95 protein-coding genes and 2 tRNA genes (1 of these 97 only partly in view) are annotated in these 115343 nt (G+C 58.7%); 41 read left to right on the top strand and 56 right to left on the bottom strand.

Features of this window, described 5'->3' with window-relative positions:
* Positions 1-8 precede the first annotated feature (8 nt).
* Complete coding sequence (locus F8A88_RS07225; protein WP_151150461.1) at positions 9-1787, top strand: glutamine--tRNA ligase/YqeY domain fusion protein; 1779 nt, start codon at positions 9-11, stop codon at positions 1785-1787.
* Between the two features lie 337 nt (positions 1788-2124).
* Here the strand turns inward: F8A88_RS07225 and queF are convergent, their stop codons facing one another.
* Positions 2125-2628, bottom strand: a complete 504-nt coding sequence (gene queF / locus F8A88_RS07220) for a preQ(1) synthase (protein WP_151150460.1) — start codon at positions 2626-2628, stop codon at positions 2125-2127.
* A 151-nt stretch (positions 2629-2779) separates the two neighbouring features.
* Here queF and F8A88_RS07215 point away from each other — a divergent pair, with 151 nt between their 5' ends.
* Positions 2780-3421: a queuosine precursor transporter gene (locus F8A88_RS07215; RefSeq protein WP_151150459.1), complete on the top strand. Its 642-nt coding sequence runs from the start codon at positions 2780-2782 to the stop codon at positions 3419-3421.
* A 95-nt stretch (positions 3422-3516) separates the two neighbouring features.
* Here F8A88_RS07215 and F8A88_RS07210 read toward each other — a convergent pair whose 3' ends face one another.
* Both F8A88_RS07210 and F8A88_RS07205 read right to left on the bottom strand, forming a co-directional pair.
* Entirely contained in the window at positions 3517-5538 is a 2022-nt protein-coding gene (locus tag F8A88_RS07210; protein WP_151150458.1) for a methyl-accepting chemotaxis protein, read from the bottom strand.
* A 9-nt stretch (positions 5539-5547) separates the two neighbouring features.
* Positions 5548-6006: a cytochrome c family protein gene (locus tag F8A88_RS07205; RefSeq protein ID WP_151150457.1), complete on the bottom strand. Its 459-nt coding sequence runs from the start codon at positions 6004-6006 to the stop codon at positions 5548-5550.
* Between the two features lie 203 nt (positions 6007-6209).
* On the opposite strand from F8A88_RS07205, the gene F8A88_RS07200 reads away from it, so the two are divergent.
* From F8A88_RS07200 to F8A88_RS07135, 14 genes are all read left to right on the top strand, one after another.
* Positions 6210-6821, top strand: a complete 612-nt coding sequence (locus F8A88_RS07200) for a TetR/AcrR family transcriptional regulator (RefSeq protein ID WP_151150456.1) — start codon at positions 6210-6212, stop codon at positions 6819-6821.
* 563 nt (positions 6822-7384) lie between these two features.
* Positions 7385-7693, top strand: coding sequence for a phage regulatory CII family protein (locus F8A88_RS07195; RefSeq protein ID WP_151150455.1), 309 nt, complete (start codon positions 7385-7387; stop codon positions 7691-7693).
* A 56-nt stretch (positions 7694-7749) separates the two neighbouring features.
* A complete protein-coding gene (locus F8A88_RS07190; protein WP_151150454.1) occupies positions 7750-8751 on the top strand; it encodes a PDC sensor domain-containing protein in 1002 nt (333 codons plus the stop codon).
* Positions 8752-8786: 35 nt separating this feature from the next.
* Entirely contained in the window at positions 8787-10913 is a 2127-nt protein-coding gene (locus F8A88_RS07185) for an ATP-binding protein (RefSeq protein ID WP_151150453.1), read from the top strand.
* A gap of 81 nt (positions 10914-10994) precedes the next feature.
* Positions 10995-11306 carry an Hpt domain-containing protein gene (locus F8A88_RS07180; RefSeq protein ID WP_151150452.1) on the top strand — a complete coding sequence of 104 codons (312 nt, stop codon included), beginning with the start codon at positions 10995-10997 and terminating at the stop codon, positions 11304-11306.
* Positions 11307-11318: 12 nt separating this feature from the next.
* On the top strand, positions 11319-12542 hold the full coding sequence (locus F8A88_RS07175) for a PAS domain S-box protein (RefSeq protein WP_151150451.1): 1224 nt from the start codon (positions 11319-11321) through the stop codon (positions 12540-12542).
* A complete protein-coding gene (locus tag F8A88_RS07170) occupies positions 12539-13408 on the top strand; it encodes a substrate-binding periplasmic protein (RefSeq protein WP_151150450.1) in 870 nt (289 codons plus the stop codon). Before F8A88_RS07175 ends, F8A88_RS07170 begins: the two co-directional genes overlap by 4 nt.
* Before the next feature lie 89 nt (positions 13409-13497).
* A complete protein-coding gene (locus F8A88_RS07165) occupies positions 13498-15792 on the top strand; it encodes an ATP-binding protein (protein ID WP_151150449.1) in 2295 nt (764 codons plus the stop codon).
* A 75-nt stretch (positions 15793-15867) separates the two neighbouring features.
* Positions 15868-16374 (top strand): YqiA/YcfP family alpha/beta fold hydrolase, encoded by a 507-nt coding sequence (locus F8A88_RS07160; RefSeq protein ID WP_151150448.1) that lies wholly within the window; start codon positions 15868-15870, stop codon positions 16372-16374.
* A 233-nt stretch (positions 16375-16607) separates the two neighbouring features.
* Complete coding sequence (locus F8A88_RS07155; protein WP_151150447.1) at positions 16608-16907, top strand: phage regulatory CII family protein; 300 nt, start codon at positions 16608-16610, stop codon at positions 16905-16907.
* 114 nt (positions 16908-17021) lie between these two features.
* Positions 17022-18290, top strand: coding sequence for a class II fructose-bisphosphate aldolase (locus F8A88_RS07150; RefSeq protein ID WP_151150446.1), 1269 nt, complete (start codon positions 17022-17024; stop codon positions 18288-18290).
* A gap of 209 nt (positions 18291-18499) precedes the next feature.
* Positions 18500-19885: a DUF4139 domain-containing protein gene (locus F8A88_RS07145; protein WP_161598355.1), complete on the top strand. Its 1386-nt coding sequence runs from the start codon at positions 18500-18502 to the stop codon at positions 19883-19885.
* Between the two features lie 55 nt (positions 19886-19940).
* Positions 19941-21152 (top strand): trehalose 6-phosphate synthase, encoded by a 1212-nt coding sequence (locus tag F8A88_RS07140; protein WP_151150444.1) that lies wholly within the window; start codon positions 19941-19943, stop codon positions 21150-21152.
* A 39-nt stretch (positions 21153-21191) separates the two neighbouring features.
* On the top strand, positions 21192-24359 hold the full coding sequence (locus F8A88_RS07135; protein WP_151150443.1) for an HAD-IA family hydrolase: 3168 nt from the start codon (positions 21192-21194) through the stop codon (positions 24357-24359).
* A 37-nt stretch (positions 24360-24396) separates the two neighbouring features.
* Here the strand turns inward: F8A88_RS07135 and F8A88_RS07130 are convergent, their stop codons facing one another.
* The 3 genes from F8A88_RS07130 to F8A88_RS07120 are packed head-to-tail and all read right to left on the bottom strand — an operon-like array spanning position 24397 to position 36814.
* Positions 24397-32823, bottom strand: coding sequence for a CHAT domain-containing protein (locus F8A88_RS07130; protein ID WP_151150442.1), 8427 nt, complete (start codon positions 32821-32823; stop codon positions 24397-24399).
* Positions 32805-33398, bottom strand: a complete 594-nt coding sequence (locus F8A88_RS07125; RefSeq protein ID WP_241667382.1) for a DUF1318 domain-containing protein — start codon at positions 33396-33398, stop codon at positions 32805-32807. Before F8A88_RS07125 ends, F8A88_RS07130 begins: the two co-directional genes overlap by 19 nt.
* Positions 33395-36814, bottom strand: coding sequence for an AsmA family protein (locus F8A88_RS07120; RefSeq protein ID WP_151150441.1), 3420 nt, complete (start codon positions 36812-36814; stop codon positions 33395-33397). The genes F8A88_RS07125 and F8A88_RS07120 overlap by 4 nt, the downstream gene beginning before the upstream one ends.
* Before the next feature lie 241 nt (positions 36815-37055).
* On the opposite strand from F8A88_RS07120, the gene F8A88_RS07115 reads away from it, so the two are divergent.
* Positions 37056-38012 carry a diguanylate cyclase domain-containing protein gene (locus F8A88_RS07115; protein WP_151150440.1) on the top strand — a complete coding sequence of 319 codons (957 nt, stop codon included), beginning with the start codon at positions 37056-37058 and terminating at the stop codon, positions 38010-38012.
* 17 nt (positions 38013-38029) lie between these two features.
* Here the strand turns inward: F8A88_RS07115 and F8A88_RS07110 are convergent, their stop codons facing one another.
* The 20 genes from F8A88_RS07110 to F8A88_RS07020 form a co-directional block, all read right to left on the bottom strand.
* Entirely contained in the window at positions 38030-39223 is a 1194-nt protein-coding gene (locus F8A88_RS07110) for a type IV pilus twitching motility protein PilT (RefSeq protein ID WP_151150439.1), read from the bottom strand.
* A gap of 4 nt (positions 39224-39227) precedes the next feature.
* Entirely contained in the window at positions 39228-40307 is a 1080-nt protein-coding gene (locus F8A88_RS07105) for a type IV pilus twitching motility protein PilT (protein WP_151150438.1), read from the bottom strand.
* A gap of 118 nt (positions 40308-40425) precedes the next feature.
* Positions 40426-40839, bottom strand: a complete 414-nt coding sequence (locus F8A88_RS07100; RefSeq protein ID WP_151150437.1) for a type II secretion system protein — start codon at positions 40837-40839, stop codon at positions 40426-40428.
* An 89-nt stretch (positions 40840-40928) separates the two neighbouring features.
* Positions 40929-41357, bottom strand: coding sequence for a type II secretion system protein (locus tag F8A88_RS16040; protein WP_151150436.1), 429 nt, complete (start codon positions 41355-41357; stop codon positions 40929-40931).
* A 217-nt stretch (positions 41358-41574) separates the two neighbouring features.
* Positions 41575-42990, bottom strand: a complete 1416-nt coding sequence (locus F8A88_RS07090) for a sigma-54 interaction domain-containing protein (RefSeq protein ID WP_151150435.1) — start codon at positions 42988-42990, stop codon at positions 41575-41577.
* A gap of 18 nt (positions 42991-43008) precedes the next feature.
* On the bottom strand, positions 43009-44232 hold the full coding sequence (locus F8A88_RS07085; protein WP_151150434.1) for a type II secretion system F family protein: 1224 nt from the start codon (positions 44230-44232) through the stop codon (positions 43009-43011).
* A gap of 10 nt (positions 44233-44242) precedes the next feature.
* Positions 44243-45949 (bottom strand): GspE/PulE family protein, encoded by a 1707-nt coding sequence (locus F8A88_RS07080; RefSeq protein ID WP_241667381.1) that lies wholly within the window; start codon positions 45947-45949, stop codon positions 44243-44245.
* Positions 45950-45983: 34 nt separating this feature from the next.
* Positions 45984-47609, bottom strand: coding sequence for an ExeA family protein (locus F8A88_RS07075; RefSeq protein ID WP_151150433.1), 1626 nt, complete (start codon positions 47607-47609; stop codon positions 45984-45986).
* A 24-nt stretch (positions 47610-47633) separates the two neighbouring features.
* A complete protein-coding gene (gene pilQ / locus F8A88_RS07070; RefSeq protein ID WP_161598354.1) occupies positions 47634-49355 on the bottom strand; it encodes a type IV pilus secretin PilQ in 1722 nt (573 codons plus the stop codon).
* Between the two features lies 1 nt (position 49356).
* A complete protein-coding gene (locus tag F8A88_RS07065) occupies positions 49357-49914 on the bottom strand; it encodes a hypothetical protein (RefSeq protein WP_151150431.1) in 558 nt (185 codons plus the stop codon).
* Between the two features lie 17 nt (positions 49915-49931).
* The gene (locus F8A88_RS07060; protein ID WP_151150430.1) at positions 49932-50483 is read right to left on the bottom strand and encodes a hypothetical protein; all 552 of its coding nucleotides are present in this window, start codon (positions 50481-50483) and stop codon (positions 49932-49934) included.
* Positions 50480-52165, bottom strand: a complete 1686-nt coding sequence (locus F8A88_RS07055) for a type IV pilus biogenesis protein PilM (RefSeq protein ID WP_151150429.1) — start codon at positions 52163-52165, stop codon at positions 50480-50482. Before F8A88_RS07055 ends, F8A88_RS07060 begins: the two co-directional genes overlap by 4 nt.
* Positions 52166-52774: 609 nt before the next feature.
* A complete protein-coding gene (locus F8A88_RS15870) occupies positions 52775-52936 on the bottom strand; it encodes a hypothetical protein (RefSeq protein WP_170283780.1) in 162 nt (53 codons plus the stop codon).
* Positions 52937-53091: 155 nt separating this feature from the next.
* Positions 53092-53757, bottom strand: coding sequence for a LexA family transcriptional regulator (locus tag F8A88_RS07050; protein ID WP_151150428.1), 666 nt, complete (start codon positions 53755-53757; stop codon positions 53092-53094).
* A gap of 93 nt (positions 53758-53850) precedes the next feature.
* Positions 53851-56037: a ribonuclease R gene (rnr, locus tag F8A88_RS07045; protein WP_338325285.1), complete on the bottom strand. Its 2187-nt coding sequence runs from the start codon at positions 56035-56037 to the stop codon at positions 53851-53853.
* Entirely contained in the window at positions 56015-57187 is a 1173-nt protein-coding gene (gene lpxK, locus F8A88_RS07040; RefSeq protein ID WP_151150427.1) for a tetraacyldisaccharide 4'-kinase, read from the bottom strand. The genes rnr and lpxK overlap by 23 nt, the downstream gene beginning before the upstream one ends.
* Positions 57188-57230: 43 nt before the next feature.
* Complete coding sequence (locus F8A88_RS07035) at positions 57231-57962, bottom strand: Bax inhibitor-1/YccA family protein (RefSeq protein WP_151150426.1); 732 nt, start codon at positions 57960-57962, stop codon at positions 57231-57233.
* A 108-nt stretch (positions 57963-58070) separates the two neighbouring features.
* Positions 58071-58493: a YccF domain-containing protein gene (locus F8A88_RS07030; protein ID WP_151150668.1), complete on the bottom strand. Its 423-nt coding sequence runs from the start codon at positions 58491-58493 to the stop codon at positions 58071-58073.
* Positions 58494-58594: 101 nt separating this feature from the next.
* Positions 58595-59524, bottom strand: coding sequence for a calcium/sodium antiporter (locus tag F8A88_RS07025; protein WP_151150425.1), 930 nt, complete (start codon positions 59522-59524; stop codon positions 58595-58597).
* A 99-nt stretch (positions 59525-59623) separates the two neighbouring features.
* On the bottom strand, positions 59624-60709 hold the full coding sequence (locus F8A88_RS07020) for a tRNA(5-methylaminomethyl-2-thiouridylate) methyltransferase (protein WP_151150424.1): 1086 nt from the start codon (positions 60707-60709) through the stop codon (positions 59624-59626).
* Positions 60710-61012: 303 nt separating this feature from the next.
* Here F8A88_RS07020 and F8A88_RS07015 point away from each other — a divergent pair, with 303 nt between their 5' ends.
* The 10 genes from F8A88_RS07015 to F8A88_RS06970 all read left to right on the top strand — a co-directional run bounded on the left by F8A88_RS07015 (position 61013) and on the right by F8A88_RS06970 (position 74485).
* Complete coding sequence (locus tag F8A88_RS07015; RefSeq protein WP_151150423.1) at positions 61013-61798, top strand: FadR/GntR family transcriptional regulator; 786 nt, start codon at positions 61013-61015, stop codon at positions 61796-61798.
* Positions 61799-61806: 8 nt separating this feature from the next.
* Positions 61807-63444 (top strand): choline dehydrogenase, encoded by a 1638-nt coding sequence (gene betA, locus F8A88_RS07010; protein ID WP_151150667.1) that lies wholly within the window; start codon positions 61807-61809, stop codon positions 63442-63444.
* A 15-nt stretch (positions 63445-63459) separates the two neighbouring features.
* A complete protein-coding gene (gene betB, locus F8A88_RS07005; RefSeq protein ID WP_151150422.1) occupies positions 63460-64935 on the top strand; it encodes a betaine-aldehyde dehydrogenase in 1476 nt (491 codons plus the stop codon).
* Positions 64936-65017: 82 nt separating this feature from the next.
* A complete protein-coding gene (locus F8A88_RS07000) occupies positions 65018-65959 on the top strand; it encodes a glycine betaine ABC transporter substrate-binding protein (protein WP_151150666.1) in 942 nt (313 codons plus the stop codon).
* A 350-nt stretch (positions 65960-66309) separates the two neighbouring features.
* A complete protein-coding gene (recA, locus tag F8A88_RS06995) occupies positions 66310-67362 on the top strand; it encodes a recombinase RecA (protein ID WP_151150421.1) in 1053 nt (350 codons plus the stop codon).
* A gap of 206 nt (positions 67363-67568) precedes the next feature.
* Positions 67569-70208, top strand: a complete 2640-nt coding sequence (gene alaS, locus F8A88_RS06990) for an alanine--tRNA ligase (RefSeq protein WP_151150420.1) — start codon at positions 67569-67571, stop codon at positions 70206-70208.
* A 145-nt stretch (positions 70209-70353) separates the two neighbouring features.
* On the top strand, positions 70354-71223 hold the full coding sequence (locus F8A88_RS06985; protein ID WP_151150419.1) for a hypothetical protein: 870 nt from the start codon (positions 70354-70356) through the stop codon (positions 71221-71223).
* A 997-nt stretch (positions 71224-72220) separates the two neighbouring features.
* Positions 72221-72649 carry a 50S ribosomal protein L13 gene (gene rplM, locus F8A88_RS06980; RefSeq protein ID WP_151150418.1) on the top strand — a complete coding sequence of 143 codons (429 nt, stop codon included), beginning with the start codon at positions 72221-72223 and terminating at the stop codon, positions 72647-72649.
* A 12-nt stretch (positions 72650-72661) separates the two neighbouring features.
* Positions 72662-73051 (top strand): 30S ribosomal protein S9, encoded by a 390-nt coding sequence (gene rpsI, locus F8A88_RS06975; RefSeq protein ID WP_151150417.1) that lies wholly within the window; start codon positions 72662-72664, stop codon positions 73049-73051.
* Between the two features lie 171 nt (positions 73052-73222).
* Positions 73223-74485, top strand: a complete 1263-nt coding sequence (locus F8A88_RS06970; RefSeq protein ID WP_151150416.1) for a radical SAM family protein — start codon at positions 73223-73225, stop codon at positions 74483-74485.
* A 480-nt stretch (positions 74486-74965) separates the two neighbouring features.
* On the opposite strand, the gene purM is transcribed toward F8A88_RS06970, so the two are convergent.
* Positions 74966-76024, bottom strand: a complete 1059-nt coding sequence (gene purM, locus F8A88_RS06965) for a phosphoribosylformylglycinamidine cyclo-ligase (protein ID WP_151150415.1) — start codon at positions 76022-76024, stop codon at positions 74966-74968.
* Between the two features lie 217 nt (positions 76025-76241).
* On the opposite strand from purM, the gene F8A88_RS06960 reads away from it, so the two are divergent.
* From F8A88_RS06960 to F8A88_RS06950, 3 genes are all read left to right on the top strand, one after another.
* The gene (locus tag F8A88_RS06960) at positions 76242-76487 is read left to right on the top strand and encodes a hypothetical protein (RefSeq protein WP_241667380.1); all 246 of its coding nucleotides are present in this window, start codon (positions 76242-76244) and stop codon (positions 76485-76487) included.
* Between the two features lie 16 nt (positions 76488-76503).
* Positions 76504-77517, top strand: coding sequence for an AmmeMemoRadiSam system radical SAM enzyme (gene amrS, locus F8A88_RS06955; protein ID WP_151150414.1), 1014 nt, complete (start codon positions 76504-76506; stop codon positions 77515-77517).
* A gap of 44 nt (positions 77518-77561) precedes the next feature.
* Positions 77562-77638 (top strand) — tRNA-Pro (locus F8A88_RS06950).
* Here the strand turns inward: F8A88_RS06950 and F8A88_RS15745 are convergent.
* From F8A88_RS15745 to F8A88_RS06910, 9 genes are all read right to left on the bottom strand, one after another.
* Complete coding sequence (locus F8A88_RS15745) at positions 77617-77787, bottom strand: hypothetical protein (protein WP_161598353.1); 171 nt, start codon at positions 77785-77787, stop codon at positions 77617-77619. The genes F8A88_RS06950 and F8A88_RS15745 overlap by 22 nt on opposite strands.
* Before the next feature lie 12 nt (positions 77788-77799).
* Positions 77800-78309: a 3D domain-containing protein gene (locus F8A88_RS06945; RefSeq protein WP_206666395.1), complete on the bottom strand. Its 510-nt coding sequence runs from the start codon at positions 78307-78309 to the stop codon at positions 77800-77802.
* A gap of 235 nt (positions 78310-78544) precedes the next feature.
* A complete protein-coding gene (locus F8A88_RS06940; protein WP_151150413.1) occupies positions 78545-79006 on the bottom strand; it encodes a hypothetical protein in 462 nt (153 codons plus the stop codon).
* Between the two features lie 13 nt (positions 79007-79019).
* A complete protein-coding gene (locus F8A88_RS06935) occupies positions 79020-80327 on the bottom strand; it encodes a vWA domain-containing protein (RefSeq protein WP_151150412.1) in 1308 nt (435 codons plus the stop codon).
* Positions 80328-80335: 8 nt separating this feature from the next.
* On the bottom strand, positions 80336-81319 hold the full coding sequence (locus F8A88_RS06930) for an AAA family ATPase (RefSeq protein ID WP_151150411.1): 984 nt from the start codon (positions 81317-81319) through the stop codon (positions 80336-80338).
* Positions 81316-81723 carry a DUF1987 domain-containing protein gene (locus F8A88_RS06925; RefSeq protein ID WP_151150410.1) on the bottom strand — a complete coding sequence of 136 codons (408 nt, stop codon included), beginning with the start codon at positions 81721-81723 and terminating at the stop codon, positions 81316-81318. Before F8A88_RS06925 ends, F8A88_RS06930 begins: the two co-directional genes overlap by 4 nt.
* A 9-nt stretch (positions 81724-81732) precedes the next feature.
* Positions 81733-82287, bottom strand: coding sequence for a SiaB family protein kinase (locus F8A88_RS06920; RefSeq protein ID WP_151150409.1), 555 nt, complete (start codon positions 82285-82287; stop codon positions 81733-81735).
* A 13-nt stretch (positions 82288-82300) separates the two neighbouring features.
* Positions 82301-83485: a PP2C family protein-serine/threonine phosphatase gene (locus F8A88_RS06915; RefSeq protein ID WP_151150408.1), complete on the bottom strand. Its 1185-nt coding sequence runs from the start codon at positions 83483-83485 to the stop codon at positions 82301-82303.
* On the bottom strand, positions 83482-84576 hold the full coding sequence (locus F8A88_RS06910) for a GGDEF domain-containing protein (RefSeq protein ID WP_241667379.1): 1095 nt from the start codon (positions 84574-84576) through the stop codon (positions 83482-83484). The genes F8A88_RS06915 and F8A88_RS06910 overlap by 4 nt, the downstream gene beginning before the upstream one ends.
* Between F8A88_RS06910 and F8A88_RS15865 the strand changes: the two genes are divergently transcribed.
* The 8 genes from F8A88_RS15865 (at position 84575) to F8A88_RS06875 (ending at position 93770) form a co-directional block, all read left to right on the top strand.
* On the top strand, positions 84575-84883 hold the full coding sequence (locus tag F8A88_RS15865; protein WP_170283778.1) for a hypothetical protein: 309 nt from the start codon (positions 84575-84577) through the stop codon (positions 84881-84883). The two genes, F8A88_RS06910 and F8A88_RS15865, sit on opposite strands and share 2 nt — an antisense overlap.
* Positions 84884-85063: 180 nt before the next feature.
* Positions 85064-85636, top strand: a complete 573-nt coding sequence (locus tag F8A88_RS06905) for a hypothetical protein (protein WP_151150407.1) — start codon at positions 85064-85066, stop codon at positions 85634-85636.
* A gap of 225 nt (positions 85637-85861) precedes the next feature.
* Positions 85862-87016, top strand: a complete 1155-nt coding sequence (locus F8A88_RS06900) for an efflux RND transporter periplasmic adaptor subunit (RefSeq protein ID WP_151150406.1) — start codon at positions 85862-85864, stop codon at positions 87014-87016.
* Positions 87017-87061: 45 nt separating this feature from the next.
* Positions 87062-90196 carry an efflux RND transporter permease subunit gene (locus F8A88_RS06895; RefSeq protein WP_151150405.1) on the top strand — a complete coding sequence of 1045 codons (3135 nt, stop codon included), beginning with the start codon at positions 87062-87064 and terminating at the stop codon, positions 90194-90196.
* A gap of 84 nt (positions 90197-90280) precedes the next feature.
* The gene (locus tag F8A88_RS06890) at positions 90281-90955 is read left to right on the top strand and encodes a response regulator transcription factor (protein WP_151150404.1); all 675 of its coding nucleotides are present in this window, start codon (positions 90281-90283) and stop codon (positions 90953-90955) included.
* A complete protein-coding gene (locus F8A88_RS06885; protein ID WP_161598352.1) occupies positions 90952-92229 on the top strand; it encodes a sensor histidine kinase in 1278 nt (425 codons plus the stop codon). The genes F8A88_RS06890 and F8A88_RS06885 overlap by 4 nt, the downstream gene beginning before the upstream one ends.
* Positions 92230-92411: 182 nt before the next feature.
* Positions 92412-92936, top strand: coding sequence for a GAK system XXXCH domain-containing protein (locus F8A88_RS06880; protein ID WP_151150402.1), 525 nt, complete (start codon positions 92412-92414; stop codon positions 92934-92936).
* A gap of 393 nt (positions 92937-93329) precedes the next feature.
* Positions 93330-93770, top strand: coding sequence for a hypothetical protein (locus tag F8A88_RS06875; protein ID WP_151150401.1), 441 nt, complete (start codon positions 93330-93332; stop codon positions 93768-93770).
* Positions 93771-94192: 422 nt separating this feature from the next.
* Here F8A88_RS06875 and F8A88_RS06870 read toward each other — a convergent pair.
* From F8A88_RS06870 to F8A88_RS06850, 5 genes are all read right to left on the bottom strand, one after another.
* Positions 94193-94268, bottom strand: a tRNA-Ala gene (locus F8A88_RS06870).
* 120 nt (positions 94269-94388) lie between these two features.
* Complete coding sequence (locus tag F8A88_RS06865) at positions 94389-94589, bottom strand: YwbE family protein (RefSeq protein ID WP_151150400.1); 201 nt, start codon at positions 94587-94589, stop codon at positions 94389-94391.
* 246 nt (positions 94590-94835) lie between these two features.
* The gene (locus F8A88_RS06860) at positions 94836-95600 is read right to left on the bottom strand and encodes an HD-GYP domain-containing protein (protein WP_338325284.1); all 765 of its coding nucleotides are present in this window, start codon (positions 95598-95600) and stop codon (positions 94836-94838) included.
* 258 nt (positions 95601-95858) lie between these two features.
* Positions 95859-97076 carry an MFS transporter gene (locus tag F8A88_RS06855; RefSeq protein WP_241667378.1) on the bottom strand — a complete coding sequence of 406 codons (1218 nt, stop codon included), beginning with the start codon at positions 97074-97076 and terminating at the stop codon, positions 95859-95861.
* 118 nt (positions 97077-97194) lie between these two features.
* Positions 97195-99333, bottom strand: a complete 2139-nt coding sequence (locus F8A88_RS06850) for a Tex family protein (protein WP_151150399.1) — start codon at positions 99331-99333, stop codon at positions 97195-97197.
* Positions 99334-99613: 280 nt separating this feature from the next.
* Between F8A88_RS06850 and F8A88_RS06845 the strand changes: the two genes are divergently transcribed.
* On the top strand, positions 99614-99868 hold the full coding sequence (locus F8A88_RS06845; protein ID WP_151150398.1) for a hypothetical protein: 255 nt from the start codon (positions 99614-99616) through the stop codon (positions 99866-99868).
* A gap of 33 nt (positions 99869-99901) precedes the next feature.
* Here the strand turns inward: F8A88_RS06845 and F8A88_RS06840 are convergent, their stop codons facing one another.
* From F8A88_RS06840 to rlmD, 14 genes are all read right to left on the bottom strand, one after another.
* Positions 99902-100594, bottom strand: coding sequence for a M15 family metallopeptidase (locus tag F8A88_RS06840; RefSeq protein ID WP_151150397.1), 693 nt, complete (start codon positions 100592-100594; stop codon positions 99902-99904).
* Between the two features lie 256 nt (positions 100595-100850).
* Positions 100851-102962, bottom strand: a complete 2112-nt coding sequence (locus F8A88_RS06835) for an RnfABCDGE type electron transport complex subunit B (protein ID WP_151150396.1) — start codon at positions 102960-102962, stop codon at positions 100851-100853.
* Between the two features lie 24 nt (positions 102963-102986).
* Positions 102987-103562, bottom strand: a complete 576-nt coding sequence (locus F8A88_RS06830; RefSeq protein WP_151150395.1) for an electron transport complex protein RnfA — start codon at positions 103560-103562, stop codon at positions 102987-102989.
* A 12-nt stretch (positions 103563-103574) separates the two neighbouring features.
* Positions 103575-104246 carry an electron transport complex subunit RsxE gene (gene rsxE, locus F8A88_RS06825; protein WP_151150394.1) on the bottom strand — a complete coding sequence of 224 codons (672 nt, stop codon included), beginning with the start codon at positions 104244-104246 and terminating at the stop codon, positions 103575-103577.
* 11 nt (positions 104247-104257) lie between these two features.
* Positions 104258-104827 (bottom strand): RnfABCDGE type electron transport complex subunit G, encoded by a 570-nt coding sequence (rnfG, locus tag F8A88_RS06820; RefSeq protein ID WP_151150393.1) that lies wholly within the window; start codon positions 104825-104827, stop codon positions 104258-104260.
* Between the two features lie 3 nt (positions 104828-104830).
* A complete protein-coding gene (locus F8A88_RS06815; protein WP_151150392.1) occupies positions 104831-105802 on the bottom strand; it encodes an RnfABCDGE type electron transport complex subunit D in 972 nt (323 codons plus the stop codon).
* Positions 105803-105840: 38 nt separating this feature from the next.
* Positions 105841-106986: a 4Fe-4S dicluster domain-containing protein gene (locus tag F8A88_RS06810; protein ID WP_151150391.1), complete on the bottom strand. Its 1146-nt coding sequence runs from the start codon at positions 106984-106986 to the stop codon at positions 105841-105843.
* A 5-nt stretch (positions 106987-106991) separates the two neighbouring features.
* A complete protein-coding gene (locus F8A88_RS06805) occupies positions 106992-107468 on the bottom strand; it encodes a cytochrome c3 family protein (RefSeq protein WP_151150390.1) in 477 nt (158 codons plus the stop codon).
* A 562-nt stretch (positions 107469-108030) separates the two neighbouring features.
* On the bottom strand, positions 108031-108618 hold the full coding sequence (locus tag F8A88_RS06800; RefSeq protein WP_151150389.1) for a flavodoxin family protein: 588 nt from the start codon (positions 108616-108618) through the stop codon (positions 108031-108033).
* 401 nt (positions 108619-109019) lie between these two features.
* A complete protein-coding gene (locus tag F8A88_RS06795) occupies positions 109020-109466 on the bottom strand; it encodes an RrF2 family transcriptional regulator (RefSeq protein ID WP_151150388.1) in 447 nt (148 codons plus the stop codon).
* Positions 109467-109642: 176 nt separating this feature from the next.
* Positions 109643-110269, bottom strand: a complete 627-nt coding sequence (locus tag F8A88_RS06790; RefSeq protein ID WP_151150387.1) for a hypothetical protein — start codon at positions 110267-110269, stop codon at positions 109643-109645.
* 13 nt (positions 110270-110282) lie between these two features.
* Positions 110283-110882, bottom strand: a complete 600-nt coding sequence (gene cbiM, locus F8A88_RS06785; protein WP_151150386.1) for a cobalt transporter CbiM — start codon at positions 110880-110882, stop codon at positions 110283-110285.
* A 284-nt stretch (positions 110883-111166) separates the two neighbouring features.
* Positions 111167-112414 carry an HD domain-containing protein gene (locus F8A88_RS06780; RefSeq protein WP_151150385.1) on the bottom strand — a complete coding sequence of 416 codons (1248 nt, stop codon included), beginning with the start codon at positions 112412-112414 and terminating at the stop codon, positions 111167-111169.
* A gap of 64 nt (positions 112415-112478) precedes the next feature.
* Positions 112479-113867, bottom strand: coding sequence for a 23S rRNA (uracil(1939)-C(5))-methyltransferase RlmD (gene rlmD / locus F8A88_RS06775; protein ID WP_151150384.1), 1389 nt, complete (start codon positions 113865-113867; stop codon positions 112479-112481).
* A gap of 60 nt (positions 113868-113927) precedes the next feature.
* Between rlmD and F8A88_RS06770 the strand changes: the two genes are divergently transcribed.
* Both F8A88_RS06770 and F8A88_RS06765 read left to right on the top strand, forming a co-directional pair.
* Positions 113928-114233 carry a hypothetical protein gene (locus F8A88_RS06770; RefSeq protein WP_151150383.1) on the top strand — a complete coding sequence of 102 codons (306 nt, stop codon included), beginning with the start codon at positions 113928-113930 and terminating at the stop codon, positions 114231-114233.
* Positions 114234-114243: 10 nt separating this feature from the next.
* Positions 114244-114534: a hypothetical protein gene (locus tag F8A88_RS06765; protein ID WP_241667377.1), complete on the top strand. Its 291-nt coding sequence runs from the start codon at positions 114244-114246 to the stop codon at positions 114532-114534.
* 16 nt (positions 114535-114550) lie between these two features.
* Here the strand turns inward: F8A88_RS06765 and fliD are convergent, their stop codons facing one another.
* Positions 114551-115343, bottom strand: partial view of a flagellar filament capping protein FliD gene (gene fliD / locus F8A88_RS06760; protein ID WP_151150382.1) — the final stretch only. 968 nt of this gene lie beyond the right edge of the window; only the last 793 of its 1761 coding nucleotides appear in the window; its start codon lies off the right edge, out of view; the stop codon is at positions 114551-114553.

Below are 115343 nucleotides of genomic sequence, written 5' to 3'. Positions count from 1 at the left end.
AGACACGAATGAGCAATCAGCCCGAAGCCCCGGCAAAAGGCAAGGATTTCATCCGCCAGATCATCGACCGTGATCTTGAAGACGGCAAATACGGCAATCGCGTGCACACGCGCTTTCCGCCCGAACCCAACGGCTACCTGCACATCGGGCACGCCAAGTCCATCTGCCTGAACTTCGGCGTGGCCGCCGAATACGGGGGCAAGTGCAACCTGCGCCTGGACGACACCAACCCGGTCAAGGAAGACACCGAATACGTGGATTCCATCCGCGAGGACGTGCGCTGGCTCGGGTTCGATTGGGAAGACCGCCAGTTCTTCGCTTCGGACTACTACCAATTTTTCTACGACGTGGCCGAACTGTTCATCCGCATGGGCCGCGCCTACGTGGACAACCTCAGCGCGGACGAAATCCGCGAGTACCGGGGCACGCTGAAGAGCCCGGGCAAGAACTCGCCCTACCGCGACCGCAGCGTGGAGGAAAACCTCGAGCTGTTCCGCTCCATGCGCGACGGCAAATTCGAGGACGGCACCTGTGTGCTGCGCGCCAAGATCGACATGGCCTCGCCCAACGTGGTGCTGCGCGACCCCGCGCTCTACCGCATCAAGCACGCCCATCATCACCGCACCGGCGACACATGGTGCATCTATCCCATGTACGATTTCGCGCACTGTCTTTCGGACGCGTTCGAAAACGTGACCCACTCCATCTGCACGCTGGAATTCGAAAACAACCGCCCGCTCTACGACTGGGTGCTGGACACCCTGCTCGAAGGAATCAAGGACGAGACCCTGTTTGCGGACTGCCCGGAATTTCTGGCAGAACTCAAGGCCCATCCCGGCTTTGCCGCGCGGCCGTACCAGTACGAGTTCGCCAGGCTGAACATCACCGGTACCGTGCTTTCCAAACGCAAGCTCATCCAGCTGGTGCAGGAAGGTCACGTAAGCGGCTGGGACGATCCGCGCATGCCCACCATCTGCGGCTTCCGCAGACGCGGCTACACCCCGGAATCCATCCGCGATTTCTGCGAACGCATCGGCGTGGCCAAGGCAGACTCCACCGTGGAATCCGCGCTGCTGGAGCACTGCCTGCGTCAGGACCTCAACGAGCGTGCACCCCGGTATCTGGGCGTACTCAACCCGCTCAAGGTGGTCATCGAGAACTATCCCGAAGATCAGGAAGACGTTTTCGAAATGCCCCTGCACCCGGAAGACGAATCCATGGGCACGCGCAAAGTTCCGTTCGGCAAGGAAATCTACATTGAACGGGACGATTTCATGGAAGACCCGCCCAAGAAGTTCTTCCGCATGGGACCGGGCCGCGAAGTTCGTCTGCGTTTTGCCTACTATGTGACCTGCACGGACGTGATCAAGGACGAAAACGGCGAAGTGGTTGAACTGCGCTGCACCTATGACCCGGAAACCAAGGGCGGCTGGTCCAAGGACGGACGCAAAGTCAAGGGCACCATGCACTGGGTTTCGGCCAAGCATGCGATACCCGCGGAAATCCGCCTGTTCGACAAGCTCTTTACCGTGGACAATCCCAATGCGGCCAAAGACGGCAAAACCTTCATCGACTACATCAACCCGGATTCCCTGAACGTGCTCACCCACTGCCTTGTGGAACCCGCGCTGGCCGAGATGCAACCCGGCACCAACTTCCAGTTCGAGCGCACCGGCTATTTTTGTACGGACCTGCGCGACCATACGCCGGGTGAAAAGCTGGTCTTCAACAGGACCGCCACCCTGCGCGACTCCTGGGCCAAGATCCAGAAACAGATGAAGAAGTAACTTCCTGCCACCATATTCATAAAAAAAGCCCGGTCAGTTGATCGGGCTTTTTTTTTGCCTCCGACGGCCAAAAAACCTTTTGAAAAGGGTTCCTTGAAATCTCCGAAACTTTTTACCGAGCGGCCCGGCCGGCAATGCCGACCGGGCCGCTGGTGTCATATGTGTGGGGGAAAAATTCCTGCAGTATTCCCTGTTGATTCATTCACCCGCCGCGCATTCGCAGAATGCACGGCAGAAAAGGGTCAAGAGACGTGTCCCTTGCGGGTGCAGGGCAGCGCCGTGCACTAATAGTATTGTTGCAACAACGCAGCAGGCTGCCCTATATTTGCCCTCCGCATCAGGACTTGTGCCTCCCGGCTTCCTGCTTCCATTCGGAAACGGCCGCACGCACCTGTTCGATCATGGGAGAATCTTCCTTGAAATGCTCGGCAAACACATGCAGATAGGTCGCGCCCCGCGGTGAAAACAACCCCTTGACCCGGCACCAGTGCGGGGCGAGCGCCTCCACGAAATGGTCGAGCATGGTGTTGGCTATGGTTTCCATGAACGACTGGTGATTGCGGTAGGCACCCATGTAGAGCTTGAAACTCTTGGATTCCACGATGTGCTGATCCGGGATGTATTCCACCACGATGGTGGCGAAATCCGGCTGCCCGGTCTTGGGACACAGGGAAGTGTATTCGGGAAACTCGATGCTCACGATATAGGGCCGGTCGGGATAGTTGTTGGGGAATACCTCAAGGATGCCGGAATGCGGGCCGTCCGAGACGTATGAGGTCTCCCCGCCCTTGCCCAGTGTCTTGAGGTGATCGGTCTTGTCCTGGCTTTTGGTTCTTTTCATTTTCAACTCCTTGTGTCTTGGCCGCGCATTTTGACTTTTACGGTGGCGGATGGCAAGGATTCCGAGCAATCGGCAAAGGAACCGCCCGGGTCTTGCCGCCCGCCAGCGGATTGTTACAGCTAACGGATTGTTCATCCATCAGGAGAAACACATGACATCCCTTGAACGCAGGGCGCATACCCTGCTCGTCGGCCTTTTCGTGGGCGGGCTGGTCAGCGCCGCCGTCATTTCCAGCAAAATCATCAACGTATTAGGTGTTGCCGTGCCCGCCGGTGTTCTGGCCTATTCCATCACTTTCGCGGTTTCGGACATAGTGGGCGAGCTGTGGGGACCGGAACGCGCCACGGATATGGTCGTGGCCGGGTTCGCCAGCCTCGTGTGCGCAACGCTCATCTGCTGGCTGGCGGTGATCTGGCCCTCGCCGGGCTTCTGGCAGAACCAGCCCGCGTTCGCCAGCGTGATCGGCAGCACCCCGCGCATCGTGGCGGCTTCGCTGCTGGCCTATGTGGTCAGCCAGAAACACGACGTCTGGCTCTTCCACCTGCTGAAGCGGAAAACGTCAGGCCGCGCGCTCTGGCTGCGCAACAACCTGTCCACCGCCGTTTCCCAGCTCATGGATTCGGCCATCTTCGTCACGGTGGCGTTCTGGGGCATCCTGCCCGTGGGCGAAATCATCCTCGGCCAATGGGCCATCAAGCTGCTCATTGCGGCGTTGGATACCCCGGTGGTGTATGCCTGCGTGCGCCTGCTGCGCAGTGACCACCCCGCGCCCATGGCAAAACAGGCCGCATAAAACCAACGATGAGTACGGGGTGCCGCCCGGAAACCAGCATAAAAAAAGACCCTGCCCGACTCCGGACAGGGTCTTTTCAATGGTACGTTTTGTTATCAGGCGTTCATTTCCTGAATGAGATGATCCAGTTCCGTGGCCAGACGGGCCAGCTCGGTGACAGCCTCGGCAGATCCGGCCATGATGCGGGCCGTCTCCTCGGCGATGGCGTTGATTTCGTCCGTGGAGCGGTTGATCTGCTCGGTGGTGGCGGACTGTTCCTCGGAAGCCGTGGCGATGGAACGCACATCGTCAGCCGTTCGTTCCACGAGAGCCACAATCTCCCGCAGCGTCTCACCGGAGCGTCCGGCCAATTCGGTGCTCACTTCCACGGCCTTGGAGGCGGTTTCCGTGCCTTCGATGTTTTCCGAGATCTCGTCGAGAATAGTGCTGATGGCCCCGCCCACTTCGCTGGTGGCGGCCTGCGTGCGCTCGGCCAGTTTGCGAACTTCGTCGGCCACGACCGCAAAACCGCGGCCCGCCTCACCGGCACGCGCCGCCTCAATGGCTGCGTTCAGGGCCAGCAGATTGGTCTGGTCCGCAATGTCGTTGATGACCTGCATGACCTGGCGGATGCTTTCGGCATGGTCGCCCAGCTTGGCCATATTTTCCTTGAGTTCTCCGGCATGCTGTTCAACCAGATGAATGGATTCCACAGCCTTGCCCACTTCATCGGCACCGTTCAGGGCCTGCCCTCTGGCCGTATCCGCGCCTTCTGCGGCCTGGGAGGCATTGCGCGCAATCTCGATGACCGAGGCGCTCATCTGCTCCATGGCCGTCGAGGTCTCCTGCGTGCGTTCACGCTGGACCTTCGATCCGGAACTGGCCTCGTCCACCTGGGATGAAAGCTCCTCGGCGGCCGCAGCCAGAGAAGAGGCAATACCGACGGCCTGCTCCGCAACCCGGGCGATCTTGTCATTCTGCTCCAGTATGCGGACTTCGTTCTGCTTGATCTCGGTCAAATCCGTATACAGAGTGAACGCGCCGATCAGGGTTCCATCCAGATCGAACAACGGTGCGGTGTCCACCTTGAGATGCCGCACTTCGCCCTGTCGGGTGTTCATGTCCGCTTCCAGCCCAAGTTCGGCCTTTTTCTCACGAATGCAGCGCATGGTTGCCATGTCTTCCCGGCGTTCTTCATACAGGAACTCGTCAACGCGTTTCCCGAAGCAATCGGACGGGGCGCCCTCGATCTGCAACAATGTCAGCATGGGCTGGTTCACGAATGTAATATGATAATCCGTATCCGTAACCACAAACGGCGTGGTCATGCCGTTGAGAATACCGTCGGAAAAACCGAGCTTGTTCTTGAGCTCGCCAACCATGCCGCCGAGGTTCTGCGAAAGCTGCCAGAGTTCGTCCTCGCCGTTGACGGCAAAGTCGGCATTGTAGTTGCCACCCACGACCTCGTCACTGGCCTTGGCAATATGCAGCAACCGGCTGAGAACCGAGCGGCGCACGAAGAAAAGCACCGCACCGAGCAGAAAAATCATGCCACACAGCGACATGGTCACCCCGGTGATGGTGTAGGTGTTCAACTGCGAAATGCTTTCGCTGACGTCCTGGATGACGATCATTTCGCCGAGCACCGGCTCGGACGCGCCATGGCAGTGGTGACAGGACGGATCGTTGGTCACGGACATGGTCCGGGCGTAAAATTCGCCCTGATCCGTACTGAAACGCAGGGTGGAAATGCCAGCATCGCTCAGCCCGGCATCCACGACCTTCACGAGTTCGGGGACCTTGACCACGTCCTTGAAGTCCTTGCGGACCAACGAGGGGTCGGTACTGTAGGTCACATTGCCCTTGAAGTTGGTCATGAACAGGCGCACATCCTTGTACTCACGCGCAAGAAAGGCGAACTGCTCCTTGGTGCCGTCGTCGTCACCGGTAACCATGGGCTTTTCAATGGCCTGTCGCATCAGCTGCGAGGTGCGTGTCAGTTCCTGTTCGAGCTGACCGGAGAACGCGCTGTGCTGCTCAATGGAGTTGACTACGGTGATGGCTGCAAAAACAGCCACGGCAATTCCGGTGAGCAAAAGGGAAATCTTGACATTGAGCCGTTTCCTGAACCAATCCATGTCGTCCCCCTAGTGCGCACCGCTGAACAACAGCGGTTTGAAATTGAAGTCACCCACACGCTCTTCACTATGACATGTGCGGCACTGGTCGATGGTCGGTGTTCTCTGGATAAGTTCGGGATCCCCGTCTTCGGCATGCAGGCTGCCCGGCCCGTGGCAGGTTTCACACCCGACATCAGCCATGTGCGGCGTCTGTTCATAGCTCACGAACCCGCCGGGCTGGCCATGGCCGGTGGTATGGCACTCGAAACACTTCTGGGCCTCATCCGGCTTCAGGTCGGGAAGCATGATCTCCACACTCTCCCAGGAATGTGCCTTCTTGGAATATTTCTGATAATTCTCGTACTGATCTTCATGACATTCAGCACACGTCTTGCTGCCGACGAATTGCCCCCCATCGGCACCGGCAGCAATACAGGGAACCAGCAACAGCCAAATGCTTGCTCCCCATGATATAAGCCCTTTCATGACTCCCCCCTCGATTATCAATTAAAATTACCAACGTCCTATTATTAAAAACAAAACAGGTCAAGTGCATTATTTCACAAATGCACGCAAAGAATTTTAAACTTTGTGCTTGACATTGATTGATTGATCAATATATTCAATATCCATGTTGATTGAGGAATCAATCCGATTCCTGAATTGAGAGAAAAAACATGGCAGCAGTAATGACCAAAAAAGACGCGATACTTGTGGCAGCACAGGAAGCCTTCGGCCAGCTGGGATATTCCGGCACGACCATGAAGGACGTTTCCAAGCGGGCCAACGTGTCTTTCGGCCTTGTCTCCCATTATTTTGGCAACAAACACGACCTGTTTCTTGCCGCTGGATTCGACATGGTGGACCGGCTGATCAAAACGCTGCGCCAGGCCACGGCAAAAGAGAAATGTGGACTGGACGCCGCTCGAGCGTACATGGTCTCATATTACGAATTTACCATTAAGCATAGGGAAACTTTTCCCGTTTTGCTCCGCTGTTCACCGTTCAGCCATATAGAGCCGGGCGTGAACGCGACAAAAGTGGCCGAACGCTTTCAGGACATTATCGATGCCATACGGGAAGCCGTTGCTCGCGGAGTCGAGGACGGTTCGATCAGGGACCTTCCCGTAGAAGAAACCGCCCTGATTATTTATGGCAATATCATCGGTGCCGTAAGGACCAAGCTCCTCACACCTTACGACACAGAGAGGATATATGCCGAAACCATCAGGCACGTCATGCGCAGCCTTGAGTGTGGCTCCTCCCCACAAGACGGCAACGGCGTTCCTGGTAACCTGTAGACCTACGTCACCCCTGGACTGCGGAAAACCCCCGTTTTCCGGAGTCGCCCGAGAAAGATCTGAACACCCTTTCTCGGTCACATGAGCCGGAGCGTGGACAACACCTCCAAACGAACAGGATTGGACCGCAAACCAACCTGTGCCACCCCACTGTCCACACCGGCAACGAACCCGGACCAAGATTACGTATCCCGGGACCAAGCACGGGGGCCGCATTCGCGGCCCCCTTGCTTTTGTGTGAACCCCTTGAAATCTAATGGGTTCATGCAACATCTACCTTTTCAAAAAACGTAACACTTCACCACGTTACCCATCTTTGTAAACAAATATAAATCCGATGCGACATAAGCGTCGCATGCGACAGTTTGTGCTCAAGTGTCGCATATTTTCTGCTTGTGCGACACTTGTCGCCATTGGGCAACGTCGTCATTCCGGCATATCAAACATCTGGAATAATGATAAATAACGCCACACGCCGCAAGAAACACCTTTCGTGGCACACCACTTGCTTAAAGTTGTTCGGGTGTTGATTTTTGGAACCAACCAAAGCGGAGGGCGAAATCGTGTTTGGAAAGAGCGTTACCAAAGTTGTGCAGGACTGCATCCTCGACAGTGGAATTCAGGCAAAGGTCGTTGCCGAAATGATCAACAAGCCGTACTCCACGCTCATGCGTGAAATCAATCCTTTCGATTCCAGCGCCAAGCTCGGGGCCGAGACCCTGCTGGACATCATGAAAGTCACCAAGGACACTCGTCCGCTCAAATTCATGGCGGCGGAAATGGGCTACTCTCTCGAGGCCCTCAAAAACGACACGTCGCAGGATTATCACAACAGTTACTCCGAACGCTTTGACGCTGTCGAAGCGGGCTGATCAAAAAAAATCAAAAGGGGGGCCGAAAAGCCCCCTTCTGTTTTTGGAAGGTTGCCATGCGTAAAACCATGGTTTTCGTTTTTGCCCTGATCTGTTTCGGCGTATCCGGCTGTCAGGACGATGACCGAAACCGCCAGGTGGACCAGGCTCACGCGCATCTTCGCCTCGTTGCCGCACACATCGGCGAGGCTTTTGCTCCCATGCGTCTGGACATCCGCAGTCTGGCAGATCACGCCCGGCAATTGTATGCGGCCCACAAGCCGGCAATCCCCCCTGCAGCCAGGAAACAGTACGCCCAGGCGCCCAACGGCGTGTTCTACAAGAAAACACGGGACGGGAAGCCTTCGCTCTTCATTTCCGCACTGAATCCGATAACGCAGGCAGCCAAGGACATGGGCTACCTCACCGAATGCCTTGACTCGGCCCTGATGAACGCATGCAGCCATCCCAGCGTGATACAGGCGTATTACAACACCAGACAGAACATTTGCAGAATATACCCACCTGTGGACGTGTTGACGCAGTTCGACCCGCATACCGACATCCCCGGCTTTGCCTTCTACTACGAGGCGGACATCATCCATAATCCGGGAAAGGGCCCGGTCTGGCTGGCACATCCCTATGTGGACCCGGCCGGACGCGGCTGGATTGTCTCCCTGATATGTCCGGTCTATGCCCACGACAGGCTGCAGGGAGTTGTGGGACTGGACATAGCCGTAGCCACGATGGCCAAGACATTTCCCACCCTGCAGGACAAATCCGTGCTGATGATTGATGATGCGGGCGGCATCATCACCGGCAACGAGGCCATGACGTCGCTTCTTTCCATGCCTCCAGTAACAAAGGAAAAGTACCTCCGCTCCATCACCGACAATACTGCCAGGCCCGATGGCCATTCATTGCTCCAGAGCCGTTCACGAGATGTACGCGCCATGACCGAAAAAATACTGAACCACGGCGCAGACAGGGCGAGCATAACCATCCGGGGTAAAGATTATACCGCCATTGCAGCCAGAATCCCCGAACCGGGGTGGACTATCATCCGCATGATGGATTAACGTTTCGTTGATACTCTCGTACCCGGAGAACCTACGTGAAGACCGCAAGCGCATCAGGGAAACGAACAGCCTCGCCGGTAGGCCGGATGGTTCTGGGCATGATCCTGCTCCTCTCGATATTTGTTGGGGGCGGGGTCATCATCGTTTCCAACATCGTGAACGATACCGCAACCGTGCGAGAGGAAAGCCTGCTCAAGCAGACAAGACGAACCGGCATCAACATCGAACGCAAGGCCCTGACGTTTGCAGACGATTTTTCCAACTTCGTGGCCCTGACTCCCTTCGGCCCCTTTCCTTCCCGCGTGGAAACGGCGCCCGCCATGCTGGCACAGATAAAGCGCTTCTATGCACGGCACCAAGAATTCATACGGCGCATAACCATCCAAAACAGTGACGGCCGCTGGATAAGCGTGCACAGGACACCGGAAAACTACTACCTTACCAATCGAAATCCCATGCCCGGGAAACAACTTTTCGATACGGACAAGCCCCTGCTGGTCCGCGACAGAAAACAGTTCCACCACGTTGAACCCGTTCGGGGCGTCACCGGAAAAATCGAACTGCGCGTCATCGTGACAACGAGCCTGAACGACCTCTTCGCCTCGGAAGTCCGGGGCATGTACCTTGGACCAGAGAGCTGGATTCAACTCCTGGACCCCGGAGCAGGTGTCATCTATTCCACGGCACGGGGGACTTCGACCCCATCTCCGACATCCATGGAAAAGGAAAAACTGATCAGCGAAGACATCGAGCAGGGTCTTGAGGGCATCATGGAGCAGGCCATCACCGGCACCGAAAGCATCAATGCGGTGTCCGCCTACTACCCGGCCCGCATTTTCGGCCATACCTTCGGCGTCGTCTTCTCCCTGAGCAAGCAGTCGGTTCGGTCAGGCATCGTCGATACCGCTCTGATACTGGGGGGGGTTTTCGCTGCGCTGCTTCTGCTTCATTCACTGGTCTTCGCAACCACGATCCGGCAACGCACGGCCGCCACACGCGCCGCACAGGCCGCCAACGAAACCAAAAGCATGTTTCTGGCCAACATGAGCCATGAAATCCGGACGCCGCTCAACACCATCGTAGGCATGGCCCAGTTGCTGGAACGTTCACCGGACCTTCCAGAACGATACAGGGACGACATGCGGCTGATCATGACCGCCTCGGACAACCTCCTGCAAATCATCAACGACATTCTGGACGTTTCCAAGGTGGAGGCCGGATTGCTGAGCCTGAACATCGAACCCGTCGACCTGCGGGAAATGGCTTCTGAACTCATTGAAATCCATGGCGTTCCGGCTCGCACAAAAGGCTTGGACCTGCGCATGCAGTTCCTTGACGCGCCGGAATGGGTCCAAGCCGACCCCACCCGCCTGCGCCAGGTGCTCATCAACCTGCTCGGCAATGCCGTCAAGTTCACCAACCAGGGCTCGGTGACGCTGACGCTGAGCCCTGCCCGCGGCACCCCGAAACCCAACACCACCATGGTCCGTTTCGAGGTCTCGGATACGGGTATCGGCATTGCGCCGGACAAGATCGACAGCATATTCGAAGTATTCACCCAAGGGGACCCTTCCACGGAGCGGACTTTTGGGGGCACCGGATTGGGGCTGGCCATTGCCAACGGGCTGGTCATGCTCATGGGCGGCACGGGCATTCAGGTGAAAAGCCACCCGGATGCGGGCAGCGTCTTCTGGTTCGAGCTTCCCATGGTCGAGGTTGCACCTGTCGCAAAAGACATGCACACAGAGACCGCAACGACCTCTGCCCACGAAACCAGCTATCCCGACACGCACGTGCTGGTAGCCGAGGATACCAAAATGAACCGCATCCTGCTGGAAAAGGTCTTTGCAAACCTGACGGTAAAAGGCGTTGATTTCGTGACCAACGGGCAGGAGGCGTATCAGGCCGTGGCCGATGCCCCGGACCGATACACGCTGGTGCTCATGGACATACAAATGCCGGTCATGGACGGACTTGCGGCAACACGGAAAATTCGCGAAGCCGGCCTGCAGATTCCGGTTGTGGCGCTCACGGCCCATGCCCGCGACGAAGACCGGCAACGATGTCAGGATGCCGGCATGGACGACTTCATATCCAAACCCTACAAACTGGAAAAATTGCAAACCATCCTGAGCAGGTATGGACGTCCGAGCAGAAAATAATCATACCGCGGCACCGCCCGGAATGGCATAGTCCATCTGATCACAAATTCAGTGCCAACAAAAAAAACAAAGGCGATCAACATGCTCCGAGATATCTCCAGACGATATTTTGCCGACGAATTTGAACTCAATGAACCCGATGTGGAAGAACTCATTCAGGAAGCCCTGACCACCCTTGCCAAGGGCATTGAAAAGCTGGAACAATGTTTCGACCAGGGACATGAGGCAGCAGAACTCAAAGAAATCGCCCATGCCCTCAAAGGAAACCTTTTGAATATGGGGCTGCCGGACCAAGCGCAAAAAGCCCTTGATGTGGAAGATGAGCTGGAACAGGACAGGGAACTGGCGCGGAGTCACTTTCTCGCCCTGAAAAGGGAACTCGAAAACTTCTAGGCAACGGACGCCATGAACACCACACCGGAAATACTCATCGTCGACGACCAGAAGTTCACGCATGTGCTGTTGACCAAGGCACTCAGAGAACTGCAGCTGGAGACCGTTTCCGCGGTTTCCGGACAACAGGCTCTCGACCTCGTGGAGCAACACGATTTCTGCGTTGTGCTCATGGATTTGCGCATGCCGGGCATGGACGGTCTGGAAACCGCAAGAAAAATCCGTAAAAACAAGCGAACAGCTGATCTGCCCATCATATTCATAACCGCTGCCACCGGCGACGGAGATCTGGCCATGCAGGCCTATCGGCTGGGCGCCGTGGACTTTCTCTACAAGCCGGTGTCCGCCCCCGTGCTCAAATCCAAGGTCAACACGTTCGTGGAACTGTATCGCCGCCGCCGGGAACTGCAACAACGCAACGAGCAATACCGTGATATTCTGGAATCCGTTGCCGAGGGGCTGATCACCGTGGACATGGATTGGCGCATTGTGGAAGCCAACGACTCGGCCTGCGCCCTGTTCGGGTATGGACACAGCGAGCTCAAGGGAAAATACGTCCCGGAAATCATGAGCGACGCCGGGCCGTCCCTTGAGCAGTCCATCAACGAACAACTGGAAAACAATATTTCCTTTCAGGTGGAGACACAGGGAAAACATCGCAACGGCTCGCTCTTCTGGGCTGATTTCCGGGGAACGATCCTCATGCACCGGGGGGCTCCACATATTCTGGCCGTAACGCAGGACATCACCGCCAAGAAAGAAAACGAACGGGAACTCCAGGCCCTGCGCGCACAGGTCAGTCAAAGCCAGAATCCGGCAGCGCAAGCCGCCTGTCCAAACGACGGCCCGCCGCCCAATGAAGACACAACAGGTTTTCCGACCGCACTGTCCACCATCGGCAAGGGCATCATGGATGCACTTGATGACCCGGCCTGCATGAAGGACACGTTCGGCAACTTCATCTGTTGCAACCAACGATTCGCAACGCTCTTCAACACCACAAGCCAGGCCTTGGCCGGCAAAGGCTCAATGAGCCTGCATCCCCAGGAAATGGCGGCGTTCATCCAGCGGCAGGACATGAAAATACTCAATGACCACCAACCCCAGCAATTCACGCTCCCCGCATACATGCCCGACGGCAACCGGTGCAATTTCCGGCACTCCAGAACGCTTATCTTCGCCCCTTCCGGCAAACCGGCAGCCATCATCTGTCTTTTGCAGGAGACCGAACCATGACCCACTGCACAGCCAGTGTCCGTGCCGGATACACCCGCGCCTGCACAACCCTGCTGATTTCCGCATTGTTGACATTGCTGTTCATGGCGCTTCCCGGCCAAGCCCAAGAACCCCAAAAGCTCGTCCGCATAGCCACGCTGGACAATTACTACCCGTATTGTTTCAGAATTCCCGGTTCCCGGCCCCGGCCGACGGAGCGGCTTGAACCGGGCGCGGAATCCGACCAGTTGGCCGGGTTCAGCTGGGACATGGTCCGCACATGTCTGCACAACGAGGGCTACACGATCGAACTGCATGTCGCACCGTGGGCCAGGGTGGAGCATTACGTTCGCAACAACATGGCAGACATCATGTTTCCCTCACTGATCACTCCGGCCCGGCGCACAGCATTCGCCTTTTCCCGTGGTTCCACAGACACCGTCAACATCGTTATGTATGCAAACGCTCCCATGACACCCGTTCCCAAAACAATGGACGCGTTCGCCGGGAAAAAAATAGGCGTCATGCGGGACTGGTCGTTCGGCCCCATGTGGGAAAAAACACACACCGCCGTTCGCCATCCAGTGGATTCCATACTCCACGCATTTCAAATGCTTGCCAAAAAACGCGTTGATGCGGTCATCGGTTATGAAAAATGCTTTGACAACACTCTTTCCGAAACAGGAAACGCAAATACCTTCTGGAAATCCCCTTCCTTTGAGACCCTGCACGGCTACCTGGCCTGCAGGGCTTCCGATTCGTTCTCGCAAAACGTTCTTTCCGCATTCGACCGGCAAGCCCGACGACTCAGGAAAACAGGCGTTATCGACAGGCTCGCCCGCAAATGGTCGGTCCCCGTCCCGTTGCTGCGTGATGCGACTCCATAGGCAACGAGGGGTTGCCATGCCCGCACCAACCCCTTACAAAAGGCGCAACTCGAAAACGGCAAACCGCACAGCGGGTTTCAGGAAACTGCATGTCCAACGATCCCAATACTCATGAGCCACTTCGTCGTCAGCATTCGCTGAACCGGAAGTTCAACCTTGCCCAGACGGGAATCGTCACTGCAGTGGTGTCGGTTTTCACCCTTGCGATCATCGTCTTCAACGTGGCCGGAATACAAGAGCAGCTGGAAAAACGGTTTGCCGAACTTTCCAGCCTTGCCCGCAGCAGCCTTGCCACGGCCGTGTGGCAGCTGGACAAGCCATCGGTAGCCGACTTCGTGGATGCAATATTCCAGGACACCAACATCGTTTTCGTGCAGGTGGTCACGGACAACGACACCATGCTCATGCGCACCCGGGGGGATTACGACACCCCCTCCATCGACTTCTTCCGCAACAATCCGGAATTCAAAACGCTCACCGTTGAAATTCGCAAATTCGGGGAATGGATAGGCACATTCAACATGGCCATCAGCCTCAAGGCCATGCGCAAACAAATGATGGTCAGCGTCGGCATATATCTCAGCCTGGCACTTGCGCTTGTTCTGGGCATCAGTCTCACCACCATGGTTTTTACCCGGCGCTACATCTTCACCCCGCTGCGCAACCTGCAGGAATCCGCCACGGCCATTGCCGACGGCGACATGGAAGTTCCCATCAACACGGAATCACGGGATGAAATAGGCAGCCTTGCCCGGGCGTTTCACAACATGCGGACCTCGTTGCGACAGTTGGTGCAGGATCTCCGAACGGCAAACCGCAAACTCGAAAACTACAGCACCACGCTGGAAAATCGGGTTCAGGAGCGCACCGAGGAGCTGGATGCAAAGAATCGGTCCCTGAACCAGGCCCTGCAGGAGGCCAGTGAGGCCAAGCATCAGGCTGACGTGGCCAACAAGGCCAAAAGCAACTTTCTGGCCAGCATGAGTCACGAAATCCGAACCCCCATGAACGCCATCATGGGCATGGCAGAGGTTCTCTGGGAAACAGACCTGGACGACGACCAGCGCAAATATGTCCAGGTTTCCCGCTCGGCCGGGGAAAATCTTCTGGAACTGATCAACGACATCCTTGATCTTTCGAAAATCGAAGCCGGACACATGGAACTGGAAAGCTCGGACTTCGACATCCGTGAACTCCTGGAGCGGACCTGCGCGGTTATTGCACCCAAGGCCGAAAGCAAAGGCCTCAAATTCACCCGTTCCGTGGAACCCGCAGTGCCCGGCATGCTGCGCGGCGATGCCCTGCGCATTCGTCAGGTGATTACCAACCTGCTCGGCAATGCCGTCAAATTCACCAAAAACGGAAGTGTGCGCATCTCCCTGGATCTCGCCGACACCCAGCCGGATCAGGGCATTGAACTGGTAGCCGCCGTCACGGACACCGGCATCGGCATCGCCCCCAAGCACCTCGCACACATTTTCGACTCCTTTACCCAGGCGGACGGATCAACAACCCGGGAATTCGGAGGCACGGGGCTGGGCCTGGCCATCTGCCGCCAACTCACAGGGATGATGGGCGGCCGGATATGGGTGGAGAGCCGCCTCGGCCATGGCAGCACGTTTTACGCAACATTCGTGTTGCAACGTGCCCGGGCCAGCGCGTCCCTGCACGAGGAACCTTCCCGCACCGCAAATTCGGGCAGATCGGACACCATGCAGATTCTGCTGGTGGAGGATTCCCAATACAACGCCTTTGTCATCGAGACATTCCTCCGGGACGAAAATTGTGAGGTGACCTTGGCGACCAACGGCCAGGAAGGGGTGGAACGATTTCGGGAAAAGCACTTCGACGTGGTTCTCATGGACATGCAGATGCCCGTCATGGACGGCTACCGGGCCATGCGCATCATCCGCGACCATGAACGCGACCATGACATGAAGCGCACCCCCATCATCGCGCTCACGGCCCATGCACTGAGCGGCGATGCGCAAAAATGCATTGATGCAGGGGCGGACTCTCATCTGCCCAAACCCGTCAAACAGGATGACCTCTTCAAGATCATCCACGCCACTCAGGACACCGCACCCGGAACCCGTGCCAATTACCGAGTGGAGCCGGAACTCAGGGAAATGGCCTTGTCCTTTCTCGAGAACTGCGACCGCCAGGTGTCAGAAATGGCCACGGCGCTGACAGGCAACGATTTCGAAACCGTGGCTTTCGCGGCCCACAAACTTGCCGGTGAGGGCTCCTCCTTTGGATTCGACCCCATCAGCCGCCTTGGAGCGGACCTGAACCGAGCCGCCACCCGCAAAGACAGCAAGCAGACCGTGGAGCTTCTTGAAGAACTGGATCAGTTTCTCAAAAACGTGCATCTCGACGAATAAAAACGTGGTGCCTTGCCTTTGATCAGTAATGAGGAGTATATTCCTGCCGTAAAAAACCGAAACAGGGAGCCCACCATGCAAAAGGCACATCTCTACTGGTCACACGGAATGGACGCCGCCCCCTGGGGAGCCAAAAGCAAGGCAATGGCCGCAGCCGCACAGGAGGCCGGACTCACCCTGGATGCCTTGGACTACAGGGACACAACAGATCCGGACGAACGGACCGCCCGGCTTGTGAAACACATCGGCCAAAAGCAATCTCCGGTCATACTCGCCGGTTCAAGCATGGGCGGATACGTAAGTGCGGCAGCGGCCGGTGAAATCCGGGTAGCGGGCCTGTTCCTCATCGCCCCGGCCCTGTACCTGCCGGGCTACGAAAAACACATGTTCTTCAACCTTCCCGAACAAATCGAAATCGTTCACGGGTGGAATGACGACGTCGTTCCCGTGGACAATTCCGTTCGCTTTGCGAAACTGCACAAGGCCACGTTGCACATATTGCCCGCAGACCACCGCATGACCGGAATGGCCGGGCAGGTGGCCTCGCTTTTCACTCAATTCCTGCAAGGAATCCTCGCCTGAAACGTCCCCGGCCCGCCGCTGGCGGGCCGGGGCTTTTCTGCAACCGTTAGAACGATTATTTTCTTTTTATTCGCAACCAACGCGTTTCCATGGCATTTCAAGCCATTGCACGACCTGCGGCGGCGGCAATGGGCAAATACGTCCTTTTTTTCTCCAGATTGAGTTGACGCAAAACGAAAATTTCCTCTATTGTTGGTATAAGTCTCAACATCTCAACCGTGGAGGATGAACCAATGTTCGAAAAGAGCCTCACAAAAAAGATGCAGGACATCGTGCTTGAAGGAAAGATTCCGGCAAAAACCGTGTGCACACGGATCAAGAAGCCCTATTCCACGCTTCTCCGAGAACTCAATCCATTCGACACGCATGCCAAACTCGGCGCGGAAACCATGTTTGAAATTGTCAAGGTGACCCGCAACGTGGCTGTTCTCGAATTCATGGCCGAAGAGTTGGGATACACCCTGCAGCCGCGCACGCCCCGCCCCGTGCGTCAGGCACCCCGCGCCCCCCAGAGAATGGAGGCCGGGCTCTGAAACCTGCACGACCGTAAAGGCCGAACGATATCCCGGGTATGCTTTGACTTTTCCCGGGGTTTCGTTTTTATTGGGCCTTTGCATCGATTTCAATGAACCTCAGGAGGAAGGGCTATGTCCCAGAATAAATTCGAACAGGCGCTGGCAGTGGGCCGTCCGCCGAACGTGGTCAAGAACTTTCCCAATTCCAACGCCCTGCTCGTCAGCGGCAAGGTCGTGGACCGGGCCTGTCTCGCCAAGGGCAAATGCATGAGCATTGCCGCCAACGGCCGCAACATTTTCGTGATCGAGGGCACCCTCAGGGCTGCACAAAAAGCCAACGCCGCGGTAATCATCGAAATCGCGCGCAGCGAATCCACCTACTGCCCCACCACCATGTGGAACATCGCCCGCAGGGTGGACTACCTCTGCAACAAGCTGGGCATCACCGTCCCCGTGGCCATCCACGCGGACCACTATTTCATCAAGAAGTGGGAAGACGTTGCCGAGGCAAAGGAAGAAATTCCCTCCGTGTTCGACACAGGCATCACCTCCATCGCCATCGATGCTTCGCACATGCCCGACGACGACAACCTGCTGGCCAACCTCGAATTGGCTCCGGTCATTCCGTCTTGGGCCGGCTACGAAACGGAAATTGGTGAAATCAAAGGCAAATTCGGCCTTTCCACCCCGGTGGAAGCCAAATTTTTGATTCAGGGCCTCAACGCCTTTGGCCACTGCCCGGACTGGATCGCCCTGAACAACGGCACCACCCACGGCATTGAAGCCTCGGGCGAGGGCATTCAGGTGGGGCTGACCGCAGAAATCCACGACGCGCTCAAGGCCTATGGCACCTCCGGCGCCCAGCACGGCACATCGGGCAACGATTCCACCCGCCTGAAGGAAATCGCCGCGCAGACCCACACGACCAAGGCCAACGTGGCCACGGCCCTGCAGATGATCAGTTGGGGCGTCAAGGTCAACGACTTCGGCAACGCCATCATGACCGAGGACGGACGCTTCGACAAAGTGGAAGGAAAGGGTCTTTCCGAGGAGCTGTGGGCCGAAATGACCGGCTGGGCCGACGAGCAGGGCATCACCGGCGGCAACTACAAGAAGCTCAACCTGCCCTTTGAACGCCGCTGGCAGGGCCAGTCCGCCCCCGTACGCGAACGCATGGTTCAGGCCGTGGAGGCATTCGTCTACGACCTGCTGGTCAACGTGTTCAATGCCAAGGACACGGCCGACATCGCCTACGACCTGATTATCGAGGCCGGTTCTCACGACCTCGGTCCCAAGGCCGAACGGATCGAAGAGCCTTCCGAATGGACCGAAGAAAAAATCCGCGCCCGGGCCAAGGCCATGGACACGGACAAGGGCCCCGAAGGCGACTGGGACGACTAGTCGTCCGACAGCACAGGATATTCAGGCTGCCCACGACTCGTTGTGGGCGGCCTTTTTTCGTTCCGGCGCAGGTCGTCCTTCTGGCAGCCGGGCAACTTTCCTTATATTTTCGGTTAAGGTTTTGCAAAAGAACGTATCCGAGGGTAATACGTGTATATGGTGAAGCTCAACAGCCGAAGCCGAAAGCAGAAACAATCCGTGGAGGATCAATGAAACCCCTGAAACTCATATTCGCACTCACCTTGCTGCTGGGCATGGCCGCAGCCGCCCATGCCGATACCACCAAGTCCATGACGGTAACCATCTACAACAACAACCGCGCACTCATCAACGAAGTGCGCTCCATGACCCTGCCCCAGGGCAAGAGCCGCGTGGAATTCCTCGGCGTTCCCCAGACCGTGGAACCCCAAACCCTGCGCGTCCAGTCGCTCTCCGCTCCGACCAAGCTTTCGGTGCTGGACATGAACTACGAATACGACCTGGTCAACACCAAGAATCTTTTGGACCACTACATCGGCAAGGAAATCAACATCATACTGCCCGACCCGGCAGATGCCAACGAACGCATCCTGCGCACGGGCACACTGCTGGCCAACAACGACAAACCCATCTTCCGCATTGGCAACGAAATCTACGTGGGACCATACAGCTCCATACAGCTTCCTACCATGCCCGAAGGACTGCGCGCCAAACCCGCCCTTGTCTGGCTGGTGCAGAACAAAGGCCCGGCCAAGCACGAAGTGGAGGTTTCCTACCTTGCCCGTGCGCTGGGATGGAACGCCGACTACGTGCTCAAGGTGGACCGCAAGAACAAGAAAGCCGGGCTTTCGGGCTGGGTAACCCTGACCAACAAATCGGGAATGCCCTTCAAGAACGCCAGCCTGAAGCTCGTGGCCGGAGACGTTCATGAGGCCAGACCCGAACCCGTATTCAAGGGACGCACCCTGGCCATGGAAAGTGCAGCCGCACCGAACATGAAAGAGGAATCCTTTTTCGAATACCACCTCTATTCCCTGCCGCGCCCGGTGGACATCGCCAACAACCAGACCAAGCAGGTCAGCCTGTTGCAAGCTCCGTCCATCAAGGTAAGCAAGGAACTGCTCTGCGAATACAACGCGTTCGGCGCAGTACCCAAGCCGGTCAAACCCGGGGTGAACGTTTTTCTGAAATTCAGGAACGAAACGTCCTCGGGTCTGGGAATCCCCCTGCCCAAAGGCATTGTACGCGCCTATCAGGAAAGCAGTGACGGCAGCGTGCTGCTCATTGGGGAAGACCGCATGGACCACACGCCCAAGGGCGAGGAAGTACGCTTGGCCATGGGCAAATCCTTTGACGTCACCATTGAGCGCAAGCAGCTCTTTTTCCAGAAAACAAGCAAGAACACGTATCGGCTCAGCTGGCAGATCCGCGTGCGCAACAGTTCGGACGACCCGCGCACCGTGCTTTTGCACGACTTCCTGCCCGGCAAGTGGAAGCTGCTGAAATTCAACCACCAATTCACCCCCCTGCACGGAGCGGGCGTGGAATTCAAGGTGGACGCGGCCCCGGGCAAAGACGTGATCATCACTTACGAGGCCACCATCTCCAACTCCTAGCTACAGTGCCGGGACGCGGAAAGTACTGCGTCCCGGCTTCACCCAAGGAGGAGCCATGCCGGCACCGGACATAGAACTCACCAAACTGGTAACGCTCAAGGACTTCTATACCCTGATGCAGGCGACCAGGGACGTTCGTTTTGCGGCCGTGCAGTGCATATTCGAAGGTCGAGCGGTGCCGGAGGACGTGGCCGCGTCGCTCACCAACGCCCTCAACTCGCTCGAGGCGGTGCCGGAACAGGACGGCAAACGCATTCTCTCGCTGGACGGACAACGCACCATTTCGCTGGACATGGACTACGAGATCAACGAAACCCGCAAGGACATCCATTACCTCGAACTGGGCGAAAATTCGTTCCTGCGCATGCTGGATACCATGCACGAAAACTTCGACGCGCACGTTGCCGAGGGGCGCAAATGCATCGGTTCGCGGCACGTCAACTGCTTCATCACGGACCGCGACGGCACGGTCAACAATTACTGCGGCCGTTACCGGTCATCGGTACAGTCCATCTACAACGCGGTCATGCTGACCCGTTTCGCCAAAACCAAGACCGACAACGCCGTGATCCTGACCTCGGCACCGCTGGCAGATATCGGGCTGGTGGACATCAGCGTGGCACCGGAGCGGGTCATGTATTATGCCGGGTCCAAGGGACGAGAATGCCTTGACCTGGAAGGCCGGGTCCGCACCTACCCCATCGAGGCGGAAAAGCAGGAGTTGCTGGAGAGGCTGAACACAAGGCTTGCCGCATTACTGGCCGAACCCGAATATGAAAAATTTTCGCTCATCGGTTCCGGCCTGCAATTCAAGTTCGGCCAGACCACGGTTGCCCGCCAGGATATAAGCACATCCGTCCCCCCGGAGGAATCAAAGGCTTTTCTGGCCACACTGGCAAACCTGGTGGAAGAACTGGATCCCGCACATGAGCATCTGCGCATCGAGGACACGGGACTTGACGTGGAGATCATCCTGACCATCGACACGGGCGAATCCGGAACCAAGGATTTCGACAAGGGCGACGGTGTCAATTTCCTGAATACCGAATTCGAATTCGAAATGTTCCACGGACCCAACCTGATCTGCGGCGACACGGGCAGCGACGTGCCCATGCTGGAGGCAGCCATGGCCATGAACAAAGACACGCTGGCCGCATTCGTGACCCGCAACGACGATCTGGCCCGCCGGGTGCGGGGCATCTGCCCGAACGCGCTCATCATCCCGGAGCCGGACATGCTTGTGACCATTCTCGGCACCCTGCCCTAAAAACGGGGTGCACGGAAAACCAACCACTGCGAGGAGATCATGGAACTCAAAGGCGTTGTTTTCGATCTGGACGGAGTTATCACGCGAACCGCCAGGGTGCACTCCCTCTCGTGGGAAAAAGCATTCAACCAACTGCTCAAGCACGTTGCCGAGCGTGACAACTCGCGCTTCGAACCGTTCGACCGCATCCATGACTACCAGAACTACGTAGACGGCAAACCCCGTTTCGAAGGCGTGCTGAGCTTTCTGAAAGCACGCAATATCCAGTTGCCGCCCGGTACGCCGGACGACGAACCCGGACTGGAAACCATCTGCGCGGTGGGTAATCTCAAAAACGAACTTTTTCAGGACATCCTGCGCCGCGAAGGTCCGGAAGTTTTCCAAAGCTCGGTGGAACTCATCGAGGACCTCAAGAAAAACGGCATCCACGTGGGCGTGGCCACATCCAGCCGCAACTGCCAACTGGTACTCCGGCTGGCCGGCATGGAAGATGTGTTCGAAGTACAGGTGGACGGCGTGGTTTCCGCGGAACTCGGACTCAAGGGCAAGCCCGATCCGGACATCTTCGTGACCGCGGCAACGGAAATGGGCCTGACCCCCGGCCAATGCGTGGTGGTGGAAGACGCCATCGCCGGCGTGCAGGCGGGCAACGCAGGCAACTTCGGCATGACCCTGGGCGTGGCCCGCAATGTCGGCGGAGAACTGCTCAAACGGTTCGGCGCGGACATGGTGGTTTCGGACCTTTCCGAAATCACGGTGGAAGACATGCGCGAATGGTTCGAAACCGGTATGGCCACGGACGCATGGCACCTGACCTACAACGGATTCGATCCGGGCGACGAAAAGCTGCGCGAAACCCTGACCACCGTAGGCAACGGCTACCTCGGCACACGCGGTGCCTACGAATGCGAATGCTCGTCCTTCTATTTCTATCCGGGCACCTACATTGCCGGCATCTTCAACAAGGTGCCCAGCAAGGTGCAGGGCAAGGAAATCTTCAACAACGACTTCGTGAACTGCCCCAACTGGCTTCCCGTATCCTTCAGGGTGGGCAACGGCCAATTCATGAGCCCGCTGTCCATGGAAATCCTGAGCTATTGCCACCGGCTGGACATGCGCAACGGCGTCATGGAACGGCACATGGTGGTCAAGGACAACGTGGGACGACTGACACGCGTTTCCAGCAAACGGCTGGCCAGCATGGCCGATCCGCACCTCTGCGCGCTCAAATTCGACCTCACGCCGCTGAACTACTCCGAAAAAATAACCATCCGTTCGGCAATAGACGGCAACGTAACCAACGGCGGCGTGGCCCGCTACAGCAAGCTGACCTGCAAGCACCTTTCGCGGGTATCCGGCGGCAAACTGGGCAACGGCGTGTACCTGCATGTGGAAACCAGCCATTCCCGCTATCAGGTGGTCATGGCCGCGCGCATGCAATTGCTGGAGGACAACAAACCTCTGGACGTCAAGAAACGAACATTCCAGGAGAAATCGAAGGTGGTGGAGGAAGTGTGCTTCCGGGCCACGGAAAACGCCAATTACTCGCTGGAAAAATTCGTGAACGTACGCACCAGCCTCGACCACGACGCCACCGAAGACCTTCATGACCAGGCCATGGAAGCGTTAAACGAGGTCAAAACCTTCCAGGGAGTGCTCGGCCCACACACCCGGATCTGGAAATCCCTGTGGGACAAGACGGATATCCGGATTTCCGGTGATCGTTTCGTACAACGCGTGCTCCGGCTGCACACCTACCATCTGCTGGTAACGGCCAGCCCGCACAACGTGGACATCGACGCAGGCATGCCCGCTCGCGGCCTGAGCGGCGAGGCATACCGCGGGCACATCTTCTGGGATGAAGTCTATATACAACCCTTCTTCGACATCCATTTCCCGGACATTTCCAAGGCCCTGCTCCTGTATCGCTACAACAGGCTGGACGCGGCCCGATCCTATGCGCGGGAAAACGGCTACATGGGCGCCATGTTCCCGTGGCAGACAGCGGACGACGGTTCCGAGGAAACCCAGGAAATCCATTACAACCCGGAATCAAAGAAATGGGACCCGGATCTCTCCCGCAGGCAGCGCCACGTTTCCATCGCCGTGTTTGTCAACGCATGGCGCTATGTAAACATGACCGGAGACAGCACGTTCCTCAAAGATTACGGCGCGGAACTCATGCTCGATATCGCACGATTCTGGGGTGACATCGCTGAATTCGACGAAGAGAGCGGCAAGTACCACATTGCCGGAGTCATGGGGCCGGACGAATTCCATGAGAAACTGCCCGGCTCGGACGAGCCCGGCATCACAGACAATGCCTACACCAACATCATGGTGGTCTGGCTGCTGGAAAAATCATTGGAAATGATCAAGGAGCTGCCGGCCAAGGCTCTGGCCGGAGTGCGCAACCGCATCGGCCTGACCGATTCGGAAATCGAAAAATGGCAGGACATGATCACCAAGCTCAACGTGATCATGACCGACGACGGCATCATCAGCCAGTTCGACGGGTACATGGATCTCAAGGAACTGGACTGGGACAGCTACCGCAAACGGTTCTATTCCATCCATCGCATGGACCGCATCCTCAAGGCGGAAGGCGACTCGCCGGACAACTACAAGGTCGCCAAACAGGCCGACGTGCTCATGACCTGGTACATACTGGAACCGGACGAAGTGGCGCGTATACTGCGCCAGCTTGGACACACGGTGGACGACCCCGTGGACCTGCTGCGCCGCAACTACGATTTCTACGAACAGCGAACCAGCCACGGCTCCACCCTTTCCAAGGTGGTTCATTCCGTGGTGGCCGGATACATATACCCCAGCCATGTGGCCTGGGACTGGTTCATGGAAGCCATGCGTTCGGACATTTTCGACACGCAGGGCGGCACCACCATCGAGGGCATCCACACCGGCGTCATGGCCGGAACATTGGAAGTGATCAAGCAGGACTTTACCGGGCTGGACCTTTCCGGAAACCACGTGTCCATCCATCCGGACCTGCCGCCGCATTGGGGCAACGTGGTGTTCCGGTTCTGCCACCGCAAGATATGGTACGAAGTGAGTATCGACCAGCACAGCCTGTGCATCACGGCCAAGGGCCGGGGCGACCAGGAAATAACCGTGCTGATCGACAGGGAAAAACACACGCTGAAATCAGGCATACAGATCGAAGTGCCTCGCAACGGCGATGCATGAAAAACGGCGGGCAATGATTGCCCGCCGTTTTTCATTACTACTGATAATCTCCCACCAGCACGAACGCCCCCCAGTAGCCGGGATGCGCATATTGGCGAAACACGTGCAGCATGGCCCGTTGCAGGCTTTCGGCCTTGTTGCGATTCGGATATTCCCGATAAAACTGCTTCATGAGAATGGCGGTGCTCACATCGCTGACCCGCCACAGGCTGGAGGCCAGGGCATGGGTGCCCGCGTACAGAAACGAGCGGTTCATGCCCACCACGTCGTCGCCGGCACCAACCTTGCCCAAACCGGTCTGACAGGCAGAAAGAACCACCAGATCGGCGTTGATGTCCAGTTCGAACACTTCATCCGCAGAAAGTTGGCCGTTGTCCTGTTCGCTGTCCGGGGCAAGCCGTATGGCCGAAAACAACGGATTGGCGGCATCGAACTCCCCGTGGGTCGCCAAATGGATGATGCCGTATCTGCCCAAGTCCCGCACCACCCGTTTTCTGGTGGCCTCGCTCCCGCTGAGCAGAGTCATGCCCGGATGGTTCCAGGCAATGGCCCGGACCTCATGCCCGGCAAACGGCAACGCCAGCGACGGATCGCCAAAGTCTGGATTGCCCACGGCCAGCACCCGATCCGCAACGGAATTGTCGCGCCGTGCAAACGTGTAGCGCATGACGCTTGCGCTGGGCAGGTAAAACAGGGGCGCTCGTTCCACAAGATAGGCTTTTTCATCCCCGAGCGTGGCAAAGGAAAGATAATGCAACGGCCCATGGGGCACGATGCCCAGTGCGCGCACCCGGGTGGAGCCGTCCGGTTCCGGTTTCAGGGCTGTGTCCAACACCGGGGCGAGCAACGCATCGTACAGCCGACGGGAATGAATGGCCGCGGGTTCGAGATTCTGCAGCATGCGCCGGTACTGCAGTATATCCTCACCCAGTTCGGCCATGTTCACGGGCTTGCGCACCAGCCTGGCTTCCCGTGGTGAGACTACCCAACAGAACAACTCGTCGCGCGTGGTGTAATAGACCAGCATGGCAGTATCCGGCTCCATGGCCTGTTGCACCTGCTCCAATGTCATGGGGTGCACGCTGACCATGTCCGCCAATTCTGGATTGTCGGCCTGAACTTTCAGCAACAGGTCGGTATAGCGGTCCTGCAGTTCGCCCAGAGCACGGGAATAGACCCGCCGCTCATCGTCCGTGACCGCCTGCGTTGCCAAACGTTCCTGCTCGACAATGCGGGCCTTGAGATTCTTCAGCGCATTGTATGCGTCACTGTCCGCGCCGCCGCGCAAATTGCGGTTGCGGTTACCGAGCAGGTCGATGAGGTTGCGCGCCCGCGAACGCTCGGCAACGTAAAAGGCATCAGCTTCGCGCCCCATGTCCGCCAGTATCCTGACCAGATCACCATAGACCTCGGCCTTGCCAAGGGCAAAGCCGTCCCTGAGCCGCTCCATGCGGATTTCAGCCCGCATGTCCTCAATGACGTTCACGGCGGTTTCCAACCGCTGGCGCGCCGCTTCCCGGCCGCCCCTTTGTTCGTCCAATCGGGCTAGACCGTGCAGGGCGCGCCATTCATACTCGCGCAAACGCATGCCCCGGGAAAGGTCAAGGGCCTCGGCAAAGCATTGGCGCGCCTTTGCTGTGCCGCTTTTCGAACCGGGCCGGGCCGCATGGGCCTGCCCGAGGGCTACCAATATCTTGGCCACGTTGATGCGGTTGCCGATGGACCGGGCCATGTCCAACGATCGGACGAGCATGTCCACGGCGCGGGAGACATCGCCCATGCGCAGCAGGGTCTGGCCCATGTTGCGCAGGTCGTAGGCCTCGGCCCAGCGCGATTCGAGCGCACGGTCGGTTTCAAGCGCCTTTTCAAGCGCAGCCATGGACGCGTCAAGACGGCCCATGTCGCGCAACACGAGCCCCTTGTTGTTGAGCACGGACCCGAGAATATCCTTGCGCACCGCAAGGCCGTGGGCGCCCTGTTCCGCACGCTCCAATTCCCGCAACGCCCGTTCATGGTCACCCAGCGTCCACCAGATCATGCCGGCGGTGTTGCGGGCAATGACGCGCATGAGCGGCCAATCGTCCGTACGCGCATACTCCAGCACCCGGCGCTGCATGTCGAAGGCCTGTTGATACCGGGCGCGGTACCAGGCATTGTTGGCCTGCTCCATGAGAACGCGCATGCGCATGCGCTCGGCATCTTCCCCGTCGCCCCGCACCGAGTCCATGGCCTGTTGCAAAAGCTCATCGGCCCCGGCAAAATCACCCATGAGCCGGTCGCAGCGGCCCATGTCCAGGCGGGCCTGGGCCATACCGCCCGCATCGCCCATCAATTCATGAATCTCCAAAGCCTTGGCATAGTCCTGCTTGGCAAGGGCATACTGGCTCAGGCGCAGGTCGCGCACCCGGCCCATGTTCATGTATTGGCGCGCCAGCAGTTCATCGGCCATGAGTTCATCCGAAACCGTGGCTGCATCGGCAAAGCTGCGCAAGGCTCCCTGATAACGCACCGCGTTTTCCAGCACCGTACCCAATTCATCCATGGCCCGGACCTGTTCCGGCCCCATGTCCAGCGCTGCGAACATGCCCACGGCCCGCTCCAGCAACGGCATGGCCAATGCAAACTGCTCGGCGCGTGCATGCACCAGCCCCAGTTGCAGCACGGCGCGTGCATGCTCCGCAGAATCCGGGGCCTCCTGTTGCAGCAATTCCACCAACGCCTGTCCATGGCGCACGGCAACGGACAGTTGCCCGGCTTCATAGGCACTGGTGCGTGCAAAGGCATACAACTGCGGCAGATAGGCCGCATGCTGGCTGTCGCCGCTTTCCAGCGCTATGGTGATGCAATCCTCGAACGCGGCCAAGGCGGCTTCATACTGCCCGGCCTGATAGGCACGGGAGGCACGCCCGGCCAGCAAGCCGAACTGTTCGCGGGCCAATTCAAGGGCCTGATCGGGCGCAAGTCCCGGATGCCCCAGCAACAGTCCCGCAGTCCCTTCGCGCCCTGCGCTCCCGCGCTGTGAGGCCATGGCCTGTTGCGGCGACATGCGGGCATACCGTTGCAAAAATCCGGGCATATCCTGCCGTGCCATGAAGGTCATGGAGGGCAAACCGAACAGCGAAGCCACGCAACCGGCCTCGTATACGTCGTTCCTGCCCGACCATGCCCTGGTTCCGGCCACGGAAAGCCCTGAATCGGCGATCATGGCCAGCGACACATTGCTTGCCCTGCCTGCCAGTTGGGCCATCGGAATATCCGTTCCGCCCACATGCACCAGAACACCGGGCATGGCGCGCCTGTTCCTGCGGACCGGGACAGAACTTCCGGCATGGACCGGGTTGCCAAGAACCAACGTCTGGGCGCAGCCCGCCAACTCCTCGGTCTGTTCCACCGTGGCATTATGCCCCATGGATTCAGTTGCAAAAAACTGCGGCACAGGGTCGAGGTCGACATCAAGCGCCAAAAGCCGCCGCTTGAACGGCTTGAGCCCGTATGCGCTCCGAACGAAATGTGTGCCGCTCAGCACCAGCGTTCCATTGAAATCGGCAGGAACACGGGAAGGAAACTCCACGGCCAACATGTCTGCGGATTCCGGCAGTGTGGCCGACAGCGTTGCAGACAGGGCGTCCTGCCGCACGGAAAAAACGATCCAGCCGCCGTCCCCGGCAGGGAAAGCACGCATGAGGTTCCGGCCGGGCCCGAGATTCTCCATGACGTCGAAGGCCATGGCCGGAAGCGGTACGATGAAACCCAACACCCCGGGCGGCTGTGCAAACGGCAGGGAACCCGCAGCGCGTGCCACCGTGCGGGAATACGCGTCCACCGCGGCTTGCCGTTTTTCCAGCGTGCGGCCGGTGCCATAGGCGGCGTGTTCGTCCGCGGCACGTTCCAGGCGCACGGCCATACCCATGATGGTAAGCAACCACTCCCGCTCGTCCTCGCCGGACGCCAACCGGGCAAGGCCGGGCAAGCGTTCGCGGTCCGGTCCGAGTTCGGAAACCAGAATCTCCTGTTCCTGTTCCAACCGGGAACGCACCCTGTCCCGTTGCGATTCGGACAACGCTTCCTGTTCTGAATCAAGGCGTTGCCGCAACTCGCGGATACGCAACAACCGAGGCGCAATGCGCGCCAGCAGGTCCGCATCCCGTCCCTGCGGCAGGCTCACGCCCAGACAGGCAGTACGGTTGACCCGCTCCAGTTCGGACAATTCCTCGGCCAGATCAAATGCCTGCTCCACGTTTCCGGCATCAACCTGTTGACGCACCAAGGAAGCAAGAGCGGCGATGATCTCGCCTTGCCCCGCGTGCATGGACGGCAGGGGCAATGAACGCAATACGTCCAGAGCCTCGGGCAGCCGCCCGGACGCGGCCAGCGCACGCCATCGGAAATCGGGTAAAAACGCATCGTCACAAAGGGTGAGCACGCGCTCACGGTCCTGTTTTCCAGGCAGGCCCAGCTGGTCGCCCAGCCGCGCCCTGTTGAGCAGTGCCGCACACAGAAGCGCGCTCTGCTGCCGGGAATCGGGCGGATTTTCTTCGAAGTATTCCACGGCCCCATTGGCATGACCCATGGCCAGGGACAGCCAATATGACCGCACGGCTCCGGCCTCGCGCGCCTGCGCAAGATCGTTAAAAGCCACGGCAACGGCATTGTGAAATTCAGGCGCGATGATTCCCGGCGCAGCCATGCCGTCCGACAATCGATCCACAAGCCGCGTGACCCGGCGCACCAAAGCAACAAAACGAGTGCGCATGGAAGCCAGACGGTCCTGACCTGCCGAGGGCTCGGCATCTCGCAGGCACTGGGCCATGTTCATGACATTCAGCGCGGCGCTGGTGGCCGTGCCCATGGCAATGCCCATGTCCGCGGACTGGGCAAACCGCTCAAAAGCGGCCAGCGGGTCCTGCACGGCACGGGCCAGATGCGCGGCCCGATGCAGGGCAAGGCCGGTGCCGAATCGCTGGCCTGCCGGTGTTTTGGCCGGGACCACGGTTTCAGGCAACTGCGCCTCGAGCGCTCTCCGGGCCTCGGTAATGCGCCCCAATTCCGTAGCAATGCGGGTCATAAACGTCCGGGCCAGCCGGATTTCCTGTTCCGGCGAAAAGCCGTCCATGGCATGCGTGGCCGTGGTCTCGTCCAAGGCAATGCGCAGGTTCACGGAGATCAGCGCCCCACCATTGTCGTGCGCAGTGCCCCGTTCCGGGACCCCGTGTTCCTTGACCAAAGCCACGACCCTGCCGAATTCGTTATGCGCCTGTTGCAACAGCCGTTTGCGCTCAAGGCCGTGGGCGTCCCCGGCCAGCAGCCACGCGTTATAGGCAGCAGAACGCAGATTCACGGCCAGATTGAAAGTCCGGCCCAGCGCTTCGTTACGATCAAATGCCTGCAAAAAAGCCAGCCTGGCCTCGGCATGTTGGCCGTTTTCCTGCAGGGCAAGCCCGAGCCGGTCCTGCAACTCGGCCTGCATTTCACCGTAGCGCCCGGGCGTGTCCAGAGCCTCCCGCACGGACTCGGCCATGCGCTGCATGGTCTGCGCCTCAACACTTTCCGGGGCCGCAAGCCCCCTATCCACAATTCGCCGGTTCAACCGTTGCTGATCCGCAATCAATGCGACCATGCCTGCACGATATTGCAGCCATTCCCCGGAAGGCGGCATGGGCACGGCCACCCGGCCAAGGGCAAAGGCCCGATTATTCAATTCGGCCTGCTCGCGCGCCAACACAAGGGCAACGTTGCGGGCCTGTTCGGGCGCGTCATCCCCCATGAGCGGACGCAGCACCGAGTCCAGAACATACTTGCCCAACACGCCAAAACGACGCGAAGCCAGTCGGGGGTCGGCGTGTTCGTCCACCAGTTGGATGGCGAGATTGAATGCGTCCACCGTGGCCTGCGGCTCCCCGGCCTGAAACGCCGCACGCCCAAGGCGCTGGTAAAAAACGATTTCCTGATCCGTGTTGCCGAAAGAGCGGCCGGACGCCAGCCGCCGTTGGTAGTTGCGAAAAGCCCGTTCATATTGACCCAGCAGGAAACAGGCGTTGCCCACGTTCAGGTCGAGGTCCGCGGCGTTCTGGGCATCGAGTCGGGCATCGTTGAGAAATCGGGCTGTGCGGTATTCCAGCAGGGCCTTTTCCAACCCTTCGGGGACGCCATGTACGGTTTCCAACACCTCGTGCACATAGCCCAGCGTCTGGTGATAATAGGAAACCTGTCCCTGATTACGCACAGCATGGGCAATGAGATCACGCGCCCGCTCAAGATCTGCCCTGGAATCACGGTAGGTCAGGGCCAAACCCAAGGAATACAACAGGACGTCATTCTCCGGGTCAGCTTCTAATTGATCGGAATACTTATCTATTGATTCTTCCAATATACCCATGGCCGCAGCGCACTGCACCACACCGCGATGCGCGGGCACGTTGTCCGGGGCATAACGCACCAGTTCCGCAAACACGCTGCGGGCTGCCGACACCTCGCCAAGACGCAGCAGGTGCTGTCCGGCAGCGGCCGAACGCTGCAGATAGGCGGCCCGCGCCAGCCGATAGATGCGATCTTCGGCAGGCCGTTCGGCCATTTCCGTTTCATAAAGATCCAGCGCGCGCTGAAACCGTTCCTGATCATACAGGATTTCCGCGAGCGCCATGCGCGCGGCCACAACAGGCGCGCCGGTATCCGAAAATTTTGCGAGGGTCGTGGAGTAGGCGTTGGCCGCCTGTTGATCTTCGCCTGCGCGGTGGTACTCGTCACCCATGCGGTTCCACGCCAGAGCCGCCAGCACGGGCAACCCTGCTTCATTGCCCGAAGCCACGGAAAGTAACGCGCCCATGCGCTGATCCAGCGAATCCATGCCCGCCACGGCGCGGTCCAGCAGGCGCATGGCAGCGGCCTGTGTCCATTGCTCCTGACCGGGATACTCCCGCACAACGCGCTCATACAACGGCACCACCGACCGCCCCGCACCGGACCGGGCATACACGTCGCCCTTGAGCACAAGGGCCTCGGCCTGCTCCGAACGGGCACTTTTCGCATCCGCCATACGGATGGCGTCGTCCGTCAGAATCAGCGCCGCCGTGAGGTCGCGCGGCATGGTTCCAAAGGCAACATACAGGCGGACAGCCTCGATCCGAGCGCGCGCCCGAATCCGGGGATCGGCATGCCTGTCCCCGATATCGACCAGCGTCCGGGCCTGCCGAGCCAGAGATTTGGCCGAGGGACGGCTGTCCGTCCGCGACAGGGACGCACGCGCACGCATGGCCCCGGCAGCCACTTCCGCAAGCCCGGAATACAGGGAATCCGGCCCCACGCTGGCCCGCGCATAGGCCTGCTCCGCCCTGCGTGCGCCGTCCTTCATGCCTTCCAGCACGCGTCCCATGCGGTAGGCAGCCTCGGTACAGCGCGCCGCATCATTGCCGAAACGTTCCAAGACGCGGGAATAACCGAGCACGGTCAACCCGGTGTCCCGGTCCGGACTGATTGCTATATCGCGGGCCAACGCCAGCTGGGCCTCGGCCGACCCAAGCCCGGGGACAGGCCCGTCCTGCGGCAGGGTCCAGACATTGCCAACACCGTCGCTTTCGGAAAGATAGTACAGACGGCCGGCAGCGACGACGGGCTGATACGCGGCTTGCGCTCCCGAAGTCACCGGCCATGGGCCGAGCGATTTTCCAGTATCGTGTTCGCCCGCGTCAATGCGCATGATCCGGGGCGTATCCTCACCACGCGTAAAATAGACATACCTTCCGTCCGCGCTCCATCGGGGGTACAAATCCCTGTCCGGCCCGGAAGTCAATGCCGTAACCGTTCCGGTAGCACGATCCAGCACAAGAATATCCCCGGCCGGGTCATGCGTGCGCGCAACAAAGGCAATGCGGGTTCCGTCCGGGGAAATCGCAGGAAACGCTCCATCCGAATCAACGTTCAGGGAACGGCTGTGTCCGAAATCAATATCCAGCGCTGTCAGTTCAGGCAGACGTTTGCCCGGGACCGTGCGATGGTAGTAGATGGTCTTGCCGTCCGGGGAAAAACACGGTCCGCCGTCTGCCGTGTCCCGGCCCGTGAGCCTGCGTGACTGCATATCACCTTTCAAATCAAGCACATAAATATCGCCCTTGGCGTCATGCAGGGTACCCACAAAGGCAACGAACCGGCCATCGCGGGAAAAACGCGGTGCATAATGGTTACCCGCGTCCGGAGTCAGCCGCCGGGGAATCATGGCCGTGGCCGGGTCTGCAGAGCGCAGCCAAAGCCCGGTGAAACCATCGCTTTCACGCGTGCAGGCCATGAGCCGTCCGTCCGGGGATACGTCCGCATACAGCACGGACCGGGCCTCGAAAGTAAACTGTTCCGGGCGATCGACGTTCAATGCACGGGGCTTCACACGGGCACCCGCGGGCAAGGCAAGGCTCACAAGCAGCAATGCTGCCAGCATGAATATTCCGGCACGCCGCATCATTGCTTCACCGTCCATCGGCCGTCCGCACCCTGTATGCGTTCACCGGACAGGGCGTTTTCCGCGTTCAGGGAGCCGAACACGGCCTGCACCCGCTCCATGTCGTCGGCATCCAGATCCGCGTTGGTCTCCACCACACGGCGCATGGTCGTCATGCGGGCATTGTTCACGGCCAGCACAACCGAATCAAATTCCTCGCGACTGTAACGGCTTACGAAGTCGGCCAGTTCGTCAGGAACATTTTCGCGCTCCATGGCAAAAGCCTGCAACAGGCCGTCATTGGCCTCGCCCACCCAGCCGAGCTGTTTGAAAGCATCCACGTCGTCGGCATGAAAGGCGATCACCTGCATGGCGTCCACGGCATCCTGCGCTCCGGCGCTCATGGTCGCGGGCGGCTGCACCTGCCCCAACGGATCAACGCCGCGCACAGAAGCCGTAAGCATGGCCTGTCGGTTCAGGGCGTTGTATGAGCCAAGCACCTGATTTTCCAGCGTGGTCCGTTCGCTGGCCACATCCACCTGCACCTTGGCCAGCGTGCATCCGCATGCGGCAACCAGCACCACGATCAAGACAATATTCTTCAGGGCGTTCATGAGCCACCTCGTTCATCCATGTTCCTGCCCGTGCGCACAAGCCGAACAGTGCCGCGGGGCGTTATTTGCAGTTCATCGGCGGTCAGCAGGTTCAGCAGCCGCACCACCGGGCCGACCACGGCCAGCCTTTGCGCCAGCATATCATGTACGGGCAGACCCGCAAGATTGAATCTCGTAAGGCGAGGCAGGTCCAGCCGGATGCCCAGCGCCACGACTTCTCCGGAAAGGGAAAGGTTGCCGTTGGCAATGCGCAGGCACACGTTGCGCGGCGTGCCCATGCGCAAAAGCCTGCGCTGGTCCACGATGGTCCGGTTGGCTTCCTGCGGGTCCAACGAGCGCAACAGCCGTTCAAGGGTGCGGGTTCCGATATGGGTCATATCCAAACGCACACGGGTATTTTCCAGCATGTATGCAGGACTTTCGGACAAGGGCACGTCCACGGCCAGCTGTCCGGAAAGCTCGGTATCCTCACCCTTGAGCCGCTCAATGTCCTGCGGCAGCAATTCGTCCGCATCCAGCCCGGTGAACGCGCAACGCACGGCTGCGGCATACCCGCCCGAGCGCTGCGATTTGACGAACACGCCGCCCTGAACCGAACCGCCCATGGTTCCGAATTGAAAAAACTCCATGGACGGAATCCCGCCGTCCTCGCTCACCTGCATTTCCACATTGTCCAAGGCGACAGGAACGGGCGGACCGGCCCAAAAAAAGCGGTCGCAGTCCAGGGTACGCATGCCCTGATTGCTGCCGCGCAGGTCGCGGTTCACGCGCCGGGCAAAAAGATCGTCGGCAATGGCCTGATGCCGCCTGCGCTCGGCAAGCACGGTTCGTGAAAGCCCCTGGGGGCCGGCATTCATCTGCTGTCCCACCGCGTCCTGCGCGTCCGCCTCGGCGATGCGGTATGTCCGGGCAAAGGAATACCCGCCATTGAGCCCATTCACGGCGGCACGGTTCCCGTATTCGGCCTGCATATCCACGGCCTTTGCCCGGCACTCCAGAGCCAGAGACCTCCCTGCCGCAAGCCGCACCGAAATCCCTGCCTGCAGTCCGCCGGCCAGGGACACACCGTCCTCTCCGGGCAACGCTCCCTGCGGTTGAGCCGACACTGTTGACGAAAAATCCAGATCGGCCCGCTGCAATACGCCGCCAAGGCCGTCAGCCACAAACGCATCCAATAATCGCCCCATATCGGGCACGCGCACGTCCGCCTGGTGCTCAAGACCCAGCAGGGTAAGGCGTGCATCATACTTCAGGCCCAATGTTCGGCAATGGCCAATATCTGCGGAAAAACGCGCATTGACAGGCAAGGCATGCTGCACCTCCACCCCCGGCAAACCACCAACATCGGATATGGCCAGCGCCCCGCGGGCAGTGACGTCGTCCCCCCGCGGGCCGACCGTGAGCAGCAGGGGCTCGGGCAGACGCAACCCGCGCAATTCAAGACCCGCCGCGCAGATGTCCAGCGATTCCATGTTCAATTCCGCTCGCAGGGAACGCACACCGGCCAGAACATGGCGCAACCTGTCCTCAAAGAGCCCTTTGCCAGCAACGGCTCGCAACCGCTTCGCATCGGGAAGGCGGCCGTCATACTCCACAGCCAGACCTCCCGGCCCGCCACGGAGCGAGCCTTCTGGCACAAGGTTGGCGGCAACAGCCAGCGCCGGATCCAGCCGAGCGCGCATTTGGCCGTGCATATCGAATTCGTTCAGCTTCAATTCATTGATGTGCGCCACCAGCGTTTCACCGCCGTTCAAACGCAACCGAAGCTCGCCATCTTCAAGGCGCCGTGATGCGAGGAAAAATGTATCAACCTCCGCATCCAGCCCCACGGATTCCAGCGGCACGGGCAACGAGGGCACGCCCACATGTCTGCACTCGCCCTGAACGGCAATGCGCACCACGCCTTTTGCCAGACCGTTGCCCGAATCCTCAACACGAACGTCCAGTCGGGGGACATCCAGGGACGAAAATGAACTGTCCTGCCCAAAGGTGACAGGACCGGCGCGAACACCGGCACGGACCTCGGCCAGCACAGGCAGATTGCCGGACAGCGCAGCGGAAAGCTCGGCCACGCTCACGATGAGATTGTGTGCCTCGAGCTCCCGTCCGGCCGCCCTGCCGCGCATGGAATCAACCTCCAGCACACCGCCCACAAGGTCGGCCCGTCCATGACCGTCCGCAAGGTGCAGGGAAAGCACGGCCATGTTTGCCCGGGCCTCGGCGCGGCCAAAATTCAAAGCTTTCAATCTTTTGGAACCATCGGAAACAAACGGAACGGCCCTGCTCATCAGGGCGTGCATATCGGCCGAAATCGGCCCGACCGACAATTCCAGCACCGGATCACCGCCATAGATGTCTCGAACCCGTCCGTTCCAATCCAGCTCCATGAGATCGGCGACTTCCAGACTCCCTTCGTCCACCTGTACCATGCCTGAACCGACATCCAGCACACCCTGCTGGGTGTTGCGCAGGTCCAGCGGTCCGATCGCCGCGGGCAGGCCGCCGCCGCTGGCACGCAGCCCCTCCAGCACGGTCATGGTCTCGAAAAGGATATCCTCGCCCTTGCCGGACAGGGAGACACTGCCGCGCAAATGCCCCGAAAGCTCCGGCAGGCGGCCGCCGATCAGGGGCGATGCGTACGGGAAAAGCACTCCAAGATCGGCCCGGGCCTCCAGCGCAAGCCCTGTTGCCACCGAACCTTTGACCGTGCAGGACAGGCCGGGCGCGGCAATATCAACATTGCATTTGACCAGAGAAGGCACCACGGTTCCGTGGGCCGTATTGACAAACGTTGCGCCCACAGCGAGGGGCACAGGCCGGTGTGTTCCGAGTTGCTCCGCGCCCATGAGCAAATCGGCGCTCAGGGCAACGGCAACAGGCCGAAATACAGGATCGGGAGCATCAATCCGCATTGTCATGTTGTGCGCTTGCCATCCGGGCCTGTGCGTGCCCGTGCGCACTCTGATATCCATGTCCTCGACCCGGATAAACCCGCGTACCGGCACGGGCAGGGAATAGCCCTGATTGAGCAGGCGCATGACCGAAGCCAGAGTGTCCGCAATGGTATGGGAGCTTTCGGACTGAGGCGGATCGGGCCGCGTCTCCTCCAATCGGGAAAAATCGACATCGGCCCGCACTCCGGCAATGCGCAAATCCACTTCGGCAATCCCTGAAAAAAGGGCAGGCCATGCCAGCCCCAGCCGCAGGGAATCCACGGCCACGGGCCCGGCCTGGAATGCATCCACATCACCGGCCTGCACGGCAATGCCTTTCACAACAAGAGGATCACCCCAGCCCCAAGAGATGGATTGCATGGAAACCGGGGCAGCGACAGCACGGCTCAAGGCAGCACAGATGCGCGCATGAAACAGGCCGGAAGAAACCATGGACGGCAATGCGGCAACCAATAATGCCATTACTACAAACAGGCCGCACAACACACCCCATAGTCCCTTGAACCGAAGAAACCCGGGCGTGCGGGAGCCAGTCTGCACGGAGTCATGTTTTGCCCTGTCTTTCGTCATACGCCTTTCTATCCCAAATCGCTGTGCTTTTAAAGCTTATGCCGATTCACTCCCGCCCTGTGCTTTTATCCTTGACTTACTGCAAGATTATCTTTGGTATACTACTGGAAACACTCCAACCGACAGGATGTTTATGGCTATCATCATAGTTGACGACACCGAAACCTCGCGCAACTACCTTGAAATACTGTTGCGTAACGACGGACTTTCGGATCTTGTTACCTGCGAATCCTACGACCAGACGCGCGCGGTGCTGGACGCCTGCCCCCAAAGCAACACAACCGTTGCCCTGATCATCATGGATATCAACATGCCCGGCACCGACGGCATCGAAGCCACCCGGCGCATCAAGGTAGACCCGGCCTACAGCGACGTGCCCATCATCATGGTTTCGGCCATGACAGATGAAACCATTCTGGAGCAGGCCTTCGAGGTCGGAGCCACGGATTACATCAGCAAACCCGTCAACCGCGTGGAACTCCGCGCCCGTGTTCGTGCGGCCCTCCGGCTGTTTTCGGAAACGGAAAAACGCAAGAAACGGGAAAGGGAACTGGAGCGACTGACCGCAGAACTGCAGGAGCTTTCCCACCATGACGGTCTGACCGGAGTGCCCAACCGACGCTGGCTCGACGCCACGCTGGAAAAGGAGTGGAAACGGGCGTTACGTGAGGAAAAACCCTTGTCCATCATGATCACCGACATTGATTTCTTCAAAAATTACAACGACTCTCTCGGTCATCTGCAAGGGGATTCATGCCTCAAGGGCGTCGCGGAATGCATACGCCGCTCAATCCGGCGTCCGGCGGACTTCATGGCCCGGTACGGAGGTGAGGAGTTCATGGTGGTCTTGCCCGACACCACGTCAAAAGGAGCACAAAGCGTTGCCGTACTCATCCAGTACAATCTGGAACGCAGCGACATCGCCCACCCCGCCTCCACCATTTCGGACAGAATCACGGTCAGCACCGGCATCGCCACAGCCACGCCATCGGCGGATTCCAATCCACAAGACCTGGTGGCGTTGGCGGACAAGATGCTCTACCAGGCAAAAAACAAGGGAAGAAACAGGATAGAAATGATGACGGTATGAGCCGGGGACTGGGCCGTTCAGCGTCCAAGGCCGCCCGTAAGGTCGTCATCGTTTCCGGATTCTTCAAGCCCTTCCAGCACCAGATCGCTCACGGATTCTCCCCGCGCGGACTTGAGTTCGTCGATCATGCGTTTGAGCAGTGCGCGGTCGCTGGCCGAAAGCAGGGCCGTCTCTTCGGTTATGCGCCCCTGCTTGTAGAGCTGGAAAAAATGCTGGTCAAAGGTCTGCATGCCGTGCGGCCCGCTCTCGGCCAGAACGTTGTAGAACGTCTTTTCTCCTGACTCGCCGTTGAGAATGAGTTCGCGAATGCGCATTGTGCTGCGCAGTATCTCGAACGCTGCGACGCGCCCGTGTTCAACATCCGGCAGCAATCGTTGAGAAACGATGCAACGCAGGCTTTCGGCCAGCTTCATGCGCACGATGCGTTCTTCGGAGCTGTCGAACAGGCCGAGTATGCGGTTGATTGTGGACCCCGCGTCCGTGGTGTGCAGCGTGGACAGCACCAGATGCCCGGTACCGGCCGCTTGCAGAACGATGTCCATGGTCTCGCGATCGCGTATTTCCCCCACGAGAATGACCTTGGGGGATTGGCGAAACGCTGCGCGCAGCCCGTTGGCAAAGGTATCGAAATCCACCCCGAGTTCCCGCTGGTTCACGGTGGCTTTCTTGTGACGGTGCGCAAATTCCACCGGATCTTCCAGCGTGAGGATATGCACGGCGCGGGTATCGTTGATGCGGTCCACCAACGCGGCAAGTGAGTTGGATTTTCCGGTCCCGGTGCTGCCGGTTACCAGCACCAGTCCGCTCTGTTCGGTGGCCATGTCCGCAAAAACCTGCGGCAGTCCGAAACTCTCCATTGTGGGCACCGAAGCCGGCAGCTTGCGCATGATTACGGCCAAGGTACCACGCTGCTTGAAAATATTGACACGAAAGCGAGCCTTGCCGGCAACGGAATAGGAAAAATCGCAGGCGCCGCTGCTCATGAGCTGGCGGTGCCAGCGCCTGTTGCCCCCCATGAGGGCCACGGCAAAGGCTTTGGTCTCGGCCGGACCGAACACGCCGGGGTCCTGGTTCAGGGGCACACTTTGCAACGCCCCGTTCACTTCGGCCTGCAATGGTCTGCCTGCTGTGATCAGCACGTCGGAAACATCTTCGTCGTGCTGAAGCACCTGCCGCATGATCGCGTCGACGCTTTGCCTGTCGAAATCCATGTGGCTACCCCAGATCGCCCAGCGTATCCATGCCCACGCCCGAGGCAAAACGGTTCTTGTCCACGGCGTTGCGGTAAGCGTCCTCCGGCGAAATCATGCCATGACGCAGCAGCCTGTCTATTTCGTCATCCAATGTCTGCATGCCGTGGTGCCTGCCGGTCTGGAGCACGGAAGGAAGCTGGTGGTTCTTGTTTTCGCGAATCAGGTTGCGGACAGCGGGAACGCCGATGAGAATCTCCTGTGCGGCCACACGCTCGGGTTTGTCCACGCGCCGGAAAAGTGTCTGGGAAATGACAGCCTTCAACGAGTCCGCAAAACCGGCCCGGACCTGTGCCTGCATTTCCTCGGGAAAGACCTCGATGACCCTGTCCACGGTTTTTGGCGCGGAAATGGTGTGCAGCGTGGAGAGCACCAGATGTCCGGTCTCGGCGGCCTCCAGAGCAAGGGCGATGGTCTCGTAGTCCCGCATTTCGCCCACAAGGATAATGTCCGGATCCTCGCGCAGGGCACCGCGCAGAGCCGCCTTGAAACTCTTGGTGTCGCGGCCAACTTCTCGCTGGTTGATGAGACAGCTCACCGGCGTATGCACGAATTCCACCGGATCCTCGATGGTGATGATGTGGTCCTTGCGCTTGCGGTTGGCGTAGTCGATCATGGCTGCCAGCGTGGTGGATTTGCCGCTGCCGGTGGGCCCTGTCACCAGCACCAGTCCCTTGGGCAACATGACCAGATCCTTGAGCACCTCCGGCATGGCGAGATCGTCGAGGCTCATGACCGAGCTGGGAATCTGACGAAACACTGCGGAGACACCGTGCAGCTGGCGGAAAAAATTGACCCGGTATCGCGCCAGCCCCGGCACATCGAATCCGAAATCAACATCCCCGGTTTCCTCGAATTCCTTGATCTTCGGCTCCGGCGTGATTTCGTAGAGCATGCCCTGCAATTCCTGGCTGTTCAATTCCGGAAACTTGACACGCTGCAACTCGCCGCGAATCCGCAGCATGGGTTGAGAACCGCTGCTCAAATGCAGGTCCGACCCGCCAAGCTCATTGAGCATCTTGAAAAAGGCATTGATCTGCGCCATCTCGCTACTCGCTTTTCAGTGTGGTAATCATGCCCTGTCACTATAGCAGTCCGAACACCCAGGACAATGGCAATGGTATTATAATGTATGCCGAAAGATCATTTCAGGCGCGTGGCAATCAATGCTCGGGCCACGTGGCATTGTGGGAAGTCAGCAGATTGCCTGCACTCCCGTCCTCGGCCTTGGAATAGGCACGGATTTCAATGATTTCCGCACTGCCGCCCGAGCCCAGATGGTATTGCAGCACATAGTCACCCACATCCACATCCGTGTCCGGGGCGAATCCCATCACATCGGTAAAGCCCGAACTGTCCTGCGAAGGTTCCCGGCCGTTGGTGGCAAGCTGATAGTTTTCATAGGACATGCGAAAACGGGAAATGCCCTCGGCAACGGCACCTTCGGCTGCGCGAAGCCGGGCATCCTCCTGCAGATCGAAAAACCGAGGCGCAATGACGGCGGCCAGAATTCCGAGCACCACAAGCACCGTTATCAACTCGATAATGGTGAAAGCCCTGCACCTGTGCTTATTCATCCCCATTCCTCTTGTTAATGAACCAAAAAGGGGGAAACCAGCCGGTTCCCCCCTTGCATATACGATATTTCGGAAATCGAGGCAAAAGCCTAATTTTCCGGCCAGGTAGCGTTGTTGGACGCCAGCACCCCGGTGGTGGTGTCGATGTTGCCGTTTTCATCTTCGCCATAGGCGTCAATCTGTACCTGATCGTCGCCGCTGACGGTGCCAAAGGTATACTCGAGCCAGTAGTCGCCCAGATCCACACGGCTATTGGTCAGGTCGAGCATATCGTCCACGGTGGTCTGGCTTGCGGTCGGTGCAGCTCCGTCGTTGGCCAGCAGTTGCTGGGCATAGGCCAGATTGAAACGGGCAATGCCTTCGGCCACAGCCGCATCGGCGGCCTTCTGACGGGCGCTGTCGCGCAGGTCGAAATACTTGGGAGTGATCACTGCGGCCAGAATACCGAGAATGACCAGCACGGTGATGAGTTCGATCAGGGTGAAGCCGCCCTTGCGCTGTTCCTGTTTCCTGTTCATAGAGTCCTCCAATACTTTTAATGATGAAATGGTATGCACATTCCCGTTGGTTCGGGATCAGCACTTTTTTTGACACTTGTCGTCATTGTTACCGTTACCAATACAAAGACCGTGCCATGGGGCACAATCTCGAAATTTAAAAAAATATCAAACAAAAAAGGCGCTTAATGAGTTCTTGGCGAAACAAAATCAGCCTACAAAAAATGTAGATCGGGCATCATTTTTTGGCGTTTTCCATTTTCCCTACCACAATGCCATGTTTTTTCACCCGGTGCCACATACTTCTGTCCTTGATGCCCAGAAGCTCGGCGGCACGCACCTGAACCCCGCCTGTCTGTTTCAACGCACGACGGATCATGTCCTTTTCCACTCGGGCCAGATGCTCATCCAGGGAATCGCTGAACGGCAGGGCGTCGGCAAGGGGATTGTCCGTGGCCTGTGCGCCGTGGCGCTCGTCCGCAGGCAGAAGTTCGGCTCCGTCCTTGCTGCCGCTCTGCTGCAGATTCAGCAGCTCCGGGGGAAGGTGCTCCATTTTCACCACCCCGTCACACAAAATTGCGGCCCGTTCCATGACATTGGCCAATTCGCGGACATTGCCCGGCCACGCATACAGGCTCAATGCGTTCAATGCCTTGTCATCGATGGAATATTCCTGTCCATGCAGCGCAAGGAAATGATGGGCCAGCAAAACCACGTCCCCGTGCCGCTCGCGCATGGGCGGGATGGGAATCCGCACGACATTGATGCGGTAATAGAGATCCTCACGAAAACGTTGATCCCTGATACGTTCGGACAAGTCCTGATTGGTGGCCGCGATAATGCGGATGTCGGTGCGTATGGGCCGGTTTCCGCCGACTCGTTCAAACGTTTTATCCTGAAGAACCCGTAGCAGCTTTGCCTGGGTGGACAGCGGCATGTCGCCTATCTCGTCCAGAAACAGCGTCCCCTTGTCCGCCAATTCGAATTTGCCCAACCGACGTTCGTGTGCGCCGGTAAATGCACCCCTTTCATGGCCGAACAACTCACTTTCCAGCAACCCCTCGGGAATGGCGGCGCAATTGAGGCTGACCATGGGATGGTCCCGCCGCGGGCTCATGTCGTGCATGGTACGGGCCACAAGGTCCTTCCCCACACCGGATTCGCCGAGCAGCAGAACCGTGGCATCGGATTGTGCCACGCTCTTCACCTGGGCCATGACCGCGCGCATGGCCGGACTCTGGCCCACGATGGAGGGAAACAGTTCCCGAGCCTCGATTACATCAAGAATTTCAGACAGGTGATCGAACACCTGTGTCATGCGGCTGAACTCGTCGGCAGGGCGTTGCGCCTCAGGTTGTTCGGGTTGGGCCTGCGTTTGCCCGCGGGTTCGCGAGGCCCGGAATATGCTGTTGCGCTCGACACGGTCAATGAATCGCTCCAGCGGCCGCATGATGCGCCGGGCCACCAGTATGCTCACTGCCCCGCACAGGGAGATGATGATCAGCGCCCAGTATACAACAAAACGGAAAGGTTCCTGCCCTGCCCTGCGAACATAGTCGGTGATCTCATACGCTCCGATCAGGGCGATGAGTGACAATCCGGTAAAAATGACCGGAATGAGAAGGTATATCTTGACGCGGTATTCCCGTTGCATGAAACCTGCCTGCACGTCCTACATGGCGGACATGGCATTTTGCATGAGTTCGGTAAGCGGCAAAAAGATAGCCAGCGCGAAAAAGCCGACCACCACGGCCAGCCCGGCAGTGAGGATGGGGCCGATCAGTTCGGACATGCGCGACACGGCGTATTCCACCTCGTAATCGTAATGCTGCGCTGCTTCGCGCATCATCTCTTCAATTCGTCCGGATTCCTCGCCCACTGCTATCATGGAAATGACCATGGGTGTGAAGTAACGCGCCTTGCGCAACGGTTCGGATATACCGCGCCCCTGCTCCAGCTGTGTGCGTATCTTGTCGAACTCCCTGGAAATAGCCGCATTGCCGATGGTTTTGGAAACAATATCCATAGTGTCCAGCACGGTGACGCCGCTGGACTGGAGAATGGAAAAAATGCTTCCGAAACGCGCCATGGCCGCCTTCTGGAAAACCATGCCCAGAATGGGCAGCTTGAGCAGAAGCCTGTCGCGCATCAGCCGCCCCTTGGCGCTTTTGAAATAATAGTACAGGGCAATGCCGCCGCCGATCATGCCGCCAACGATGATGGGCCAATAGTCCACCAACAGCCGGTTGACCATGATGCATATCCGTGTGGGCCACGGCAGTTCGATATTCTGCTGCTCGAACAGATTGATGAAGGTGGGCAGCACGAACACGATGAGCACAACAAAACAGATGGCCAGAGCCACCATGACGATGATGGGATAGGTCAGCGCGGACTTGATGTCCTTGGTGACCTTGTTCTCATGCTCCACGATGTAGATCAGCCGTTCCAGAACCTCCATGAGCGTACCGGATATTTCTCCTGCCTGAAGCATGTTGCAGTACAGCTCGGAAAAAATGTCCGTTCGCTTGCGAAAGGCCTTGTGCAACGGCGATCCCTGCCGGATTTCCTGCCCTATCTCGATGATGCAGGTCTTGAGTTTCTTGTTCTCGGTCTGGGCTTCAAGGATTTCCAGTGCCCGGGTAACAGGCACGCCTGCGCCGAGCAATGTCCTGAACTGCTTGGTGAAAAGGATGATGTCCTGAGGCTTGACCTTGTTGAAGAAGGCGCCCAGTGACGATGCATTTTCCGTCTTGGCCCTGGATTTGCGCACCGACGTGGGGATAAGCCCCCGGTCGGCCACAATGGCCTCGGCCGCTGCCGAGCTGTCAGCCTCCACGATCCCCTTGGCCTTGGTTCCCGTGGCCGTGATTGCGGTATATTTGAAATGCGCCATTGATTCCTGCCTACAGCATGATGGCCGTTGCCACTTCTTCAAGGGTGGTTATTCCGGCCACTGCCTTGCGCGCCGCATCGTTCTTCAGGGTGCGCATGAGTTTGGCCTTGACCGCAGCTCGGGTGATTTCCACCGAAGTGGCGCCCTTGAGAATCATGTCCTGTATGTTTTCATCCACCAACAGAATTTCAAACAGGGCCACACGCCCGGCAAAACCGGTCTGATGGCACTGGCGACAACCCGCTCCCCGTTTGAAAACGACCTTTTCCTTGAGGTTGTCCAACCCGAAGGATTTCACAAGAGCCGGATGCGGTTCATACTCTTCAAGGCAATGCGGGCAGTTGCGGCGCACAAGACGCTGGCTGATAGCCACCAGCAAGACCGAGGACACAAGGAACGGTTCCAGCCCCATCTCCACCAGACGGGTCACGGCACCGGCCGCATCGTTGGTATGCAGGGTGGAAAGCACGCGGTGCCCCGTGAGAGCGGCCTGCACGGCAATGTGCGCGGTTTCGGAATCACGAATTTCCCCGACCAGCACCACGTCCGGGTCCTGACGAAGTATGGAGCGCAGCCCCGAGGCAAACGTCATGCCCGCACGGGTGTTGAGCTGCACCTGCCGCACCCTGTCCAGCCGGTATTCCACCGGGTCCTCCAGGGTGATGATGTTGATGTCGTCCTGCCGGATATTGCGCAGGATCGAATACAACGTGGTGCTCTTGCCGCTGCCCGTGGGGCCGGCAGAAAGAATCATGCCGTAGGGCTGGTTGATGGCCTGCTTGACTTTTTCCAGATCAATGTCCGAAAGGCCCAGTTCGTCAAGGGTCAGGCCGTGGGCATTGCGGTCCAGCAGCCTGAGTACGATATTTTCGCCATAGATGGTGGGCAGGGAACTGACGCGGACGTTGAATTCCCGGCCGAGGGTGTTGAAGGAAAAACGGCCATCCTGCGGCACCTTGCTCACTGCAATGTCCATGTTGGACATGATCTTGAGGCGCGAAACCAGCGGCAGAAAACTGTTCTTGGGCGGAGACGGCACATTGCGCAATTTGCCGTCCACACGAAAACGCACGTTGACCGAATCCTTTTCCGGGCTGATGTGAATATCACTGGCTTTCTCGCGCACGCCTTGGGTCAGGATCGAGTTGACCATGCGGATAACAGGTGCCTGATCAGCCATTTCCTGCAGGGAATCCAAGGAAATATCCTGATCTTCCTCGGTGATGACCGGTTCGGAATCATCTTCTTCGGAATATTCATCGAACACGCCGCTCGGCAGTACGCCGCGCCCGTAGATGGAGCTGAAAAGCATGTCGAAATCGTTTTCCGTGCAAATGACCGGCTCAACTTCAAGATTGGTTGCAATTTCAACGGTATCCAGCGCATTGATATCCATGGGGTCGGTCATGCCCACCACCAGAAGATGACCGCGTTTGGAAAGCGGCACCAGACGTTGCTGTTGCGCGAGTTTCTCCGATATGAGCACGTCGATGCCCTCTTCATAGGGATATTTTTCCGGAGAGTATTTGTCGATGAGCAACTGACGGCTGAGAATGTCGATAAGCTGCGATTCCTTGATCAGTCCGGAACGGATCAGATACTGGCCAAGCTTGAGGCCGGACTTTTCCTGCGCTTCAAGCGCCTTCATGAGCTGATCGTTGCTGATGACCCCCGCCTCAATGAGCAGGTCGCCCAGCCGCTTGCGTTCTCTTTTCAAGACTGTTCCCCCTGAACCGTTGTTATTATTTCCGTCACCGGCTCTGCCCTTGCAGTGCCAACCGGCGAGCGGCGCGGCTCAACTGGCCGAGAAATTCACGGCCATTGCCGTGAAAAATCAAAAGATGCGCCCGCTTGCGCAATGGAATCGGCAAATCATCCAATGCCGCCTGGGCGTCTTTTTCCGATGCGTGGGGCATTTCGCCGACAACGGAAAAGGAAAGGCCACCGGCTGCGGACCACGTGGGCAGAATCCGTGCGGGATGATTGAAATATTCAAGACGGCGCAAAGCCGCGAACGCATCCGGAAGAGTGGCTGCCGAGGCCATCTCCACCCAGACGAGCCGTTGCTCCAGTTCCTTGTTCTGCGGGGAGGATTGCGACTCTATGACCGGGAAACGCACCGAAGTTCCCACTTCCACCGCATTGATGTCGGCAATGCCGGGATTGGCCGCTGCCACGGCTGCGAGGTTGGTCTGGTTGAACACGCCGTAGATATCCTTGATCATGGTCGAGAGGCTCTCGCTGAACGAAATGCGCACCGTGCCCAGTTCATGAGGACGATCCATGTCGTTTGCGTTGTGCTTTGAAACAGGCAAATCCGGCCTGACCTGCGGTCGGTCAGGGGCAGCGGAAGCATTGGCCGTCCTTGTGGGAATCTCGATTTCCGCCAAATCGCCCACGGCCCTGCGCAGCACGCTTTTGTCAGAAACCTGCGCTTCGCCCATGACCCGCTCCACAAAACCGCCCACGTTGGCACCCGGAAGAAACATCGCCAACACTCCCAGCAACGCAAGCCCGGCCACGGCAGGTACCAACCCGAACCGCAGGGGTTTTCTGCCCTGCTCCTCGCGAATGCAGTCTGAGACAAATCCGTATGTCGCCCGCTTGCGATCAGCGATGATCAGGCCCAGAACCACCTTGTGGCAAAGCCGGACAATGCGGCGCGGGTATCCACGGCTGGCCTTGTATATCCGATAACATGCCCCGGCGGAAAAAAGACTGGCGGGGGCCTTCATGCCCGGGGAGGCCACGTTCAACCTGTGGCGTATCATGGCCGAAGTTTCGCGCAGGGTCATGGGAGTCAGGCGGCAGAAAAAATTGATGCGATCCACGAAGTTGGGCATGCGCTGCATCACGGGTTCCAGTTCGGACTGGGCAAAAATCACGATCTGCACCAGTTTTTCCGCGTTGGTCTCGTAATTGAGCAACTCGCGCAGCACCTCAAGGCAGCGAGGACTCAACTTCTGGCCCTCGTCAATGGCCAGCACCGTGAGCACGTTTTCTCGCACCCCGCGCCTGAACAGACGCTTCTTGACCAGCTCCTTGAGTTCCCAGGGCGAGATGGAACGGTCCGCATTCCTGCCGGTCAGCATGGAATACAAAACCAGCAGGAATTCCTTGGCGGTCTTGAACGACGGATCCAGAATCATCTGCACGTCAATGCCGCTTTCGTCCAGATCGGCCACGAACCGGCGGCACAGGGTGGTTTTGCCCGTTCCGATGTCGCCGATGATGACGTTCAGCCCCCGCTTGAGCCGTGCGGAAATCTCCAACTGCTGCAAACAGAAGAGGTGCTGGGGCGAATCATACAGAAACATCGGGTCCGGGGAGTTGGAAAACGGCTCCCGTACAAAACCGAGTTTGCGGTAATACTTCATGATTCACCTCGCAGCGCGCGGGCGCTACTGCTGTTCGACCTCATCCACGTTGGGCGTGGCAGGGTTGACCGGATCCAAGGGGTTGACCTCTTCTCCAGCTTCGGCCTCAGCCTTTTTCTGTTCCCATATGTCCTGCAGTTCCTGCTCGATTTCTTCCATGCTCTTCTGGCGTTCACCCGGCTTCCAGACATCGAGTACCTGCGGCGTGATGAAGATGAGAAATTCCTCCAGCCCACCGCTGCGGCTCTTGGAGCCGAAGGCCCAGCCAAGCCCGGGAACGTCCTTGAGGTACGGTACGCCCTCGTGGGCGTTGCTGGAGCTGTCCTTGTTCAAACCCGAAATGACGACCGTTTCCCCATCGCGCGTGATGAGCGTCGTCTCCGTGGTCTTCTTGGAAATGACGGGGTTTTCGCCCACCTTGGACGTTCCCACGGAATCCTTTTTGATCAGCACCTGCAATTTGAGATACTGGTCGTCAATGATATGCGGAGTGATTTCGAGACGCAGCACCGCGTCCTCGAACTCGATGGTGGTGCCGTCGTCGCCGGATGTGGACTGATAGGGAACGCGGTCACCGCTTTCAGTATACGCTCTCTGGTTGTCCATGGTGGTGATGGACGGACTGGAAATAATCTTGACCAAGCTTTCCTTTTCCAACGCATGGAGCTGCATTTCCAGAATATTTCCGCCAAGCTTGCCGAACATCAACCCCAGGGACATGCCGTTGCCGGAACTGGGATAAATGTCGGAGTCAGGCAGAAAGTTGAACGCATACCCCTGACCGGAAATGCCGCCCTCGTTCTCGTTCAGGTTCGGGGTATAGGTCCATGTTCCGTCTCCGCCGTCCTGTCCGTCGGTTCCGCCGGGAACCACGAAAATATTGTTGCCGTCTGCAACACGACCCTGATAATCGCCGCCCCACTGCACTCCAAGGGCACGGGCCGTATCCGAGGTCGCTTCAACGATGAAGGCCTTGAGGCGAACCTGCTTGCGCGGGCTGTCCAGCCGTGAAACAAGCTTGATGAGCTTTTTCAAGTCCGAAGAAATAGCCTGTATGATCAAAGAGTTGGTATGCGTATCCACCTCGATGGAACCCAAGGACTCCTTGCCTTCCGTGGAAAGGAACTTCTCCAGGCTGCCCTTGAGACTTTCGGCATCGGAATACTTGACCTTGACCACTGCGGTGCTCAGCGGTTCCAATTTTTCCAGCTCCAACCGCTCGAACTGTCGCTTCTTGCGCAAGACCTCGAACTGAAGATCGCTCTCAAGATCTTCGCTGGTCAGCACGCGGATAATGTCGCCCTCCCATGAGTAGGAAAGCCTGTTGGAGCTGAGAACCCCACGGAAAACCTGATCCCACGGCATGTCCACGATATTGATATTCACGGTTCCCTGCACATTGGGACTGACCACGATACTCTGGCCGGCCGCACGGGCCAGGGCCTGAATGACGGAAATGAGGTTGGCGTTGTGCATGCGCAACGAGACGTTGAACTTCGGCAGAGCCCGGGCATTGCGGCGCTCGCGTTCCACCAGGAACTCCGGCTTGTCCACGGTCAGGCGTTCCACATCCTTTTCCGTGAGGTCGCTACGCGGCTCAGGGGAGTGTCCCATGGACTGTTCGGCCATGATGCGCCATTTTTCCATTTCGTCGGGTTTTTCCACTTCGTTCTTCTTGCACCCGGCAAGTGCGGCGCACACCATCAGCAACGCCGCCAACCCGATTATCAAGCCCTTTGCTCTCATATTATTCCACCACCCTGACGGTAAGCTGCTGTTCCTCGGTTTCGGCCATGGGTACCTTGACCCGGGCTCCGGGCAGTCCATTTTCGGCCGCCCGCACAAGAATGACATATTGGTCCGCAATCTGCGTAACCCTGTAACCTTCTATGACAAATTCATCGCCTTCAGCGTATTCAACGCCGTTGAGCAAGGCAAGACGTACGCCGCCCAGCTCCACATACCCGGAATAGACAACCTCGACACCCTCAACCTGTGTGGAAAAGGATTCGCTCTGTCGACCGGCCAGGTAAAACGGCGCATCCGATTCGTACAAGGGTATGTTGGCGAGCTTGTCCCCGACCATGTTCACCTTATGCAAATCGACGGGATTCAATGCCTTTTTACCCACCTGGGTCATAATGTCCGCCACATTCTTTTCATAAGCTGCCCGGGTATTGTTCATTGCCCCGGCGCCGGAACCGGATGGGGACTGCAAATAGAAATAATCGAACGCAGCATACCCGGCAACCAGCGCAAGAAACGCAAGCAGCAGTTTTTGTCTGGAGTCAGCCGAAATCGCCATTGTGCCTACCTGTCCATCTACCGCTGTATCAATATCGCGAGCTCAAGGAACACCTCCACGCCGCCCGGGACGGCACGAAGCTCCACCTTCTTCACCTTGCGCACATAGGGCAAGGATTCCACAGCCACGTAAAAATCGTAAAAACTCTCTTTGTGCCCACTGAAAACACCGGTCAGCACGGTGGTTTCCAGACCGGCTCGCAGCGCTCCCTGATCCACCCCGATATCCAGGGTGTCCATTCCGGCCCCATGAGCAATTCGCTCCACTTCTTCAACAACTCCAAACGCCTGGTTGCGCTCAAGAGGAGCCTTTTTGACAAGGGGAAGGCTCAGGGAAGGCACGTTCTTCTGCAAAGCCTGCAGCTTGGCATAATACGGCAGATACACATCCTGCTCTGCCAGCTTGGACTTCATGGCCGCTATGCCGCCCTCCAGTTCCTGCACGTTGGAATAGACCGGGTAGACCAATCCACCCAGCCCCATCAGAAACAGGACCGCTATGGCCAGGCACTTGAGGCCCAGCTTTGCCGCCCGCTCGTTACGAAAACCTGAATAACCGATACGCTTCATACAAGGCTCACATGCAAAATGAAGTGAAGCACCTCCCCTTCGGGGCTCAATTCGGTAACTTCACTGGACAAAATTTGGTATTTTTCGAAAATTGGAGATGATTCCAGTTTGATCAAAAAGCGGGACAAGGTCGTGTTGTAGTCTTCGCCGGACAAAAGGACAACCCCGTCAAGCACGACGACACCGACAGGAGCAGCGCTGCTCTTGGTCACAACACCCTCTGCCTGGGCTTCGGACATCACTTGCTGGTCAATGCTGATATTCAGAAAACGGATGCCGGGAGGCGTGTAGCGTGCCAATTCCGCAAGCACGGCCAACGCTTCGTATTGCTCGCTCAGCTGACGCAACCTTCCATGATCCTTGACTATTGAAGCTGCAATGGTCGAAAGGTCTTTTCTAGTCACCTTGGGATCGATCTGCGCATACCGCACATTCAGCTTGTCCAGTTCCGCCTTTTTTGCGTTTTCATCGATCTTCTGCCAGCCGAACAGCCCTCCCACGATCAGCGCCAACACCAGCCCCGCCACAGACACCGCGTCGTTGATTCGCTGCCAGAAACGGATCTTGGCCCGTTGCTCATGGTTCACGAGCAGGTTGATGGTCTGCCCGCTTTCGGACATGGCCAACGCGGCCGCAGCATTGAAGGCAAGCCGTCCTTCGCGAACGTCTTCGCCCAACCGTGCGCTCTCGGGCAGAACCCGCACCGGAACTGCGGGAAGGCCCAGTTGTGCGGCCATGTATTCGCAAACACGATCGCTGGAGAACAGTTCACCGCTCAGATGCAGCACGCTGCAACGTTGCTTGAAATTGTTGAAATAATACTCAAGCGTCCGGTCTGCCTGACGGGCAAGGCGCAACAGGGCCGGGGTGATGATGTCAAAAAGTTCTTCATCGGGGAGTCCGGCGCCAAAGGCTTCCTCATTGGCAGGGCGTCCCTCAAAACGGTCCAGCAAAACCGTTCTGACCTCGTCAAGGTTGGTCGTCAGGCCGCCACCGTTTGAGGTGAGACGCTGCTGCAGGGTTTCGGCCATGCTGTCCACGCCGGATTTGATGGTCCTGCTGAACATGAGTCGTGAGCCCTCGAAAATGGCAATGGCCGAAAATTCGTTGGAAACGTGAATCAGCCCTGCGAGGCCGTCCGTTTCAGGTGCCAATCCCCGGGCGTAAAAATTCTGCATGGCAGCAGAGATGGTGGTTACACCGGCCAGCCGAAACCCGGCCCGACGAAACCAATCATCCAGTTCAGCCACCCGGTCGCGCCGCCCCATGGCTGTCAGGACCTCAAGCTTGTTGACCCCTTCGTCCTTGACAACACCCCATGGGCGAATGTCGAAGACATAGTTTTTTTCATCAAACTTTTTTTCTTTTTTGATGGTCCAGTAGACCGTATCCGAAACCTTGGAAGAGGATACTCTGGGGATGAGCACCGGTCCGACGTCCACATCCGGTGTGCGAATGGTCGTCCAAATCTCGGGCAGGGCACCGCGGCCGCAGATGCTGGTGATGGAATCTCCGAGCAGGGCCACAAATTCGTCACTACCCGGACGTATTCCGGTCGGAATGGGTATCCGCCTTACGCCTGCTCCGCGAAAACGGGTGTCGGTCGACGATACACGAACCAGATCGATAGCCTCGTTGCCTACCTCGACACCAAGCACGACCCGTTTGTTGAAAGAAAACAAGCCGCCACCCGATTTCGACTTGCCCGAAGGGGTCGGGGCAGAACCGCCGTTGCCCGAGGCGGCCGGTGGACCGGGAACGGATGTCGATTCGTCATTCCCTCGAATGATTTGCAACAATTCTTCGGTCGAATTTGCCTTACTGTCAGAACTCACTCAAGACATCCTTGGGTAAAACCACCTCCGCAAACACTTTGGGGAGGACATAACTAGTTAAAAATGGCGAACAGGCATAAAATCGAACAGCCCAATCAAACGGCACCAGCAGGGTCGATTAATGACCTACTATCATTCCTACAATTATAATTCCAAACGCAGAACGCCGGGATATCGAATAGTTACAGACTTCTCACTACTCCCCAAGTCTGATTTGGTCACAAAATGCAAATATCTCTTAACACTTTTTAGACAAAGATAACAGCCCGTTATACAACAAAAAAAGGAAGCGAAATACGCAGCTTATCCCCTGCCCGTTTCACTGAATCTTCTTTTTTTTGATTTAGCTACAAATCAGAGGGCAATCGAGACAAAACCGCGACTCAGCTGTGGAAAAAAAGCGCCCGCCCGCTGGGAACCAGCAGGCGGGACGCAAAACAGGGATGGAGAGAAAAACTATCGGAGGGAATCAATATCAAGGGGCTTGCCGCAGCAGGGGCAAACACGAATCAGCGTGGAACGCTTGTCGGCAACCGAGAACATGGGCCGCCAGGAAGACTTGACCACTCCGTAATGCACCAAGACCTTGTTACCACACGAGCAAAAACGTTCCTGCATGACCGTATCTCCTTGTATCGATTAAAAACAAACTTTTCCCAACCGAATGTGAGTAATTAATAAACAACGAAGAAAACAATGTCAACATAAAATAAACACTCAATGCAAAAAAAAGGATGAAGGCAACAGCCTCCACCCATACAGACGAAACTAATTCAACGATATTCACGCCCGACCCACAGAACCCGGCCGATAACACGCACGGTGTCCAACTCGTCGCCCGAAAGATGAATCGGGGAATAATCCGTATTGTCGCTACGCAGCACCAATGTGCCGGGCAGACGCTCAACACGCTTGACCATGACGGTATCCTCGACGCCCACTGCGTAAATGCCCCCGGAAAGGACATTGCTGTCTGCCTGATCCACAAGCACGTCGTCGCCTTCCTTGAGTTCGGGCTCCATGCTGTTGCCCACCACTTCCATGACGACCATATTGCGCGGATTGCCACGAGCATGAATCCAATCCGATCGGAATGACAGGTATTCTTCCACCTGCCCTCCGGTCTCAAAGGAACCGCCGCCCGCGCAAAGACGGGCGCGCACCTTGGGCACCTGCTCGAAATAAACGCCATCCTCCTCGCGATAATCCGTCATGGAGGATTGCCGTGCCTCGCCGCGTCCTGTCTCAAGCCACAGGGGGTTGATTTCATACATGGCGGCAAGGTCCAGCACCCAGCGCGGCGGCACGCTGTTCTTTTTCTTGGCCAATGAAACCGCAGCCCTGCCCACGCCGAGTGCGCGGGACAGATCCGACTGTGTGGACAGATCCGTTGCCGAGCAAATGCGCTCGAAAAAACCGTCAAAACCGATAGTGCTCATACGTGCTGCCTTGTTGATTCAATAGCTGGGAGGAAGTTAATCACAACAAAACATTTGTGTCAACAAACAATCGTCCTTCGGTTGACACAACTGTCATGCGATCATTTCCTTGTAGTCGTGCGAGGATTGCCCGGGGGCCAGTTCGAAGTTGAGTTCAAGTCGTTCAAGGTCTGCGTATTCGAGAACCACGTCCACCTGCTGGCCGATGGTGAAAGCCTTGCCGGTACGTTCGCCCACAAGCATTTCACGATGCCGCCAATAGGTGTAATAATCATCGTCCAGTGTTGAAAGCCGGATAATCCCCTCGGCCATGTGCTCTGGAAGTTCCACACGGAAGCCAAAGTCCATGATCTGGGAAACCACGGCCGAAAAACGCTGCCCTTCCTTGTCCTTCATGAAAAGAAGCATGAGCCTGCGGTAGATTTCCCGTTCCGCGTCCATGCCGGCGCGTTCCCGGGAAGAAAGGTTGCCCGCGATCTTGAGCAGCAACTTGCCGCCGGGGATGGCGCCTTTGCCGCCGATGGCAATCTTGGCCAGCCGGTGCACCACAAGGTCCGCATAACGACGGATGGGCGAGGTGAAATGGCAGTAACACTCCGAAGCCAGTCCGAAATGCCCCTCGTTGACCGGCGAATACTTGGCCTGCTTCATGGAGCGCAACAACAGCCGGTTGACCACGAATTCCTTGGGCGTTCCCGATACGCGGTCGATGAGCTGCTGCAGGGTCTTGGGCGAAATTTCCTTGGGGCGGGCCATGTCCGGGTCGGTCAGGCTCAGGAAGCGGAACAGGTTTTCCAGCTTTTCCTCGCTGGCCTCGGGATGCACGCGAAACAGGCAGGGAAGTCCTTCTTCCACCAGGAAACGGGCCACGGCTTCGTTGGCCGCGATCATGAATTCCTCGATGATCTGGTGCCCGAAATGCCGCTGCGTGGCACCGAACCCGCGGATATGCCCGTCATCGGAAACATCGGCGCGCGGTTCGGGCAGTTCGAAATCAAGGCTGCCCCTGTCGGAGCGGATCGCCTTGATCTTGCGGGCCAGTTCCTCGCACAGGTCCAGCATGGGCAGAAGCTGCGGACTGAGAGCCGCACGCGCGGTCTTGTCGCGCTCCAGCACGGCGTCCCGAATCTGGCCGTAGGTCAGCCGTGCATGGCTGCGGATGACAGCGTTGCACATGCGCGCGGATTTGACCACGCCCTTGGCGGAAAGCTCCATGCACACGGCCATGGTCAGGCGCGGCACGTCCGGGTTCAGGCTGCACAGCCCGTTGGACAAACGTTCCGGGAACATGGGTTCCACGGACAGGGGGAAATAATAGGAATTGCCGCGCTCAAGGGCTTCGCGGTCCAGTGCGGAACCTTCGCGCACATAATGGGCCACGTCCGCAATGGCCACCCAAAGCCGATAGCCCTTGCCGCTGCGCTCCACATAGACGGCATCGTCGAAATCCTTGGCCGTGGAGCCATCAATGGTCACGAACGGCAGGGAACGCAGGTCCTCGCGTCCGGAGAAATCGTCTTCGGCGGGTTGTTCGGGCAGACGCTCGGCCTCGGCCAGGGCATCACTCGGAAAGCGCACGCGAATGGAATGGTTGGATTTGACCAAGGCCTCCTGCACGCGCACATCGGTCTCCGGCCCCAGCCGTTCCACCAACTCCCCTTCCCACATGAGCGGATCAAGCTGTTCACCCGGCTCGCAAAGCGCAATATCGCCGCGCTGCAAATCCATATCGCCCGGCGCCGTGGCAATGACCCCGAAATCCAGCAGCGGGTCCGTGGGCCGGGCCGCCCAATCCCCATCGCCAAGGTCCTTGAAGACCTTGACCGGCAGCAGTTCACGCCCCCGCTCCAGCACGCGCACGATGCGGCCTTCGTGATTGCGTCCGCCGCGCCCTTCGCGCACCACGGCGCAGGAAACCCGATCGCCATTCCACGCACCGTTCAGGTCCTTCTTGGCGATGAAAATATCCTTGCGTCGAATGTCGTCGGGAATCACGAACCCGACGCCCGAGCGCGTCATCTCAAGACGGCCTGAGACCAGATGCATGGCCCCGGCAAGGCCGTAGGCCCGCCGGATGCGAATCAGTTCGCCGTCACGGACCAGTTCCTTGAGAATCTTCCTGATCTCGGGCTTATGCTTCTTGCTCAGGTGCAGCCGCCGCACCACTTCGGCACGGGACAATGGCTTGCGCTGCTCCTTGAAAAGCCGCAACACAACACTCTTGTTCAGGGATGAACCGTTTGCGGGACGTTTCTTTCTAGTCTTTTTCGCGGCCATCATGCTCCTCGACGGTTTCCCGTGTTGCTGCATCGTCTGCACCCGCTCCGGACGGGGCACCGAAATCGTATTCCCGATTCAGAGTCTTCCAACGCCTGTTCCACCACACGCCGAACGACGAGCCCTGGGCAAAGCAGGACGGCCCGAAATCCACCCGCAGGCTGAAGGCCCAGAAATCCTCGGTGCACATGGGACCGAGCTTCACGGCGTCCTTCTGGGTGCACAAAACATACCGTGCCCCCCTGCGCTTGGCTGTAGTCAAAATATCCAGCACGTCCGCCTTGCAATAGGAATGGTGATCCCGGTAGACCATGTGGTCCACGGGCTTGTAGTTGAAATATCGCCGGGCAGCGCGTTGCACCTGTGCGGGATTGCCCACCCCGGAAACCAGCAGGAACGGCTCGCCGAAAAAGTCCTTTTCGAACTTGCCGGTCAGCACCTGGGTAAAGCCTTTGGGCGAAAGGGAAAAACTGAAGACCGGACGATTCAGGTTGCCAAGGCGCTTGCGTACGTGACTGTTGATCTTCTTGAAATAATCGGGCGAGGCCTTGATCATGAAACAATCCGCACGCCTGAGTGCGGACTCATCCTCACGCCACGAACCGGCCGGGATGACCCGGTTCCAATTCTGCGCAATGTCCGAGGGACGCAGGAAAATAATGTCCGCATGGCGTTTTACGGCCATATGCTGCATGCCGTCATCCAGCAGTACTATTCCGGGGCTGTAATGCTCAAAAAGCCACTTGCCGCCCCGCGTGCGCACCGGGTCCACCACAACATGGGCGTCCGGGTGCTCCTTGGCCAGCATCAGCGGTTCGTCCCCGGCTTCTTCCACAAGATTGCCGGGCTGCACGCGCAGCGGCACGGAATGGGGGCGCGCGCCATAGCCGCGGGTAAGCACTGCGGCCTCCATGCCCCGGTTGGCCGCCCACTTCATGAACCAGGAGGTCATGGGGGTCTTGCCGGTTCCGCCCCAGCTCACATTGCCCAGCGAAACCGTGGGCACCGGCGCTTCCCACTGCCTGAGCACGCCGCGCTCGTACAGGCGCGCGCGCATGCGCATGACCTGCGCGTTGAGCCAGCCCAACGGACGCAGCAGAAGCGCAAACCTCTGCTGCAATTCTTCGACGGGTGCGATTTCGTTTTTTGCCATAAAAACCGAAAGGAGGCCCGAAGGCCTCCCGGTTCGTGCGTTGCTATTCCCTGTTGCCCAGGAATCGAAGCAGGAACAGGAACAGGTTGATGAAGTCCAGATAGAGCGTCAGTGCGCCCATGATGGAGCCGCGCCGGATGGCTGCGGCGTCATTGGGCAAGACCTCGCCCATGGTCTTGAGCTTCTGGGTGTCAAAGGCGGTCAGGCCCAGGAAAAGGACCACGCCCACGCCCGAGATCACGAAATCCATCATGGCGCTCTGCAGGAACATGTTGACCACCATGGCGATAAGCATTCCGATGAGTCCCATGAACAGCAGGCTGCCCATGCTGGTGAGGTCCTTTTTGGTCAGCAGGCCGTAAATGCTCATGGCCCCGAACATGCCCGCGGTGACAAAGAAGGTCACGGCCACGGAATGGGCGGTGTAGACCAGCAGGATGGGTGCCAATGTCAGTCCGTTCAGGGCGCTGTAGGCCAGGAACAAGGCCGTGGCCGTGGACGGATTCATGCGGCTGATGCGCCAGGAAAGCCCCATGACGATGCCGAATTCGGCCACGATCATGAGGATGTAGAACATGGAAATACCTGCGGCTCCGGTGGCCGGGTCCACATTGAAAAACAGGTTCAGCAAGGCCGGAGAAGTGGTGACCAGATAAGCCAGCACCGCTGTGAGGGCCAGTCCCGCACTCATCCAACCGTAAATGCCGCGCATGAAGGCGTTGACGACTTCCACGCTGCCGGTGCGGGTCGTGTTCATATAGGGGGTCTGGTTCATGGATTCCTCCTGAATCGTTTGTTCGCTTTCTCTATGGAGCGCAAAACGCCCCGTGTTTCTGTAATAATCAGCTTTGGTGGCCAAGGCAAGGGCCGTGTCCGACGAAATCTAACGGGCGCGCGCCGCTTCGGCCACCTCGTTGGGCACCACGGTCATGCCGATGGGAGCCATGGAAATGGCGGCCAGTTTCATGTGCTGGATACCGAACGGGATCAGGATGATGGTGATGAAACAGGCCACTGCCGACACGAAATGCCCCACAGCCAGCCAGAGGCCGAAAAAGACGAACCAGATCACGTTGCCGACAAAGCCCAGCGGGCTGGTGCCGATGTCCTCATGGCCGGTCAACCGGTCGCGTCGAATGATGGTCCTGCCGAAAGGAAAGAACGAAAAGCCCGCGATCACGAAACAGGCGCGTCCCCAAGGGATTCCGATGATGGAAACGAACATGAGCAGCCCGGCCAGAACCCAGCCGATGCCCATGAACACGCCACCGAACAGAAACCACAGAATATTCATAATGGTACTCATCATATCTCCGTTGCCTGAATGTTATCGCACACCACATGATCCATATGCCATGGCGAACGCGTCATTACGAGCCTTTTTTCATGACATTTCAGCGAGAAATGTCAGCCGAGGAAATCCTTGCCCCAGCGCAGCAGGTTGATGCCCACCAGCAGGGCGCCTTCCCAGCGGCGAATCTTCCAGCCAGTGCGCAACATGACCAACACCAGCCCGACCATGCCCACCAGCACAAAAAGACTGCCGCGCGCCTCCTCGCTCACGCCCAGCGGCCGGATCAGGCAGGTCAGTCCCAGCACGCCTGCAAAGTTGAAGAAGTCGCTGCCGATCAGGTTGCCCAACAGCATCTCGTTCCTGCCGCGCACCGAGGCGGCGAGGCATGTGACCAGTTCGGGCAGGCTGGTGCCCGCGGCAACGATGGTTACCCCGATGACCCAGCTGGAAACGCCCAGTGTCTCGGCAATGGACGTGGCCGCAGAGACCATGAGATGTCCGCCCAAAGCAATGGCCGCAAAGCCGCCAAGCAGCAGGAGCCAATCATACCATGCGGCCTCGCGGTCCGGCAGCTCGTCCAGTTCGTCCTCGCCCGGAGACTCCTTGAGCCGCGCCAGCCAAAACAGATACCCCACCAGAAGGGCCATGAGCGCCAGCCCGAACAGCCTGCCCAGCTGGCCGGTCAGGGACATGAGCAAAATGGCCCCGGTGCAGCCGAAAAGCAACAGGCCGTCGCGGTAGATGATGGTGCGGTTGGTGGCCAGCGGCTTGATCATGGCCATGAGCCCGAGAATGAAGCCGAGGTTGAAAATGTTGGACCCCACCACGTTGGACAGGGAAATGGCCTCGTGACCGCGCAGGGCCGCGTTGATGGTCACCAGAAACTCGGGGGCAGACGTGCCAAGCGCCACGATGGTCAATCCGATGACCAATTCGGGGACACGATGTTTTCTGGCTATGAGCGAGGCAGAGGTAACGATGCGGTTGGCGCCGAACCACAAGAGCAGCGCGGCCGCGGCAAATGAAACAATATCAAGCAGCATGAACTATCCTTGGTTGGCTGCAGTGTGACAGCGGCAAAGAACACAAGCAAGGGGCCGTTATGAAAAACCGGCCCCACGCTTTTTCCTGCGGCAAACGGACTATTGGCCGTTTTCGCACGATTCCTGCGCCTGCTTGCGCGCTTCCTTCCACGGGGCCACAAGGTCCTGCGTGGGCTCGGCCCAGTCCACGGCGGTTTCACGCCGGGGCATGACCTCAATCTCGCGGGTTTCACCGTCATGGGCAACGGCCATGGTCACGGGACGGCCCGTCTCTTGGCTCAGCCGTTTGGCCTTGGATGCGTAGGAAGCGGTCAGTTCGGCTGCGGCACGAATGGTCTCCACGTCCCATGATCCGGCATCCGTGGGACGCCCGACAGCCACAGGTCCCGGAAAACCCACGGAGGTAAACACGTAATCGCTGTCTGTGCTCAAGTCGGTGAGTCGCTTGTTTTCATGCTGCTTGCGCCCCATGGAAAGCCAGTTGCTGCCGGCCCAGACCTGCCGCCCCACCTGTGCCAGCACGAAATCGCGCGGCGTGGGCCGGGTCTTTTCCTCCATCAGCTTGATGAATCGGCCCGCGGCACTTGCCTCGGCCAGCACGCACCCTCCCGCAGGGGTCGGAATCTCGGTAAATCCATACTGTTTGGCCAGCTCCAGTTGCGGCTTGCGCGACCGGCCGCCAAGCCCCAGCAGACGGCTGCGGTCCACCAGCCCGGATTCCTCCACCGGGGTCGGCTCCAGCTTGAGCGCACTCAATGGCCGCAACAGCACGTCCTTGGCATCCGCGCGTTTGCGGATCAGACTCATGGCGTCGCGCCGCTGGCTCATGGGACGCTGGCCCATGACTTCGCCGGAAATCAGAAATTTTGCCCCGTATTTTTCCATCAACTGCTTGGCGTGTTCAATCATGATGATCTTGCAGTCCACGCACGGATTCAGCCATTTGCCGAAGTTGTTGGGCGGGCCGTCCAGCATCATGTCCACATATTGCCGACCGATGTTCACGGCCACGGCGTCAATGCCGTAGTGTTCCTTCCAGAAGGGAATGAGATTCTTCTTGCCGAAAAAGGGCGAGGTGAAATGCAGGCCGAGCACGCGAAGTCCCTGGTCCTGGATCACCTTGACAGCCAGTATGGAATCAAGCCCGCCCGAAAGCAGGGCGAGCGCATCATAGGTCTTGGTCATGCGCCGTCCCTTACGCGAGGTTGTGCCAAGAGGCAAGAAAAGCGGGAGCAGACGGCAGATTTGCGAAGGGGAACCTTGTGAAAAAGGTTTCTCCTCGCGCTCCCCTTCCCAAACTTTTGGGGATCACGCGACGCGTGATGGAAAAGAAAATCCATAAAAAAAGAATTATCCTCGACACTTCTCCCCCCGCTTGACACGACGGAGACCTGTGTGCAGAATGGTCCGACCATTTGGCAATGAAACCATGGTTTTTTCGTGCTGTGGTTATTTTTTTGGCTTCAAAGCAGTGCAAAGGTACGACCAATGGACAAGAATCAAGGAATTCAGGTGCGCTTCAATCCAGTGGGCATAGGCCGGGCCAGCGAAGAAATCGTGCTTCAGGTCGAGGCCGCCATCATGGACGGCAGGCTTGCCCCGGGCGAACGCCTGCCCAGTGAACGGGAAATGCAGACCCAGTTCGGCATCGGCCGCGGCGTGGTGCGCGAAGCCATCAAGACGCTCAAGCAGAAGGGATTGCTGGAAGTACGCAAAGGTGCCAAGGGCGGCGCGTACGTCAGGGAGCTGGAAGTCTCCAATGTCTCGGAATCACTGGCCCTGTTCCTGAAGCAGCACCCCGTGGCTCCGGAGAAGCTCATCGAATTCCGGGAAACCATCGACCGCACCATCACGGAACTGGCCATTGCCCGGGCAGACCGCACGGAAAAAGAGAAACTGCTCGAAGACGCCATGCGGTTGGAGACACTGCTGCGGCAGGATGATCCCGATCTGACCGTAACGGGCGAACTCGACCGCCAGCTCAATATTTCACTGGTCAAAATGGCCAGGAACCCCCTGCTCGAATGGGTCATGCACGCCGTGCAGATGGGCTTCAGCTCGCACGACTACGCCCTTTACGAGGATGCGGGATACCGGGAAAAGGCAGCGGCCAACTGGAGCGACACGGCCCGGGCCATCTGCAATGACGAGCCCATGCGCGCCCTGTCGTTCATCGGCTATCATTATGTGCTGCTCAGGAAATGCGTGGAGGAAAGAAACGGCCAGTCGCAGCAGGATCTGCCGTTTCTCAATGAGTCACCCAATAACAAATGACGGAAATGATGAAAAAATACGATTACATAATTGTCGGCGGAGGTTCTGCAGGATCGGTTCTGGCCAATCGCCTGAGCGCGAACCCGAACACCAAGGTGTTGGTGCTGGAGGCAGGGTTGCCTGACTTCAAGTTCGATTTCCGCATCCACATGCCCGCGGCCCTCACCTATCCGCTGGCCGGCAAGACATACAACTGGTGGTACGAATCCGACCCGGAGCCGTACATGAACAACCGCCGCATCTACCAGCCCCGCGGCAAGGTGCTGGGTGGCTCCAGTTGCATCAACGGCATGATTTACATCCGTGGCAACGCCATGGACTATGAAAAGTGGTCCAAAGAGGACGGGCTGGAAAACTGGTCCTATTCACACTGCCTGCCCTATTTCAAACGTTTCGAGTGCCGCACGTCCGGTGCCGACGAGTATCAGGGCGCAGTGGGCCCGCTCTACCTGACCACCCCGGAATGCGACAACCCGCTGTTCGACGCCTTTTTCAAGGCCGTGCAGCAGGCGGGCTACCCGATCACCGATGACGTGAACGGCTACCAGCAGGAAGGCTTCGGCAAGTTCGACCGCAACACCTACCGGGGCCGTCGCTGGAACGCGGCGCGCGCCTACGTGCATCCGGTCAAGAACCGCCGCAACCTGACCGTCAAATGCCTGGCCACCACCACACGCATCCTGTTCGAGGGCAAACGCGCCGTGGGCGTGGAATACACCCGTGGCAAAACCGTGCACAAGGCCTATGCCGGAGAGGTCATCTCCTGCGGCGGTGCCATCAACTCCCCGCAACTGCTCCAGCTTTCGGGCGTGGGCAACGGCGCCGAGCTTTCGGCCATGGGTATTGATGTGGTGCAGGACCTTCCCGGCGTGGGCGAAAACCTGCAGGACCACCTTGAACTCTACGTGCAGTACGCCTGCAAGCAGCCGGTGAGCATGTTCCCGTGCCTGAAATGGTACAACCAGCCGTGGATCGGCCTTAAATGGCTCTTCGGCGGAACCGGCGAGGCGGCCACGAACCATTTCGAGGCGGGCGGATTCATCCGCGGCAACGACGAGGTTGAGTACCCGAACCTGCAGTACCACTTCCTGCCCATCGCCATCCGCTACGACGGTTCCGCGCCCAACGAGGGGCACGGCTATCAGGTCCACGTTGGCCCCATGAACACCGACGTGCGCGGCCATGTGAAGATCAAATCCAACGACCCGGCACAACATCCGAGCATCCTGTTCAATTACCTTTCCACGGAACAGGAACGCCGCGAATGGGTGCAGGCCATCCGCAAGACCCGCGAGATCATGACCCAGTCCGCCTTTGACGAACTGCGCGGCAAGGAACTGGCGCCCGGCGCGCAGGCCCAGACCGACGAGGAAATTCTCGATTTCGTGGCCCGCGAAGGCGAATCCGCCTACCACCCGAGCTGCACCTGCGCCATGGGCACCCACGACATGGCCGTGACCGACCCGGAACTCCGGGTGCACGGCGTGGAAGGTCTGCGCGTGGTGGACGCCTCGGTCATGCCCTACGTCACCAACGGCAACATATACGCCCCGGTGATGATGATCGCGGAAAAGGCTGCGGACATCATCCTCGGCAACACGCCGCTGGCACCGGAAGACGTCCCCTTTTACACGCACGAAAAATAGCTTCGGGAGTACATCATGATTACAGGCCGACACTACATCAACGGTCAGTGGACCGACGGCGAGTCCGGCGAAACCCGCGACATCCTCAACCCCTACGACGCATCGGTCGTGGCCCGTGTGTCCGAGGGCGGACGCGCGGAAACCCGGGCGGCAATAGCCGCTGCGCGCGAGGCCTTCGACAACGGCGGCTGGCCGCAAACTCCGGCCTCCGAGCGGGGACGGCTGGTGTTCAAGCTGGCCGAACTCATTGAGCGCGACCGCGAGGAACTGGCCCGGCTCGAAAGCATCGACACGGGCAAGACCGTGGAGGAAAGCCGCTGGGACATGGACGACATCGCCGGAATCTTCCGCTATTTTGCCGGGCTGGCCGACAAGGACGGCGGCGAGGTCATAGACTCGCCCGTCCCGGACTCCACCAGCACGGTGGTGCGCGAACCCGTGGGCGTGTGCGGCCAGATTTCCCCATGGAACTATCCGTTGCTGCAGGCGTCGTGGAAAATGGCCCCGGCCCTTGCCGCGGGCTGCACCATCGTCATGAAGCCCAGCGAGATCACGCCGTTGACCACCATCAAGGTCACGGAACTGGCCGAGGAGGCCGGATTTCCCAAGGGCGTGGTCAACACGGTTCTCGGGCCCGGCCCGGAAGTGGGCGCGGAACTCTCCGAGAACACGGACGTGGACCTGATCTCCTTTACCGGCGGCATTGCCACGGGCAAGACCATCATGCGCGCCGCTGCTTCCAACGTGAAAAAGGTGGCCCTTGAACTGGGCGGCAAAAACCCGAACATCATCTTCGATGACGCCGACCTTGAACTGGCCGTGGACTACGCCCTCAACGGCGTGTTCTTCCACGCCGGGCAGATATGCTCGGCCGGTGCGCGCATCCTCGTGCAGGAAGGCATTCACGACCGGTTCGTTGCGGCCCTGAAGGCACGCATGGAGCGCATCACGGTGGGCAACGGCTTTGACGAAAAGACCCAGATGGGGCCGCTCATTTCAGCCGAGCACCTGGCCAAGGTGGAATCCTATGTGGACATAGCCAACAAGGAAGGCGCAAAGCTGCTCCTCGGCGGCTGCCGCCCGGACGATCCGGCCTTGCAGGACGGCTACTTCTACATGCCCACCCTGTTCGCCGAATGCGAAAACCACATGCGCATCGTGCAGGAGGAAGTGTTCGGACCGGTCATCACCATCGAACGTTTTGCCTCCGAAAAAGAAGTCATCGAGCGGGCCAACAGCACCATATACGGGCTGTCCGCAGGATTCTGGACCCGCGATCCCGACCGCATGGAACGGGTTTCCAAGGCCCTGCGGTTCGGCACGGTCTGGGTCAACGACTTCAACGTCTATTTCGTGCAGGCCCCCTGGGGCGGCTACAAACAGTCCGGCCTCGGCAGGGAGCTCGGCAGAATCGGCCTGGAGGAATACACCGAGGTCAAGCACGTATTCCGCAACCACGCCACCACGGCGCTCAACTGGTTCGGGGCATAACCCGCACACGGACGCTTACAAAAGACCGGGCCGCCCAATTCGGCGGTCCGGCCATTCGGATAACATCAACCAAGGAGACATGATGTCAGACCCCTTCAGGCGTATTATTCGCGCCGTCCTTACCATTGCAGCAATACTTGTCTTTTCCGTTCCCGCATACGCAGGCAAGGAAATCCGCATCGCCAGCGTCGGCTGGACCGGCGTGACCATCAAGACCGAACTCGCGGTTTCCATACTGAACAGCCTCGGCTATGACGCGGAAAACATCATCGTCTCCGTACCCATCGCCTACAAGGCCATGGCCACCAACGAAGCGGACGCCTTCATGGGCAACTGGATGCCGTCCATGGCCTCCATAGCCAACAAATATTTCGAGGAAGGCACCGTTATCAAGTACGTGGCCAACATGCCCGGCGCACAGTACACGCTGGCCGTGCCCTCCTACTGCGCCCAACAAGGTCTCAAAGACTTCAAGGATATCGTCAAGTTCGGCGATAGGCTCGATTGGAAAATCTATGGCATCGAAGCAGGCAACGACGGCAACCAGATCATCCAGGGCATGATCGACAAGAACATGTTCGGCCTCGGCAAGTTCAGCATCGTCCCCTCCAGCGAGGCGGGCATGCTCGCACAGGTCCAGTCCTACGCCAAAGAAAACAAATGGATCGTCTTTCTCGGCTGGGCGCCCCACAGCATGAACGAACGCATCGACATGACCTACCTGACGGGCAGCACGGCCGAAACCTTCGGGGCCAACGACGGCACGGCCACGGTCTGGACCAACATCCGCAAAGGGTTCGACAAGGAAAACCCCAACGCGGCCAAGCTGCTCAAGCACATGGTCTTTTCCATCGACATGATGAACCAGATCATGACCACGCTTCATGCCGACCACACCCTCGCTCCCAGGGACGCTGCTCTCGCATGGCTCAAGAAGCATCCCGAAGTATACAAAAAATGGCTCGAAGGCGTGACCACCGAAGACGGCAAGCCCGCTGTCCCGGCCTTTGAAAAGACATTGTAAAAATACGGCCACTATTCATGAAAAGCTCCATCCTCCGGACGGAGCTTTTTTTTTTGGAAATATGAGGAGAAGGACTGTGCGAGGGGAAACCTTTTGAAAAAGCTTTCCCCTCGCGCTCCCTTTCCCAAACTTTTTGGCGATCACGCTGCGCGTGATGGTGTATGTGCGAAGTCAGGGGACGGAAAGGGGGTGAAGGCAAGGCGCCGTTTTTTGCGCAGCAACGCCGCATGCGTCCCCTTTCCGTCCCCTGACATGGCTGTTGCCCACCACCCCACTATCTGCTATCGACTGAGTTGCTCATACGCCGCTGTTACAAACCGGGTCCACCAGACCCCTCGCAAGGAGAATCCATGGCACGGAAAGCTGCAAATCCCGAAGATCTGCGCAAGGAAGCCCTCGGCACTGCCATTACCACTATTGAACGCAAGTTCGGCAAAGGCTCGATCATGCGCCTTGACGATTCCGCCATTGCCGCCATTCCGGTGATTCCCACCGGTTCCATCGGGCTGGACATGGCGTTGGGCGTGGGCGGCGTTCCCAAGGGCAGGGTCGTGGAAGTCTACGGGCCGGAATCCTCGGGTAAGACGACCCTCTCCCTGCACCTTGTGGCAGAGGCGCAAAAAGCAGGCGGCACGGCCGCGTTCATCGACGCGGAGCATGCGCTGGACCTCAGCTACGCCAAACGGCTGGGCGTGAACACCGAAGATCTGCTCATCTCCCAGCCCGACTACGGCGAACAGGCGCTGGAAATCGCGGACCTGCTGGTGCGCTCCGGCGCCGTGGACATCGTGGTGGTGGACTCCGTGGCCGCGCTCATTCCGCAGGCCGAGCTGGAAGGCCAGATGGGTGAAACACAGGTGGGCGGCCATGCGCGACTCATGTCGCACGCACTGCGCAAGCTCACCGGCTCCATCCACAAATCCAAATGCTCGGTGGTGTTCATCAACCAGATCCGCATGAAGATCGGCATGACCGGCTACGGCAACCCGGAAACCACCACGGGCGGCAACGCGCTCAAGTTCTATTCGTCCGTGCGCATGGACATCCGCCGCATCCAGACCCTCAAGGACAAGGACGAGGCCTACGGCATCCGCGCCCGCATCCGGGTCATCAAGAACAAGGTGGCCCCGCCCTTCCGCGAGGCGCTGGTGGACGTGCTCTACGGCACGGGCATCTCCCGCGAGGGCGAGTTGCTGGACATGGGCGTGGAGCTGGGCATCGTGGACAAGTCCGGCGCATGGTATGCGTTCGGTTCGGAACGCCTCGGTCAGGGCAAGGAAAACGTACGCCAGTATCTGGTGGAAAATCCGGACATCGCCCTGAACATCGAGCAGAAGCTCAAGGAACATCTCGGCATGATCCCGGCGGAGGAACAGGAAACTCCGGAAGGAACCGAGGCATAGGCTATTTCATCAGCGACAACGCCCCGGGCCGTGTTCCGGGGCGTTTCGTCGTCTTTGCCGGGCCATGCACTGCGGGAAGCCCCCCGCGACACAGGCTCGGCACGGGGAAAAACGCGCAGCACATGCGCACCCGGCCATGAACGACGCGGCATCGGCAACCGCGCCCGCCATGGCCGCACAACGATCACAAAAGAGAGAAACACGACATGAAGGCCGCTGAAATCCGCCAACGTTTTCTGGATTACTTCAAGAAGAACGGACACAATATTGTCGAATCTTCGCCCCTGACTCCCAAGGACGACCCCACCCTGCTCTTTACCAACGCGGGCATGGTGCAGTTCAAAAAGCTCTTTCTGGGACAGGAAAAACGGGACTACTCCCGCGCCACCACCTCGCAGAAATGTCTGCGCGTGGGCGGCAAACACAACGATCTGGAAAACGTGGGCCGCACCGCACGGCACCATACATTTTTCGAGATGCTGGGCAACTTCTCCTTTGGCGACTACTTCAAGGCGGACGCCATCAAATTCTGCTGGCAATTCCTGACCGAAGAAGTGGGGCTGGACAAGGAAAAGCTGTACATCACCATTTACAAGGACGACGACGAAGCCGGCGAATTGTGGAAGGAGCTGTGCGACATCCCGGCCGAACGCATCTTCAAGCTCGGCGAAAAGGACAACTTCTGGTCCATGGGCGACACCGGCCCCTGCGGCCCCTGCTCCGAGGTGCACTACGATCAGGGCGAGCACATGTGCTGCGGCCCGGATTGCGGCATCGGCAAATGCGACTGCGACCGCTACCTTGAAATCTGGAACCTCGTGTTCATGCAGTACGATCAGGCCGAGGACGGCACCCGCACGGACCTGCCGCGCCCGTCCATCGACACGGGCATGGGGCTGGAGCGCATCGCGGCCGTGTGTCAGGGCGTGAACTCCAACTACGATACCGACCTGTTCCAATCCATCATCGGCTACACCGCCGAGCTGGCCGGTGTGCAATACGGCCAGAACGAGGACATCGACACGGCTCTGCGCGTCATTGCGGACCACAGCCGCGCCATCGCATTTCTCATCCCGGATCAGGTCTTGCCCTCCAACGAAGGCCGCGGCTACGTGCTGCGCCGCCTGATCCGCCGCGCATTCCGGTTCGGCAGGCTCATGGGGCTGGAAGACGCCTTCCTGTACAAGACCGCTTCCAAGGTCTGCGACGACATGGGCGGCCACTACCCGGAACTCAACGAGCACCGCGACTTCATGGTCAAGGTGGTCACCGAGGAAGAGGAACGTTTTTCCAAGACGCTGGACAAGGGTCTGGACATGCTGGAGCAGGAACTGGAACGGCTCAAGAAGGAAAAGGCCGCCATCGTTCCGGGCGACGTTGTCTTCCAGCTGTACGATACTTTCGGTTTCCCCATCGACATCGTCAACGACGTAGCCGAAAAACACGGTCTTTCCGTGGACGAGCCCGCGTTCGAGGCGCTCATGGACGAGCAGAAGCAACGCTCCAAGAAGGCCTGGAAAGGCTCGGGCGAAAAGGACGTGGCCTCCACGTTCCAGGTGCTGCTGGAAGAATCCATGACCTCGGAATTTACGGGCTACGAAACCCTTGAAGATGAATCCACCATCGTCGCCCTGCTGGATGAATCCGGGCAGCGCGTGGACGCGCTCAAGACCGGAGCCAGAGGCTGGCTGGTCACACAGGCCACCCCGTTCTACGGCGAATCCGGCGGGCAGGTGGGCGACATCGGCACCATCGCCGCCACCGGGGCCGAGGCTTCCGTGCTGAGCACGGTCAAGCCGTCCCAGCAGTTGACCGGCCATTTGGTCAACGTGGATATGGGCGCGCTCACGGTGGGCGACACCGTGACCATGAAAGTGGACTACGAAACCCGCACCGCGTCCATGCGCAACCACACGGTCACGCATTTGCTGCACGCCGCGCTCAAGAAAGTGCTGGGCGATCACGCCAACCAGTCCGGCTCGCTGGTGGGGCCGGAGCGGCTGCGCTTCGACTTCACGCACATCAAGGGACTTTCCAATGACGAGCTGGCGCGGGTCGAGGAACTGGTCAACAAGGCCATCCTCGACAACCACCCGGTTTCCCGCGAAATCATGAGCATTGATCAGGCGCGCGAAAAGGGCGCCACCGCTCTGTTCGGCGAAAAATACGGCGACGAGGTCTGCGTGGTGGAAGTGCCGGGCGTTTCCATGGAATTCTGCGGTGGCACGCACCTGAAAACCACGGGACAGGCCGGATCGTTCGTGATCCTTTCCGAAACCGGCATTGCCTCGGGCGTGCGCCGCATCGAGGCCGCCACCGGCTGGAACGCCCTGAACTACATGAACAAACGGCGTCAGGCCGTGGCCGAAACCGCTGCTCTGCTCAAGGCCAAGCCCGAAACGCTGGCCGCCAAGGTCAAGGACCTGCAAAAACAGGTCAAGGACGCGCACAAGGAAATGGAGCGTTTGCAGGCCAAGGTGGCCTCGGGCGCCGGGCGCGACCTCATGGCCGAGGCCGAGGAGATCAACGGCGTCAAGGTGCTGGCCGCGGGTATCGAGGCCCCGAACATGAAGGTCATGCTGGACCAGATGGACAACCTGCGCTCGCGCATGGATTCGGGCATCATCTGCCTGCTGGCCGGACATGACGACGGCAAGGTCTCTGTGGCGCTGGCCGTGACCAAGGATTTGCACGACCGTTTCAAGGCCGGCGATCTGATCCGGCCAGTGGCTGGAGAGGTTGGGGGTTCCGGCGGCGGTCGGCCCGACTTGGCCCGTGCGGGTGGTTCGGATGCGGCCGGGATTGACAACGCGGTTGCCAAGCTGAAAGAGTTGGTTGCCGGTTAGTTACCGATTATCGTTGAATAAACAAGCGGCCAGCAGGGATACCCTTGCTGGCCGCTTTGTTTCTTGTTCTAACAACCTCGAAAGCCTCTTCGAATTAAACTATAACGCTTGACACAATTAATTCGAACAACCTTTGAGGCTTGCAATGGAACAAAATCCTTTCTCCATTTACGACTTCCTCGGCTACCTTGTCCCCGGTTCCGTATTTACCCTATGTCTAAGTTATGTATTGGTTAAGCATGACCTGTGCAGTATCCCTCCCCTTCCGGAAGGGGAAGGAGTCATATGGTTCATACTCATCGGCTTCATTGTTTTTTCATACACCTTCGGATTTGCGCTCAGTGTTATTTCAGCGGAAATCGTTGAACGTTATTTGATATGTCGTGCAGGCTATCCCTCTAAAATCCGATTTGGACTTGGCAGACTTTCATTTTTCCGTGAAATATCCAGAAATGGTGTACTTCAAACATGCATATTAGCTGTAACATTCATCACCTTCCTACTGCCGGTCGTCATTCTGGATTTTTTCATAGGCAAAATTTTAAATTTTGATAAAAAATATTTTAAAGAATACAAAAACGAAAAAGAGAAAAATTATGTAATGGACTGCGTAAATAAAATTTTGTGCCACATTAATTCTGACACTCCGTTATTTATGCAACACACACCAAATTTCTTTAAATACCTCTACCACTTTGCCTACGAGCAAAAATCAGTACACAGCTCAAAACTACAAAACTATGTAGCTTTGTATGGTTTCTCTAGAACCTTATGCCTCATAACATCACTTATTTTCAACCTAGCAGTTTCAATGGCAATATATAAATACTTCAAAGAGTTCTATGTAAGCTCTGAAGAAATCATATGTATATCACTTCTCATCGGAGGATCGGCCATCCTTTCCTACACTTTCTTTTTTGGCTTTGCCAAATTCTACAGAAGATATACTGACGAGGTTTTAATGGCCATATGTGCCATGTCCAAATTGGGTAAAATTCCAAAGCCAAAAAAGTAAAAAAGATGTTGCGCTGACGCGCAGTCGAACACCATAGAAGCACATTTATTGAAGGTTTCGCCCTCTAGGGCGACCTTCTTTTTTTGCTGGCGCAGAAAAAAAGAAGGCAAAAAACTGCGCTTGACCGCAACAACCCGCGTTCCCTCTCGGCAAGTGCCGCAAACCTTCGCTACGGGCCGAGCCTTGCTCGGCTAATCCTCCGCTTGCTTAAGCGGCACTAAACCTCGTGGGTTTGAGCGGGGTACGGGGGAAAGTAATACACTGAACGACGAACAGACGACGAGTTGATTAGTCGAGCGAACGCGTTATGCTGTCTCACGGAATAAAAGCACGTACTCACAGCGACAGGCCGGATGGAGCTTACCCTTGAAATATGTTTCAAGCACGAGCCACCAATCCCGCCAATCGCCGAAGGGGACACCGGAACACCCGGAGCGCAGCGACTGTGTGACGGCCCGTAGGCGATTGCAGCGGGTTGCGGCAAGAGCTTTCAGGGGCGACGGGGCAATGCAGCTTTTTTGCGTACTTTTTTTCTGCTATGGCAAAAAAAGTACGTCGGCCCGAATGGGCCGAAACCAATTCATCCAAACAAGTACTGTCATTGCGCGACTGCGCGTAAGCGCAACGTACTCATTAAAAAGCTACGTCATCCCCCTCTCCCACTGCGCGTAAACGCACCAACCTCACGAAAAAGCTCAATCGAAAAATCTCCTTCTGCGCGTAAGCCCACGCCCCCCTGAAACCTGACTCGAAAAAAAATGTTTCCTTTTACGCAAAGTCGGCGTATACAACCCGTCCGGGCCAAATGGTCCGGCCATAATTTCGTGACCAAAGACGGTAAAGACGAACGCAACAGCAACCACCCGGGACATCCCACCCAACCCGTTCCCCGGTAGTTTGCATGTACGATTCAGCCCTTTTCCGCTCTTGTCACTTGACATGCGGGGACATAATCCGTAAAAGTCCCCTTCCCAGATCGTGCAAGGAGCATTTTATTATGAAGACATATAGCCCGACGCCCAAAGACGTTTCCCCCGAGTGGTACGTCGTTGACGCAACGGACAAGGTACTTGGCCGACTGGCCACCGAGATTGCCAACCGTCTGCGCGGCAAGCACAAGCCCGAATACGCCCACCACATGGACATGGGCGATTTCATCATTGTGCTCAACGCCGACAAGATCAAGGTGACTGGCCAGAAGCTTGACCAGAAGATGTACTACAAGCACACCGGGTTCCCCGGTGGCATCAAGTCCAAGAGCCTGCGTGAGATGCTGGCCATCAAGCCGGAAAACGTCATCACCGCGGCCGTGAAGGGCATGCTGCCCAAGAACCGCCTCGCCCGTCAGCAGATGAAGAAGCTGAAGGTCTACACCGGTTCCGAGCATCCCCACGAAGCCCAGCAGCCCAAAACTTTGGAATTTTAAGGGGAACCGACCATGAGTGAATTCAATTACGGTACCGGCAAGCGCAAAAACGGCATTGCCCGCACCCGTCTTTATGAAGGCACCGGCGTGATCACCATCAACGATCGCCCGTACGACGAATACTTCCCGCGCAAGACCCTGCAGATGGTCATCCAGCAGCCGCTCAAGCTGACCAAGACCCTCGGCAAGTTCGACATCAAGGTCCGTTGCTCCGGCGGCGGCGTTGCAGGACAGGCCCAGGCCGTGCGTCACGGCATTGCCCGCGCCCTGTGCGAGTTCGATCCCGAACTGCGCGGCGTGCTCAAGAAAGCTGGTCTGCTGACCCGCGATGCTCGTAAGAAAGAGCGTAAAAAGTACGGCCTGCGTGGCGCCCGCGCCAACTTCCAGTACTCCAAGCGTTAAGCCGACGAGCAGCAATATCGATTGCAAGGGCCGGTATCCTCAGGGATGCCGGCCTTTTTATGTGCCCGCTCATTCCACAAGAGGACAAACTCACCCTCAAGGCCCGCAATCTATATTATTAATTCGAACCCCGGCTTGCCAGCGCAAACCATTGTCACTATCATCCCCCGCATGGCTAGCAAGAAAAAACCCCAACCGCGATTGCTTTTCTCCGATTCGAACGGACAGATATACGACCATCCGGACCTGCTGCTCATGACACGGCGCGGCTCGGAATTCGGCCTGCCCCGACCGGATGAAATCATCCAACTGCCGCCGGACAGCGAATTCTTCATGCTCCCCAGCCGTCATGCCGTGGGCTTTGACCCGGAAAACGGTTCCGTGGAAGTCATGGAAGAACTGGCCGTGGCCGCATTCATCTGCCCCGGTCACACGGTCACGGGCGTGGCCGCCTATGAATCCGACGACAACAAACAGGCCCTGCCCCTGCTCTCCTATGCCTCCATCGGTTACGCCGAAGGCAAATTCTGGGTCTGTGCAAAAAAAGTGGATACGGACAAACGTCAGGTTTTCACCAACATCGCGCCGGACCGCATCGAGGCAGGAGCGCACCAGCTCATGCAGGAAATGCCGGGCAACCGGCTGGTGAGCCACCTTGCGGGCTGCGCGCTCACCCACGGCTGCCCGGCTGCCAAAAACCTTGCGCTGGGCCGGTTCGAATGCCCGCTGCCCACGGCGCAGGCCTGCAATGCCGCATGCGTGGGCTGCATCTCGCACCAGCCCGAGGAATCCGGCTATCCCTCGCCGCAGTGCCGCATCTCCTTTCGGCCCACGGTCAAGGAAATCGTGGACATCATGCGCCGACACGAATCACGCGAGCGCAGGCCCATCTTCTCCTTCGGCCAAGGCTGCGAAGGCGAGCCGCTGACCGAGGCCGAACTGCTGGCCGAGGCCACCAGTGCCTATCGCCACGAGGGCGGCACAGGCACCGTGAATATCAACACCAACGGTTCGCGGCCGCAGACCATGCCCGCGCTCAAGATCGCCGGGGTCAGCTCCATCCGCGTCAGCCTGAACAGTGCGCGCAAGGAGACCTACGAGGCCTATTACCGGCCCAAGAGCTACTCCTTTGACGATGTGCGCGAGACCATTGCCAAGGCGCACGACGTGGGCATGCATGTTTCCCTGAACCTGCTCTATTTCCCGGGCATTACCGACACGGAAAAAGAGCTTGCCGCGCTCATCGAACTGGGCGAAACCTGCAAGTACGATTTCATCCAGCTGCGCAACCTGAACCTTGACCCGGAAATCTATCTGGACCTCATGCGGCCCTTCGAATTCGGACCGTGCATGGGATTCAACAACTTCAAGAAACGGCTCAAGAAGGCGTTGCCGTGGATCAATTACGGCTACTTCAACCCCTATCTGGGGTAATGTGAAAAGAATGCCTCCGGCGGCTCAAGAACCTTTTGGAAAAGGTTCTTGAGAATCTCCAAAACTTTCTGGCGCTGCGCCCGCCCTGCTTTCGCAGGACGGGCGCAGTTGTGTTTGTGAAGTAGGCAAAAAAAATACTGATCACTGATTTCATGTACCCGTTTCGCATTTGAAAAATGCGAAACAGAACAGGGTCAAGGGACGTGTCCCTTGCGGGTGCAAGGCAGCGCCCTGCTCCGCCTGAAAGGCATACACAAGGCGCAAAAAAAAAGCAGGCCCGACGCGTATTTTCCCATACACGTGGCTCTGCCTTTTTTGCAGTAACGCAGCTATGTGCCCTCTATTCGATCCCACGAGGGGACAGAGAGGGGGTGCAGGGCAAGGCGCAAAAAAAAGACAGGGCCGACGCGTATTCTTCCATACGCGAGGCTCTGTCTTTTTTGCAGTAACGCAGCTATGTGCCCTCTATCTGTCCCCTCGTCAGTCGGCGCCGTCGATGATGACCTGCTCGCCCGAGGAGTATGCTTCGGCCCGGCCGATGACCCACGCCTGTTCGCCCTGCTCCTTGAGCACGGCCAGAGTTTCGTCGGCCTGATCCGGGGAAACGGCCACGATGTAGCCGATGCCGCAGTTGAAAATCTGCAACATCTCAGGCCAGCTCAATTTGCCCTGTTCCTTAAGCCAGTTGAAGACCGGCGGCATATCCCATGCGCCGAAATCGAACCGAGCGGTCACGTTTTCCGGCAGTACGCGGGGCACATTGTCGTAGAAGCCGCCGCCCGTGACGTGCACCATGCCCTTGACGTCCACGCGTTCCAAAAGGGCCATGACCGATTTGACGTACAGGCGCGTGGGCCGAATCAATACGTCCGCGGCCTTTTCGTCCGTGCCCGGAAAAGTGTCGTCCGCGGCAAGGCCGGACTCGTCGAAAATCTTGCGGATCAGGGAATAGCCGTTGGAATGGGGACCGCTGGCACCGAGGCCGATGAACACGTCGCCGGATTCGATGCGCCCGCCCGTGACTACCTTGGGCGTATCCACGATGCCCACGCAAAAGCCGGAAAGGTCGTACTCACCATCCGCGTAAAAACCGGGCATCTCGGCGGTCTCGCCGCCCAAAAGCGCGCATTCGGACTGGCGACAGCCATCCACAACGCCGCTGACCACCTGCTCGGCAACGCCGGACTCCAGCTTGCCTGTGGCAAAATAATCCAAGAAGAAAAGCGGCTTGGCACCCTGCACCAAAACGTCGTTGACGCTCATGGCCACAAGGTCGATGCCGATGGTGTCGTGCTTGTCAAAAACAAAGGCCAGCTTGAGCTTGGTGCCCACACCGTCGGTCCCGGCCACCAGCATGGGCGCTTCCATGCCCGCCACATCCGGCTGGAAAAGGCCGCCGAATCCGCCGATGCCCGTGGCCACGCCCGGGGTAAACGTGCTGGCGACCATGTTCTTGATGCGGCCGATGAAACGGTTGGCCTCGTCTATGTTGACGCCCGCCTCGGTATAGGCGCGGGAACGCTTGGCGCTGTCGGTCATTGTGCTACTCCTGAGTATGTCGTTGCGCTGGCCTTGGGTTATAGGCGTTTGCCGTGCCAAGTTCAAGCAGGGTCTGCGGTGCGCAATTTGCATTGCCATACCCGTCCGCAGTACGTATATCAATACAAGAAGTCCGCACGATTCGGGAGGCGCTCAAATGATTGGAATAATTCGCTTTTCACTTTTGATGACAGTCGCCATTGTTTTGGCATGCCCTATGACCGCAACTGCGCAGAAATTCAAAAACAAGGACACAGCCAAGAACCGTTCCGACTACACATGGGGAACCTCAAAGGACCAGACCGACGGCAACACCACATTTTCCAAGGATGAACAGGGGAATACCGTAATCCATGCCGACCCTGGCCCCAAAAAGGAAGAGGTTGACTGGTACGACAAGGTCATCATCACCGTGGACCCGGACGTGAGCTGGCCGCGAGACGATAACGGAACCACTCCCTGACAAGGTGGCAAAAACCATGCAAGCGCGACTCTGGAAATCCCTCAAGGACGATGCGGTCCAATGCAGGCTGTGCAACCATTTCTGCGTGATCCGGCCCGGCGAGACAGGCCGCTGCGGCGTGCGCCGTAATGAAAACGGCGTGCTCCACGCGCTGAATTACGGCAAGATAGCGGCGCTGGGCATGGACCCGGTGGAAAAGAAGCCGCTCTATCACTTTCTGCCCGGCACCGGCACCTTTTCGCTGGCCACCATGGGGTGCAACATGGGCTGCAAATTCTGCCAGAACGCCTCGCTTTCGCAACCGCCGCGCACAGGCACTCTGCCGGACGGCCGTATGATGTCGCCTGCGGAGCTGGTGGAGCAAGCCGTGCAACACGACGCGCAGAGCATCTCGTACACCTACTCCGAACCCACGATCTTTTTCGAATTGATGCAGGACACCGCGCGGCTGGCCGTGGACAACGGCCTGAAAAACATCATCGTTTCCAATGGATTCATGAGCACGGAATGTCTGGACGAGCTCGGACCGGTCATGCACGCCGCCAATATCGACCTCAAGAGCTTCAGCGAAGATTTCTACCGGGAGCAATGCGATGCGCGGCTCAAGCCGGTCCTGGACAACCTTGTACACATCATGGAGCTTGGCTGGTGGCTGGAGGTCACCACCCTGCTCATCCCCGGCCTCAACGACGATACGGACGAACTGAAGGCCATGGCCCGGTTCATTGCGGAAGAACTGGGACCGCAGGTGCCGTGGCACCTGTCGCGCTTCCACCCGGACCACCTGCTGCGCGACCGCCCTCTCACGGGCACGGACAGCCTTGAACAGGCCCGGAGAATCGGCAGGCAGGCCGGACTTCGTTACGTGTACATCGGCAACGTGCCGGGCAGCGAATACGCGCGCACACTCTGTCCGGGCTGCGGGGCCGTGGTCATGGACCGCATGGGCTTTGCAACGGCTCCCCCGGCCACCAAGGACGGAGCCTGCACCCATTGCGGTCATCAGCTGGACGGCGTAGGCCTGCCCTGAGCGTCTTGCCTTCCGTCGGGTTTTGACGTAGGAACATCAGCCGCCGGGGCGTGGCGCAGTTTGGTAGCGCGCCAGTTTTGGGAACTGGATGCCGGGAGTTCAAATCTCTCCGCCCCGACCATGAAAGAAAAAAGCCTTTGAACATGGCAACATGCCGAGTTCAAAGGCTTTCTTTTTCGCTGGCACAAACGGCTGGTGCCCAAAGGCATGGATGACGTTGCCAGCCATGGTCCCGCAAGCGAAAACATATCCGGGATCAATCAGCAGCACCGTGCCTTGCTTTTACGGCGCAGGCCAACTGATAACGACCTTTCTTTTGCCCCACTTTCGGGCCAGTTCCAGATCGTGGCCGAACAGAATATCAATCCTGCGCTTCCAGCGTTTGTTCATCTTGTCGAGCACGCGGTATTTGCCCGACAGCCCCCGAATGGTGACCACGGCATTATGCCCGAGACCAAGGGGGATAAGATCGCGGGACACGGCAACGGCCTTCATGCCGGGTTTGAGTTTATCCCCCCAGGCAGCCACGCCCTTTGCATAATCCTTGGTTTCCTGCGGACGAAGGGTGTATGCCGAAGCAACCACGACCAACGACAATTCACCGTCCCTCTCGGCCATTGTGCCCACTTTGCCCTTCACGCTGACCGGAAAGCCGTTTTGGTCGAGCTTAACGGATGTATCCCCGACAATTTCGCTGTCATTGCAGCCACCAAAAGACAGACATGCCACCAGAACAAACACAAAACAAACAAATACCGAGCAGGGCCGGGACATGCGGCGATCAGATTTCATTCAGTGTCCTTCAGGTTGAGAGTATGTGTAGCATCGGACCAGTGATACATGGGGACTGACTACACCAGACCGATTGTTTGGCGCAAGTTCGGAGTCAAACCGGCCGGAAAAAGCGGGACACAACGGCAACGATAAATGCCCAGAACACGTACCCGAAAACCGTACAACAAAAAAAGGCTCTGCCCTTTGGCAAAGCCTTACGCCCGAGTCTGGCGCCATTCATTTGAACAGATAATCAAAACCCCACGGCGGAAAGGAAGCGGGCCGAGGCCACGCCTGCCGCGATATGCTTGCGCGTTTCCTCGCTCAGTTCGAGATTTTCGACAAGGTCGAGGGGAGAACTGTCGTGCGTCTTGACCAGAACGGCCTCGAAATCCCTGCGCAGCCGTTCAAAGGCCTCCCGCACGTCGTCGAATCCGGCTTCCGGGCCACGCCACGGGAGAGTCAGCTCTCCATGGGCGGTTCCCTGTTTGTGGGAGGGAGTGACCAGCCGATGCCACTCGGTCGGCGTGTTTGCCCGTTCATCCTGCCCCGGATAGCAAAAGGATCGCCACGCGGACGGAGGACAGGGCAACGCCTCTTCCAGCACCACCTGCGGCACGGCCAGATCCACCTCGAAATCCTCCAGGGTGATGCCGTACTTGAGAACCGGCCTGTAATTGCCGCGCTTTTTTTCAATCTTCCATTCGATCTTCATGTGCGCCTCCTGGTCAATGAATGTCGATCATGTCGCCGAACGGAGGCGTGTTTCCGCCGCCGCCCACCCGGGCCCACAGCACGGGATATTCCGGATCGCACCGCGGAAAATGCATGCACTCCATGTCCGTGAGATACACGAGACAGGCCGGGTCCAGCCCTTCCTGCTCCACCCACTCGAACACCGGGCGATAATCGGTTCCGCCGCCGCCCTCCGGGGTCAGCTCCAGCGGCAAATCATTGCGGCCAAAGGACTGGCTGCCCGTGACGGTGCTGTCGCAGTAGGCCACGTGCACGGTGGTGTCGAAGGATTCCAGAATCCCCGAGACCTCGGCCCCGAACTGGTTCATCTCCGCGTCCGTGACGCTGCCCGAAGTGTCGATGGCCAGCACCACCTCCGGCAGCTTGCGGTTGGAAAGGGACGGCAAAATCAAATTCATGTGCAAAAAACGCTTGTTGGGTGGGGTCCAGCTGTAATCGTCCCGCGCCCGGTCGCAAATGAACCGCTCCAGCAATTCCTGCCAGTCAAGCTCCGGGTTCAGGACTTCCTTGATGAGCCGCTCCAGCGAGCCGGGCAGGTCGCCCATATCGCGCGCCTGCTGTGCGGCTTGCGCCATGGCCAGCTCCCATTCCTCGTCGGTGCCGCCCTCGTCCGAGGCACCGCCTTCCACGTCGTTCTGACCGTCGCGTACTTCGCCGCTGCCGCCGGGGTCGCCGTGCTGTTCGCTGCCGGATTCGGCGGTTTCCCCGTCCGATGCGCCCTGCGGCGTGTCGCCGTCGCCTCCGGCCTCGCCGGTGCCGGAATCCGAATCATCCCCGGGGTCGTCGTGCTCGCCCATGTTGCCCACAGGACCGTCCCAGTCCAGCTCGCCCTGCGCCTCGCCCTCTCCCTCGGTCAGGGACGGGCGGCTCTCCTCGCCGCCGTGCGAGTGCAGGTCCGCATAGATGTCGTCGGCGCTGCGGCCATGGTAGGCGGGGTTGTCCAGATATCCGGGAGGCAGGATGATGCCCGCGTCGAGCAGCACCCAGTTGATGGCATGATCGCAGGCCATGTTCCAGTGGTGCGCGTCGCGCTCCCTGCGCCGCACATGGTGCTGACAGGCCGGATGCATGACCGTATGGGCCATGAGCCCCTTCACCTGCGCCTCGCTCAGCCCGGCCACATAGGCGGGATTGTAGGCCAGCGTCCTGCCGTCGGTCCATGCGGTGGCGCACTTCGGGTCCGGCACCGGATTCATGCGCAGACAAAGCGACCCGAAAAACGGGTGTTCCAGCAACAGGCCGGTGCGGGCCTTGAGCAATTTCTTGCGAACTGCGTCCATGGGCGCTCCTAGAGCAAGACGTCGGAATTGGCCGTGGCCCAGCGCGAAAAAGCCGGGGACTCCACAACACCCCGGTGCGTTTTCACGGAATCGCGCACCAGCAGCACCCCGAACTCCGAGGGCAAACGCGAAGCATAGGCGATGATGCTTTCGGCGGTATTGTCGCCCGCCTTGTTGGCCAGGGCTTCGCACAGGGCATACAACGTGGCTGGCTCTTCCGGAATCTCGGCGGATTCCGGGTCCTTAATAATGACTTCCGGGTCGGGCAGTTGCCGAAAAAGCTTGGAAAACCCCGCGAACTCGATGGCGGCTCCGGGGCCCACGGTTCCCTTGAGCAGACTCAGTTCCACGTCCGGCTCCGGGCGCGCGGCAATGATGCGGGCCGCAAACTCCCATGAACGGGGCGAGGGAAAGGCCTTTTCGCTCTTTTTGGGGTCAAAGTCGTGCAGCAGGTTGGGCCGGAAACGAATAAACGCCCTGACCTCCTCGGCCAGTTCGCGTTGTTCGGCCCATTCGAGCCATGTTTCCACATCCACGGAAAAATCAAGGTGCACGAAACGGTTGGCAAGGGCCGAGGGCATGCGGTGCGTCACAGCCCGGTCGGTTTCGCGGTTGCCCGCGGCCACCACGGTCCAGCCGTCCGGCAGCGTGTATTCGCCCACCTTGCGGTCCAGCACCAGTTGGTAGCAGGCGGCCTGCACCAGCGGCGGGGCCGCGTTGAGTTCGTCCAAAAACAGCACGCCCTCGCCCTGGGTGGGCAAAAACGCGGGCGGGCACCAATGGGCGGTGCCATCATTGTTCACGGACGGCAGTCCGCGCAGGTCCACGGGGTCCAAGAGCACGGCGCGGATGTCGGTGAGTTCGCGGCCGAGCTCCTCGGCCACCTGCGCCACCACCTGGCTCTTGCCCACGCCGGGCGCGCCCCAAAGAAATACGGGCTGCTGCAACGGTACCAGCGTCCTGAGGGACGCCTTGATCTGATTCGGGGTCATATGCCTTCCTGCCTTTGCTGATCCGTAAATTCAATGAGGTTGAACTTGATGTTGGATACGTCTTCCATGAATTCCTCGCCGCACTCCATGGCCGACTCATTTTCCTCGTGATACCGCCAATTGACCACGATGTTCTTGCCCCTGTCCGCCTGCTCGTCGAGCATGTCGAAAAGGTCCATGAACGTTTTGGACGACGAGCTGTTGAAATAGAGAATCTCCATGTCGATCTCCATGCGTTCGCCGTTGCTCTTGTCGAAAAAACGCTCCAGCCACTCGAACATGGGGCTGTAGAACGTGCCACAATTCTCGGGGTACGACTCGCCCTTGATCTCAAAAGACATGGACTGCGGATCAAAATCGATACGGGGTGACGACTTGGTCGCCTGTACACTGAATCTGGTCATAATCATCTCCTACTGGGCCACGACCTTCATGGAAAAAAACGAGGTTCCGCCGTCAAGGGGGCGTATGTCGAAATCCATGGGCCGGGCCGCCTTGCGCGCCATTTCCACAAAGCCCAGGCCGCTCCCCTTGCTGGTTACCGGCCCCTTTTGCCGTCTGCGTTCGCGGTAATACGCCTTAAGCTCACCGGCGGTCATCTTGCGCAGCATTTCAATGTGGCGCGCCAGCTCGTTGCAGTCTTCGGAGCTGGCCCTGTTGCCGCAGGCCACGAAAAAACGGCCATCGGCTTCCCGTCCCACCACGACCTGCCCCTGCGCCATCTCTCCCTGCTGATCTTCATTGGTCACATGGCGTTCGGACGAATAGCGCACAATGTTCTGCATCTGCTCCACAAGAATGGAAAAAACGCGCTGCACAGCCCCCATGCCCGCCTCTTCGGCGCTCATCTTGTTGCGCATCAACTGGGCGATGCTCTCCACCACGGGCTGCGAAAGCGGCCCGTTGAAATAAAGGATGACGCCTTCGCGCTCCATCTCTTCGTAATATCTGAATAAACTTTTTGCCATACCATTCCCCCTTTCAACCGAGCTCAAAGCCGAGCACGGTCACGTCGTCGCGGCGGGTCTCGCCGCCCTGATACTCTTCGAAAAGGTGCAGCAGTTCCTCTCGCTGCACATTCATGGGCGTACGAAAACCGTCGTTGACGAAACGCATGAAACGCCGTTTGCCGAACGGAAGCCGCTTTTCGCCGCCCACCTGATCCGAAAGACCATCCGTGGCCATGTAAAATCGTTGTTTCCCCGTCAGGTGAATACTGGTGTCCGAAAACCGGTAGTCTTCCGGGGAGCGCACATAGCCGAGCCCGCAGCGGTCTCCCTTGATGACCTCGACGCCGTCCGCATCCACCCGAAACAGGGAATTGCGCGCCCCGGCAAACGTCAGTCGTCCTGCGTCCGGGTTCACGTAGCAAAGTGCGCAGTCCATGCCGTCGTCGGACACGGCGTCCTTGCGATTCTGGCGCAGGGCCTTTTTGATGAGACGATTCATGCTGCCCAAAACAGCGGCCGGGCTGCCATCGGCTTCGGCCACGGCCTTTTCCAGCAGCGAATGCACGATCAGGGTCATGAACGCGCCCGGCACGCCGTGGCCCGTGCAATCCATGACTCCGACAAAGAATCCCCCGCCCCATTTGCGAAACCAGTAGGAATCGCCGCCCACGGCATCGCGCTGGCTCCATATGAGGAAATGCCCGGGCAAAAGATCGTCGAGCTTGGCAGCATCGGGAAGAAACGACGTCTGAATCAATCGGGCGTAGTCCAGACTTTCCCCGATCTGGCGCTGACTTGCGGCCAGCCGGGTCATGGCGGATTGCAGACGTTTTTCCCGGGTGGCGATGGCATGGCCCATCCAGTACATATTGCGCTTCAGACGCACGAAATCGTGCCCCGAACCATCAAAATCGTTGAGCGGCAATTCCACGTTGGCATAATCGCCCTGCTTGATCTGCGTGCACTGATCGTTGATCTCGCGGATGTTGCGCAAGGCGATGACATGACTCATCCATTTGGACAAAGGCACGAACAGGATGATGGACGCGGTGAGCAGACCCACCAGAAAGTTCATGGTCGCCTGCGCGCCCTGCGAATGCAGCATCACAAGCAAAACAAGCGGAACAGCCACAACGCTCAGCAACAAAAGGAGCGTGACCTTGCGCTCCACCCTCCAGTCCAGCATGTGGCGAAATATGGAAACGGCCCAACTCATGACTCTCCCCGCACGGCCATCGCTTCCATGCAGTCGGCTTCCCTCCGGCAATGGCAGCCCGAACGCCGATACACTTCGACCCTGTCCCGACCGTTCTTTTTGGCCGCATACAGAGCGATGTCCGCATACTTGATCAGCCTGTCCAGATCTTCCTCGTCATCCTCGCAGGCGGTCAGGCCGATGCTCACGGTCACGCCGACCTGTTTGCCGCCGATGTCGATCCGGGCTTCCCTGACGCACTCCAAAATCCTGTCTGCCACGCGGCAGGCATTGCGGCGGTCCGCGTCCGGCAGCAGGACCACGAACTCCTCGCCCCCGAACCGGCCCACCACGTCGATTTCACGCACGGCGTCCCGCAGCACGCGGCTCAGGGTCACCAGTGCCTTGTCGCCCACGTCGTGGCCATAGGTGTCGTTGACGTTTTTGAAATGATCCACATCCACGATGAGCATGGACAAGGGTGACCGCGTGCGCCGGGAGCGGGCCAGCTCCCGTTCGGTCAGCTCCATGAAATGCCCGCGGTTGTAAAGCCCGGTAAGGCTGTCGGTTCTGGCCAGCCGCCGCATCTCCTCGATCATGTGCTTGCGCTCGGTCACGTCGGCCAGCACGCAGACGATGCCGCCGGGAAAGGCTTCCCGGTCATCCATGACGCTGGCGCTGACCTCGGCCCAAAGTCTGCCGCTCTCCGGGCTGCACAAACGTACCTGAAAACGCCGGAGCTGATCGGCGGCAAGCAGGGTTTCATACAGTTCGTAGTCCTCGGCGCGGCAAAACAGGGACTGGAAATCCGGAACCGCCTCCAAAAAGGATTCGGAATCATAGAACCCGAACATCTCCGCCATGGCCGGATTGGCCTCCACCAGCATTCCGTCCGCATCGCAACGGCAAATGCCTTCGGCCACATTCTCGAATATGCCGCGGTACTTCTGCTCGCTCACGGCCAGATCATGATTGAGAGCGTTCAGGGACTGCTGCATGCGGTCCCCCATGGTCACCAACCGACGGCTCTGACGCAGAAGACGTCCGTATTCGTCCACCAAGCCGGCAAGGACCGGGGCCACCGACACACCGTCCTCATCCGATCGAAGCATGGCGGCCCTGGCCCCCTCAAGCACCAGCCTCTCTTTCCTGAAAACTTCTCGACTCATGTTTTTATCAACCGTTGCAACAGCCGCGCCCACCATTCCCTTCACAAAACAGGAGCACGGCTTCGTTTCTGATATTGAAAATCGTTTTCAAGCAAATATTCCTCTATCAGCCGGGTGTCAACAGCAAATATGGGCTAATCCACACGACGGACCAGCCACGGAAAAACCGACCCAGTTGGCGGCGAAACACCGTATCCTCCCGATGAAAGAAACGATTCAGGTCGCCCTCCCCCCCCTGCCCCCCCTCTGAGCGACACCTCATGAACAAACTCCGATCAGAAAATTGATTTTCAGAATCAACACAAAAGGCAACGAGCGGTTACCGACGGGCAACCGGCAACACCAAGGCTGGACAAAACCGGAGGGATTGGCGCAACACGCGGAAAAATGGCATACTCGTTCCCATTACGACCAACACTGCAGGAGCAGCATGACCGACAATTCCGAAAAGCAGGAACTGAAAAACGTATTCGTGCTCGGTACGGGCCGATGCGGCACCGTAAGCTTCATCAAGGCCTGCCAGCACATGACCAACTGGACCGCAGCGCACGAAAGCAATACCCACCGCCTCTTTCAGGAGCGGCTCGACTATCCGGGACATCACATCGAGGCCGACAACCGCCTTTCTTGGATGCTCGGGCGGCTCGACCACGTATACGGCGACGGGCCGCTCTATGTTCACATTTACCGCGATCCCATGGAAACAGCGCGGTCCTATTCCCGGCGCACATGGTCCGGCGGAATCATGCGGGCCTATGCCGAAGGGATCATCCTCCACAAACCCGATATACCGTCCAGCCACAGCGCAGAAGAATACGCTCTGGACATGATCGATGTGGTCACGGCCAACATACGGTGTTTCCTGAAAGACAAATCCAAGGTCATGCCCTTTCCCCTGCATCGCGCCAAACAGCTCTGGCCGGTGTTCTGGAAACTCATCCGCGCTACCGGCGATTACGAACAGTCCCTGGAATCCTGGGACGTGAGGCATAACGCCTCGTGAAAGTTCGCGAACGACTCTGACAGACGGAACCCAGCCCCGGCGAGCGCGCCACCACCCATTGTTCAATCCCATTGACTCTTCGGCTTCCGGAACATATTTGTCACGACACGTTAACCGGTTATTAACCCGTTAACCTGATAGAGACTCCACGGAGAGGATGCGGACCGGGCCTGCGAGGGCGATCCGCAACATACATTTCATCAATTTATGGAGAGAAAGAGAACAATGCGCATCAGTAACATCAGGCCTGTCCTTTGCGTTCTGGCCCTGACCGCCCTGTTCGGCCTCTGCGGCTGCAACAGCGAACAAAAGGCACAGGGCAAGTCTGCACCACAGCACATGCCCAAGGTGGACATCGTCACCGTCAAGGCCTCTGCCGATAACGACACAACGGAATTGCCCGGGCGCATCTCTGCGGTCCGGAACGCCGAGGTGCGGGCCCGCGTGGCCGGCATCCTGCTTTCCCGCGACTTCGAGGAAGGCAGTTTTGTGGAAAAGGGACAGGTTCTCTTTCATATCGACCCCGCACCGTTCCAGGCCGCTCTGGCCCAGGCCAGGGCTGACCTTGCCAAAGCCGAGGCCAGCCTTGCTGACTACAAGGCCACGCTGAACAGGTATACCCCGCTGCTCGAGACCAAGGTCATCAGCCAGCAGGACTACGACACGGCCGCCGCCAACTACAAGGTCGCCAAGGCGGAAAAACAGGCTGCCCAGGCCGCGGTCATGACCGCCTCCCTCGACCTGAGCTATGCAACGGTGGAAGCCCCCATCTCGGGAAAAATCGGTGCGGCCTTTGTAACCGAAGGTGCGCTCGTGGGCAAAAACGAAGCCACGGCACTGGCCAAGATCCAGCAGCTCGACCCCATCTACGCGGACATCAACCAACCCGTGGCCGACTACCTCAAGGTACGCGCAGCCATGAACGCGGGCAAAGAATCCGGCGAAGCGCCCGAGGTCACGGTTCACATCGAAAACGTGAACTACACCGCCAAGGGGCGCCTGCTCTTCTCGGACGTGTCCGTGGACGAAAAAACCGGCCAGGTTTCACTGCGTTGCGAATTCCCCAACAAGGACGGCATGTTGCTTCCCGGTATGTTCGTGCGCATCAAAATCCACACGACTGGCGGCGGCAACACCATCTTCGTGCCCCAACGCGCTGTGGCCATGTCCCAGACCGGCGGCGCAACCGTCTTCGTTCTCGACGAGCAGAACACGGTTCAGGTGCGCCCGGTCACGACAGGCAGGATGCGCGACAACCAGTGGCAGATTGTGGAAGGACTCAAGCCGGGCGAACGCGTTATCGTCAACGGCGCCAACAAGGTCAAGCCGGGCATGAAGATCGACCCTGGCCAGGGCTCTTCGGACAAGCCGGCCGCGTAGTAGCGCAGGCCCTGCACCGAAACAAAAATATATCAGGTATCCAACATGTCCGACTTTTTTATCAACAGACCCAACTTCGCATGGGTGGTTGCCATATTCATATCCCTGGCGGGTATTCTGGCCATTCCCTCCATGCCCATGGAAAAATACCCCTCGGTTGCACCGCCGCAAATCTCCATCGGCCTGGTGTACCCCGGTGCCTCGGCGCAGACCCTGACCGATACCGTGGTCAGCCAGATCGAAGAGGAACTCAACGGCGCCAAGGGATTGCTCTACTACGAGTCCATCAGCTACTCCAACGGAACCGCCGACATCACCGTCACCTTCAAGCCCGGCACCGACCCGGACTTCGCACAGGTTGACGTGCAGAACAGGCTGTCCAACGCCGAATCCAGCCTGCCGCAGGCCGTGCTGGACCAAGGCATCGAGGTGGAGCAGACCAGTGCGGGCTTCCTCATGGTCTATGCTCTCTCCTACACGGAAAACAACGGGCAGGACCCGCAGGTTCTGGCCGACATCATGGCCCGCAACGTGAACAACGAAATCCGCCGCGTGGAGGGCGTGGGCAAGGTCCAGTTCTTTGCCGCGGAAAGTGCCATGCGCGTCTGGGTGGATCCACAGAAGCTGCTCAGCTACGGCCTTTCCATCAGCGACGTGAACCAGGCCATCACGGCCCAGAACGTTCAGGTTCCCGCAGGCAGCTTCGGCTCGCGTCCGGGCAATCTGGATCAGGAAATGTCCGCCACCCTTATCGTGCGCGGCATGCTGCAAAGCCCCGAGGAATTCGGCCACATCATCCTGCACGCGGACGTGGATGGCTCTGTTGTTCACCTCTCCGACGTGGCCCGCATCGAAGTGGGCCCGGAGTCCTACAACACGCAGTCCCGGCTCAACGGCCATGAAGCCGCGGCCGCAGCCGTGCAGCTCGCCCCGGGCGGCAATGCGCTGGGCACGGTGGAACGCGTGCGCGCCCGACTGGATGAAATCAAGCAGACGCTGCCCGAAGGGATTCAGGTCACGATTCCGCTGGACACCTCCAAATTCGTGGACGTGGCCATCGAAAAAGTGGTCCACACCCTGTTCGAAGCCATCGTACTGGTCTTTCTGGTCATGTTCCTGTTCCTGCAGAACTTCCGCTACACCCTCATACCGTCCATCGTCGTGCCGGTCTGCCTGCTGGGCACCTTCGGCGTGATGTACGTGGTGGGCTTCTCCATCAACATGATGACCATGTTCGGCATGGTGCTGGCCATCGGCATCCTCGTGGACGACGCCATCGTGGTGGTGGAAAACGTGGAACGCATCATGAGCACGGAAGGACTGCCCCCCAAGGAAGCGACCATCAAGGCCATGAAGCAGATATCCGGGGCCATCGTGGGCATCACGCTGGTGCTTTCCGCGGTGTTCTTCCCCCTGGGCTTCATGTCCGGTTCCGTGGGCGTCATCTATCGGCAGTTCGCCATTTCCGTGGCCGTATCCATCCTCATCTCCGGTTTCCTGGCCCTGACCATGACACCGGCCCTGTGCGCCACGCTGCTCCGGCCCGTGGCCAAAGGCAGCCATGAAGCCAAGGCTGGCTTCTTCGGCTGGTTCAACCGCAAATTCGACATTCTCGGCGAACGCTATCAGGGGCTGACCGGCAAACTGGTGACCAAGACCGGCCGGATGATGATCATATACCTCGCTCTGTTGATCGGACTCGGCTTCGTCTACATGCGCCTGCCCTCCGGGTTCGTGCCCAACGAGGACCAGGGCTACATGGTCTGCAGCGTGCAGCTGCCACCGGGCGCCACCTATCCGCGTGCCCTGACGCAGGTGAAGAAGATCGAACACTTCTTTGAGAACACCCCGGCCATTGACAACGCGTTCACGGTTCTCGGGTTCAGCTTCTCGGGACAAGGCCAGAACGCGGCCGCTGCCTTCCCCATGTTCAAGGACTGGTCCGAACGCGGAGAAGGTGAATCGGCAACGGACATCGTGCTCAAGGCAAACATGGCCTTTTCCGGGCTGGACGACGGCTTCGCCTTTGCCGTGAACCCGGCACCCATCGACGGGCTGGGCAACACGGGCGGCTTTTCGTTGCGGCTGGAAGACAGGTCCGGCGTGGGCCGTGCCAAGCTGGCACAGTCCGCAGGCATGATTCTGAGCAAGGCCAACCAATCCCCGGTCCTGTCCTACGCCCGAATCGACGGCCTGCCCGACGCACCCCAGTTGCGTGTCGAGATAGACCGCGACAAGGCCGAAACGCAGGGCGTGAACTTCAGCGACATCAGGACGGTTCTGGCCAGCGCCTTCGGTTCGGCCAACGTCAACGACTTTGCCAACAGCGGCCGCATGCAGAACGTGGTGGTTCAGGCGGATGCAAAATACCGCCGCAGTCCCGAGAGTCTGGAAACCCTGTATGTGCCCAACTCCAGCGGCGACCAGGTTCCGCTCACCTCCGTGGTCAACACCAGCTGGGAAATCGGCCCGGTGCAGGTGGTCCGCTACAACGGCTACCCCAGCTTCAAGCTCACGGGCGGAGCGGCCCCGGGCTACAGTACCGGCGAGGTCATGGACGAAATGGAAAACATCATGCAAGACCTGCCCAAAGGCATCAGCTATGAGTGGACCGAGCTGTCCTATCAGGAAAAGCAGTCCGGCGCACAGGCGCCCATGCTCTTCTCGCTGGCCCTTGTGGTGGTCTTCCTGCTGCTGGTGGCCCTGTACGAAAGCTGGGCCATCCCGCTGTCGGTCATGCTCATCGTGCCCATTGGCGCGCTGGGTTCCGTGCTCATGGTCACGCTGCTGGGCATGGACAACGACGTGTACTTCAAGGTCGGCCTGATCACCATCATCGGCCTGGCCTCCAAAAACGCCATCCTGATCGTGGAATTCGCCAAGGACCTCTACGCGGAAGGGCACGGGCTCAAGGAGTCTGCCATTCAGGCGGCCCGCCTGCGTTTCCGGCCCATCATCATGACTTCCATGGCCTTCATTCTGGGCGTCATCCCGCTGGCCGTGGCCCATGGGGCGGGCGCGGCGAGCCAGCGCGCCATCGGCACGGGCGTCATCGGCGGCATGCTCAGCGCCTCGGTGCTCGGCATCATCTTCGCGCCGGTCTTCTTCGTGGGCGTACTGGCACTGGTGCGAAAAATCCGCGCCGGACGAAACAGCCACAACGACACACCCGCGGCATAGGTTTTGCCAAAAAGGCTCCGGCGGGATATGCTTTCCGCATTGTTCCGCCGGAGCCATGACCGCCGCGTTATCAAGGGAAACGCCATGAACATATACGCTCTGCTGGTGGAAGACGATCTCGATCTTGCCGCCTCGCTTGTGGAATACCTCGAACTGGAAGGCATCACCTGCGACCATGCCGCCAACGGCGAGCACGGCCTGCAGCTGGCACGGGAATACAAATACGACGTCATCATGCTCGACGTCATGCTGCCCAAGCTCAACGGGCTGAATCTCTGTTCCAAGCTCCGGCGCGACGGCCTCGACGTGCCGGTGCTGATGATCACGGCACGCGACTCCCTCGATGACAAGATCGAAGGATTCGAGGCCGGGTCCGACGACTATCTGGTCAAGCCCTTTGCGCTCAAGGAGCTGCTGCTCCGCGTTCGGGCGCTGGCCAAACGACGCAGCAGCCAGCCCCGACGCTATGTGGTGGCGGACCTTGAAGTGGATACCGAACAACATCAGGCCACCCGCGCCGGAATCAAGCTGACGCTCTCCCCCAAGGAATGGGCGCTTTTGGAGTACATGGCCAAGATGAGCCCGAACATCGCGCCCAAGGACGAGATACAACGGGCCGTATGGGGCGAAATTCTGCCCGAAAGCAACAGCCTCAAGGTGCATATGCACAAGCTGCGGCAAAAGGTGGACAAACCCTTCCCCGAACCTTTGATCCAGACGATCCCGGGCGTCGGATTCGTGCTCAGGAAACAACAGTGAAGTGCAGGCATAGCCTCCAAAAATCCATCATTTCCTTTTTCGTGCTCACCTGTGTGGTGCTGGTGGTCGGCTACACATTCTTTCTCAGCAACTATTTGCGGCGGGGCTTTGAACTCTTCGTGGAATTCCGTCTGGAAGAAGCCTCCACCAACTACCTCAAGGAATATGCCCGCAATCCGGACGTCCCCCTGCCCGACCAGGGGCACATCAGAGGGTACGCCCATTTCAGGGACCTTCCTCTGGACATCCGCAACAACTACGATGCACAACAACTCCGCTCCGACCCCTTTGCCTATCTGCATGTGGGCAAATCGCATTACAAAATTCACAGCCTCACGCGACCCGACGACGCCACCGTCTATCTGGTGTATCAATCCATTGAAGGCGAAGTGAGCAAAAGCGCCCACCGCAAATTTGACTTCTATTATTTTTATACGCCCGCATTGGCGGGCCTGCTGTCGATCATCGTGGTGCTTGCACTGGCCTTTGTTCTTTTCAAGCGTATTGCAAATCCAGTGGAATCACTGCACAAATGGACAATTTCCCTGTCGCCGGAAAATCTGGACAAGGAACCCAGAAAATTCAAATACGACGAACTCGACAACGTCGCGCAAATGATCCTGGCCACTTCACGCCGCCTGACCGCGGGAATGGCGCGGGAAAAACGGTTTCACAAGTATGCCAGCCACGAGTTGCGCACCCCCATAGCCATCATCCAGAACAATCTGGAGCTCATGGAGCGCCAAGGCATCACGCAGGACAACCGCTACAAAAGCTCCCACAAGCGCATGACCAAGGCCGTCCGCAACATGAAGCACCTGACCGTGGCTCTGCTTTGGCTCTCTCGGGAGATGGAATCCCCCCTGCCCGAACAGGAGGTACGGATCGACGACTGTATCCGCGAAATCATCGACGAAAACGTCTACCTCATAGAAGGAAAAGAAGTTTCCCTGAGCACGGACCTGCAACCCGTGACCTTGCGCACCCCGCCCACTCTGGCCCACATCATCCTGACCAACCTCGTACGCAACGCCTTCCAGCACTCCTGCGACGGCGAAATCCGCATCAGCAACAGCCCGGGGGGCATCAAGGTCGCCAACCGGATTCACTCCTCCGGGGAAAACGATACGGCCAACAACGACGGCTACGGCCTCGGGCTGCAACTCAGCCAGCAGCTGGTGGACAAGATAGGCTGGAAAATCGAAGTGGCCGAAGAGGACGGCCAATTCCTGACCCGCGTGCTCACGTCGCAAGCCGATACACCGATAATCTGAAACGGCGCATACGCAGCCGAAGGCCAATCCATGGCACAGGCCCGGCCGCGTGCAGCCTTGAGGCACTCGGTACAGCAACCCGGCTTTGGGTGTCTCAGTAACGAGCCGTTATCATTCCGCAACGGTGTTATTTTCTGTAACGCATTTGCCAGCGCCCTATCTCTCAACCTCCGGAGAAACGAATGAGAAACGAAACAAGGATCAACCGGTTTGCAACACGGGAAGAACTCGCCGGATTCCTGCGCGAACTTGCGGACGCCCTTGAATCCGGCGGCAGCGGTGAGCTTGCCTGCGTGAACGAATTCAAAAAAATCAAGCTGGGCATCAGGGACGAATTCGGCCAGATATCCCTGAAAGCCCGGATCAAAAGCCGCTCCCGGGAATGTGACGAGCAGCAAGAAACCCGGCACGTTGAAGGCAAACCCGAATACAAGACGCTCAAAAAACGCATGAAATCAAGCTTCAGAATTCTGTTGGCGATGATCCATGAAAACCGGATGCCGCCCCGCGAGGCCATTGATTCCTTTCTCGAAGACTCCGCACTGATGGTCACCTGCGAGGGGTACGGCGACGAATATTACGAGCAGTACACCGAGGCGTGCGAAGCATTCCAAAAAGCCTGCGACGCGGGCGACATGGAAAAAATGCACGAAACCATCGACGTTCTCATTCATGAAAAAAGCCGCTGCCACGCCAAGTATGATTGAGAAAACCAAAAAAAGTAACCGCGCAGCCTCTCGGGCACACCGGGAACGGCACGAATCACCCACCCAATTTCATGGACGGACACCACACAAAAAGGCCTGCAAGCTTTAGCTTGCAGGCCTTTGATATTCTTTTGGTGGAGCTGGAGGGAATTGAACCCACGACCTTTTGAATGCCATGCATGGAGATACGCATGTAACGCTTGGAATACTTTGACTTTTTATTTCGACGTCAACAGAAAATCAGTGATGTTGGATGTGTGTTGAAGGCGTTTGGTTGACCGGATGGTTGACCAAAATTGGATTGATTGACTCAGGTCGACATGGTATCATATTCTATATTTGTATGCTTTATTTGATTATGCAAACTAATAAACGCACTTGTGGGAGTATGCCATGCGTTTAAAATCAGCTTTTTGGGCAATAGCCATACTACTTGCCATTCCCACCCTCGCGCTTGCAGGAGACTATTTAGGAAATCTAAGTAACAATCCATATGATCAAGACTCTCTAGCAAACCCATATGGTGCCGGGAGTCCATATAACGCTAATGGGTTAAACAATCCCTATGGACAATATGGCAGCCCATACAGCAACAAGTCATATAGCAACCCATACGCCACCGATGCTCCAAAACTATATGACAGCCAAGGGAACTATCGTGGCAAATTAAGCAATAACCCGTACGACCCTGACTCCATTTCAAACCCATATGGAAAATATGGTAGTCCATACTCGCCAGACAGCATTAACAATCCATATGGTGCTGGGAACCCATATAAATCAGACAGCCCCAATAATCCTTACGGAACTGGTTGGAAAGTATACGGGCAATAGGCTTGCAGTTACTCACCCTTCATCTCTGATAAGTAATATAATTTGAAACAATTACATCTAAGACCGCTTGAGCAAGATTCAAGCGGTCCTTTTACTTTCCAAAACAACGCCACACCAACAACCATCCCCATGATTCACTCAAATTACCCCAATCCTGAACGTTTACTAAAAATCCTGGCGAGTTACTCCCCCAACCCCAAAACGGGCAGGAGGCGGGAAAATATCACACCCCAAAAAATCGCCCCAAAGCACCGGCTAACCCCCATCCCATCTCATATACCATCAAACACAGCTCACACGCCTTTAATCAGCAATCTCAAATACTTTGATCAACAACCGGTTGACCATCTGGTTCACCAGCAAAATAAAAAGGACCGGCTAGCTTATTAAGCTAACCGGTCCTTTTTCTTGGGAAAATTGGGTGGTGGAGCTGGAGGGAATCGAACCCACGACCTCTTGAATGCCATTCAAGCGCTCTCCCAACTGAGCTACAGCCCCACTGTGTTGGGAACAGCAATCTGCTGAAAATTCACGCTGCTGTCAACCCCAAAAAATGCACTGCATTAAAACGGCCAGCACGGCAACTGCGACAAAAGGTCAAGGTGCGGCAGCGGCAATTCAATCCTGATCCACGATCATTTTCACGCGCCCTACCTGCCCGTCCTCAAGGCGCACCTTGATGCCGTGTGGGTGTGTGGGCGATTTCGTGAGCAGGCGCGACACAATACCCTCGGTCAGCGTGCCGCTGCGCTGGTCTTTCTTGAGCACGATACGCACGCGCATTCCCGGAGCTATTTCCTTTCTGGCTGGTACGGCCACGCGATCTCCCTGTTAGCATATGACAGGCCGGGCAGAATGCCCGGCGTCCGTTGCGTGGCAGCATACAGAAAGCGGCCCCAAAGAAAAAGCGGACAATCGACAGGGAAAGGGACCCGGAGCATCTCGCCAAGAGGAAGGCCCTAGCACATGGCAACATGCATTGTTTCCGATACAACGAGGCTCCGGGTCCGTCTCATCCTGCCTCGCGCCCGGGGCCGAGGCAGGAAAAATCATCTGCTGCGCTGACTACAGGGGGGCGCACATCTCTCGCATGGAAAGCAGATAGCCCCGCACCGTATCGCGGACCTCCATGAATGCAGAGACGATGCGCGGATCAAATTGGGTTCCCGCGCATCGTTCGATCTCGGCCACGGCATTTTCGTAATCCCGCGCCCGGCGATAGGGACGGTCCTGCAGCATGGCGGAAAGACTGTCCGCCACGGCTATCACTCGCGCGCCGAGCGGGATGTCCTCCCCGGCCAGCCCGTCCGGGTACCCTCTGCCGTCAAAACGCTCATGATGATGCAAAACCATCTTCATGATGCCGTTCTTTCCGGAAAGGCAGGTAACAGGCTCGATGATGGCCGCGCCCATGGCTGGATGCTGTTTGATGACGGCAAATTCCTCATCCGTGAGCGGCCCGCGCTTCTTGAGGATGGAATCGGGAATGCCTATCTTGCCGATATCGTGCAAATGTCCGGCAATATGCAGAATATCTGCGCTACGGGGCGACAACCCCATCTGCAGGCCAATGGCCTGAGTGATAACAGCCACTTCCTCGGAATGCGAACGGGTACAATGATCTTTGGCATCAATGGCATTGCCCAACGACTCCGCCAACTGGTGCACGGTCATCTGCACGGCGTCGGGCATGGTTCCGTCAAGCCCGCACTCCGTCAACGTGCGGCATCCGCCGAATCCCTCGGCCCGATACAAATTCACCTTGTCCCCGAAATCCGCACCAACACGTCCGCAGCGGACTGTTCCGCCACCGGCATCGTCAACAAGCATTACGACTCCCCGAATGAAACTTCACGATGAGCACAGGAAAACCAGATGTCAGGATTCGAGTGCGACACAATACGTTATTGATAATGAAACTCGAAATCATTAATAAGCTTGGACGGCACCCGTGTCAAACGAAAAGCGACCCCAAAGCCTGCAGAAAAACGATGGTTACGCAAAAGCGCAGCCACAGTCGCATTCACCGGTTGAACCGAACGAAACACGCTGCGCAAAAGATGAAACGAACGCGGCGAGCACTTCCCTTCAGCGCTCCCGAGATTCCACAATGCGTTCGGACACGCCCGCCGCAAACGGTATGAACAGAAGGAACAGGCCCATGTGCAGCACGCCGGACCAGCCCCAGTGCTCAAAGGCTACCCCGGCCCCGGTGATGCCGGACCAGCCGCCCACATAGTAAAAGAGGACATACAGTGCGTTGGCCTTGCCCTGCCCGCGATCCAGCTTCCGGTTGAGCAGTCCCACGGCCGCGGCATGGATGCAGAAGAAACCGGAGCAGACCCCGAACAGGCCGCCGATGATTCCGGGCACGGTTTCCCCGCCCAGCACCCAGAGCGAACAGCCCAGCACCAGCGTGCCGGCAAGCAGCGTGTTGCCCCCACCAAAGCGGTTGCTGATCCTGCCTGCCAGCGGTCCCATGAAAATTCCCACCACATACACGAGATAAACGAGCGTGATCATTTCCGTTGAAAAACCGAATGGTTCGCCGCCCAGGCGGAATGGAAGATAATTGAACACGGATGAAAAAACCGAAAAACTGCCGGCAGCACACAGCAGGATCAACACAAGATCGCCGCGCTTGAGCAGTTGCCGGTAACCGACCGTCGCCTTGTCCGCGGAACCATGGGCGTCGTCGCGGGGCAGCACGCGCACTGCCAGAACAGTGGCCGCAAAAATAAGCAGGGATGCGGAAACGAACGCATACCGCCAATGCAGGGGCGGGTGAATCCAGCCGCCCAGCAGCCGCCCGCCAAGGCCGCCCAGCACCGTGGCCGAGACATAGGCACCCATGACCACGTTCAGCTTTTCGCCGGGCAGCGTGCGTGCGAGATAGGCGGCAAGGCAGGTGGTCAGGGCCGGAATGAACACGCCCTGAACGAACCGGGCCGCAATGAGCAGCCAGAGGTTGTGGGTCATGGCGCACAGCAGGCCGCACGCGCCCACCACGATTCCTCCGGTCAGGATGATCGGCTGCACGGGCAGGCGGTCGGCCAGAGAACCGAACGGCAGATTGGCCAGTGCAATGCCAAGGATTACCGCGGAAACAGTGAACGAAACGCGCAACAGATCCACGCCGAACTCGTTTTGCAGGATCGGCAGCACGGGCTGGGTGATATAGATGTTGGCAAAGGATGCCGAGACAAGCGCGAAAACCACCAACTGAATACGGAGCGGAGAAACCTCCGAAGACGAATCGTGCATGGTGCGACCCCGAAGCCACAGCCCGGGCAGACTGCGGTCCAAGCGAATCCGGTGTGCGAACAAAGGAGAAGGCTGCCCGACCTTCCCCCAAAGACTCCGCACCATGTGTACGCCCGGCAGGCGGCCGCGTAAAGCCCTGTCCGAAAAAGCCTTCGTCCGTCTACGCGGGAATATCCGGCTTGGATTTCATGCTCAGGTTGATGCGCCCGCGCGCCTCGTCAATGCCGATGACCGTGACAGAAACCTCGCGCCCTGCGGCCACAACCTCGGAAGGATCGCGTACAAAACGGTCCGCCAGTTGGCTGATGTGCACCAGCCCGTCGCGGTGCACGCCCACATCCACGAACGCGCCGAATTTGGTCACGTTGGTCACTATGCCCGGCAAGCGCATGCCCACGTGCAGGTCCTTGACCTCGTTGACGCCCTCGGCAAAGCTGAACGGGCTGAATTCCGCGCGCGGGTCACGCCCCGGCTTGTCCAACTCGGCCATGATGTCCCTGAGCGTGGGCAGGCCAACTTCATCATCCACATACTCCTCAAGCCGCACAGAATGCCGAAGCCCGGCATCCTGCATGAGATCGGCCACGGAGCATCCGGCATCGCGGGCCATGCGTTTGACCAGCCCGTAGCGCTCGGGATGCACGGCGCTGGCGTCCAGCGGGTCTTTCCCGCGCACGCGCAGGAACCCGGCGGCCTGTTCAAAGGCCTTGGGCCCAAGCCGTTTGACGTTCAACAATTCTCGCCGGGAAGCAAACGGTCCGTTGTCCTCCCGGTGGGCCACGATGTTGCGGGCCAGCACAGGGCCAAGGCCGGACACATGGGCCAGCAACTCCGGGCTGGCCGTGTTCAGGTCCACGCCCACGGCGTTCACGCAGCTGGCCACCACATCGTCCAGAGCGGCCTTGAGCGCCCCGGCATCCACGTCGTGCTGGTACTGGCCCACGCCAATGGCCTTGGGGTCCACCTTGACCAGCTCGGCCAGCGGGTCCATGAGCCTGCGGCCGATGCTCACCGAGCCGCGCACGGTCAGATCCAGATCCGGAAACTCGCGCCGGGCGACCTCGGAAGCGGAATACACCGAAGCCCCGGCCTCATTGACCAGAACCACGGAAACACCCAGTTCAAGCCCGCGCACGAACGCCTCGGTTTCGCGGCCGGCCGTGCCGTTGCCCACGGCCACGACCTCTATGTCATATTTCTCGTGCAGGCGGCGCAGGGTTTGCGTGGCCTGTTGTTGCTGCTTTTCCGAGCCAGTGGGAAAAATCGTTTCATGATGCACAAGCTTGCCCTGCTCATCCAGCACCGTGAGCTTGGCCCCTGTGCGGAATCCCGGGTCAAGGGCCAGCACCCGCTTCTGGCCCAGCGGCGCGGCCAGCAGCAATTCCCGCAGGTTGGCGGCAAACACGCGGATGGCCTCGCCTTCGGCCCGTTTGCGCACCTCGGCTCGCAGCTCGTTTTCTATGGAAGGCGCCAAAAGCCGCCGATACCCGTCCTTGAGCGCGGCCGCCACCTCGCGAGAATCCGCGCCCCGGCCCCGTACGATGCCGCGCTGCAAAACGTCCAGCGCCTCGTTTTCCTCCGGTCGCAGGCTGAGATTCAGCATACCCTCGCGCTCGCCGCGAAACATGGCCAGCGCCCGGTGCCCGGCAATGCGGCGCACGGGTTCGCTCCAGTCGAACCAGTCGCGGTAGGTGGCGCCTTCCTGCTCCTTGCCCTTGGCCACCTTGGAACACAGCAGCGCGCGGCGCGCAAACAGAGTGCGCAAGGCGCCGCGCACCCGCGAGTCCTCGTTGACGCGCTCGGCAATGATGTCGCGCGCGCCTGCCAGAGCCGCGGCAACGTCCGGCACATCCTTGTCCGGGTTCACGAATTCACGGGCAGCGGCCTGCGGGTCCACGCCGCGCTGGGCAAAAATCCGTTTGGCCAGCGGTTCGAGGCCGCGTTCGCGGGCCATGGCCGCCTTGGTGCGGCGCTTGGGACGGTGCGGCAGATAGATGTCTTCAAGCCGGGCCTTGTCCTGTGCGCCCTCGATGGCGGCCTTGAGTTCGTCCGTGAGCAGATCACGCTCGGCAAGGGAGGCCAGGATGGTCTCGCGCCGCTTGTCCAGCTCGCCCAGTTCTCCCAGCCGGTCGCGGATCGCGGCAACGCCCACCTCGTCCAGCGACCCGGTGGCCTCCTTGCGGTAGCGGGCGATGAACGGCACGGTGGCCCCCTCGCCGATCAGCCGGGCCACAGCAGCCACATGGGATTGACGGAACGAAAGCTCGCCAGCAATTATCCGAACGTGATCCTGAGTCATGAAACGATCCATCCTGTTGATTGCGTTGCAAAAGGCAGGCAACACTTGAAGCGGATTCAAGGCATTGCGTCAAGTAAATGCACACCATGTCACGGCCGGAAAACAGGCAAGCCGCCATACGGCCCGGTTTACTCTTGCGCCCTCATGCCCTACCCTGAGGCAGGCGCGGCATGCACCGCGCACGAAACCACAAGGATGACCATGCGCACCAAAAACGCGCCCGTTTCGACGCGCCTCGCAAACCACACATGTGATGCAGCCCGCGAAGGCGGCATGACTCGTGTCCTTTAAACCCTGCGTGGGTTGCGGCTGGTGCTGCCTCTCGGACCAGTGCGAAACGTCACACCGCAAATACGGATACCAGAAACGATGCCCGGCCCTGAAGTGGGACGAGGGACTCGGGCGGTACATGTGCCTGCTGATGATGGACCCCGACGAAGGGGACGCGGCACGCCGGGAACAATTCGAAGGCCAGGGCTGCTGCGCTCCGCTCATGCATTGGCGCAACGACGTGCGCAACCGCGACAACGACTGACCCGCCTGCCTTCGGCGCATCAAGACCTTGCCCTTACTGCACCGGAAAATCGAAATAGGTGTCCGGGTAGGGTTCGTTCTCCAGCGTGAAATGCCACCATTCCTCCTTGAGCGGCCTGAACCCGTTGCGCGCCATGACCTGCCGCAGCAGGGCCCGGTTGGCCCGCACCCCGGCGTTCATGTCCTTGTTGTCCGGCCATGACATGGGGCCGAAAAAGTCGAATGTGGTACCCATATCCAACTCACGCCCACTCTTGATATCCACGATGGTCAGGTCCACGGTGGAACCGCGCGAATGGCTCGATTTGGCCGCAATGTACCCGTCCCGAAAAAGATTCCTTTTCTGCACGCCCGGATAGAAGGCCTGCTTCATGCGCGTGTCCGAAACATCCTCTGCCCAGCGCACGAAATGATTCACGGCCCGTTGCGGCCGATAGCCGTCGAACAGCTTGATCCCGAGCCCGAAGGGAACCAATGCGGCCTGCACGCGCCCCACGGCCTCGGCAGCCTGCCCGGTGAGAATCACGCGGGGGGCAAGATACCCGTCGATACGCTCGCCCACGAAATTGTTGCTGCCGTAATAGCGCACGTCCAGAACCACACCCGGAACAACCTCGCTCACATGAACGAACCCCTCGGGCAACGGGTCGCCAGCCATGGCCACGCCAGACACGGCCGCAGCAAGAAGAATCGCCACACAAATATTGAAAGCCAATCGAACTACCATGAACTCGTCCTCCGTAGGGTGTTGGGCCACCGTCTCATTGCTGTTTCGGCTGTACCACTTCCGGAAGAAAGGGGAAACCATGGCGGGCCCCCAGAAAAGGAGTGAGCCCCCCCGGTCGGTAATCCGGGGGGGCTCGCACAGGGCGAGGTGATACCCTGTGGACAGGAGGCGAGGGGTGCAGTTCTCTCCTCTCTGGGGGGTGTCTATGTTATGACCTTGGGGTGGCTGGTCTTAACAAACATGGTTCGAGCAGGATCTAGTTGACGTCCTGCCTGTCAAATCGTTCCACATCCGGGTCGGCGGCATATTCGGCCCCGGCCTCGGCGTCATAGCAGGTCAGGCCGCAGCGCAGACAGCGGCTGCCCTCCTTGCGGGCGGCATCGTATTCGATAAAGCCCTTGACCTCCTCCTTGAAGGAAGTCCGGCGTTCGTCGATGGAGACCTCGGGAACGCGAACACGCGGGATGGAGTAGGTTACCTTCATATTCTTGAGGATGGATTCGGGGATGACGCGCAGTTGCGGATTTTCAGGTTCGGGAATGACGCCTCTGGTCACATAATGATGGATGGAACGCGCGGCCCGGCGGCCATCGGCCACGGCCTGAATAAGGATATTGCGTCCGGTGCCGGCCTCGCCGGCCACGAACACGCCGTCCACGCTGGTCTGCAGGGTGGTCTTGTCGCTCTTGATGCCGCCGGTCTTCTTGTCCATTTCAAACAAAGGCTTGCCGTCTGCGTCGCTGATGGCATCCATGTCCACGAGCCGGTCGGTGGCCACCACGATGAGGTCCGCATCCAGCGTGGCCTCGGTGCCCGCCACGGGCTGGGGTGTCCCCTTGGCCTTCTTGGGGTCGTCGTACTGCACTTCGCAATATTCCAGCCCCACGGCCTTGCCGTCCTTTACCAGCACGCGCGTGGCGCGGGTCAGGAACTTGAGGTCCGTGCCCAGTTCCGCGGCACGGGTCACTTCGTTCTTGTTGGCAGACATCTTGCGCTGGATGCAGCCGATCACCGCAGTGACCGACGCGCCCAAACGCCCGGCGCTGCGTGCCACGTCCATGGCCGTGTTGGTGTCGCCCACCACCACGACCTTGCGGCCACGCAGGTCGGTAAGCGTATTGCCCACGTCCGAAAGGAATTCGATGGAGTTCATGACGCCCTCGGCATCATGGCCTTCAACATCCAGCGCAGGGACCTTCCATGCGCCCGTGGCCAGCAACACAGCCTCGAAGCCCTGCTCCTTCAGGTGGGTCAGGGTCACGTCCTTGCCGAAGGTCATTCCCGTTCGCACGTCCACACCCAGATCAAGAATGGATTGCAGTTCCCAATCCACAACCTTTCCGGGCAGGCGGTACTCGGGGATGACGCCCTTCATCATGCCGCCCACGAAATCGCGTTTTTCGAAAATGGTGGGTTCGTGCCCGATGCGGCGCAGGAAATAGGCCGCGCTCAATCCCGCAGGGCCACCGCCGATGATGGCCACGCGATGGCCGGACGGCGGGTTGCAATCGACTCGCACGCGGGAACCGGAGTTCATTTCCCAGTCCGCAACAAAACGATGCAGGGTGTGGATGGCCACGCCCTCGTCCGCGATGTTGCGGCGGCAGATGGTTTCGCACGGGGCCGGGCAGAGCCTGCCCACGGCCAGGGGCAGCGGATTGCGCTGCTTCATGGTCAGAAGCGCGCCGCGCATGTCACCCTGCTTCATCTGCTGGATATAGGTGCGCACGTCGATCTGGGCCGGGCATTTCTGCATGCACGGGGCAAGGCAGTCCACCACCTTGTTCAGGTGCAGCAAATCCATAGTCAGGCCGGAAATGCGGATGGCGCCCGTGGGGCAGACCTCGGCGCACTTGCCGCAGGAGCGGCAGAGATTCATGTCCACCACCGGAAGATGATCGTCGTTGAGATGGATGGCGTCGAACCCGCAGACCTTGACGCAGGAACCGAGTCCGATGCAGCCCAGACCGCAGGATTTCTGGCCGCCGTACAACAGGGCTTCGGCCCGGCAGTCCTCCACGCCGCGATAGTCGAACAAAAGATTGGCCCGGGAGCCGCCCGTGCAGATGTTGTGAGCGACCTTGGGTTCCTTGAAGGAAACCTCCACACCCATGACCGCAGCGATGTTGTGGGCGATTTCCGCACCACCCGCCACGCAGATTTCCGGTCCGGCATCGCCCCTGACGATGGCCGCGGCCGCAGCCGAGCAGCCCGGATAGCCGCACCCGCCGCAGTTTGCGCCCGGAAAACAGGCTTCCACCTTGGCTATGCGCGGGTCTTCCTCCACGTGCAGCACCTTGGACGCGGCAGCCAGAACGGCGGCGGCGGTCAGGCCCAGCAGGAATAGGATCAGTATCGAAGTAAACATATGTTGATTCTCCCGTTCTCTCGGTTACGCGGCCATGCCCTGAAAGGCGATAAAGGCCAGCGACATGACACCTGCCATGATCAGGGCGATGGGAACGCCCCGGAAAACCGCCGGGACCGGAGCGATGTCCAGCCGCTCGCGAATGGCGGAAATGATGACCAGCGCAATGAGAAAACCAACGCCGGAGGCAAGGCCGTAGACCAGGGACTTGATGAACGAATAGCTGTTGCGCTGCACCATGATGGCCACGCCCATGACCGCGCAGTTCGTGGTGATGAGCGGCAGGAACAGGCCCAGAGACTTGTACAGCGGCGGAATGGCCCTTTTCAGGAACATCTCCACGAACTGCACCAGCGAGGCGATGACCAGGATGAAGACGATGGTCTGGAGGTATTCGATATCGTAGGGAATGAGCACGTAGTGCTGCAGGGGCCAGGTAAAGGCCGTGGCCATGACGGTGACGAATATGACCGCGCCGCCCATGCCCAGCGCCACGTCCGTGGACTTGGAGGTGCCCATGAACGGACAGGCCCCGAGGTACTGGACCAGCACGATGTTGTTGATGAAAACGGCGGATATGAAGAGCAGGAAGTATTCCATGTGAGTATCCCCCTATTTGCAGGAATCGCACGCACCGCAGGATGCGCAGGTGGAGTTCTGGGAAACCGGCTCGACGCCGCCCTTCTTGCGGCTCTGATAGCGGTTGAACGCGTTCATGCCCGCAAGGATGAATCCCAGCGCCACGAATGCGCCCGGCGCCATGACCATGACCGAGGCGGGCTTGAAGGTTTCCCACATGACCGGAACGCCGAACACGGTGCCGTTGCCCAGCGCTTCACGCAGCCCGCCCAGAAAGGTCAGGGAGAGCATGAACCCGAGGCCCATGCCCAACGCGTCTGCAATGGACGGCAGGATGGCGTTTCTGGATGCGAAAGCCTCGGCGCGGCCCAGAATCAGGCAGTTGACCACGATGAGCGGCACGAAGATGCCCAGCTTCTGGTACAGTGGATAGGCGTAGGCCTGCATGAGCAATTCCACGGTGACCACCAGCGAGGCCGCGATGACGATGAAGCAGGCGATGCGGACCTTGGCCGGAATGATCTTTCGCAGGGCCGAAATGATCAGGTTGGACATGGTCAGCACGAACACGACGGCCGCGCCCATGCCCAGACCGTTTTCCGCCGTGGATGTGACGGCCAGCGTGGGGCACAGGCCGAGCAGCACGCGAAACGGCGGCAGTTCTTCCCAAAGCCCCTTGATGAATTCCTTGAATATGGTGTTCATTGCGATTTCTCCTAGGAAGCCTGCAAGGCCTTCTGAATCTCGGGCTTGAGGGCATTGTAAGTCTCGATGGCCTTGCGCACGGCATCCACCGTGCCCGTGGACGAATAGGTGGCCCCGGTAATGACGTCGATGTCCCCGCCCTTGGAGGAAACCTGCATGCTGTCGAGATCGTGACCCCTGAACCTGCCGGTAAAGCCGGGGTCCATGATGCGGGTTCCCAGTCCCGGGGTTTCGGTCTGGGTGGTGATGCCGATGCCGAGCAGTTCATCCTCGGCCACGTCGAATCCTACCATCACGCCGATATCGCCGGAATACCCCGGCGCAAAGGTTTCCATGGCCACGCCCACCAGCTTTCCGTCCTTCCGGGCCGGAAACACGGTCACGTCGCCCACGGTCACGCGCTCGGCAATGGGGTCGTTGTCGCGGTCTTCAAGTACGGAAAGCAGCGCAGGGCCCTGAACATAGGTCAGCACCTGCTGCTCGATCTGACTTTTGGTGGCTTTTTTCAGGTTCACCAGCAAGGCGCCGGAACCGGCGCAGATCATGGACAGCACAACAAGCATATGTACGATTTCACGCATGGCCTATTTTCCCCCGAAAGGTTTGGGACGCACCCTGTCCAGCAGCGGGCTGAGCAGGTTGGTCAGCATGATGGCAAAGGGAACGCCGTCCGGGAACGCGCCGTACACGCGGATGATCACGACAAGGGAACCGGCGATGAGGCCGAACAGGAACTGGGGCAGCTTGCCCACCGGGCTGGAGGCCGTGTCCGTGGCCAGAAACAGCGCGCCGAAGACCGTGCTGCCCGCCAACAGGTGAAACAGGGGCGGCGCATAGGTACCCGGATCAATGAACCAGAACAGAGTGGAAACCGCGCTTACGCCCAGCACGAAGGACACGGGAATGTACCAGCGGATCCATTTGGTGATCAGCAGGAAGCCGCCACCCACCAGCAGGGCCGCCACCTGGGAGGCGCCGAGGCCGCCCAGCTGCCTCCCCAAAAGAAGATCCACATAATCGAACTGGCTCAGGGCTTCCACGCCGAACCGCTGCAACTGATAGACAGGATCGTTGCTCATGAAATGGGCGAGGTTCAGATCGATGTCCATGGCTGCGGGCCAGGACATGCGGCAAAAGGCCCACGCCACCAGCGGCGCGCAGACCGGGTTGCACCCGAACCCGCCAAATACGGTGCGTCCGAGCACGATGGTTACCACCGCACCTGCTGCGGCGACCCACCACGGGGCGGTTGCCGGCAACAGGAACGCGAACAGGATGCCCGCATACAGGGCCGTGAAATTGTCCACGTCCACGTCGCGGCCCTGCATGCGCAGGCAGAGCACTTCGGTCAATACGGCCACGGAACCGGCCACTCCGACCGTGGCGGCCGCAGGAAGACCGAACATGTATACACCGGCAAGCAATGCCGGAAGCAGCGCCGCCAGATGGGCGCGCATCATGGCGTGCAGGGTCCGTCCGCAGCGCCAGTGGGGCGCGGGCGACACGGTCAGCCGGGTCGCAATGTCGGACATGGCCTTTATTATGGGAGGAGTCATACTATCCTTCTCTCTTGGTCATTGTTGATTGCGGGCTCCTAGGCCTGCTCACTCCGGCCTGCGGCCCTGAGCTGATCCTTGGCAAAACGGATGTACTGCAACAGCGGTCTTCTCATGGTGCAGGAAAAGGCGCACAATCCGCATTCAAAACAACTGTGCAGGCCATGCTTTTCGGCCATTTCGAACATCTCGTATTCCGCATAGCGGCTGATGAGGTTGGGCTGTATGCGACCCGGACAGTTGAGCACGCACTCGCCGCAGTTGATGCAGCTCACATCCTGCACGTGGGGGAAGGCGTCGGACGAAATGACGAACATGCCGTAATCGCCCTTTCTGACGCCTTCGTCGAGGCTGTACACGGCTTCACCACGAAACGATCCGCCAAGCACCACGGTGTCGCCGGACGCGGCCTTTATGCCCAGACAGGAAAGCAGGTGGCGGATGGGGGTGCCGATGGGCACACGGTAGTTGCGGCCCTCGATGGTCATCACGGTTTCGGTGACGGGCAGGCCCGTACGAACCACCCGGCCCAGCGCATACAGATCCATGACGCTCATGATCTTGGCATTGGACGGAAACTCCTCGCCGGTCACGGCCTTGACCACCAGGGCGTCCAGGGAGTTGGGATACTTGGCCTTGATGGATTGGGGGGTGGTGCCCGGCAGGCGGTATTCCGATGCGTCGGCAACCGCAAGGATCGTGCGCTGCGGCTCGATCAGGGCGCAGGCAACATCCAGCCCGGCCTCGAGGTTCTCCATTTCGTCTGCCAGCATTTGCTCGGCCACGGAAACTCCCGGTTCCGGGTTCATGCCGTTGATGACCAGCGTTTCCGCACGGGACGAAAGCACCGCGATATCAATGCCCAGCTCCTGCAGGGTGCGCAGAAGCTCCCTGCCCGGCTGCAGCGAGGCCACGTTCACAGGCTCCGCATCGTCGCCACCCTCGCCACAGGCAATGACGAGGTGATGGTAGTCCAGATCACGAACCGTACCCGAAGCAGCGGCATGAAATGCGCCGCCCGACTGGGAAGGATGCTCGGCAATGGTGGAACCGAACCCCACCTTCTTGCGCTTGGCCGTCTTGAGCACGAGGTTGCGTACCTGAATGCTCAATTCCTCGGGCGCCGCAATATCGGCGATGCCATCCTTCAGTTGGGATTCAAGAGAATAATGTATTCTAAGCATTCGTATTACCTCGCATGGCACTGGTAGCAGGACTCGGCGCCATAGGGACCGCCATTTTCCTCGTGGCAGTCCATGCACTGGGCATGAAACGCATCGGCCCGAAGCGGAATATTCCCGGTGTCCGGCCTGTCCTCCTCGGCCAATGTCTCGCCGGGCACGTCGTCGTGGCAGCGCAGACAGGCATCCTCGCTCGAAAAAGCCTTGAAGTGCTCGGAGCGAAATGTTTCGTCAAAAGCCTTGGGATGGCAGGAACCGCAGGACACGGGCCTCTCCTGACCGATATCGTCGTGATGACAGTCCGCACATTCGAAGCCGTATTCGTCGGCATGGATGCGGTGGGAAAAGATGACTCTGCCGCCGTTGTTGTCCATGACCGTACGCGCCGGGACCACTTGCGCCTGCTCCGGCATGGCGCCACCGGCCACGGCCAGGGCGGCCAGTATGGCGACGATCACTGTTATGGGGATGTATCTCTGCTTCAATCGGATAGTCCTTTGCATGAATTGTATTCTCGCCAAAACCGGGCCACAGGACCCGAAATCACCAGAATCGACCATGTTCCCGCACAATCACGGCGCATGACGCGCCTGATGCGGAGACCGATTTTTCGGATCAGATTGATCGATCAATCAGCTATGCGGTTATAAGCAGAAAATGTGCCAGACAACGACAGAACACCGGAGGGAAGAAGCAGAAAATGACGCCCCGATCTCACGAACTCAGATATGGCAAGGGCTGACCGGGGGCCAGAATTGTGAAAAAAAGTTCAAGACAGGTGACGATACTGAAACGGCACGAAAAAACACATGGTGGAATTTCCGAAAAAAAAGACAAAAACAAGGCTCTCGCAAGACAGGAAAAGGCACAATTTCAAGCAGATGGACAACAACATCCACAGATCGCGCAGGTCTGTTTTTTCAGACACGCATGAACGGAAAATCCGCTGTTCGCCTGCTGTACGCACCGAAACCATATTGTAATGAATTGGACGGGAGAAACCGACCGGGGCATCAGGGGAGAGAGCACCGACAACAACAGATCCTGTTATTGCTCAAGGGAATCGGCAAGACGCATTCCGGCCTGCCGGGCCTGCTCCAGAATATCCGCATGGCGGGAAACGATACCACGGTCGAACAGGCGTAACACGCTTATCTCTTGCACGATTTCAAATCCATGAGCCTCCAGCGGCAAGCGCATGGCGTCCATGGCAAAACCCATGTCATGCTTGTTTTCCTGCTCGGCTATGGCAGCAATCACGGCCTTTCGCCCCTGCCCGGCCAGGCGGCTTGACCACCCCCTCGGCCGTTCGTCCGTAAAATCGTAGAAGCAGTACAGGCGATCAATGAACGCCTTCACCCATGCGGTCACATTGTAATTGTGCACAGGTGACACAAGCACCAACCCCCGAGACTGTTGCAGCCGGGGATACAGCAGGGTCATGCCGTCGCTGAACCGAGTACAGATCTTGTCGCGACGGCACCGCTCACACCCCACGCAGGGTTCGAAACGAAAATCCCGCAAGTGTGCATCTTCACAATCCTGACCCTTTTCGGCCGCCCCGGAAAGGATCGCCTCAAGCAACTTGTGTGAATTTCCTTTCTGACGCGGACTGCCTTCAATACCGAGAATCATGGGATACCTCCCGCCACGATTGCCATCATTGCATGAACGCCGATCATGAATCATAGCCTTGCCAAAAACAAGGACTTCCCGTCGGGACGACGCAACGAATCGCGGCTCGCGCCACTTTCACAAGCGGCGCCGCCGAGCAACGGGGCAGGATCGTCAGGATGGAAAAGGGAATTGGCACGGAATACCGGGCATAGCCGCCTGCGCAAGGTGGCCATGCACGCTCACGGACAACTTCGAAAGCACGCAGAATCCAACGGAACCGAGCTGGCCGCCGTGGTGAAGCCTCGGCCGTCAGGCACAGCACTCGGACGACACGAAAAAAAACCCGAAATCATCACGTATTTTTCCGTACGCGAAGATGTGGTCTTTGTGGCCGATCTGTTTATCGGCAACGTGAACGGTTATTTGAGCGACGGATTCCTGTTGGAAGGATCGGAACAGTCGTCCAGATCGCGCAAAAGGTCGTCCAACGTGATTGCGTTGAGTCTGTTGTACATGGCTTCGGAAGCCTGCACCCAAAGATTGCGCGTCACACAGTCGGCAAAACGCGGACACGAGGATTCGTCCGTTCCACACTCCACCAGAGAAATGTCTCCCTCGAGAACGCGCACGATCTCGCCCACGGTAATCTCGCCGGGGTCCTTGGCCAGCATATGCCCGCCGCGCGGCCCGCGCTTGCTGCGGATGAATCCCGCCTGCTTCAGCTCGCGAATGAGCTTTTCAAGATACTTGACCGATACGCCCTGACGTTGGGCTATATCGCTGATTCGCACCGGACTGGTTGCACCGTTTTGCGCAATATCCAAGGCCATGCGGGTTCCATACCTGCTTCGCGTCGTCAATCTCATAATATATACCTCACTGCCCTCACGGACAGTGCCTTAGCAAACATACATCTCGTTTGTCCACATATTCACACGTTTTTTATTCCACACAACATGGAACCTACGAGGTATACATTGCGTACGCAAATGACAAGCACAAAAACAGTGCAAAAGCAAAAGGCGCCTTTACATGCAACGACTCAGGAGCGAGGACGACGCGAACGAACCCACGCTATCAGGCCAGCGATCCCAAACAAATATCCAATACCTGCAAGCACTTCAGGGATACCGGGATCTTCATTGCGCATATCGGCGATCATCACCCTGATGCCGCCCACCTCTTCTCGAACAACCTGGCGAATCACATCCTCCAGTTCGCCCCTTGAGACAGCCACATCATTGGCGCCGGACCCAACAGCCGTTTCCACACCATCCGCACTTGTGTTTTCCACAAGTTTACCAGTTGAGTTTTCCACATTAGAACTCGAATTATACTCCTCATACGGCATTTTCCAAACACCCCTGTGCCCCTGCCCGGCAAGAATCACCAGATCAAGATCCATGTGCCCCGACCGAGCCTGTTCCGGAACGGGGAAGGAGAAATGCCCCTGCGTATCGGTCGTACCGGTCAGCAACACCTTTCCGGTGGCCGAATCCCGCACCTCCACGGTGCCGCTCTGGACGCGCCTGCTTTTGCTGTAGCCGCTGGACGTGTGGATGATGTCGCCATCCACATAGGCAAAAATATTAACCTTGTGGGCTTCGGCGCGCGGTGTCATGCACACAGACACACACGCACAGATCAGGATCATGTGCAGATATTTCATAAAAACTCCGTAGTTATGCTGTTATTCCTTGCAGAACCTCGGGTTTGACCCGCGCAAGAAATGAATAGGCGAACATGGTGATAAACCCTTCCACGACCATAATCGGAATATGAGCGGCTACCAAACCGGCCGCCAGCGGCACAAACGCTTCGCCGGAAAGAGCCAGGGCCGAGGCTGCGAACAGCGCGCTGAGAAGCACGGAGCAAAAGCCCACCAGAAACGCCCCGACAGCGGCCTTGCCGTTGCGCAAAAGCGGCCGGAACAGGTAGTAGCAAAGCACGGCGGGAGCGGCCATGGTAAAGGTGTTCAGTCCCAGAACGGTCAACCCGCCGTACTGGAACAGCACGGCCTGCAACAAAAGCGCAACCAATATGGAAGGAAACGCGGCCCAACCCAACACAAGACCGAGCAGGCCGTTGAGGATCAGGTGTGCGCTGGACGGCCCTACAGGCACATGCACCAGCGAGGCCACGAAAAAAGCCGCGGACAGGATGGCCACCCCCATGATGCGGTCGTAATCCATGCGCCTGAGGCCCACCGCAGTTCCGACCACGGTCAACGCCGCACCGGACAAGAGAACCGGGGCAGCCAGGACCCCTTCGGAAATATGCATCTTCCATCCCCTCTTGCGCCCGTCGCAGTTGACGCCAAATGACGCCACCAAACAAGCGCATACGAATTTTCATTGCGTATACACCATGCGCAAACGAACAACAAGGCGCGGCTTCAAAAGAAAGGGGGAATCAGAGCGCATGTCATGCCGACCACGCAGGCTGACTCCAAAAGGCGGGAAAGAGCAAGGACGACGCGTACACCAACGTACGCGAGGATTTGCTCTTTTTGCATCCCCGTTGTTACCGGCAGCTATCGGGCCGCTATCGGCAGCCTGAAGGCGTTTTAGTCGAAATCGGCCAGCAGTGCGCTGATCTGGACTCCGGCCACCGTGGGGTTATCGTGATAACGCTGACGAATGCGGTACAGGGCCTGATGCAACTGGTCCGAGGAAATGCCGTTTCTGAGCGCGGTGTGCGCCTCGATGTAGGCGGCGAGGCTGTCGCAGACCTTGAGCAGTTCGCCGTCCTTGGGGTCCAGCGAGTCGTGGTTGCAGTTGGCGGCCAGTTGGGCGGAAGTGACCTCCTCGATGCAGCCGTCGCGCTGGATGGAACTCTTGAATTCGGAGCCGACCTCCAGACCCAGGAAATAGGCCATGCGGCCGGCTATGTCTTCGTAGCCACCATCCCGCAACGGTTTGAGCACCACGCGCTCCAGCTCGCGCAATTCGTAATCGCGAATCAGGTCCGCCATTTCCGGGGACGCACCCTTGACCGGAGAAATGATGTCGCGGGTCAGCAGTTCGGGCAGGTCGTGCACCAATCCGGAAAAGAAGTTGTTCTGCATGCGCGCCCGGCACGCGCCCACTTCGATGCTGAAAAACCACGAATAGGCAGCCACGATGTACATATGCCCCAGCACCGATGTCTCGGGGACGCGCGGGGTCTGGGACCACCGCTTCTGAAACCGCAGGCGGCCGCACATGCGGGCGAACTTGCCCAGCACAGTGCCCTCCTCATCCAGAAGGTCGGAAACACCCCTGATGTCCGAAAGCGCACCCAGCCGGTCCAGAAAACTCTGCTCGATCCCGGTCAATTCATGGTCCATCTCGTTGATGGCTTTGAGCAGCTTGAACTCGGAATAGCTGGCGTACAGGTGCGAGGCCTGCAAAATACGGCGGGCCAAGCCCTTGTCTTCCGGCTCCATGAGATAGGCGGTCATGCGCTCGCGGAACTCCGGTCCCAAGGGGCTGATGCGCGGGGTCAGCTCGCTGAGCACCCATTCGGTAAGCTTCCGATAATCTTCCCGGTTTTCCTTGATCTTGTAGAAAACCGGCGGCTTGATGTCCGTGATGACCAGACGGTACAGGTAATCGAACAGACCGCCTTCCACCACGGCCTCGCCCAGCGCACGCCTGCGCGCCACGTCCATGTCCCGCGAATTGATGACGAACAGCAACCACGCCACCAGCATCTTGTGGGCCTGTTTGTCCACTTCCACCAATTCCATGGGCCGCAGCTTGTCGTTCCAGCGTTTCATGAACGCGCCGGTGAAAATGAGTTCCAGCAGGCTTTTACGGACGATGACGGACATGGTGCCTCCGATTACGGTTCACGGACAAGGGATTCAGAGTGCCGAATTTGCGCGGCAAAGGCAATCAGTCGAAATCGGCGCGCTCCAGAATGGCAACGGTCTCCACATGATGCGTGTGCGCAAAAAGGTCCACAGCTTGTGCCCGAACCACTGAATACTGCGGGGCAAGCCGCGAACAGTCACGGGCAAGAGTGGCGGGATCGCAGGAAACCGCCACGATGCGTTTGGGCCGCAATGCGAGCAACGCCTTGACCACCGGTTCATGCATGCCGGACCTCGGCGGGTCGCAGACCACCACGTCCGGCCGGGGTAACGAATCAAGATTCAGCCCGTCTTCAAGACTCCCGGCATGATACTCGCAATTTTCAAGCCCGTTCATGCGGGCGTTGGCATACGCATCGCGCACCGCGTCCGGCGAAAGCTCGAAACCGACTACCCTGCGAACCACACCCGCAAGGAAAAGACCGATGCCGCCGGCCCCGCAGTACAGGTCCAGCACGGTCTGGTCCGCGCTGAAACCGCCCATGTGCAACACGGCATCGTACAGGTCCGAGGCACCTTGCGTATTGGTCTGGAAAAACGAGTTGGCGGATATACGGTAGCGCACGGCCGTATCGCCGCGCAGCAAACGCTCCTCAATGTATTTGCTGCCGCTGACATGATGCACGCGCTCGCCAAAGGCCAGGGTATTGCGGCTACGGCGGCTGGAATGCACACAGGAATCCATGCCCGGAATCGAGGCGTGCAGGGCCTCGACAATGCGCGCGGCGTCCTTGTGCAGCTTGGGGTCGTCCGCAGTGATCAGATGGGCCATGAGTTGGTCTGTACCCGTATGCCGCACCACCAGATGCCGCCAATAGCCACGCCCTGAGGCGGGATCATACGCCGCAATGCCGGATTCCTGACACAAGAGTCGCGCCTCGCGCAGCACATCCATGGTCCGTTCCGAACACAGCGGGCACCGCTCCACATCGAATACGGCTCCTTGCCCCTTGCGTCCCGGTTCGGTACGCGCATGCAGGCCCAGGCGCAGCGGCTCATCCGCACGCCCTCCGGCAAAGGCGAATTCCATCTTGTTGCGGTAGCCGAACACTGCGGGAGAGGGCACGGGCTCCAGCATTTCCGGTTCCACGCCGCCGATGCGCGCCAACGCATCCGACACCTGCCGGGATTTCCAGGCCAGTTGTTCCGAATAGGCCAGATCCTGCCATACGCATCCGCCGCACACGCCAAAATGCGGGCATTGCGGTTCCACGAAATGCGGGGTCTGTTCCAGCACCTCTTCCACCACGGCCTTGGCAAACCGTTTCTTCACCAACGTCAACCGTGCGCGCACGCGCTGGCCGGGCAGGCCGCGCTGCACGAAAACGGCCATGCCGTCCACGCGGGCAATGCCGTCGCCGCCAAAAGCCAAAGCCTCAACGCCACATTCGATCATTTCGCCTTTTTGCATAATAATTCTCCGTGGCCGAGGTTTGACAGGTTTCCCCGGCCCTGTCTATCCTCGACCACCATGATCGACAAATCGTCCGCCATGAACACCATCCTGCGCAAGCTGGACAAAATGGACATCGGCCAGGGATTGGACCTGCGAACCTACAAGCGCAACCGCGCCATCCTGATACGCAGGACCGGACCGGATTCCTTTGCCGTGGTGCAGGCCGGGTATGAAAGCAACACCTTTGAGGAAAACGGGACCAGCATCAAAAAACGCCTCAAGACGCTGTTCAAAAAGGAATTTCCCAGAAGCACGAAAATCCGTGTTTATGCATTGGACGAGAACGCTCCCCTGCGGCCCGAAACCCGAAAAACCATCTGAAGGCGGCACCATGGCCATGATCGACAAGGCCGCGGCACTGGGTGTGGTGCTCGGCAAAATCAAAGCAATGGAACAGGGCCACGGGCTGGAACTGCTGACCTACAAACGGGACCGGGCCGTGATCATACGCCGCTCCGGGCCGGAGGCCTTTTGCGTCATTCAGAACGGCTTTGAACAAGCCCGGTACATAGAATCCGCCAAGGGACTGCGCCCCCTGCTCAAACGGCTGCTAAAAAAGGAATTCCCCAGAAGCAACAAGGTCCGCCTCCGGGCTCTTTCCCCGGACGACAGACCCTGTTGAACCGTTGGAGCATGTTCTAGGTCGAAGTCAATGAGGCGATCATGGACTGCATATTGGTATAATAGGAAAGCATGGAATCCAGCGCCGAATACTTTTCCTTCAGGCGCGTATTGAGGTTGTCCAGCCGCAACTCCTCGGAATAGATGGAATCCTCAAGACTGCTGACCGACTCCTCGTAATATTCGATCTGCGTGGCCAGCACGCCGTCGCCCGCGCTCAGTTCACTGATCACGTCGATCATCTCGCCGACCTTGCCCTGCTTCACGTACACCGTGCCCGAGTGGTCGCCGTCGGACAGATTGGTGGCCTGAAGATACAAACCCTGCGAGCCGGAATCGCTGGACGAGGCAAACAGGGTGGTGCCGTCGATGGTGGCGGCTTCCCCATCGATGTATGCCTCGGTGATCACGCCGCCCGACACGGTGTAGGAGACATCATACGCGCCACCCTCGGTCAGGCTGTCGACCCATGAAGTGACCTTGAGATCATCCGAATAGGTTGTAGCCTCGCCCGAGGCACAGAACAGCCGGGCCACGGCCCCGGGATCATCGTCAAGGGCCGCATCCAGCGCGTCCTCGTCGTCCTGCAACTGGCCGAACGTATCCGAGCCCTCGTCCGTATCCGTGTAGAACCCCAGCATGGCAAGGCTATTGTAATAATCACCCACGCCGGAATCATAGTCGTAATAGGTGCCGATTCCTTGCGTGGACAAAACGTTCTTGATGCTGTCGTAAATGAAATCGGTAACATAGTTGTCCACGGTGTAGGTGACGTCGTCAGCGTCGTCGTCATCCGCGGCCTCGTCAGCA

The sequence above is a fragment of the Pseudodesulfovibrio senegalensis genome (genome assembly GCF_008830225.1).
GTDB classification, from domain to species: Bacteria; Desulfobacterota; Desulfovibrionia; order Desulfovibrionales; family Desulfovibrionaceae; genus Pseudodesulfovibrio; species Pseudodesulfovibrio senegalensis.
The sequence above is the reverse complement of the archived record's forward strand: the minus strand, read 5'-3'. Positions and strand labels throughout refer to the sequence as shown.

Bases quoted from the DNA above. Each gene is read 5' to 3' on its own strand.
- F8A88_RS07225 (WP_151150461.1), top strand. From the start codon at position 9: ATGAGCAATCAGCCCGAAGCCCCGGCAAAAGGCAAGGATTTCATCCGC.
- queF (WP_151150460.1), bottom strand. From the start codon at position 2,628: ATGAAAAGAACCAAAAGCCAGGACAAGACCGATCACCTCAAGACACTG.
- F8A88_RS07215 (WP_151150459.1), top strand. From the start codon at position 2,780: ATGACATCCCTTGAACGCAGGGCGCATACCCTGCTCGTCGGCCTTTTC.
- F8A88_RS07210 (WP_151150458.1), bottom strand. From the start codon at position 5,538: ATGGATTGGTTCAGGAAACGGCTCAATGTCAAGATTTCCCTTTTGCTC.
- F8A88_RS07205 (WP_151150457.1), bottom strand. From the start codon at position 6,006: ATGAAAGGGCTTATATCATGGGGAGCAAGCATTTGGCTGTTGCTGGTT.
- F8A88_RS07200 (WP_151150456.1), top strand. From the start codon at position 6,210: ATGACCAAAAAAGACGCGATACTTGTGGCAGCACAGGAAGCCTTCGGC.
- F8A88_RS07190 (WP_151150454.1), top strand. From the start codon at position 7,750: ATGCGTAAAACCATGGTTTTCGTTTTTGCCCTGATCTGTTTCGGCGTA.
- F8A88_RS07180 (WP_151150452.1), top strand. From the start codon at position 10,995: ATGCTCCGAGATATCTCCAGACGATATTTTGCCGACGAATTTGAACTC.
- F8A88_RS07175 (WP_151150451.1), top strand. From the start codon at position 11,319: ATGAACACCACACCGGAAATACTCATCGTCGACGACCAGAAGTTCACG.
- F8A88_RS07170 (WP_151150450.1), top strand. From the start codon at position 12,539: ATGACCCACTGCACAGCCAGTGTCCGTGCCGGATACACCCGCGCCTGC.
- F8A88_RS07165 (WP_151150449.1), top strand. From the start codon at position 13,498: ATGTCCAACGATCCCAATACTCATGAGCCACTTCGTCGTCAGCATTCG.
- F8A88_RS07160 (WP_151150448.1), top strand. From the start codon at position 15,868: ATGCAAAAGGCACATCTCTACTGGTCACACGGAATGGACGCCGCCCCC.
- F8A88_RS07155 (WP_151150447.1), top strand. From the start codon at position 16,608: ATGTTCGAAAAGAGCCTCACAAAAAAGATGCAGGACATCGTGCTTGAA.
- F8A88_RS07150 (WP_151150446.1), top strand. From the start codon at position 17,022: ATGTCCCAGAATAAATTCGAACAGGCGCTGGCAGTGGGCCGTCCGCCG.
- F8A88_RS07145 (WP_161598355.1), top strand. From the start codon at position 18,500: ATGAAACCCCTGAAACTCATATTCGCACTCACCTTGCTGCTGGGCATG.
- F8A88_RS07140 (WP_151150444.1), top strand. From the start codon at position 19,941: ATGCCGGCACCGGACATAGAACTCACCAAACTGGTAACGCTCAAGGAC.
- F8A88_RS07135 (WP_151150443.1), top strand. From the start codon at position 21,192: ATGGAACTCAAAGGCGTTGTTTTCGATCTGGACGGAGTTATCACGCGA.
- F8A88_RS07130 (WP_151150442.1), bottom strand. From the start codon at position 32,823: ATGGACGGTGAAGCAATGATGCGGCGTGCCGGAATATTCATGCTGGCA.
- F8A88_RS07125 (WP_241667382.1), bottom strand. From the start codon at position 33,398: ATGAACGCCCTGAAGAATATTGTCTTGATCGTGGTGCTGGTTGCCGCA.
- F8A88_RS07120 (WP_151150441.1), bottom strand. From the start codon at position 36,814: ATGGCATTATTGGTTGCCGCATTGCCGTCCATGGTTTCTTCCGGCCTG.
- F8A88_RS07115 (WP_151150440.1), top strand. From the start codon at position 37,056: ATGGCTATCATCATAGTTGACGACACCGAAACCTCGCGCAACTACCTT.
- F8A88_RS07110 (WP_151150439.1), bottom strand. From the start codon at position 39,223: ATGGATTTCGACAGGCAAAGCGTCGACGCGATCATGCGGCAGGTGCTT.
- F8A88_RS07105 (WP_151150438.1), bottom strand. From the start codon at position 40,307: ATGGCGCAGATCAATGCCTTTTTCAAGATGCTCAATGAGCTTGGCGGG.
- F8A88_RS07100 (WP_151150437.1), bottom strand. From the start codon at position 40,839: ATGAATAAGCACAGGTGCAGGGCTTTCACCATTATCGAGTTGATAACG.
- F8A88_RS16040 (WP_151150436.1), bottom strand. From the start codon at position 41,357: ATGAACAGGAAACAGGAACAGCGCAAGGGCGGCTTCACCCTGATCGAA.
- F8A88_RS07090 (WP_151150435.1), bottom strand. From the start codon at position 42,990: ATGCAACGGGAATACCGCGTCAAGATATACCTTCTCATTCCGGTCATT.
- F8A88_RS07085 (WP_151150434.1), bottom strand. From the start codon at position 44,232: ATGGCGCATTTCAAATATACCGCAATCACGGCCACGGGAACCAAGGCC.
- F8A88_RS07075 (WP_151150433.1), bottom strand. From the start codon at position 47,609: ATGAAGTATTACCGCAAACTCGGTTTTGTACGGGAGCCGTTTTCCAAC.
- pilQ (WP_161598354.1), bottom strand. From the start codon at position 49,355: ATGAGAGCAAAGGGCTTGATAATCGGGTTGGCGGCGTTGCTGATGGTG.
- F8A88_RS07065 (WP_151150431.1), bottom strand. From the start codon at position 49,914: ATGGCGATTTCGGCTGACTCCAGACAAAAACTGCTGCTTGCGTTTCTT.
- F8A88_RS07060 (WP_151150430.1), bottom strand. From the start codon at position 50,483: ATGAAGCGTATCGGTTATTCAGGTTTTCGTAACGAGCGGGCGGCAAAG.
- F8A88_RS15870 (WP_170283780.1), bottom strand. From the start codon at position 52,936: ATGCAGGAACGTTTTTGCTCGTGTGGTAACAAGGTCTTGGTGCATTAC.
- F8A88_RS07050 (WP_151150428.1), bottom strand. From the start codon at position 53,757: ATGAGCACTATCGGTTTTGACGGTTTTTTCGAGCGCATTTGCTCGGCA.
- rnr (WP_338325285.1), bottom strand. From the start codon at position 56,037: ATGATGGCCGCGAAAAAGACTAGAAAGAAACGTCCCGCAAACGGTTCA.
- lpxK (WP_151150427.1), bottom strand. From the start codon at position 57,187: ATGGCAAAAAACGAAATCGCACCCGTCGAAGAATTGCAGCAGAGGTTT.
- F8A88_RS07035 (WP_151150426.1), bottom strand. From the start codon at position 57,962: ATGAACCAGACCCCCTATATGAACACGACCCGCACCGGCAGCGTGGAA.
- F8A88_RS07030 (WP_151150668.1), bottom strand. From the start codon at position 58,493: ATGAGTACCATTATGAATATTCTGTGGTTTCTGTTCGGTGGCGTGTTC.
- F8A88_RS07025 (WP_151150425.1), bottom strand. From the start codon at position 59,524: ATGCTGCTTGATATTGTTTCATTTGCCGCGGCCGCGCTGCTCTTGTGG.
- F8A88_RS07020 (WP_151150424.1), bottom strand. From the start codon at position 60,709: ATGACCAAGACCTATGATGCGCTCGCCCTGCTTTCGGGCGGGCTTGAT.
- F8A88_RS07015 (WP_151150423.1), top strand. From the start codon at position 61,013: ATGGACAAGAATCAAGGAATTCAGGTGCGCTTCAATCCAGTGGGCATA.
- betA (WP_151150667.1), top strand. From the start codon at position 61,807: ATGAAAAAATACGATTACATAATTGTCGGCGGAGGTTCTGCAGGATCG.
- betB (WP_151150422.1), top strand. From the start codon at position 63,460: ATGATTACAGGCCGACACTACATCAACGGTCAGTGGACCGACGGCGAG.
- F8A88_RS07000 (WP_151150666.1), top strand. From the start codon at position 65,018: ATGTCAGACCCCTTCAGGCGTATTATTCGCGCCGTCCTTACCATTGCA.
- recA (WP_151150421.1), top strand. From the start codon at position 66,310: ATGGCACGGAAAGCTGCAAATCCCGAAGATCTGCGCAAGGAAGCCCTC.
- alaS (WP_151150420.1), top strand. From the start codon at position 67,569: ATGAAGGCCGCTGAAATCCGCCAACGTTTTCTGGATTACTTCAAGAAG.
- F8A88_RS06985 (WP_151150419.1), top strand. From the start codon at position 70,354: ATGGAACAAAATCCTTTCTCCATTTACGACTTCCTCGGCTACCTTGTC.
- rplM (WP_151150418.1), top strand. From the start codon at position 72,221: ATGAAGACATATAGCCCGACGCCCAAAGACGTTTCCCCCGAGTGGTAC.
- rpsI (WP_151150417.1), top strand. From the start codon at position 72,662: ATGAGTGAATTCAATTACGGTACCGGCAAGCGCAAAAACGGCATTGCC.
- F8A88_RS06970 (WP_151150416.1), top strand. From the start codon at position 73,223: ATGGCTAGCAAGAAAAAACCCCAACCGCGATTGCTTTTCTCCGATTCG.
- purM (WP_151150415.1), bottom strand. From the start codon at position 76,024: ATGACCGACAGCGCCAAGCGTTCCCGCGCCTATACCGAGGCGGGCGTC.
- F8A88_RS06960 (WP_241667380.1), top strand. From the start codon at position 76,242: ATGACCGCAACTGCGCAGAAATTCAAAAACAAGGACACAGCCAAGAAC.
- amrS (WP_151150414.1), top strand. From the start codon at position 76,504: ATGCAAGCGCGACTCTGGAAATCCCTCAAGGACGATGCGGTCCAATGC.
- F8A88_RS06945 (WP_206666395.1), bottom strand. From the start codon at position 78,309: ATGAAATCTGATCGCCGCATGTCCCGGCCCTGCTCGGTATTTGTTTGT.
- F8A88_RS06940 (WP_151150413.1), bottom strand. From the start codon at position 79,006: ATGAAGATCGAATGGAAGATTGAAAAAAAGCGCGGCAATTACAGGCCG.
- F8A88_RS06935 (WP_151150412.1), bottom strand. From the start codon at position 80,327: ATGGACGCAGTTCGCAAGAAATTGCTCAAGGCCCGCACCGGCCTGTTG.
- F8A88_RS06930 (WP_151150411.1), bottom strand. From the start codon at position 81,319: ATGACCCCGAATCAGATCAAGGCGTCCCTCAGGACGCTGGTACCGTTG.
- F8A88_RS06925 (WP_151150410.1), bottom strand. From the start codon at position 81,723: ATGACCAGATTCAGTGTACAGGCGACCAAGTCGTCACCCCGTATCGAT.
- F8A88_RS06920 (WP_151150409.1), bottom strand. From the start codon at position 82,287: ATGGCAAAAAGTTTATTCAGATATTACGAAGAGATGGAGCGCGAAGGC.
- F8A88_RS06915 (WP_151150408.1), bottom strand. From the start codon at position 83,485: ATGAGTTGGGCCGTTTCCATATTTCGCCACATGCTGGACTGGAGGGTG.
- F8A88_RS15865 (WP_170283778.1), top strand. From the start codon at position 84,575: ATGGCGGCCCTGGCCCCCTCAAGCACCAGCCTCTCTTTCCTGAAAACT.
- F8A88_RS06910 (WP_241667379.1), bottom strand. From the start codon at position 84,576: ATGCTTCGATCGGATGAGGACGGTGTGTCGGTGGCCCCGGTCCTTGCC.
- F8A88_RS06905 (WP_151150407.1), top strand. From the start codon at position 85,064: ATGACCGACAATTCCGAAAAGCAGGAACTGAAAAACGTATTCGTGCTC.
- F8A88_RS06900 (WP_151150406.1), top strand. From the start codon at position 85,862: ATGCGCATCAGTAACATCAGGCCTGTCCTTTGCGTTCTGGCCCTGACC.
- F8A88_RS06895 (WP_151150405.1), top strand. From the start codon at position 87,062: ATGTCCGACTTTTTTATCAACAGACCCAACTTCGCATGGGTGGTTGCC.
- F8A88_RS06890 (WP_151150404.1), top strand. From the start codon at position 90,281: ATGAACATATACGCTCTGCTGGTGGAAGACGATCTCGATCTTGCCGCC.
- F8A88_RS06880 (WP_151150402.1), top strand. From the start codon at position 92,412: ATGAGAAACGAAACAAGGATCAACCGGTTTGCAACACGGGAAGAACTC.
- F8A88_RS06875 (WP_151150401.1), top strand. From the start codon at position 93,330: ATGCGTTTAAAATCAGCTTTTTGGGCAATAGCCATACTACTTGCCATT.
- F8A88_RS06860 (WP_338325284.1), bottom strand. From the start codon at position 95,600: ATGCTTGTTGACGATGCCGGTGGCGGAACAGTCCGCTGCGGACGTGTT.
- F8A88_RS06850 (WP_151150399.1), bottom strand. From the start codon at position 99,333: ATGACTCAGGATCACGTTCGGATAATTGCTGGCGAGCTTTCGTTCCGT.
- F8A88_RS06840 (WP_151150397.1), bottom strand. From the start codon at position 100,594: ATGGTAGTTCGATTGGCTTTCAATATTTGTGTGGCGATTCTTCTTGCT.
- F8A88_RS06835 (WP_151150396.1), bottom strand. From the start codon at position 102,962: ATGTTTACTTCGATACTGATCCTATTCCTGCTGGGCCTGACCGCCGCC.
- F8A88_RS06830 (WP_151150395.1), bottom strand. From the start codon at position 103,562: ATGGAATACTTCCTGCTCTTCATATCCGCCGTTTTCATCAACAACATC.
- rsxE (WP_151150394.1), bottom strand. From the start codon at position 104,246: ATGAACACCATATTCAAGGAATTCATCAAGGGGCTTTGGGAAGAACTG.
- rnfG (WP_151150393.1), bottom strand. From the start codon at position 104,827: ATGCGTGAAATCGTACATATGCTTGTTGTGCTGTCCATGATCTGCGCC.
- F8A88_RS06815 (WP_151150392.1), bottom strand. From the start codon at position 105,802: ATGACTCCTCCCATAATAAAGGCCATGTCCGACATTGCGACCCGGCTG.
- F8A88_RS06810 (WP_151150391.1), bottom strand. From the start codon at position 106,986: ATGCTTAGAATACATTATTCTCTTGAATCCCAACTGAAGGATGGCATC.
- F8A88_RS06800 (WP_151150389.1), bottom strand. From the start codon at position 108,618: ATGATTCTCGGTATTGAAGGCAGTCCGCGTCAGAAAGGAAATTCACAC.
- F8A88_RS06795 (WP_151150388.1), bottom strand. From the start codon at position 109,466: ATGAGATTGACGACGCGAAGCAGGTATGGAACCCGCATGGCCTTGGAT.
- F8A88_RS06790 (WP_151150387.1), bottom strand. From the start codon at position 110,269: ATGAAATATCTGCACATGATCCTGATCTGTGCGTGTGTGTCTGTGTGC.
- cbiM (WP_151150386.1), bottom strand. From the start codon at position 110,882: ATGCATATTTCCGAAGGGGTCCTGGCTGCCCCGGTTCTCTTGTCCGGT.
- F8A88_RS06780 (WP_151150385.1), bottom strand. From the start codon at position 112,414: ATGTCCGTCATCGTCCGTAAAAGCCTGCTGGAACTCATTTTCACCGGC.
- rlmD (WP_151150384.1), bottom strand. From the start codon at position 113,867: ATGCAAAAAGGCGAAATGATCGAATGTGGCGTTGAGGCTTTGGCTTTT.
- F8A88_RS06770 (WP_151150383.1), top strand. From the start codon at position 113,928: ATGATCGACAAATCGTCCGCCATGAACACCATCCTGCGCAAGCTGGAC.
- F8A88_RS06765 (WP_241667377.1), top strand. From the start codon at position 114,244: ATGGCCATGATCGACAAGGCCGCGGCACTGGGTGTGGTGCTCGGCAAA.